Source organism: Arthrobacter sp. CMU6, assembly GCF_059090205.1.
The window spans coordinates 1-111,672 of record NZ_JBNHFL010000015.1 but is presented as its reverse complement, the minus strand read 5'-3'; the positions used below and the strand labels follow the sequence as shown (position 1 = coordinate 111,672).

Genomic DNA, 111,672 nt, shown 5'->3' with positions numbered 1-111,672 from the left:
GTGAACGCCACCGCCGGTGCCAATCCGGACAGATGGGGCGCTTCGCTGGTCACCGTCCAGCCGGGCACCGGCCGGGTCCTGGCGATGGCGCAGAACACGGTGTACCTGCCCCAGCCCGGCAAGTTCGATACCCAGCTCAACTTCAACGTGGACGCCAAGGACCCCAACGGCAACGACCTCAACGGCGCCGGCGGGTTCCAGCCCGGATCCACCATGAAGCCCTTCACCTTCGCCGAGTGGCTGCACCAGGGCAAGACCATGACCACGGTGGTGGACGCCTCCAAGCGCGAATACCCGCTGGGCTTCCGCTGGCGGTCCTCCTGCGGCAAGGTGGCCGGCGGCTACAGCACCAAGCAGCGCAGGGCAGGACTTGAAACGGCCGACGACCTGCAGAATGCCTCCGAGGGCTACTACCGCAAAATGCCGGCCGACTACGGGCTCTACAACTCCATCAACACGGCAACCTTTGCGGAGGCCGCGCAGCTGGACTTCTGCGGAATCCAGAACATGGTCAACGCCGTCGGGCTCCGCAGCGGGCTGGACGGGACGCCGGTCAACATGCACCAGCTGGGCAACCTGCTGGGCGGCACAGGCGTTGCCCCGCTGACCATGGCCAACGCCTTTGCCACCTTCGCCGCCGACGGCCGGTACTGCGTGCCGCTGGCCCTGGCCGGGGTGGCGGACATGGCGGGCAAGAAGCTTCCGGCGGAGGTTCAGGAGTGCAGCGAAACCGTGGACAAGAACGTGGTCCGCGGGGTCAACAAGGCCCTGCAGGACATGCTCAACAAGGGCTCCGGAATCTACATCAACCCCAAGGTGCAGAAGAGCGTGCCGGTGGCGGCCAAAACGGGCACCAACAACAGCAACGGTGCCACCTGGGTGCTGGGCTACACCACCGGCCTGGCCACGGCCTCGTTCTTCGGGGACGCCCTCGAGGGCCAGCAGCGTCCGGGCCGGAACATCACCGTCAACGGCAAGCACTACGACCGCATTGACGGCTACATGGTCGCGGGCCCGCAGTGGGCGAACTACATGCTCCAGGTGGCGCGGCTCTATCCGGCCGCCGCTTTCCCCAAGCCGCCGGCGTCGATCGTCAGCAAGCCCGTAGCGAAGCCCAAAGCGCCGGCCCGGCCTGCCCCGAAGCCCACGGCCAAGCCCAAGCCCAAGGACTAGGCGCCCGGATAAGCCCCGGGGCCAACGCTCAGTCCAGCAGGATGCTGACCAGCCGCGCGGCGACCCGGGCCGTCCGGTTGTCGATGTCGAAGGCCGGGTTCAGCTCGGCCACGTCCGCGTGCAGCAGCTTGCCGCTGGCCACCACCTGGCGGCAGACTGCGCTGATCACCGGCAGCGGAACACCATATGCCGCCGGGGCGCTGACCCCCGGGGCCACCGCGGCCGGCAGGACGTCCAGATCGATGGTCAGGTACAGGACGTCGATCCCGCTGAGGAAGTCCGCCACGAACGCCTCGGCTGCCGCGGCGGTGCAGTCCTCGTCGAGCAGGTATTTCACCCCCAGTTCGCCGGCGGTGCTGAACAGGGCGCGCGTGTTGTTGGGTTCCGAAATTCCGACGACGGCGTACTTCAGTTCGCGCCCGGCGGCCGCTTCCGCGCGGGCCATCTGGAGGAACGGGGTACCCGAGCTGGGTGCTGCCTCGTCCCGGAGGTCGAAGTGGGCATCAAGGTTGAGCACGCCCAGTCGCTGGCCGTCGCGGACCGCCCGGGACCCTGCCACGCCGAGGTAGCTGGCGTAGGCGGTTTCGTGGCCGCCGCCCAGCATCAGTGTGAGGCGGCCGGCGTCGAGCAGTGCCGCAACGGCGAGTCCCGCGCGGGCCTGGCCGGCCTCCAGTTCGCCGTCGCGGACCGTCACGTCGCCGGCGTCGGCGACCGGGCGCTCCGAGTGGTAGGCGAGGGGGCCCAGCGCACTGCGGATGGCCGCCGGGGCTGCCGCGGCTCCCGTCCTGCCCTTGTTCCGGCGCACGCCCTCGTCGCTGCAGAAGCCGAGGATGACGGCGGGGCGCTGCGTGGAGGTGCGCTGTGCAGAGGTGCGCTGTGCAGTGGTTCGCACGGCAGTGCTGTCGGTGGCAGGCGTTACGGCCTGCCACCACCGGCGGTGGGCATCGCCGTCGCCGTCGTAGCGGCCAGTCCAGGGGCGGGGTTGAACGTCAACGGAGAGCGCGGAAAAATCCATGCTTCAAGCTCACCGCACGGACACAGCGAAAGCCAGCAGCGCCGCCGTCGTCATGTCTGAAATACCGGAACCCGGACTCGGAGGTAACTGCCGGAACTACATGCCCAGCGCCTGCTCAATCGGGCCGATGGCGAAGAACAGGACGAAGGCGGCCGCGACGGCCCACATCAGCGGGTGCACCTCGCGGGTGCGGCCCTGGAAGGTGCGGATGAGGACGTAGGAGATGAAACCGGCGCCCAGGCCGTTGGCGATCGAGTAGGTGAACGGCATCAGCGTGAACGTGAGGAAGGCGGGCAGGGCGATGCCCCAGTCCTGCCAGTGGATCTTGCTGATTTGGGCCACCATCATGAAGCCGACCACCACCAGGGCGGGGGCCACGGCCTCGAACGGCACGAGGTTGATCAGCGGGGTGAAGAACATGGCCACCAGGAACAGCAGGCCGGTCACGATCGAGGCCAGGCCGGTCCGCGCACCTTCGCCGATGCCCGCACCGGACTCGACGTAGATCTGGTTGGAGGAGACGGATGCGCCGCCGCCGACGATGGCGCCGAGGGCATCGACCTGCAGGACGCGGTCAACGTTGGGGATGTTGCCGTCCTTGTCCACGGTGCCTGCCTCGTTGGCCAGGCCCACCATGGTGCCCATCGCGTCGAAAAAGATGCTGAGCAGGATGACGAACGCGAGCAGCGCTGCGGCCACCACGCCCAGATGGCTGAAGGCGCCGATCGGGTTTGCCTTGCCGATCAGCGAGAGGTCGGGAGCGGCCCATTCGGTGAACTTGGGGGCAACCAGGGACCAGCCCTGCGGGTTGAAGTTCTTGCCGTCGAAGCTGGGCCCGATGTGGAACGTGAATTCGAGGATGACCGCCAGGATGGTGGAGGCGACGATGCCGACAAGGATGGCACCCCTGACGTTGCGTACCAGCAGGGCGATGGTCAGGATGAGGCCGAACACGAACACCAGAGTGGGCCAGCCCAGGAGCTTGCCGTCAAAGCCGAGGCCAACCGGTACGGTGGTCCCGGCCGCATCCGGAACGCGCCGGACGAAGCCCGCGTTGACCAGGCCGATGAGTGCGATGAAGAGGCCGATGCCCACCACGATCGCGGTCTTCAGTCCGTCCGGAACGGCACGGAACACGGCGGTCCGGAACCCGGTCAGGACCAGGATCATCATGGTGACGCCGGAGAGGACCACCAGCCCCATCATGTCCGGCCAGGTCAGGCCCGGGTTGGTGGCCACTGTGACGGCCACGAAGGCGTTGACTCCCAGGCCGGTGGCCATGGCGAAGGGGTGCTTGGCCCACGCGCCCATGAGGATGGTCAGGATGCCGGCAACAAAGGCGGTGACGGCAGCAACCGCCTGGAAACCGAGCGTGGCGCCGGAGGAGTCCGCAACGGACAGGATCAGGGGGTTCAGCACCACGATGTAGCTCATGGCAAAGAAGGTGGCAAAACCGCCCCGGATCTCGCGTGAGAGGTTGGACCCCCGTTCGGAAATTTTGAAGTACCGGTCCAGTGCAGAGCCCTGCTTGAGCATTAGTCCTCCGGTGAGAGAGCGTGGGGGTTAGTTGAATCCTAGTAGGTTGCCGGGGGCCTACCCAGCAAATTCGCCTAGTCTGTAAGGAAGTCAACACTAGGAGTAGTCCGCCCATGCGTTTCACCCGCCAGCTGCTGTCCGCCCTCCTTGGCGCGCTCGCGCTCGTCGCCCTGCTCCTTGCGGCCGGACCCGCTTCCGCGCACGACGCCGCCGAATCCAGCAGCCCGGCCGACGGCGCCACGGTGGCAACAGCTCCCGCCAAGGTCTCGATCACCTTCAACAACACCCCGCTGGGGCTCGGCTCGCAGGTCAAGGTGACCGATGCCGCCGGAACAGACTGGGCCGAGGGCAAGGTGGAGATCGTGGACAACGTCGCCTCGCAGAAGCTGCGGGAAGGCGCACCCGCCGGGAAGTACACGGTGGTGTGGCGCGTGGTGAGCTCGGATTCCCATCCGATCGAGGGCACCTTCGGCTTCACCGCCACGGCAGCGGCGGCGGGCGCAACGTCGGCGCCGGTCCAGACCGTCGGCACGCCGCAGCCGGGCGCCACGCAGGCCACCGGAGCAGCTCCGGATTCCTCGGAGCCTTTCCCGTGGAGCATCGTGGTGTTTGCCGCCGTGGCTCTCGGCCTGCTCGTTACCCTCGGTGTGCTGGCACGCCGGAGGCTCGGTGTGGGCGACGACGGCAATGACGGTGCCGGCTCAGGCGGAGGCGCGGTTTAACAGACCTGGTCCCGGACGCCCGATTCAGATGGTTGCGGGGGGCAGCGCCGGGAAACTTCCGGTCAGCACCGACGGCACACTGTCCGGGTAGACCTTCGCCGAGATGGCCTGGCCCACCACCTTGGCCTGGCGCAGTACTTCCTTAGGCGTTGGCGTGATGAGTTCACCCACACCCACCAAGTAGATGCCGATGGCCCGCATGGCTGCGACGAGGTTGGTGCCAATGGAGATGCCGAGGTCCGTGAGCATGCGCCGCAACTGGCTGTGGGCGCAGCGCGTGAGCACAATGTGGTCAGCCAGCAGCACTCCGTCCGGGGTATGCACGGCCCAGCGGTGCAGTGAGGCTTCTGCGCCCGGCCCCATCTTGTCGAGCAGCACGGCGGACGTGTCGCTGCGGATGTCCAGCTGGTGGCTTGTCGCGTAGTTGCGCAGGTGCCGGAGGATTTCGTTCCGCTCCTGAAGCGACGCTGCCTCGGCCTCGTCGCACCGCTGGTGCCCGGATTTCTGGAACGACTGGCCGCCGGGGGATTCAAGCCGGCTGACGATGATCGAATCAACTCCCCGGCGCCGGAGTTCCGTGGCGATGGCCAAACCGGGAAGTCCGGTGCCGATGACCACAGTGGTGGTCCGTTCTGTGCCGCTGAGACCAGGCATGCGTGACACTACAACTTCCTCCTCGAGAATTTCGAAGCGCAGGGCATCATCGCCGTGCACCGTCCACTGCCCCAGCAAGCAGACACAAGACATCTCCGGCTGTGCCGTGGGGCACAATCCGGATCGATGGTGCCTCGACATTACAGAATTTTCGGGGCGCTGGATACCCCTCCGGAAACATTGGTTTGCCGGGCTTCGCACGGCGTCACCGGAGTGCCCCGGGCAGTGCCGGCGGAGCCCCTGGAAGGGGCGGAATAAAGCCCTTCGAAGGACCCTCGGAGGCCCATGGGGCCTGCTTGCTAAGAGGTCGCCGACCGAGAATAGTTGGACTTAAAGGCAGGCTGTACGTAACCGGGAACCGGACGGCCTGCCGGTGACGGCTAGACGGGCTGCTTCTGGCAGAATAGCCGCATCATCAGGCAGTATCGCGAGGAGGCGGACCGAATGGACGCACACGAATTGCATCCCGACCCGGCGCGGGATGGCGGTGCCCGGCGCGCGAGACCCGAGGGAATCGTGGTCGGCGTCGATGGTTCGGACCACGGCCAGTGCGCTCTCGTCTGGGCAGCCCGTGAAGCCGAACGCCGCCGTCGCCCCCTCCACATTGTCACCGCCTACTCGGTGCCCATCTTTGCCGCATCCGGACTCGACGGCGGGTATGCCACCGTGGACGACTCGGTGATCCGCGAGGGCGCCGAGGCCATCCTGCAGCATGCAGCGGACAAGGTGGCCGGCTACAACATCAACGTCAGCGCCTCGGTCGAGAACGGGGACGCTTCCGGCGTGCTGCTGGACCTGTCCGAATCCGCCGAACTGCTGGTCTTCGGAACGCGGGGGCGGGGCGGCTTCGTAGGGCGCCTCCTCGGCTCCGTGAGCAGCGCGCTCCCGGCCCACGCCAAATGCCCCACCGTCACGGTTCCGCTGATCTGCTCCGACCGTCTGGGCGAGACCACGCAGGACAAACACATCCGGGCCGAGCAGGCCAAGGCCGGCCACGGACCCGTGGAGCAGGTCGTGGTCGTAGGAGTGGACGGGTCCGAGCAGGCCCGCGTGGCGGTGCTGGAAGCGGCGGAGCAGGCCGAACGCCTGGGTGCGCCGCTGCGCGTGATCTGCGCCGTGCCGCAGTACAGCGGATCCCTTGCCTGGGTTCCGGCCCCGCTGGACCGGGAAGCGCTTTTCGCCGATATCCAGGTCCAGCTGAAGGCCGGGGTGGCCTGGCTGCAGAGCCACTTCCCGCGGCTGGCCATCGAGACCCGCCTGCTGGACGGCTCGCCCGTGGATGTGCTGGTGGAGGCCAGCCGGCACGTTGAGCTGATAGTCGTGGGAACCCGTGGCCGCGGCGGCTTTACCGGCATGCTCCTGGGGTCGACGTCGGACGGCGTCCTGCACCATGCCAAGAGCCCCGTGATGGTGGTCCCGGACAGGGAAGACCCGAGGCTCGCCGACCGCGCCAGCTTCGGACCGATGCTCGGCGCCTCGTAGCGCATGAACGGGCTGGTGCTCGGCCTCGCGGACCTCAGCGCCTCCATGCTGCCGCAGGTTGGCGGCAAGGCCGCCAACCTCGGCGAGTTACTCGCGGCCGGCCTCCCGGTGCCGGACGGGTTCTGCCTGACCACCGATGCCTACGTCAGGGCCGTGGAGCCGCTGGGGCTCGCAGAAGTGCACAGCGCCCTCCAGGACACCCCCGCCGATGACCTCGAAGCCCTTTCGCGTCTGGCCGGCAGGGCCCGCAGCCTGATTACCTCGGCAGAACTGCCGACGGCGATCGCCGGGGAGATACTCACCGCCTACAGGGCGCTGGACGGCGTTCCCGTCGCGGTGCGGTCCTCGGCCACGGCCGAGGACCTTCCCTTCGCCAGCTTTGCCGGCCAGCAGGACACCTACCTGAACGTCATAGACGCCGTGGCACTGCTGGACGCCGTCCGGAAGTGCTGGGCCTCGCTGTGGACTGACCGGGCCGTGGCGTACCGCGCCAGCCGGAACATCGACCCCGCCACGGTGGCCCTCGCCGTCGTGGTCCAACGCATGGTGAATGCCGAGGCCGCGGGGGTGATGTTCACCGCGAACCCGGTCACCGGCAGGCGCCGCGAGGCTGTGATCGACGCCAGCCCCGGGCTCGGCGAAGCGGTGGTGTCGGGCGCCGTCAATCCGGACCACTTCGTTGTGGACACCGCCTCCGGCGCCATCCTGCAGCGCCGGTTGGGGGACAAAAGGACGGCGGTCCGGCCGCTGCCCGGAGGAGGAACCGACTACGTAAAGCAGGGCACGGACCAGGGCGCCCACGCTGACCAGAACGCGAGCACAGGCCAGATAGCACAGAACCAGCCGTGCCTGACCGACGTGCAGATCCGGGAACTCGCAGCGCTGGGGAGTAAGGCCGAAGCCCACTACGGCGCCCCGCAGGACACGGAGTGGGCGCTCGACGGCGCCGGTAACGTCTGGCTGACCCAGTCCCGGCCCATCACCACGCTTTACCCGGTGCCGGAGAAGGCCCCGGAACGGCGCAGCCCGGGGGAGGAGTTGCGTGTCTACCTGTGCTTCAGCCTGGCCCAGGGCCTCACCCGGCCGCTGACTCCGATGGGGCTTGCCGCCCTCCGGCGCATTGGCTCATCGGTTGCTGCCGCCGCCGGCTTTGATGTTCCGGACCCCCGCGGCGGGCCCCCGCCCTACACCGAAGCCGGGCAGCGCATCTTCATCGACCTGACCGCCGCCGCGCGCAGCACCGTGGGCCGCCGGATCATCCCGAAAGTCTTCGACATCATGGAGGCACGCTCCGCCAAAGTCCTGCGCAGCGTGTTCGACAACCCCCGCCTCTCCATCACCCGACGCACGCCCTGGGACCTCCTCAGGCACGTGGTCCCCATCGCCGCCCGTGCCCGAGTGCCGGAAGCAGCAATCCGGGCGCTGGTCCGTCCCGAGGCGGCCCTCAAACGCCTGAACCGCTTCACCACGGAGTTCAACGCGACGCTGGAACTGCCCCGGGGTGCTTCCCCGCGCGCGCGGCTTGACCACGCCGAGGGCATCCTCTCGCGGCTCTTCCCCACCCTTCCGGCCCTGCTTCCGCTGGCCGGCCTGGGCTTCGCCATGCTCGGGCTCGCGGGGAAACTCCTTGGCGCCGGCAAACTTTTTGGTGCTGGCGGGGAGAGCGCCGGGGAGGACAGCGGCGGCAAGGATATCAGCGGGTCGAATCGAAACATCGACCTCCAGCCCGTGCTCCGCGGCCTGCCCAACAACGTGACAACCGAGATGGACCTCGAGCTGTGGCGGGTGGCGACGGCGCTCAAATCCGACGCCGAATCGCTGGCCGTGCTCACCGGGCATCCCCCCACGGTGCTGGCCCAGCGCTTCGCCACGGGCGGCCTGCCGGCCGCAGCCCAAGCAGGCCTGGCAGCATTCCTGGCCCGGTACGGACACCGGGCTGTCGCCGAGATCGACGTCGGCATGCCCCGCTGGCGGGACGATCCCACCCATATCCTCGGTGTCCTCGCCAACTACCTCCGGCTGGAGGACCCGGAACGCGCCCCGGACCGCCAGTTCAGCAAGGCGGCGGCCGAAGCGGAAGCACAAATCGAGCGGCTGGTGGCCGAGGCACGTACGAGGGGACGCCTCCGCGCCGTGGCCGTCCGGGCGGCGCTGCGGCGGGCGAGGCTCTTCGCCGGACTGCGGGAACTCCCCAAGTTCCAGATCGTCCTGGCGCTGGCGGAGGTCCGGAAGCAGCTGGCCGAAGTCGGCGCCGTGCTGGCGGAACAGAAACGGCTCGCCCGGGCAGAGGACATCTTCTTCCTGGACTTTGCCGAAGCGAACCAGGCGCTGGACGGTACAGACATGCAGGATCTCGTGGCGCAGCGGCAGGGGGCCTATTACCTGGAACTGGAGCGGCGCCACATTCCGCGGATGCTGCTCTCGGACGGAACAGAACCCGAAACGCTGCTTACCGCCGTCGGAACCGCGGATGCCGGGGCGCTGTCCGGGAGCCCGGCGTCGGCGGGGACGGTGACAGCACCTGCCCGCGTCATCCTCGACCCCGTGGGCGCCCACCTTGAACCGGGGGAGATCCTCGTGGCGCCGTCCACCGATCCGGGCTGGACCCCGCTGTTCCTCACGGCGGGCGGCCTGGTCATGGAGATGGGCGGCCCCAATTCCCACGGCGCGGTGGTCGCCCGGGAATACGGCATCCCTGCGGTGGTGGGCGTCGCCGACGCCACCTCGCTGCTCAGGACCGGCCAGGAAGTGACGGTCGACGGCGGCGCTGGCACCGTGGTGCCCGGCCCCTAAGGGGTTGGGCTGCCCGCGGCGGCCGCTACTGCCGGTCCTGTACAGGCTTCCTGCGCCGGATGTGCCGGACCACGAGCCAGACCACGAAAATGGCCAGGGCGGCGTACACGGCGTAGTTGAGGTAGCGGGAGTACTGCTCCACCATCGCGTGCTGCCGGCCCAGCAGCACGCCGAAGCCGATCAGCGCACCGTTCCAGAGGGCGCTGCCGGCAATGGTGAAAATGCTGAAGGTGGCCAGGTGCATCCTTTCGGCGCCCGCCGGCAACGAAATGAGGCTGCGCACGCCGGGCAGCAGCCGGCCGAAGAAAATCGCCGATCGGCCGTGGCGGCGGAACCAGTCGTCTGCGCGTTCGAAGTCCTCCCGGTCCATCAGTGGCAGCTTGGACAGCCAGCGGATCGAACGCTCCAGCCCCACCTTCGCGCCAAGGAAATACAGCGCAAGGGCGCCCAGATACGCCCCCAGCGTGCTGGTCACCACGACGAAGGCCAGATTGAGGGACCCCTGCCGGGCCAGGAACCCGGCAAGCGGGAGAATCACTTCGCTGGGAATCGGCGGGAACACCGTCTCGAGAAAGGTAAAGAGGCCCACACCCCATTCCCCGAGCGAATCGATCGCCTGGGCGGCGAAGCCCACGATGCCTGTCAGTTCATCGGCGGGACTGGATGTGGCACCGGGGATGCGCATTGGCGAAGGCTCCTGGAAGCTGGAAGACGGCGTCCCACCCAGTCTGGCCCAACAGTCGGTGCAGGGAAAGCCGACAGCCCGGCCGGGGGCTGCCACAAGGGAGGCCGAGGCGTACCCTGATGATATGACCTGCGACGTCGGAGCGGAGTTGACATGACTGCGACCTGGCTACGGTGGACGCCCGCCGTGGCGGTACCTGCTGTTATTGCTGCCGGAATCCTGGCGGGGTCCCTGCCCGCGAGTGCCCGGGACCCGTTGCCAGAGAAGACACCGGCACAGGTGCTGGCGATGATCGGACAACACCAGACCAAGTCCTTCTCCGGCACGGTGGAGCAGTCCTCCGAACTTGGCCTGCCCGATGTCCCCCAGGTAGGGCCCACCTCGGGCGCAGGCACGGGTTCCCTCGCCGAACTGCTGACCGGGCCGCACAGCGCCCGGGTCTACGTCGACGGACCAGGCAAGGTCCGCATACAGGTGATGGACCGGATGGCCGAGCGCGACGCCGTCCGGCAGGGCAACGAACTGTGGCTGTACAACTCCAAGGACAACACCGCCACGCATGTCACACTCCCCGCAGCTGCGTCGAAGGAATCCCGCAGCCATGACATGCCGGCCGGTGTGGCAACGCCGGAGGAACTGGCCGCCAAGATGCTTGACAAGCTGGACGGCAGCACCGAAGTGGCGGTGGCGGGGGACATCGAGGTGGCAGGCAGGACGGCCTACAATCTGGTCCTCACGCCGCGGTCGGATCTGACCCTGGTGGGCTCTGTGGCTGTGGCCGTGGATGGTGAGAACGGCATGCCGCTGAGCGTGGAAGTGCGGGCGCGCGGGCAGCAGGAGCCTGCGTTCCGTACTGCGTTCTCCAGCCTGACGCTCGAGGCTCCCGACGCGGGCCTGTTCAATTTCTCGCCGCCGCCGGGTGCCTCGGTGAAGGAACTTGCGGTGCCGGCAAAGCCCAGCGGCATGAAGGACCGCGCCCAGAAGGATCCGGCCAAGAAGGAATCAGCCAACAGGGATCCGCGCGGGCACCGGCCGACGGTGACCGGCTCCGGCTGGGAACGGATCGTCGGCATCCCGGCCCCATCCGCTTCCGCCCCGTCCCCTGAGTCTGGAAAGCAGTCCCCTGAGTCTGGAAGGCAATCGGTCGACAGGCTCCTCAATGATCCCCTGCTTCGCCAGGCGACCATGACCGTAGAGGGCGGCCGGGCCATCTCCACTTCACTGGTCAATGTCCTGCTGACCGACGACGGCCGGACGTTCGTTGGTTCCGTGCCCCTGGAGCGGCTCCAGGCCGCCGCAGCTGCGAGGTGACAGCCGCTGGCCGCGGTCCGGCTTCCGCAACTGACGCCATAGAAACCAAGGGGCTGAGCAAGCGGTTCGGCCACCAGATGGCGGTCAACAGCATCGATCTGGCCGTCCCCCGGGGCTCTGTCTTCGGCTTTCTCGGCCCCAACGGTTCGGGCAAGACCACCACCATCCGGATGATGCTCGGCCTCGCCACTCCGACCGCGGGGGAGGTCAGGGTCCTGGGGCTGGACATGCCGCGGCAGCTGGATGAGGTCCTGCCCCGGGTGGGTGCGCTGGTGGAGGGTCCGGCTTTCTATCCGTTCCTGTCGGGGGCCGCAAATCTGCACCGTCTTGATGCAGCGGACCGCCATGCCGTGCCGTCCACCCGCCGCGCGCGGGTGGCTGAAGCGCTGGAACGTGTGGGGCTTTCCCATGCGGCCCGGAAGAAGGTGCGCGCCTACTCGCTCGGCATGAAGCAGCGGTTGGGAATCGCCAACGCGCTGCTGGCCAGGCGTGAATTGCTGGTCCTGGACGAACCCACCAACGGGCTGGATCCGCAGGGCACGCGGGAGGTCCGGCACCTGGTGCGGTCCCTCGCCGCCGACGGTGCCACCGTGTTCGTGTCCAGCCACCTGCTGGCCGAAGTGGAGCAGATCTGCACGCATGCGGCCATCATGAGCGCCGGCCGGCTGGTGGCCCAAGGACCACTTGCTGAGCTCCGCCAGGCGGGCACTGCGCAGCTCCGCCTGCTGACGCCCGACGCCGGTATGGCCTCGGGCGTTTTGACGCGGTTTGGCTTGTCCCCGGTTGTGGGACATCCCAATGGCGCGGACGCCGTCATAACATCGAGCCTGCCTGTCGGCACCGGCTTCCCAGGTCCTGCGGACCACCCTGCGCCGGCAGGTGAGCCCTCCGCGAACGGAAGCGTGGCACCGGAAACGATCGTGGCTGCCCTCGTTGCGGACGGAGTGCGTGTCCGCGGGTTCACGGTGGAGCGCGGCAGCCTGGAGGACCGTTTCGTGGCTTTGACGGGGGAGGGCTTCGATGTCGCACAGTGACCGGCCGCCGGTGCAGGAACCGGAAGCGCATGAGCCGCCAACGCATCGACCTGCAGCGCACGAACCGGCGGTGCAGGAACCTGACCCGCGCGGGCTGGACCCGTACGGGCCGGCATCGGAGGAACCGGCAGTGCAGCAGCTGACCGTGCAAAGCAGTCCGGTGGCGGGTACCAGGCGCCGGCCGTCCAGCGGTTCGCTGCTGGCCTCGGAGGTGAAGCAGCTGTTCCGCCGCCGCAGGACCCAGGCGATGCTTCTGGCACTGGCCGCAATCCCCGTGGTGATCGCCGTCGTCGTGCGCGTTTCCTCGGCTGTACCCCCGGGGAGGGGGCCCGCTTTCCTGGACCGGATCAGCCAGAACGGGCTGTTCGTGGCCGTCACGGCGATGCTGGTTTCCGTTCCGCTGTTCCTTCCGCTGACCATCGGCGTGGTGGCGGGGGACACGATTGCGGGGGAAGCCGGACTGGGCACGTTGCGGTACCTGCTGGTGGCTCCTGCCGGAAGGGTTCGTCTGCTGTTGGTGAAGTATGCCGGGGCGGCTGTTTTTTGTATTTCCGCGCCGCTGGCCGTGGCGCTCGCCGGCGCGGGCATTGGCTGGGCACTCTTCCCGGTGGGACCGGTGGCGCTGCTTTCAGGCGACTTGGTGGAACCCAACGAGGCCCTGGTCAGGATGCTGCTGATCGCCTCGTACCAGGCCGTATCCCTGCTGGGGCTGTCGGCCATCGGGCTGTTTCTGTCGACGCTGACGGACGTGCCCGTGGGCGCCATGGCTGCCACCATCGTCCTGTCCGTCGTTTCCCAGGTGCTCGACCAGCTGCCCCAGCTGGAGTGGCTGCACCCGTGGCTGTTCACGCACTACTGGTTCGGCTTCGCAGACCTGCTTCGCCAGCCCATCGGCTGGGACTCGTTCGGTGACAATGCGCTGCTGCAGGCGGGCTACATCGCAGTGTTCGGCGCGCTCGCGTACGGCAGGTTCGTGAGCAAGGACGTGCTGTCCTAGGCGTGCTGCCCCGGGATCAGTGGCTGGCTTCCGCTACACGGGTCGTGTGGCAGCGTGCTTTCCGCTAGTAGCGCGCGGCGACGGGGTGGAACTGCATGCCGGCCATCATGCTCAGGTCAGTCACGGTAATGCCGGCGGACGGGTTCAGCGCCTGGACCACCTTGCCGCCGCCCAGGTAGATCGCCACATGGTAGAAACCGGGGGCCGATCCCCAGACCAGGAGGTCACCGGGCTGGGCCTGGGACAGGGGCACGTGGACGGGTGCCTGGGCGAACTGCTCCGCCGCGGTACGCGGCAGTTGCTTGCCGATGGCTGCGAACGCGTTCTGGACCAGGCCGGAACAGTCGAAGCCATACGCGCCCGTACCGCCGTATTGGTAGAAATACGGCGATCCAACCTTGCCCATCGCCACCGAAATGGCCGCCGAATTGGAACCACCCGGAGAAGGGGCCGGCTGAACGGGCGCCGGGGCAGGGGCGGGTGCAGGTGCTGGGGCGGGAGCAGGCGCCGGGGCAGGTGCCGGCCGGACTGGCGCGGGAGCAGGGCGGACGGGTGCCGGGCGGGCCGGAGCCGGTGCCTGGGCCGCAGGCGAAGGTGCTGAAGGAGCCGCCGGAGCGGCCAGCGAAGGAGCGGCTTGTACAGGTGTCCGGCCCGGCACGGAAGCGGACTGTTCCGCCTGGGCACTCCCGTTGCCGGATGCCGCAGCATTCGCAGCCGCAGCATTAGCCGCCACTGCCTTGTCTGCGGCTGCCTGGGCTGCGGCGGCACGCTCGGCTGCCGCCGTAACGGCGGCGAGGCGGGCCTGCTGGCGCTGGCGCTCGAGCCCGTCAACGCGGGCGGATTCGAGCGCCGCCGTGGTGTTCCGCAGCGAGGCAAGCTGCCCCACGAGGACAGTCCGCTGCGCCTTGGCATCCGCCACTGCCTTCACCTGGGCTGCGTTGGCCTGGTCTGCCTGGACTTTGAGGGTTTCCGCGGTTTTCGCGGCGTCGTCTGCTGCGCGGCGGGCGTCTGCGGCAGCAGCGGTCAGTGATTCGGCGGCTGCGGCCGTGGTTTCGGCGGCGGCGAAGGCCCTGCTTCGGCCGGCGGTGAGGGCCTGCAGTGTTGCGGCCTTGGCGAGGACGTCACCCGTGCCCGTGACCAGGCCACTCAGCTCCGGATTAAGGCCGCCGTTCCGGTACAGGTCCCCGGCGAGCTGGCCCACGGCCTTGCGGCTCTTGGACTGTTCCTTGTCCGCGGCCGCAGCCCTGGCCGTGGCCACGGCGGACGCGTCCGACCTCGTGTCCAGCTCCACCAGGGCATTGCTGTAGGCGTTGTTGGCTTCGAGCGTCCGGGCGAACGTGACCTCCTGGGCCGCCGCGGCGTCGGCGAGGATGCCTTCGATGTCGGCGACCTTTGCCGCCGTCGCACCTTCACTGGACTTGGCGGCAGCGATGTCCTCGGGGGAGGGGATTTCCGAAGCCGGAACCGTCAGGAGCGTTGCCCCAGAGGCCGATGCTGGCGCCGCAACCGCGAAGGCCCGGTCAGCTTGCGCAGGTGCTGCAAGGGTCCCAAGGAGCACGACGGCGGTGCACAGGACGGCCGCTGTGCGGCCGGGACCGGTCAAGCTCATTCGTAACCTCGCAAGTCAGGGCGGGGCGAACGAATCGGGAGGCAGCAGCAAGTGCCCCTCTGAGGATGCCCAGCCCTTTGAGGTTAGGTGCCGGTTTGCACTTTGGCAACACTGGTCACATCAATAACATAAACAACACCAGTGTCATTTGGGTGCAGATGCGGCGGGCGTGTCGTGGGCCGCGTCCACCGCCCGGGCTAGTCCCAGCCGAGTTCGTGAAGCCGCTGGTCATCGATGCCGAAGTGGTGGGCGATCTCGTGAATGACTGTTACCGCGACTTCCTCCACCACCTCATCGCGCGAGGAGCAGATGTCCAGGATCGGCTGGCGATAGATGGTGATGCGGTCCGGCAAGGATCCGGCATCCCACCAGGAGTCGCGCTCGGTCAGGGGGACGCCCTCGTACAGTCCCAGGAGCACTGTGTCCGGGTCCTCGCCGGGCTGCGGCACATAGTCGTCGTCGATGAACACCGCCACGTTGTCCATTGCCCGCGCCACCTCGGCCGGAAGCTGATCGAGGGCGTCGCTGACGGCGGCCTCGAAGTCGGATTCGGACATCTCGAACCCCGGCGGGTCGCCGGATCCGTCCGGCACGATCGGGAGGCCGGGCGGCAGGTTTGCGGGCATATCCAAAACTTTAGCGGGATCTCCGCCGGGTCAGCCCGACGCCGAGCAGGCAGATGGCACCGCCTACGAGCCCCCAGACAGTCGGGATCTCGCTGAGCACCAGCCATGAGATCAGCACGGTGGTGCCTGGCACCAGATAGGTGGTGGCGGCCAGCTTCCCGGCGTCGATCAGGGACAGCGCGTAGGCCCAGGTGGTGAAGGCGATGGCGGTGGGGAAAATGCCCAGATAGACCAGGCCAAGGGTGGCCGGCAGCGGCGCCTCTTGCAGCTCGGTCAAAAGCTGGCCGCCGAAGGGCAAGCAGCAGACCAGGCCCACCATGATTCCAAACCACGTGGCCTGCCCGGCCGGAAACTTCCGCAGCACTGGCTTCTGGACGATGACGCTCACTGCGGCGAGGGCAGCAGCGAGGAGGCAGAGCAGCACGCCGGCCACGTCCGCCGTCGAACGCGTCCCCGTTCCCAAGGCGATGACCGCGACGCCGCCGAACGCCACCAGGCTGCCGATGATCAGCCACCGCGGAAACCCCTCTTTGAGGATGATGCCTGCCATAACGGCCACCAGGATGGGGTTCACGTTGATGAGTAGCGCACTGGTTCCGGCGTCGAGCGAATGCTCCGCGGCGTTGAGCGCCACATTGTAACCGGCGAACCACATGACGCCGTACGCGAGAATCGGCCACCACTCCCGGCCCCGCGGCAGCACCCGCAACTTTGGCAGCACCACCGCGCCGAGCACGACGGCGGCGATCGCCAGCCGCCCCAGCGTCAGGGCTCCGGGGGAGAAGCTCGGGCCGACCGCGCGGATGCCCACGAAGGCTGAGGCCCAGAGCACCACGGTCACCACGACGGCGGCCACTCCCAGCGCGTTCACGGAAGGGGCAGTCTTCCCGGCCACGGGCGTCCCGCGAGCGGGTGACCCGGCGGCGGGGCCGGCTGGCGCAGGTCCTCCAGTGGAGGTGCCTTCGGGGGAGTGGGGCGGGAGCGGGCTGGTGCCGGCGGTGGGTGCCATGGTGCCAATCTAGCTCTGTTCCCCGCGCGGTGGCTGGCGGAAATCGGCCATGTCTAGCCAAGAAACTGCCATTGTGGCGGGCCCTGCATTGCCTGCTGTTTGGCTGGCCTTCGGGCCGATTTTGGATATTCCGGGGAGAGGCTCTATAGTTTTACAGGTCCAGTTCGGAGGAACACGGAAGGACAAGAACGAAAGGCTTCGGCCCTTTATTTTTGCCCTTGTTCATCCAAATTGAGTCCAGGCCCCCATCGTCTAGCGGCCTAGGACACCGCCCTTTCACGGCGGCGGCACGGGTTCGAATCCCGTTGGGGGTACGCAAGGAAGTGGTCAAAGCAGGCAAAAAAGTCTGGTAGGCTGGAGTCCTTGAAAAAACGCGGTAGCAATACTGCGGAAGCAAGAAATAGCAAGGCCCTGTAGCGCAGTTGGTTAGCGCGCCGCCCTGTCACGGCGGAGGTCGCGGGTTCAAGTCCCGTCAGGGTCGCTTTGATTGCCGGAAGAAATTCCGGCCGTCAGGGTGACATGTCACCTAGGCTCTGTAGCTCAGTTGGTAGAGCGTTCGACTGAAAATCGAAAGGTCACCGGATCGACGCCGGTCGGAGCCACGTTTCGGCAAGCTCAACGCAAGCAGCTAGAACCCCGCTGTTCCATTAGGAATGGCGGGGTTTTTTCGTTCCCCGGGTTTCGCTGCCGCCAGCTCCGGCTTGGCCCTGCCTCTGTGCCGTGGTTCCCCGGCCCTGGCCCCTCCTGCTCTGGTTCACCCTGCCTTGGTCCTCCCGCCGTACCGCCAGAGTGTGAGCCGTGCCGGGGCACATTGGGGGCTCCCGGCGTCGTAAATCCCGCTAACTTTTGGCCTGTTGCGCGTCAAAGTGCCCCGTTTTGGTCCGGCCGAGCGCCTGAGGAGTGGTGTGATCAACGCCATTGATGACGCGTTTATGAAGGGACGTTTGATTCCGGTCCTGAAGTGGGGCACGCGCGCGCAAACGAGATGTAAGCGCTTGCACCCGCGAGGCACCCGCCGGGAGCATGCACCGAAAACCGTGTTGAACTCGGCTGACAACGTTGTCTAGCGTGGAGTGTGGGCCGCGAAATGTATGACATTTCCAATTGCCCAGCGGGGTCCTACCCAAACCCCGTTTTTCTCCCTCGACACAACGGCGTCCTCGATGACGCATGCCGTGTCAGCGGGGTCTCCGGAGTTCGGGGGACAAGGGCAGCTGCCCGTCTTCCACGAACGTAACTCCGCGAGAAGAGCAAAAATGCACAAGCACCCCAACACCCCCCGGATGCTGCGGTGGCGCCCCGCCGCCGCAGCTCTGGTGGCAACTGTCGCCGCCACGGCGTTCCTGGCCGTCCCCTCGGCGCAGGCAAATGAGCCTTCCGATCCGCCGTCGAGCACACAGATGCCGGCACCGGCCCCGGGCTTCCCCCTGCCGACGCCCCACACCCAGGCTGCACACGACCCGGCGTCGGACTTCACCTCAAAGTGGACCCGTGCGGACGCCAAGCAGATCATGGCGCAGAGCGACTCCAAGGTTCAGCCGGGCCAGAACTCGATGAGCCCCGACGTCACCATGCCGGAGATCCCCGAGGACTTCCCCGCCATGAACAACGACGTGTGGGTCTGGGACACCTGGTCGCTGACCGACGAGAACGCGAACCAGATCAGCTACAAGGGTTACGACGTGATCTTCTCGCTGGTCGCTGACCGGCACGCAGGCTACGGCTTCGACCAGCGCCACTGGAACGCCCGCATCGGCTACTTCTTCCGCAAGACCAACGCCGACCCGGCCAAGGACAAATGGAACTACGGCGGACACCTGTTCGTGGACGGTTCCTCCATCGGCAACACCGAATGGTCCGGCTCCACCCGCCTCATGAAGGGCAACCAGGTGAACGTGTTCTACACGGCCACCACGTTCTATGACGTCAAGGAGCGCAACGCCGCCGGCGGCGGCATCGCCCCGGACGCCGTCATCGCCAAGGCGCTCGGCAACATCCACGCCGACAAGAACGGCGTGACCTTCGACGGCTTCCAGCACACCAAGCTGCTCGAGCCGGACGGAAAGCTGTACCAGAACAAGGCACAGAACCCGGGCTTCGCGTTCCGCGACCCGTACACCTTCGCTGACCCGGCCCACCCCGGCAAAACCTACATGGTGTTCGAAGGCAACACCGGCGGCAAGCGCGGCGACTACCGCTGCAAGAACGAGGACCTGGGCTACGCCAAGGGTGACCCCAACGCCGAGAACCTCGACGAGGTCAACAGCAAGGGTGCCTACTACCAGACCGCGAACGTTGGCTTGGCCGTGGCAGACAACAAGGACCTGACCAAGTGGCACTTCCTGCCGCCGATCCTCTCCGCCAACTGCGTCAACGACCAGACCGAGCGCCCGCAGATCTTCATCCAGAATGAAAACGGCAAGAACAAGTACTACCTGTTCACCATCAGCCACCAGTTCACCTACGCTGCAGGCATGCGTGGCCCGGACGGCGTCTACGGCTTTGTAGGCAACGGCGTCCGCTCCGACTACCAGCCGATGAACAACAGCGGCCTGGCCCTGGGCTCCCCGACGGACCTGAACCTGCCCTCCGAGTCCCCGGAGGCCCCGACGCCGAACCAGAACGGCCGTCAGTTCCAGGCCTACTCGCACTACGTGCAGCCGGGCGGCCTCGTCCAGTCCTTCATCGACAACGTGAACGGCGTCCGCGGCGGATCCCTGTCACCCACCGTGAAAATCAACTTCCGCGATGGCGTGTCCAAGGTTGACCGCAGCTTCGGCCAGAACGGCCTCGGTCCGTTCGGTTACCTGCCCACCAATGTCCACGTCGGCGGCAACGGCCTCTACAAGTAAGCCGGACTGAAACAACAAACAGGAGGCGCCCGGACCTGGTCCCGGGCGCCTCCTGCCGTGTCCGCGTCTCTGTATATACAGGGCAATCCAAGGACAGCACTGCAAAATGCGCCTGGCCTGTCAACTTGGAAAGAGGCACGGCAACCGGGCTAGACTCGCACGCCGGGGGACCGGGCAGGCGTTTTGCGGCTGCCCAGCCAGGCCGCCCAAGGCGGCAAAACCACTCCAGGAATGGAAGCCGTGAAACATCTTGCCCGCCCGCTGTACGCCGCCGCCCTCTTTGCCGTAGTGGCACTTAGCGCCTGCTCCGCGCCTGCCTCCGGCAGCGCGCCGTCGGCCTCCGGACCGTCCACGACGGCGGGCGGCACCGCCGCTCCCACCGCATCCCCCGGCGCCTCATCCGGCCCATTTGGCGGCTACGCCTCGCCGGCCGAAGCCTGTGACGCCATTTCCACACAGGCCACGGGAGCCTCCCTGTTGCCCCTCTCCGCAGCGCAGGGCAAGACGGCCGAACTGGAGCAGAAGAAAGCGGAACTTGCCGAGACGGCCCAGCGGGTGCCGGAGGCGCTGAAGGCGGACTTCGCAAAGCTGAACGAGGTGGCCCTTGCCGGGCTCTCCGACCAGAGCGTGTACTCCAACGGCAAGTTCGAAGCCGCCATGGCCCCCGTGACAAGCTGGTTATCCGCGAACTGCCACTAACCCGCGCCGGCCGCAGGGCTCCCCGGGGAACGCGGTGCGCCGGGGCCCCTGACGTTGTCCTGCCTAGGGGATAGGGTTGTGTCAACAGAAGGGGAGTGCTGATGGAATACCAGAATCCACAAACCGCCGCCGGTCGAGTGGACCCTGCCCTGGCGCCGGCCACAGCTGGCGGGCGGACCGTGATCTCCGAGACCGCGGTGGCCAAAGTCGCCGGGATCGCGGCCCGGGCCGTGCCCGGCGTGTACTCCCTGGGATCCGGTTCCTCCCGGGCGCTCGGAGCCATCAGGGACGCGGTGGGCAGCTCCGATCATGCTGCAGGGGTGCACGCCGAGGTCGGCGAAACCCAGGTGGCAGTAGACATCACGCTGGTGGCCGTCTACGGCACCCCGCTGCATCCCCTGGCCAACCAGGTGCGGGCCAGCGTCTATTCCGCGGTCGAGAAACTTGTTGGCCTGCAGGTCATCGAGGTGAACGTCGAGATCAACGACGTCTACATTGCACCGCCCGTGAAGCCGGCGGGCGCGACCGCTGTCACTGAGAGGGAGGCAGTCCTGTGAGTCCCACTGTCGTCGGAATCGCCGTCGGCGCCTTCGTGGCCTTCATGTCACTGCAGTTCGGCCTCTGGGGCTTCCTGATCGCCCTGCTCTTCATGGGAGTCGGTGCGCTCCTGGGCCGCGCCGCTGAAGGGAAACTGGACCTGCGCAGCGTCATCGATGCCATCACTGGCCGGCGCTCGTCCTCATGAACCGGGCTGCCGACATGAACCAGGCAGTTGACGCGGTGGCGTCCCGGCGGCAGTACAGCGGCCACAACAGGATTAGCACCCAGGCGCTCACGAGCCTGGCCAAGGCCGCCGCGGCCGAGGCCCTGGGCATCCATGCCCACGACGTTCGCGCTGACTGGTCGGACGACGACGGCCTTCTGGCGTTGTCGCTTGTCGCCCCCATCAGGGTTCCCAGCCTGACTGCCGTACTTCGTGACCCTGGGCGGGTCCAGGCCGTCGGCGGCTCCATCTGGGACAGGACCGTGCACGCCAAAGCCGACATTCTGACCAAGGTCACCGAACTCAGCGGTGCGAGTCTGAGCAGGGTGGACATCCGCATCAGCGGAGCCCACGTCACGGAAGGGGGAAGGGTGCGGTGAGTTCCGTCGTTGAACAGCAGCATGAGGCCGGCGGGGAACCGGCGCACGGCGGCTCCGGGGCCGCGCATGCCGCCGCAATCGACATGCGCCGCGTCCTGCACCGCGAGACCCACTCCTCCCGCGCCGTGGCAGCAGTCATCGCCGGGTCCCTGGTCATCGTGCTCTGCCTTTACGCGCTCCTGGAGTCCGCCGTACGCGCCATCGGCCAGCCGCCTTGGCTCATCGATCCGCAGACGGCCGCCGAGCGGATCGTGGCGCTCCCGTCGGGTGTGCCGCCGCTGCTGCTGGCCGCTGCGGGAGCAGTGATCGCGGCGGCAGGCCTGTTCTTCTTCCTGAGTGCGATCCTGCCCGGGCGCCGCGCCCGGCATCTGCTTGATGAGCGGCGGATTGCCGTGGTGGTCGATGATGAGGTCATCGCCGCGGCCCTGGCACGGAGCGCGCGCCTCGCGGCCAACGTCACGCAGGAACAGGTCATGGTGGTGGTTTCCCAGCGCCAGGTAATGGTCAATGTCCGCCCCACGTCCGGTGTTCCGGTCAGCGAAAACGCCATCCTGCAGGCGGTGGAGGACGAGCTGCAGGCGATGGGTCCCACTCCCATGCCCCAGGTAATCGTCAATCTGTCGACCTCCGGGGTGGTGGGCGCATGAACGGAACGCCAAGGCTTCTCAACCGGATCATCATCGGCATTCTGGGGTTCAAACTGCTCGTCATCGGCGTGCTGCTCATACTCCTGGCAACGGTCCCGGCCGTCGCGGCGTGGTGGCAATCGTGGTCCAAGAGCGTGTCGGACAGCGCCACCTCGATGTTTGAGGGGACGCAGTTCCCCGGCCGGCAGGGGAGCTGGCTGTGGATCGTCCTGGCCCTCGCCGTGGTGCTGCTGATCGGCCTGATGGTCGCGTGGATCGCCCAGCAGGGCAAAGGCCGCACCGATCTCCTGCTGGCAGCAGAGGACCCGGGGGGCGTTCCCGGCGACATCCGGATCGGCGGGGGAGTGGCCGAGCAGGCGCTTAAGAATGCCCTGGCCGACCGTCCCGACCTCGCCGGGGCCACGGTGTCGATCTACGACGTCAAGGGCCAGCCTGCGCTGAAGCTCCGGCTGCACCCGCGGCCGGGTGTGTCGCCGCGGGCCGTCGCGGCCGAAGCAGCCGACCTCGTCGATGCCCTGAGCGCGGTGGTGGGCCAGCGCACGCCGGTCCTCGTGCACATTGCGGCCGGCGCACGGACCCGCTTCAGCCGTGCTGAGCGGGTCCGCTAGCCCCGTTGTTTAGGACCTTATTTAGGACTCTGACAGCCGGAACCCGGTCAGCCAGAACCCGCCGGCTGCTTTATCCGGCCACCAGGTAGGCCGCGCTGTTGGGCCCAACCACTGCTTCATCGGCGCCTGATTCTTCAGCGCTCGACAGTGCCACCCGATAGCCGTCAGGGACCGGCGCCGGCTTCGCCCCCGTATTGGCGATCACCAGGACATCACGGTTGTGGAAGGCCACGACTCCCAGTTCGGGATTGTGGCTGTCCGCCCAGCAGAACGTTCCCGATCCCAGTCCGTGGCGCCGGCGCGCGGTGAGCGCGGAGCGGTACAGCTCCAGGGTGGAGCCCTTGACGCCGTCCTGCCGGTCGGCGGCCAGGTCTTCGAAGGATTCGGGCTGGGGCAGCCAGGGTGCAGCCGGGTCCTGCACAGTGGATGCCGCTGCAAAGCCATACCCGGGCGCTTCGGATTTCCAGGGCAGCGGCACCCGGCAGCCGTCGCGTCCGCGCTCGATGCCGTTGGTCCGGAAGAACGTGGGGTCCTGCCGGGCTTCGGCGGGCAGCGTGGTGTGCTCGGGAAGGCCAAGCTCCTCGCCCTGGTAGATGTAAACGGAGCCGGGGAGGGCGAGGGACACCAGTGTGGCGGCCCGGGCACGTGCCAGGCCCAGGACGGCATCGGGCTGCTCGTCCTCTGCGGCGATGCCCTTCGGAAAGGTGGTGGGGTCCTCCAGGCCGAAGCGGCTCGGGTGGCGCACGGTGTCGTGGTTGCTCAGCACCCACGTGGACGGCGCCCCTACGGATGCTGCCGCCTCGAGGGAGTCCTCGATCGCCACGGCCATCCGCCGGGCGTCCCAGCCGGCCAGGAGGAAGTCGAAGTTGAAGGCCTGCTGCATCTCGTCCGGGCGGATGTACCGGGCGAGCCGTTCCGCGGGTTCAACCCACGCCTCGGCCACCAGCATGCGGTCGCCGTCGTATTCGGCCAGAACCCGGTTCCAGTCGCGGTAGATGTCATGGACGCCGTCCTGGTCGAAGAACGGCGACGGCGGATACAGCGGCGAAACGGGTTCGTGTTCCGTGGCCGGGGCGGCACCCGAGCCGGAACCGGCCCCCGAATCGGCGGAACCCGAGCCAGAACCGGCCGGGGAAGCGTGCGCCGTATGCGGCTCAACGGCCTCTCCGTGGGCGCCCGGCGGATCCGTCACGTGGGTGGCTTCGGCGGCTCCTTCCACCATGGCAGCCACGCCTTCCCAGTCCGGAAGTCCAGCCTCCTTTACCATCCCGTGGGCTACATCCACCCGGAAGCCGTCCACGCCCCGGTCCAGCCAGAAGCGGAGTACGGAACGCATCTCCTCCCACACCTCAGGGTTTTCCCAGTTGAGATCCGGCTGCTTTGTGTCGAACAGGTGCAGGTACCAGTCCCCGGGGGAGCCGTCCGTATTCGTGGTGCGCGTCCAGGCCGGTCCGCCGAAGATGGATTTCCAGTTGTTGGGCGGGATGTTGCCGTCGCCGGAGCCGGGAACTTCGTCCTTCCCCGGCCGGAACATGTAGCGGTCCCTGGCGGCCGAGCCGGGTTCCGCCGCGAGGGCTTCCTGAAACCACACATGTTCATCGGACGTGTGGTTGGGCACCAAGTCCACGATTACTTTCAGTCCGCGGCTGTGCGCCTCGTCCAGCATGGAATCGAAATCGGCCAGCGTACCGAACGCCGGGTCCACCTGCCGGTAATCGGCGACGTCGTAGCCGCCGTCGGCCTGCGGGGACCGGTAGAACGGCGAGAGCCAGATGGCGTCGACACCGAGCTGCTGCAGGTAGGGCAGGCGCGCGCTGACGCCGGGCAGGTCACCCATGCCGTCACCGTTCCCATCAGAAAAAGAACGCGGATAGATCTGGTACACGGCCGCGTGGGCCCACCACGCCGTTTTCTCGGAAGCCGGCGTGCTGATCGGGCGGTGTTTCATGGTTGCCTCTCCGGTAACAATTAGGTGTAAACGCTTGCATTTCTTCGGGCAACGTTACTAGTGTGACAGTCACCACATCAACCGCACGAATGATTTCCATGTCACTCAGCGAGGAGTCTCCAGCCAATGAAAACCCCTAAGTTCTTACTTCCGGTTGCCACAGCCGGCGTGCTTGCCCTGACCCTGTCTGCCTGTGGCGGCGGCGGAGGCGGGAGCACCACGGGCGGCGGTGCCGCGGGAGGCGACGCCGCCAACAACCTGGACGGCCGCGGCCCCATTACCTACGTTCAGGGCAAGGACAACAGCAACGTCGTCCGCCCGTTGATCGAGAAGTGGAACGCCGCCCACCCGAACGAGAAGGTGACGTTCAAGGAGCAGACGGACCAGGCCGACCAGCAACATGACGACATCGTGCAGCACTTCCAGGCGAAGGATGCCAGCTACGACGTCGTGGACGTTGACGTCGTGTGGACCGCGGAATTCGCAGCCAAGGGGTGGCTCCAGCCGCTGAAGGACAAGATGGCCTTCGACACCAGCGCCATGTTGAAGCCGACCGTCGACAGTGCCACGTACAAGGGCACGCTGTACGCAGCGCCGCAGACCTCCGACGGGGCCCTGCTGTACTACCGCAAGGACCTGGTCCCCACCCCGCCGAAGACCTGGGACGAGATGATGGGCATGTGCTCCATCGCCAAGCAGAACAACATCGGCTGCTACGCCGGGCAGTTCAGCAAGTATGAGGGCCTGACCGTCAACGCCTCGGAGGCCATCAACTCCGCCGGAGGCTCGGTCCTGGATGCGGACGGCAAGCCCAGCCTGAACACCGACCAGGCCAAGGCAGGCCTGGAGAACCTGGCCAAGGCTTACGCCGACGGCAACATCCCCAAGGAAGGCATCACCTTCCAGGAGGAGCAGAGCCGCCAGGCGTTCCAGAGCGGAAAGCTCCTCTTCCTGCGCAACTGGCCCTACGTCTACAACCTGGCCACCACTGAAGGTTCCTCGGCCGTGAAGGACAAGCTCGGCATCGCCCCGATCCCGGGCAAGGACGGTCCCGGCGCCTCCTCCTTGGGCGGCCACAGCCTGGCTGTCAGCGTCTACTCAAAGAACAAGGCGACTGCCCTCGACTTCCTGAAGTTCATGACGTCCGAGGAGACCGAGAAGTTCTACGCGACCCAGGGTTCACTGGCTCCGGTGCTGGGCAGCCTCTACAACGACGCCGCTCTGGTCAAGAAGCTTCCTTACCTGCCGGTGCTGAAGACCTCCATTGAGAACGCGGTGCCGCGTCCGGTCACGCCGTTCTACCCGGCGGTCACCAAGGCGATCCAGGACAACGCCTATTCGGCGATCAAGGGCGAGAAGCCCGTTGACACTGCACTGTCTGACATGCAGAAGTCCATCGAATCCGCCGGTGCGGGATCGTAGTTCTGCCATGGCAACCGAAGTAGGCCCGACGCCGGTCAAGGCACCGGCGTCGGGCGGCGCCCCGATCCACCACGGCCCCAAGGGCGTGGGTGAAGATAACAAGATTCTCAGTCAGGGAAAGTGGGCCTCGTGGCTCCTTGCCCCGACCATCATCGCCCTTGCCGTGGTGATCGTTTACCCGATCGTCAGCGCAATCGTGATGTCCTTCCAGAAGGACGCCGGCCTTGATCCTGCCACTGGCCTCTTCACGGCAGGCGGACCGGCGGGCGTCCAAAACTACGTCAACTGGATCGCGCAGCAGTGTTCCGCCCCCGACGGCGGAACGGTGGCTTGCCCGCCGGGCACGCTTGGTGCCCAGTTCTGGTCGGCCACGGGAACCACGTTCTTCTTCACCGTGGTGACCGTCGCCTTCGAGACCGTCCTGGGTTTCTGGATGGCAATGATCATGGCCCGCACCTTCAAGGGCCGGAGCATGGTCCGCGCCGCTGTACTGGTGCCGTGGGCCATCCCCACCGCTGTCACCGCGAAGCTCTGGTTCTTCATCTTCGCGTTTGAAGGCATCGCCAACAAGATGTTCAACACCTCGATCCTGTGGACCGGCAGCGAGTGGCCGGCGAAGTGGGCAGTGGTCATCGCGGACGTCTGGAAGACGACGCCGTTCATGGCACTGCTGATCCTCGCCGGACTCCAGATGATCCCGGCTGAGGTCTACGAGGCCGCGAAGGTCGACGGCGCCACCGCCTGGCAGCGCTTCCGCCTGATCACACTGCCGCTGGTGAAGCCCGCTTTGATGGTCGCCATCCTGTTCCGCACCCTGGACGCGCTGCGCATGTTCGACCTCCCGTACATCCTGACGGGCGGCGCAAACAACACCACCACGCTGTCCATCCTGGTGATCAACCAAATCAGACAAGGGTTCAATGCCGCCGCGGCGTTGTCGACCATCACCTTCATCATCATCTTTCTTGTCGCGTTCATCTTTGTCCGGTTCCTCGGGGCAAATGTTGTTGAACAAAGCGGCGCCACCGGTAAGGGGAAGAAATGACCGCCGCGACATCCTCCGCCACAACCCTCCGCGCGGAGCAGGACCGTGGCCGCCGCAAGGCCCAGAACAAGGAGAAGTGGGCGCAGGGACGAACCTACATCAGCGCCGCCGTCATCCTGATCTGGTGCCTGGCACCCGCGTACTGGATGGTGGTGACGGCGTTCCGCGAGGTGGGCTTCACGTACGACACCTCGCTCCTGCCCAGCCATGTCACGCTGGACAACTTCAACACCGCGTTCGACACCTCATTCGGCAACCGGTTCGGCCAGGCGCTGCTCAACAGCGTCTTCATCGGCGGCGTCGTCACGCTGGTGTCACTGATTATCGGCGTTTTCGCGGCATATGCCCTCGCGCGGCTGAACTTCCGGTTCAAGTACCTGGTGCTCGGCTTCATCCTGGGCGCCTCCATGTTCCCGGGCGTCGCCCTGATCACCCCGCTGTTCCAGCTGTTCACCAATATTGGCTGGATGGGTAGCTACCAGGCGCTGATCATCCCGAACATTTCGTTCGTGCTGCCGCTGACGGTGTACACCATGACCTCCTTCTTCCGGGAAATGCCGTGGGAGCTGGAGGAGTCGGCCCGGGTGGACGGCTGCACGCAGGGACAGGCCTTCCGCAAGGTCATCATGCCCCTCGCCGCGCCGGCCATCTTCACCACGGCGATCCTGGCGTTCATCTCCTCGTGGAATGAATTCCTGATCGCGAGCCAGCTGTCCAGTGATGCCACGCAGCCGGTGACGGTGGCTATCGCCAACTTCGCCGGGGCCCAGCCGAACCAGGTCCCGTACACGGCCATCATGGCGGCAGGCACCATCGTCACCATCCCGCTGGTCATCCTGGTGCTGGTGTTCCAGCGCAAGATTGTGGCCGGCCTGACGGCGGGCGCTGTCAAGTGACGCACGGAGCAGCACCACAGGGCAGGAAGCCGGCACCGATCGCGCCAAAACGCGTGCGGTCCGGTGAGGACTTCGACATCATCATCGGATTCCTTGGCTTCTGGGCTGTGGTGCTGCTCGTCGCCACCGTCTGGATGGAGGTGACGGCGCAGCCGGCGCTCGGCTGGGCGCTGGGGCTGCTGGCCACACTGCTGGCACTGTATGGCATGGTCAGGCTCCGCAGGCGCCTCCCCGCGCGCACTGCCACGCGCCGCAAATGAGGCGGCGCGACTAAAATGGACATTTCCCGCCGGGAGAACAGCTCGGCGGAGATCTGCATGAAGGCTTAGAGAGGACATCGTGGCGCGCACTACTGAAAGGGCACAGCGCGGTGGCCACTCAGGAGTCAGTATCGAAGACGTGGCGGCGGCCGCAGGTGTTTCCACCGCAACGGTGTCCCGCGCCGTGCGCGGCCTGCCCCGTGTTTCCCCGGCCACCCGGGAGAAAATCCTTGAGGTGGCCACGGCGCTGGGCTACGTCGCCTCATCCTCGGCGTCCGGGCTTGCCACCGGGCGCACCAAAACCATCGGCGTGCTGGCTCCCTTTGTGAGCCGGTGGTTCTTCTCGAAGGCCATCGAGGGCGCGGACCGCGAGCTGCACGCCCGGCAGTACAACCTTTCCCTCTTCAACCTCGGGGGCCACGGCAGCCACCGGGAGCGGCTCTTCAGCAAGACCATGGTGTACAAGCAGATCGATGCCCTCCTGGTCCTGTGTATGGCGCTGACCCGCGACGAGCTGGAGCACCTGCAGAAGATCGACATTCCGCTGGTGGTGGTGGGTGGACATGTGGAGGAATGTGCCTACATCGGCATAGACGACTACGCGGCAGCCTCCACCGCAGTCAAGCACCTGATCGAACTCGGGCACCGGGACATTGCCCTGCTGCACGGCGACGACGAAACGGATCTTAACTTCGATGTCCCGCGGGTCCGCATCCTGGCCTTCCAGGACGTCATGTCGGCTGCGGGCCTGGAAGTCCGGCCGGAGTGGGACGAATGGGGAGATTTCACCGTCCGCAGCGGCCAGGAGGCATTCCGCCGGCTGTGGGCCCAGCCCGGCGCCAAACCCACCGCCATCTTCTGTGCGTCCGATGAAATGGCTATGGGCGTCATTTTCGAAGCGCAGCGGGTCGGCGTCCGGGTTCCCGAGGAACTGTCCGTGATCGGCATCGACGACCACGATTTTTCCGATGCCATGGGCCTCACCACCGTGGGGCAGCGCCCCGACGAGCAGGCGGAGCTTGGCACCAAGATGCTCCTCGACGAACTTCTGGGGATCCCCGGTTCGGTGCGGTCCTCCGTTGCGCCGCACCGCCTGATAGTCAGACGCACGACGGCGCCGCCCCGGTCCTCCTAGCAGCGCACCCTGGGTGCCGGGCCGGGTCCCGGCCGGGATTGGGCGCCGGCCGGGCTATGAGGCCCGGGCCAGCTGGCGGATCGGGATCCAGCGCGAGGCAAGCCGGCGGTAGGCGGCAGCCGCGCCGGTCATGTCACCTTCCGCGAGGCACTCGATGCCCAGCCGCACATCCATGGGGGAGTCGTCCGGGTAGACCTTGTCCGCCACCGCGCCGTAGTCCAGTTCCACCATGGAGTCCGTATGGAAGAGCTCCAGCCACTCGGTGAGCTGCGTGAGGTCGTCCAGCATGTCCAGGTCCGGCGCGGCGAGGGCAAGGTTTGCGACCGCGTAGCGCACCCGGTCGAGCGCATCGGAGATCGGCGTCCACACCCGCACGGTAAGGATCCTGCCGCCCGCCTCCACAACATCCTGCGGGTCGGATTCAAGAAACAGCGAGAACCAGCTGAACGGGATGCCCCAGGTGGAAGCGCGGGTGTGCACCCGGGTGATGCCGTCGCGGGCATTGACCAGATCGATGCGTTCCTGGTGCCTGTCCCGCTGCTCCTCGGGGATCAGCAGCTCGGCCAGCGGCCCGTGGATGCCCTCGATCAGCGCATTTGCCGCCAACCCGGCCCGAAGCACCAGCTGGCTGGGGCAGTAAAGCAGCGCGACGCCGTCGGCCGTTTCCTCCTCCGAACCTTCTTTGCCGGCATCCTCCACGGGGACGCCTGGGGCGCGGGTGACGCGCACCAGGTCGGTCCGCCCGGTGGGGAACGGATCGCCGCCGGGCCTGGTGATCCGCCCCAGGGAAGCCAGCAGCTCCGCGTTTTCGACCGCAGCGCGGGACACCGCCCGCTCACCGGCTGACTTGATGGCGGCACGCTGTTCCTCGGGGAACGCGTCCAGCGGCTCATAAACGCGCAGCGTGGAGGAAAACGGGAGCCCGGCCTGGCCCCGGTAGAGGTTGCCCGTCATGAATGCCTGCCTGTCATCAGCCGTCAGCCCCCATCAGTCGGTCAGTTCCACAATCACCGGTGCGTGGTCGGACGCGCCCTTGCCCTTGCGTTCCTCGCGGTCGATCGACGCACCGGAGACCCGCGAGGCCAGGGCAGGCGAGGCGAGCACGAAGTCGATCCGCATGCCCTCCTTCTTGGGGAAGCGCAGCTGGGTGTAGTCCCAGTACGTGTAGACGCCCGGGCCCGGGGTGTGGGGCCGCACGACGTCCGAGTAGCCCGCGGACTCGAAGGCGCGGAACGCGGCCCGCTCCGGTTCGCTGACGTGGGTGTAGCCCTGGGTGAGGAACAGGTCGATGTCCCAGACGTCGTCGTCCGTGGGGGCGATGTTCCAGTCGCCCATCAGCGCGACCTGCGCGGACGGGTCCTCGGAGATCCAGCCTGCCGCGTGGTTCTTCAGGGCATCAAGCCACTTGAGCTTGTAGGGCATGTGCTCGTCGTCGAGGGAGCGGCCGTTGGGGACGTAGAGGCTCCAGACCCGGACTCCGCCGCAGGTAGCAGCCATGGCGCGGGCTTCCTGGACCGGATCCTTGCCCGCCTTGCCGAAGTGCGGCTGGTCAGTGAAGCCGCGTTCGACGTCTTCCAGGCCCACCCGGGAGGCGATGGCCACTCCGTTCCACTGGTTGACGCCGAAGTGGGCCACCTCGTAGCCCATGCGCTCGAAGAGCTCCCACGGAAAGTTGTCGTCCTTGCACTTGGTTTCCTGGATGGCCAGGACGTCACAGTCGGAGCGCTGCAGCCACGCCTCCACACGGTCGGCACGGGCACGCAGCGAGTTCACATTCCAGGTAGCTATCTTCACAGTCCTAACTTACCGAACTTGGACGCCGATGGGACTCCCGGCGGATGGCGGCGCGCTGCTGCCCGGGCCGCGTCCGAAACGGGGCACTTTGGCGCGGAGCACGCCGGATTTCGCGCGGCAAAGCACTGTTTCCGGGCCAAAGTGCCCTGCGACGGCGGCAGCTCGCCGCCGCTGGCAACCCCCACCCCGGGGGACTCTGGAATTTAGTAGGAAGTCCGAGTAGATTCAGCACAGAGATGACCGGGGTCATGCAAAGGAGCATCCATGGTTCGCGAACTTTCCCACTACATCGGCGGCCGGCGGGTAGACGGCACGTCCGGCCGGTACGGCGATGTCTTTGATCCCTGCACCGGAGAGGTCCAGGCCAAGGTGCCACTGGCGGGCGCGGAAGAAGTCCGCAACGCCGTCGAGAACGCCGAAAAGGCGCAGCCGGAGTGGGGCGCCATGAACGCGCAGCGGCGCGGCCGTATCCTGCTCAAATTCGTGGACCTCGTGAACGAGAACATGGACGAGCTGGCCGCCCTGCTGTCCTCGGAGCACGGGAAGACCCTCGCCGATGCCAGGGGCGACATCCAGCGCGGCATCGAGGTGGTGGAGTTCGCCGCCGGCGCCCCGCACCTGCTGAAGGGCGAGTTCTCCGACGACGCCGGCACGGGCATCGACGTGCACTCCATGCGCCAGCCACTAGGCGTCGTTGCAGGCATCACGCCCTTCAACTTCCCGGCCATGATCCCGCTCTGGAAGTCCGGCCCTGCCCTCGCTGCAGGCAACGCGTTCATCCTCAAACCGTCCGAACGCGATCCGTCCGTGCCGCTGCGCCTGGCTGAGCTCTACTCCCAGGCCGGGGTGCCGGACGGCGTCTTCAACGTGGTCAACGGCGACAAGGAAGCCGTGGACGCGCTGCTCGGGGATCGGCGCGTGCAGGCGATCGGCTTCGTGGGTTCCACCCCGATCGCCCAGTACATCTACGCCACGGCGGCGGCGCACGGCAAGCGGGCGCAATGCTTTGGCGGCGCCAAGAACCACATGGTGATCATGCCGGACGCGGACCTGGACATGGCCGCCGATGCCCTGATCGGGGCCGGCTACGGGTCGGCCGGTGAACGCTGCATGGCAGTATCCGTGGCCGTTCCGGTGGGGGAGGAGACCGCGAACAGCCTGGTGGCACGGCTGCAGGAACGCATCAAGTCCCTGAAGGTGGGCCACAGCCTGGCCAAGGACTCCGACTTCGGACCGGTGGTAACGCCAGCCGCAAAGGAGCGGATCGAGGGATACATCAAATCCGGCGAGGAGGAGGGCGCCTCGCTCCTGGTGGACGGCCGCGGCCTGGCCGTGGACGGCTACGACGGCGGGTTCTGGGTGGGGCCCACGCTCTTCGACAACGTCACCAAGGACATGAAGATCTACCGTGAGGAAATATTCGGCCCCGTGCTCAGCGTCCTCCGCGCATCCGACTATGACGAGGCCCTTCAGCTCTGCAGCGAGAACGAGTTCGGCAACGGCGTGGCCATCTTCACCCGCGACGGTGACGCCGCCCGGGACTTCGCCAGCCGGGTGCAGGTGGGCATGGTGGGCATCAATGTCCCCATTCCGGTGCCCATTGCCTACTACACCTTCGGCGGCTGGAAGGCGTCCGGCTTCGGCGACCTCAACCAGCACGGCGCCGATGCTTTCCGCTTCTACACCAAGACCAAGACCGTGACCTCACGCTGGCCCTCCGGCATCCGGCAGGGCGCGAGCTTCATCATGCCGGAAGGAAGCTGATGACTGAACCTGCTGAACGAGAGGTGTTGTTCGAACAACGGGGCAGGCTGGGGGTGGTCACGCTCAACCGGCCCAGGGCAGTGAACGCCCTCACGGCAGGCATGGTCACCGCCATCCTGGAACAGCTCACCGCCTGGGCGGACGACGACAGCGTGGCCACCGTCCTGGTCCGGGGCGCCGGCGACCGCGGACTGTGCGCCGGCGGGGACATCGTGGCCATCTACCGGGACATCCTCGCAGGCGGCGATGAAACCGCCGCGTTCTGGGCAGACGAATACCGGATGAACTCGCTCATCGAACGGTTCCCCAAGCCCTATGTTGCGTTCATGGACGGCCTGGTGCTGGGCGGCGGCGTGGGCATCTCCGCACACGGCTCCCTGCGCGTCGTCACCGAGCGGACCCGGACCGGGATGCCGGAGACCACCATCGGGTTTGTGCCCGACGTCGGCGGCACCCTCCTGCTCGCACGCTCACCGGGGGAGGCGGGCACGCATGCCGCCCTCACCGGTGCGCACCTCAGCGGGGCGGATGCGCTTTTCCTGGGGCTCGCCGATTACTTTGTCCCGTCCGGAAGCCTCCCGGACCTCGCGGCGGCGCTGGAAAACGAAAGTGCGGAAGCCGCCGTCGTACGCTTTGCCGAAAAGCCGCCCGCCTCGGCGCTGGAGGCGCAGCGGGACTGGATCGACGCCTGCTATTCAGCGGACGACGCCGAGGAGATTGTCCGCCGGCTGCGTGCCTCCGGCGGGGAGGCCACTGCGGCCGCCGACACCATCGAGGCGAAGTCTCCCACGTCCGTCAAGGTGACCCTGGCCTCGCTCCGCAGGTCGCGCGGGCTGACGCTCGACCAGGCGCTGGCCGAGGAATACCGCGTGGGGCTGCGTTGCCTTGCCGGACCGGACTTCCGGGAGGGGATCCGGGCGCAGGTGGTGGACAAGGACCGCAACCCCCAGTGGCAGCCGGCCACGCTCCATGAGGTGCACTCGGACGACGTCGAGCGGTACTTTGCGCCATTGGGGGACCGGGAACTGGTTTTGTGGGAAAAGGAGTCGGACCATGCCTGAAGAAGCGAAGCCCCGCGTTGCCTTCCTGGGATTGGGCCACATGGGCGGTCCCATGGCGGTCAACCTGGTCAAAGCAGGGTACGACGTCATCGGCTACGACGTGGTGCCCGCCGCGCTGGACGCCGCGCGCGAGCATGGTATCCCCGTGGCCGCGAGTGCCGCGGAAACCATCCCGGGAGCGGACATCGTGCTCACGATGTTCCCGAGCGGGCAGCATGTGCTGGATGCCTACCGCGGCGGGGATGGACAGCCCGGACTGCTGGAAGCGGCGGCGCCGAACACCATGTTCCTGGACTGCTCCACCATCAACGTGGACGAGGCGCGGGAAGCGGCCAGGCTGGCCCTCGACGCAGGGCACCGCTCGGTGGACGCGCCAGTTTCCGGCGGCGTGGTGGGGGCGGAGGCCGGCACGCTCACGTTCATGGTCGGCGCGCTGCCCGAGGACTTCGAGGCAGTGCGGCCCCTGTTCGACGTCATGGGCAAACGCGCGGTGCTGTGCGGAGAGCACGGCGCCGGCCAAGCCGCGAAGGTCTGCAACAACCTCATCCTCGGCGTCTCGATGATCGCCGTCAGCGAAGCGTTCGTGCTCGGGGAGAAGCTGGGCCTGACGCACCAGGCCCTGTTCGACGTCGCGTCCGCGGCGTCAGGGCAGTGCTGGGCCCTCACCACCAACTGCCCCGTCCCGGGACCGGTGCCCACCAGCCCGGCCAACCGCGACTATCAGCCGGGCTTCGCCGGAGCCCTGATGGCCAAGGACCTCCGGCTGGCTCTGAACGCCCTTCGGTCCACCGGCGTCGCCGCCCGCATGGGCCCGCTGGCCTCCGAGATTTACGACGCCTTTGCCGCGGAAGGCGGGGCCGGCCGGGATTTCTCCGGCATCATCACCGACATCCGGGACAAGTCAGGACAGTAGGCTTAGTTTCAGGACGTACCAACCACGTTAGGGGCATGGATGACGCACGAGTACGGGAACATTCTGGTGGAACGCCGCGGGCGCGTTGGCCTCGTTACCCTGAACCGGCCCGAGGCCCTGAACGCCTTGGACCGGACCACCCTGGAGGAAATCGTTGCGGCGGTCTCGGCCATGGACACTGATCCTGGCGTTGGTGCCGTCGTCATCACCGGTTCGGGTAAGGCCTTCGCTGCGGGCGCCGACATCAAGGAGATGGCGGACAAGGGCTTCCTCGAGATGTACTACGCCGACTGGTTCCGCGGGTGGGAGGACCTCACCCGGCTGCGTATCCCGCTGATCGCCGCGGTGTCCGGATTCGCTCTGGGCGGCGGCTGCGAGCTGGCCATGATGTGCGACTTCATCATCGCCGGCGACAACGCCAAATTCGGCCAGCCCGAGATCAACCTCGGAGTGGTGCCGGGCATGGGCGGGTCCCAGCGGCTCACCCGCGCCGTGGGCAAGGCCAAAGCGATGGACATGATCCTCACCGGCCGGTTCATCGACGCGGACGAGGCAGAACGCTCGGGCCTGGTGGCTCGGGTGGTACCTGCCGCGGATACCGTGGAAGAGGCACTGAAGGCCGCGGAGGTCATCGCGTCCAAGTCGAAGCCGGCCGCCATGCTGGCCAAGGAAGCCGTCAACGCGGCCTTCGAGACGGGGCTGGCGCAGGGCGTGCTTTTTGAACGGCGGCTGTTCCATTCGCTCTTCGCCTCTGAAGACCAGAAGGAAGGCATGGCTGCTTTCGCGGAGAAGCGCCAGCCGGAGTTCAGGCACCGGTGAGCGCGCGGCTGACGGGTGAGCGCACCGTGCAGGGGACTTCCCTGCGCGTTGTTCCGGCAGCCATGGTCTCGCTGGCCGGCTTTGTCCTGTTCGGGCTGGACCAGAGCCTGCCGGGCTATGCCCTGCTCGTGGCAGGGCTCGCGGTGGCGGTGCTGGTGGACCGGCTGCTGTTCCGCGACCTTGCGCTGATTGCAGCCGGAGTGGCCATTATCAGTGCCGTGCCGATCACCACCGACGTCAGCACGTCCCACATGCTCGTCATGGGCTCAGCCATGATTGCGGCCGTGGGGATCCCCTATGCCGTGTCCCGGTTCGTCACCAAAGAACATACGGTGGTGTTTCCGGTCTGGACAGGGCAGAAATGGACACGGGCCGAAAAGTGGTACCTGCCCGCCGTCGTGGTGATCGGCTACGCCCTGCTGCCCGTGTACATGATCCGGACCGGGGTCTACATGAACTGGCCCGCGGTGCACGACCCCGAGGGCATTGCGCGGCTTTTCGTGGGCACCAACGCCCTGGGGATCTGGGACGAGCTGTTCTTCATCTGCACCTGCTTCGCGCTGCTGCGCCGCCACCTGCCTGACTGGCAGGCCAACCTGCTGCAGGCCGTCCTGTTTACCTCGTTCCTGTGGGAACTCGGCTTCAGGTCCTGGGCACCGTTCTTCATCTTCCCGTTCGCCCTGCTGCAGGCCCGCATCTTCACCGTGACCAAGTCGCTGTCGTACATCGTGAGCGTGCACCTGCTCTTCGACTTCGTGCTGTTCCTGGTGCTGCTCCACGCGCACAACCGGGCGTGGATCGACATCTTTCTGTACTGATTCCCGGGTCTATTTGGATGACGCGCCCAAAGGCATCCGTCTGCTAATGGCCGCCGGAATTTCACCTGCAGTTAATCGCCATGCCTTAGCCTTGCACTTCAGGCAACCGTGTTTATTTAGGCAAACGTCCGAAAAGGGGAACGATCGTGGCCGATATCGCTGCTGTACTGGGACGGCTCACCGCGGCTGAGCTTGAAGAAATCCACGCCACAGGTCCGCAGGGGCACCTGAGCCGCCGGATCGTGGACGCCCTGGACCGGGCCGCTGGCGGTCCGGGCGGCGGCCGTGGCTACTATGTTCCGGCCGGAAGTGTCAGCGGAACCGGCAGCCCGCACGTGGTGCTGAGGAGCGACGTCGCAGCCTGGCTTTTCGGGCATTCCGCACCTGCCGCCGTCTCCGACCCCGCCTAAGGGCGGGCAGCAGCCGGACCCTGCCCAGGGACGGGCGGCGGGCTCCGTCTAGCGTGCCGTCGGTGCTGCGGGCGTAAGGGCGGATGCTGGCGCCGCGCCGGGAGCGTCGTCGGGTCCGCCGTTTTGCTGCCGCAGGCCGCCGCCGTCGAGGATGGTGCCCAGCAGGCCACGGGCCGCTTCGAGGACTTCGCGTACCTCGGGAGACGTCAGTTCGTAGAACAGGCGGCCGTCCTTCCGGGACGGAACGATCAGCCGCTGGCGACGCAGGATGCCGAGGTGCTGGGAGAGGTTCGAGGCTTCGAGTCCGGTGGAGTCCCGCAGGTTGCTCACGGTGACCGGACCGCTGACCAGCATCTCCAGGACCAGGATGCGCGCAGGGTGGCCCATGGACTTGAACAGGTCCGCCTTTACCTCGGTGTGAATCACGCCGTGGGGCATGTCACCCATGATGGATTCCTTCCACTGTTCCTTGCCAGATGTTGCCAGCCAGGTATTGCTCGGCCCGCCGAACTGGTGCCCCCAAGGCGTCTAGACCTAAGTATAGAGACAGAACGGTCTGTCTCAGATGACCGAGGTGAACTTTTGTTGGAAAGTCCTTCCAGCATGGCGCGATGGCCCGCGCCAACAGCCGTGGACAGCCCTTGCCAAGAGCGCGTTACTGGTTCACAATTTCATAAATTCCTCAATTTCCGCCCCCGCTCATCCGTGGGAGCGGCAAGGAAGAAAATTTCAGCTGCTTCCGGTGACGACGGCGTCCCGGAAGCCGTGTTCCCGGATCCAGGAGGGCTAAATGGCTGGCATGTTCGAACTCTTCATTGACGCAGAGGCTTCATTCCGATTCCAGCTCACCGCCCCGGACGGTACCGTGATGGCCGTATCCCGCCCTTTTCCCAGCAAGGCCGCTGCGGTCGAGGGCATTGCTGCCGTTCGTGAGTACGCCGGTATGGGGCACGTGAAGGAGCTGGCCGCGGCACCGGCAGAACACCGCTTCGGTTCCCGTCCGCACACCGCCGTCCGCCCCCGGTCCACCCGCCTGCCGCTCCAGTTCCAGGGGGTGGCCGGGTAGGGCGGCAGGGAGCCGCGATGAGCCTTCCAAAAACCGTGCGGGCCTATTCGAGCGCCCTCGGGCCTGCAGACTGTGTTGCCGGCACGTTCCACTACGATGTCACCTCGGGGCGGCTCGATTGGTCCGATGAGTTGTACACGCTCCACGGGTACCGCCGCGGCGAGATCGTACCCACCGTGGAGCTTCTCTACGCCCATAAGCACCCTGATGACAGGGAGCGCTGCCACGAGATTTTCATGGCGGCCTGCGAAGCTGGCGGATTCTTCTGCAGCTACCACCGCATCATTGATGCGCGCCTGCGGGAACACCGTGTCCTTACCGCCGGCGAGGCGCTCCTGGAGGACGGCAGGCTTATTGCTGTTGAGGGATTCATCGTTGACCTGACCAGTACGCTGCACTGGGAAACGGAACGGGCGGCACGGGAAGCGGTTGCAGGTGCCCTTGGCACGCGGAGCACCATCGAACAGGCGAAAGGCATCTTGATGGGGATCCTTCGGATTGGTTCCGAGGCTGCCTTCGATCTGCTGGCCAAGCACAGCCAGGACACCAACATCAAGGTGGCCAGCACGGCTGCCGACCTCGTGCAGCTGGCCAACAGTCCGCAGCAGGCGGCATTGCTGGATACATTCATCCAGGAACTGCGGCGGCCCTTCGAAGGCCACGCGGGCAGCCCTGCGGAGAAGGACGGCGTGCCCAGCTGCTAGGGCGGGCCGCAGCCGCTCAGGCCGCCAGGCAGGCCGTAAACCGGGCGGCCTGTTAGCCGGGCAGTCCGATAATTTCGTCAGTCCCTAAAGCCCGTCAGTCCGCGAAGTCCCCGGCGCGGCGGCGGAAGTCGGCGAGGATCCGGATCAGCTGGTCCACATCCTTATCGGCGAAACCGGAGTGGCCGAAAACCTCGGCGTTGAGCACCGCCGTCGCCCGTTTTGCCAGGGTACGGCCCTCGGCCGTGAGTTCGATCAGGGTGGTGCGCCCGTCGGTGGGATGCGGCGACCGGACCACCAGCCCCGCCGTCTGGAGACGGTCGACGGCGTTGGTCACCGAGGTGGGATGGACCTGGAGCAGGGCGCTCGCCTTGTTCATGGGCAGGGCGCCGCTCCTGGCGAAGCTGAGCAGGGCCAGAAGTTCATAGCGGGCAAAGGTCAGTCCGAACGGCTTCAGGGCCGCCTCGATGCGGGCCAGCAGGATCTGCTGGGTGCGCATGATTGCGGTGATGGCAGCCATCGGGGCGGCGACGTCGCCCCAGCCGTGGCGCTCCCAGTTGCGCTGGGCATCGGCAATCGGGTCACGGGGCAGCGGGGGGCTCACGGCTCAGCCTTGGCTTTTCAGGCCCGGGAAATCCGTTTCGGAGTACTCCGTTCCCAGACCCGGGGGACTGGCCGTGCTGTGCTGGGTGCCGTGCGCGTGGCGGAGCTCCTCGCTGTGCCGCAGCTCGACCCGGCGGATTTTGCCCGAGATGGTTTTCGGCAGTTCGGCGAACTCCAAACGGCGGATGCGCTTGAACGGGGCCAGGTGGTCACGGCAGTAGCGCAGGATCTCCTCCGCGAGTTCGGGTCCCGGTTCGTGGCCGGCCGCCAGCACCACGAATGCCTTGGGTACGGACAGCTTGAGCGGATCGGGGGACGGGACCACGGCGGCCTCCGCCACCGCCGGGTGCTCGATGAGCACGCTCTCCAGCTCGAACGGGGACAGCCGGTAGTCGGAGGACTTGAAGACGTCGTCGTCCCGGCCCACGTAGGTAATGACACCGTGCTCGTCCCGGCTGGCCATGTCGCCCGTGTGGTAGTAGCCGCCACGGAAAGCCTCGGCCGTTTTCTCCGGGTCGCCGTAGTACGACTTCATCAGCCCGGCGGGGCGGGGATCCAGACGCAAGCAGAGCTCGCCGTCGTCCGCCTCTTCTCCGGTGGCCGGATCGACAAGGACCACGTCGTAGCCAGGCAGGGGCTGGCCCATGGCGCCGATCTTGACGGGCTGGCCGGGGGTGTTGGCCACCTGCACCGTGGTCTCGGTCTGGCCGAAGCCGTCGCGGATGGTCTGGCCCCAGGCGCGCTGGACCTGGCCGATGACCTCTGCATTGAGCGGCTCGCCCGCCGAAACAACCTTGGTGGGCGGATTCGTGAGGAGGCTGAGGTCGGCCTGAATGAGCATCCGCCAAACAGTGGGCGGGGCGCAGAAGCTGGTGACCTTCTCGCGGTCCATCTGCTCCATGAGCGCCCTGGCATCGAAGCGTTCGTAGTTGTAGACGAACACGCAGGCCTCGGCAATCCACGGGGCGAACAGGTTGGACCAGGCGTGCTTCGCCCAGCCCGGGGAGGCGACGTTCAGGTGGACGTCGCCTGGCTCCAGGCCGATCCAGTACATCGTGGACAGGTGGCCTACCGGATACGAAGTGTGCGTGTGTTCCACGAGCTTGGCCTTGGAGGTGGTGCCCGAGGTGAAGTAGAGGAGCAGGGTTTCGTCGGCCAGGGTGGGCGCGTCGGGTATGAACCCTGCGGGGGAGTGCGCCGAATCCGCATACTGCAGCACCTCCCCGATGCCCGCGCCGGCGCCGCCGGCATCGGGGATTTCGATGAGCCGGTAGCTGCCGGGCACGCCGGCAAACTTGCCAAGGTTGGAACTGCCGACGGCGGCCCAGCCCGCCTCACCGCGCTCCACCCGGTCCTTCAGGTCCGCGGGACCCATGAGGGTGGTGGTGGGGATCAGCACGATGCCAAGCTTGATGCCGGCCAGCACAATTTCCCACAGTTCCACCTGGTTGCCCAGCATGATGATCATGCGGTCGCCGCGCTTCACGCCCTGACTGCGGAGCCAGTTGGCCACTTGGTTGGACCGTGCCGACAGTTCGGCGAAGCTGCGACGGGTGGCCCAGCCGTCCTGTTCCACGATGACGAGCGCAGGGTTGGCGCCGCTGGCAGGATCACCGGCGATGGCGTCAAACCAGTCGATTGCGAAATTGAACTCCGTGGGCCGCGGCCATTCGAAGGTGGTCCTTGCCCGCCGGTAGTCCTGGCGCAAAGCGAGCAGTTGGTCCCGTGCGGTACGGAAGTCGTCGGTGACTGTCATGGGGCACCTTTCACCCGGGAATGCACGTCCTAGTGATCCACATCACTGTGCAATATACTAGGACATCCAAGGGTTTGGAAGAGCGAAGGGATCTATGCCCGTGCAGCCACAAGGACGTGACAACGGACAGCCCGCAATGGCCACAACGGGGGAAGCCGCGGCAGCGGAAACGGTGAGTGCACCGCCGCCGTTTGCCAATGCGGATCTCATGTACGTGGCGGACCTGCTGCCGCCGGCCGAGCGGACACGCTACCTCGAAATCAGGGACTTCCTGCAGTCCAGGGTGCGGGCCCAGTCCATCGAGTACTGGAACCGGGAGGAGTTCCCGTTCGGCCTCCTCGCAGAGCTGGGAAAGCACGGACTGGGCGGGCTGCAGACGGACGGGACATCCACACTCTTCAAGGGCCTCATGTACGTTGAGGTGGCCCGGGCCGACGTCTCCCTGTCAGCACTGGTGGGCATTCACAACGAGCTGATCGTCGGCATGATCGACGCCCTGGGGTCGGACGAGCAGAAGCAGCGGTGGCTGCCGGGACTGACAGCCTTCACGCAGCTGGGGGCCTTCGCGTTGACTGAGCCGGAACACGGCTCGGACATTGCCGGCGGGCTGGCCACCACGGCCCGCCTGGAGGGCGCGGAATGGGTCATTGACGGCGCCAAGCGGTGGATAGGTGCCGGGACGATCGCCGACTTTGCGCTCGTGTGGGCCAGGGACACGGCCGACCAGCAGATCAAGGGCTTCATTGTTGAGACGGACCGCCCTGGCTACACGGCCACGAAGATCAGCAACAAGATCGGGCTGCGGATCATGCAAAATGCCGACATTCGGCTGGATGGAGTCCGCATTCCGGAAGCCAACATGCTTCCGGGAGCCACGGATTTCACCAAGGCCAATGAGTTGCTGAGGGATTCGCGGGCGTGGGTGGGCTGGCAGGCCGCCGGGATTCAGCTGGCGGCCTTTGATGTTGCCCGCGCCTATTCGCTGCAGCGCCGCCAGTTCGGCAAGGAGCTGGCGCGCTTCCAGCTCATCCAGCAGCAGCTCGCCGAGATTCTGGGCAACGCGTCGGCCTCTTTGGCCCTGATGGCGCAACTGGCCCGGATCCAGGCGGAGGGCAAATTGGAGATGGCACAGGCGGCGATGGCCAAGGCCACCACAACGCGACTGGCGCGCGCCTCCGTAGCCATGGGTCGCTCGCTGCTCGGCGGCAACGGCATCAGCAGCGATTTCGAGATGGGAAAGCTCTTCGGCGATGCGGAGATCCTGTACACCTACGAGGGCAGCTACGAGATCAATTCCCTGATTGTGGCGCGCGCGGTGACAGGGAAATCGGCCTTCGTGTAGTTCACGCTGGGCCGGATAGAGCGTCACTTGACCGGCGCCTTTACCCGGTTGGTGCTTGTTACTCGGTCGGCGCCTCTAGTTGGCCAGGGGCGGCGGCTTTCCGCGCTGCGGCCTCCAGCTGCTCCACGTAGGCGGCCTGCTCCGCCGCGCCCCGCTGTGGAAGGTTGGGGTCATTGAGGCCCTGACCTGCGGAACCGTCGATGAGTTCCCGGATGATGTCGGCATGGCCCAGGTGCTGCGCCGTCTCGGCACACATGTGCACCAACATCTGGTGCAGGGTGACGTGCCGGCGTTCTTCCCGCCACCAGGGCACAACACCAGGAGCATCCAGCGGCAGGGCCTCGATGGTGGCATCGGTGTGCGCTGCTGAGAAGTGGTGCAGTTCGATGATCTCGGCACGGGTCTGCTCCGGGGTGGCCCACATGTCCGCGTCGGGCTCCGCGCCGTCCGCGAACCATGGCAGCTCCCGGCCGCTGGGCCGCCCGAACACCTCGCCGAAGTAATCCAGTTCCACACTGGCCACATGCTTGACCAGGCCCAGGAGATTGGTGCCCGTGGGCGTCATTGGCCGGCGGACGTCATACTCACCCAGGCCGTCGAGCTTGGCCAGGAGCTGGGCGCGCCGCGTCCGCAGGTAATTATGCAGAGTCGCTTTTTCATCCATGGCGGCACTCTACCGGCAGGGGCACACTCTCCCGGCCGGGGCGCCGAAAGCTGCGGGCACCAAAAACTCCCCTGTGCGTGCCAGGCACGGACAGGGGAGCCGTTGGAAAGCCGTTACAGCGGGCGAATGTTCTCTGCCTGCGGACCCTTGGGGCCCTGGGTCACTTCGAATTCGACCTTCTGGTTTTCATCCAGGGAGCGGTAGCCGCTGGAGGCAATTGCCGAGTAGTGGGCGAATACATCTGCCGATCCGTCATCCGGAGCGATGAAGCCGAAGCCCTTTTCGGCGTTGAACCATTTAACTGTGCCTGTTGCCATTGCTACTTCCTTTGTAACCCTTATTCTGGTCCTGCTCCGACAGCAGGCAGAGGCGGAAACTGTTGTCCGCTGTCTCCAACCTATGGGCCATCTGCCGGGCGTGCAATAGCTGCCGTCATCAGGAGTCCCACCTGTCACGGGAGATTCTGTCCGCAATCGCTCGCTGAAGACCCCGTTTTCCGGGCTAGGCAGTGCCGTCCGGCCCCTGCCCGGTGTCCTCCCACATCACATCGAGATTACGGAATACTGGTGGACCGTCACACAGGGCCGCCATCTTCGCGGCGAAGTCGGATGTCTCCGGCCGGTTGGAATTCTCCATCGCGGATTCATAGGAGTCGAATTCCACGATGGTGAAGTACGTCCCGGGACGGTCGCGGTCCGCAGTGGCGATGATGCGGCGGAACGTCGGGGCGGTGGTTCCCTCGGTTCGTGACGGGCGGCCCAGCGCTTCGATCTCCTCGATGCGTGAAGTCTGGAATTCGATGATCTGCACAAACCCGGCCATGACGGCTCCCTCGACGGCGGTGGATGCTGGTGCGGATCACGGTAGACCTGGCGCCGTGTCCGCGCAACCGTTTTTGGCGTGGGCAGCACGGGCTGGCCGCAGCACACCCGGCCGCTGTCACCGCATGCCCTCCCGGCGGATGGCGGTGGCGATGGCCGCGGCCCTGGTCTCCACGCCCAGTTTGGCGTAGATGTGCGCGAGGTGGGTCTTGACGGTGGCCTCGGAGATGAACAGTCGCTGCCCCAGCTCCCTGTTGCTCAGCCCCTCGGTGAGGAGGCTCAGGAGCTCGGCCTCCCGTGGCGTCAGGACCTCGTCAGGATTGCGCAACTGCTGGAACAGACGGGAGGCCACCGGCGGGCTCATGACGCTTTTGCCCTGGACGGCACCACGGATTGCCGCGAAGATCTCCTCCGGTGCGGCGTCCTTGAGGAGGTACCCCATGGCCCCGGCGTCCACGGCACGGACAATGTCGGCGTCGGAATCGTACGTGGTAAAGACCAGCACGGCCTGCCTGCGGTTATGCTCACGGAGCTTCCTGATGGCCTCGATCCCGTCCATGCCCGGGCCCATGGCCAGGTCCATCACCACCACGTCGGGGGAGTGCGCTTCCACGGCGGCCAGGGCTTCCTCGCCGGAGGACGCCTCCGCCACCACCTCGATGTCCGGCTGGGTCCCCAGCAGGGCCCTCAGCCCGCTGCGGACCACCAGGTGGTCGTCCACGAGGAGCACTGTAATGACGGTCATCCTTCCCCCTTCACGGGCAGCTGCGCCGCCACGACAGTTCCCTCGCCCGGGGCGCTTTCCACCGAGAAAGCGCCGCCCAGCTGCTCCACCCGCTGCCGCATGGCACGCAGTCCGTAACCTCCGGCGTCCGACGGCGGTGCTACCGCCGCCGGGTCGAAGCCCGTACCGTCGTCGTAAATGTCGAGCGTGACCGCATCCGGCAGGAAGCCAAGGGTGATGGTGGTGGTGTCCGCGGCGGCGTGCAGCCTGATGTTCGCGGCGGCGCTCTGCACCACCCTGAGGAGTGCATGCCGGACTTCGGCCGGGACTGTCCGGGGTTCGCCGGTGACCAGCAGCCTGGCGTCCGGCACGTACTGGGAGGCGGCCTGCAGCAGGGCGTCCGGCAGCGGCGAGGCGTCGAGGCCGGGAGTGGCCAGTTCGTGGACCAGGCTACGGGTGTCGGACAGGTTCCGGCGCAGCAGCTCACTGGCCTGCCGGAGATCCTGCCGGGACGCCGGCTCCGGCCAGGCCCGGTTTGCGGCTTCGAGCAGGAGCAGGCTGCTGGCCAGGCCCTGGGTCACAGTGTCGTGGATCTCCCGGGAGACCCGCTCGCGCTCCGCGATGGTGCCAGCACGGCGCTCGCTGGCCGCCAGTTGCCCCTGGGCAAGAGATACTTCGTGGTGCAGGCGCCGCTGCTCGGCGGCGTCGTGCTCAATGCGGTCGTAGATCAGCGTCAGCAGGACGCCGACGGCGAGCGGGCCCAGGAGCATGGCCAGGTCGCTGCCGTCGCTCAGCCGGAACAGCCCCGCGGCGGTGGCCGCCGCCGTCGCCCCCGCCGCAGCGTAGGCGACCGCCCCCGTGAAGGCGATGCGGCACAGGAAGAACAGCGCAAACGAACACCAGGCGAAGCTGGGCGCGGAGACCACCAGCACGGCCCAGACCGCCACGAGGATGAACATCCACAGAGCCCAGGGCCGCCGGCGCTGCGCGAGCACGGCGATGACCGCGTAGAGGGCGCAGGCGGCGGCCGCCAGTGCGAGGACCAGGAGGTTGTCCTGGGCACTGTGCCGCATCACGTAGCGCACCACCGAGGCGACCATGAGCACGGCAAAACCCAGGTGGACCGCGGCGTCGATCCGTCCCAGGCGGCTGCCAGGAGCAGGGCCGGTGCGCGCGGGAGGAAGTTCCGGTGCGGCGGTGGGGGCTGGGGAGGGCATGGCGGTCCGGTTCCGGTGGGGGACGTACTAGCAAACCATGCTATTGCCCGCGCCTTTGCTGGTCTCTCAGCCTTTTGGCTGATACCGCCAGCCCAAAGGACCAGCCAGCCCCACCTGATGGCCTGATGCATCCGCTCTGCGCCAGGTCCACCATGGAGTTGTAGCCGTTTGGCTGCGCCTGCAATCACGGGATTCCGGTCCCGGCATACCCAGCTGGCCGCTCCCCGAAAGCCGCCCACCGAAGGAGAACCACCGTGAAGAAGTCCCAGAAGATTTTTGCCGCCGCGGCAGCCGGAGCGCTCGTGATCACCGCCGGTGCCACCGCCGTCGCCAATGCCGGATCAGGGTCTTCCCCAGGGGCCGCTTCGGTCCAGCCGGCGGCAGCCCAGGCCGCAGTGCCGGCTGCAGTGCCCGCCGCAGACGTCCAGCCGGGTGCGGACAACGTCGTCGCCCAGAACCGGATCACGGTTGGCGCCTCGGCCAAGGCAGTGGGCGCTGCGCTCGCCAAATGCCAGGCCGACAAGCTGCCCTTCGTGACCGTGGCCCTCGTGGACCGGTTCGGCACCGTGCAGGCACTCCTGCGTGGTGACAACGCTGCCGAGCACACCATCGAGTCCGCCAAACAGAAGGCGTACACCGCAGCAGCGTTCGGCAGCCCCACGAGCGAACTCGCCAAGCGCATCAGCGGCAACGGTCCGAGCATCGCCGACCTTCCCGGCACCCTCTTCCTCCCGGGCGGTGTCCCGCTGAAGGTGAACGGCGTCTCCGTGGCGGGCATCGGCGTCGGTGGCGCCCCGGACGGCAAACTCGATGAAGCCTGCGCCGAAGCCGGTGCCGCCGCAATCGCCGTCAAGTAGGTTGCGGGCTTTGAACGGGGACGGGTGCGATGGCGGCCGGCTGGCCGCCGCTGTCCCGCTCGCGGGCCTGGCGGTGCTGGTGGCGTCCCTGCTGACCGGATGCGCTTCCGGCTCGCCATCGGCCGGCGGCCCGGCCCCAGCCAGTTCAAGCCAGGGAGGCTCAATGCCGGCGGGTTCCAGCGCGAGCGATGGCAATGCAACGCAGGGAAACCCGACGGCGGCGGACGGTTCCACAGTGAGCGGGACTGCGCGGCCGCCGTCGTCCGCCCCCGCCGCCCCACGTCCCTCCCTTTCCCCGGCCGAACAGCAGAAGCTCGACCAGCGGCTGGTCCTGGCCGCAAAGGCCAACGACGCCGCTCTCGTGGCCCAGCTGATCAGGGACGGCGGAAATGTGAACGCCAAGGATGCCATCCAGGACTCGGCCTTCCTGTACGCGGGTGCCGAGGGCTTCAACGAGATTCTGCGGCTGACCCTGGCCAACGGTGCGGACGTCAGGAGCACCAACCGGTTCGGCGGCACCGCCCTGATCCCGGCCAGTGAGCACGGGCACGTGGAGACGGTGCGGATGCTCATCGCCGCCGGCGTCCCTGTCAATCACGTGAACAAGCTCGGCTGGACCGCGATGCAGGAAGCCATCCTCCTGAACAACGGGGGCCCGAGGCAGCAGGACGTGGTCCGGCAGCTGCTCGATGCCGGGGCCGACCCCAACATCAGGGACCCGGAGGGCAGAACGGCTCTGGAGAATGCCGAGCGGCTGGGCTTTGCCGAGATCGCCCGGCTGATCCGCGCCCGCGGCTGAGGGCCCGGATCGGCAGCGCTAAAGCCGGGCCGGATCGGCGAGCTCCGCCTCAACCGTAAACTCTGCCTCCGTCTTCTCCCGGATTTCTGCCACGGTGACGCCGGGGGCGAGGCTGGTGAGCGTGAGCTGCCGGCCGCCGTCGTCCTTTTTGCGGAGGTCGAAGACGGCGAGGTCACTGATGATGCGGTCCACGACGCCGACGCCGGTCAGGGGCAGCGTGCAGTTGGTGACGATCTTGGCTGAGCCGTCTTTGGCGTTGTGTTCGGTGAGAACCACGACGCGCGGGGTGCCGGCGACGAGGTCCATGGCGCCGCCCATGCCCTTGACCATTTTGCCGGGGATGGTCCAGTTGGCGAGGTCGCCGTTGCCGGAGACCTGCATGGCGCCGAGGATGGCGACTTTGACGTGCCCGCCGCGGATCATGCCGAAGGAGGTGGCGGAGTCGAAGATGCTGCCGCCGGGCAGGACGGTGACGGTCTGCTTTCCGGCGTTGATGAGGTCGGCGTCCTCCTCGCCGTCGTAGGGGAACGGGCCCATGCCGAGCAGCCCGTTCTCGCTCTGCAGGACCACGCGGACGCCGTCGGGCAGGTTGTTCGCCACCAGGGTGGGGATGCCGATGCCGAGGTTGACGTAGTCGCCGTCGTTCAGTTCTTCGGCCGCGATCGCAGCCATGTCATTCCGGGTCCAGGCCACGGGGTCTCCTTGGGGTTAAAAGTGGGGGCAAAAAGGCGGGCTGAAGCGTCCGTTCGCGTTCAGACGGCGAGCGGTTCGGTGCGCGGGCGGACGGTGCGCTGTTCGATGTCCTTGACCCGGTTGCTGGCCTGGACCAGGTGCTGGACGTAGACGCCGGGCGTGACGACGTGGTTCGGATCCAGCGCGCCCGGTTCGACGATGACCTCCGCTTCGGCGACGGTGACGGCGCCCGCGGTGGCGACTACCGGGTTGAAGTTCCGGGCGGTGTAGCGGTAGATCAGGTTGCCGTCGGTGTCGGCGGCGTGGGCGTGGACCAGTGCGACGTCGGCCAGGATAGCGCGCTCCCGGACATATGTTTCGCCGTCGAACTCCGCCAGCGGCTTGCCCTCGGCCACCAGGGTTCCCACCCCGGTTTTGGTGTAGAACGCGGGGATGCCGGCGCCGCCGGCGCGCAGCCGCTCGGCCAGGGTGCCCTGTGGGGTGAACTCCACCTCCAGGTCACCGGCGAGGTACTGCTCGGCGAACAGCTTGTTCTCGCCGACATAGGACGCGATCACCTTGCGGACCTGGCCCGCCTCGATCAGGATGCCCAGGCCCTTGCCGTCCACGCCCATGTTGTTGGACACCACCGTCAGCTCCTTCACGCCTGAGTCGCGCACGGCCTCGATCAGGTCGGCCGGAATTCCGCTGAGGCCGAACCCGCCCACGGCAAGGGTGATCCCGTCCCGAAGAACACTGTTCAGGGCTTCGGTGGCGGTGGATTTCAGTTTCGGCATGGCGTCTCCTCATTGAGCTGGCCCTAAGTCCACTTTATGGACATCGGTTCTGACTGTGGAGCGTATGTGTGCTCGAGCAGGCCTGTCAAGGATCTTGCGTCGCCGGACTGCTCGCGGTTTTACACTGTGGACGGTAGGCTGGCAAGTGTCCACATTATGGAAACCGAAGGGGAATCCGTGAACCAGGCACCGGTGCAAGGCGCACAGGTTGTTAGCCGCATTGCAGGGCTGCTGCGCATCGTTGGGCGCAAGCCCGAAGGAAGCCCGCTCACAGAGCTGGTGCGGGACTCGGGGCTGACCCGTCCAACCGTGCACCGCCTGCTGACGTCACTCGCGGCGGAGGGCCTCCTGGACCATGACCCCCAGAGCGGGAACTGGGTGCTCGGCCCCGAGGCCCTGCTGATGGGTTCGGTGGCGGCCGCGCGCTTTCCGTTGGAGGACCTGGCGAGGCCCAGCCTGCGACGCCTTGCCGAGGAGACCGGTGAGAGTGCCTTCTTCTCGATCCGGCGGGGCGCCGAGACCGTGTGCCTTCTGCGGGAGGAGGGCAGCTTCCCCGTCCGATCCTTCGTGCTTCACGAGGGTGTCCGGTTTCCGTTGGGAGTGGCATCGGCGGGAACGGCGATCATGGCGTTCCTGCCCGAACCGGAACAGGAACAAATCCTGGGCGACTGGGCTGCCCACGCCGGCAAATACGCCAACGGACACCCGGAAAACGTGGTCCGGGACAACCTGCACCAGACCCGCCGGAGGGGCTACTCGGTGAACCCGGGACTGGTGCTGGAGGGAAGCTGGGGGATGGGTGCGGCCGTTTTCGACCAGGCCGGCCGTCCGTCCTGGGCACTGTCCCTGACCGGGATCGAACCACGCTTCCGTGATGACCGCCGCGAACTGCTGGGGTGGCTTCTGCTGGAGGAGGCCCACCGGCTCACCGTCCGGCTCGGCTCAGGACAGCGCAAGCGGCCGAACTAGCGCCGGCTCACTCCCTCGCGCAGCGGCCAGCCTGGCTGACCTGCCTGCCCAGGAACCGGGGCAAGCTGTTGTGGTGCCTGACGGGCGTGCCTACCCTTGCAGGAGAGTCCTTCCCCTGCAGAAGCCTGGACGGCACCGAAGGAGCCAGAGTCATGAGCACACGGGTCTACTTTGAGGAATACGGCGATCCGCAGGTCCTGAAGGTGGGCACGGAGAAGCTGGCCGAGCCGGGTGACGGCCAGGTGCGGGTGGAATTCCGGGCGGTCAGTGTCAACCCCGCGGACTGGAAGCTCGTGGCGGGCTACCTGAAAAAGTGGGTTCCCCTGGACTTTCCGGCGGTGCCCGGCAGCGAGGCGGCCGGCGTCGTGACCGCAGTCGGACCCGCATTCGAAGGGTTTGCGGTGGGTGACGAGGTCATCTGGAACGGATGGCTGGGCGGCTACCGGACTGAAGCCGTGGTGCCGGCAAATCAGCTGACTCCCTTGCCTACTGGCGTGGACTTCGAGCAGGCTGCCTGCGTCCCGGTGGCAGGAGGCACGGCGTACTCCGCCCTGAAGCAGCTCGCCGTGGGAGCCGGGGACACCGTGCTGATCCATGGCGCCGCCGGCGGGGTTGGCTCGGCCGCCGTCCAGATAGCACAGGCCTTCGGTGCCCGGGTGATCGGCACCGCGTCGGAGGCCAACCAGGAGTACCTCGGCGAGCTTGGCGCCGAACCCGTAACGTACGGGCCAGGTCTCGCCGACCGGGTCCGGGCGCTGGCCGAGGACGCCGGAACGGTCACCGCAGTCCTGGACACCGTGGGGAGCGAGGACTCGCTGGCAGCAACAGCCGAGCTGTTCCCGGCCGCCGGCCGGGCGGTGACCACCGTTCCGGGCGAGCAGTCATCCGCGGCCGGGCTGGCCGCCGTTCAGCAGCTGGATGGCCGGGTGGCCGAAGTGGGGACGCTCGCCGCCGACGGACAGATCACCTTCACGATCGCGCACCGGATGCCGCTGATCGAGGCTGCCGACGCACTCGAAATCAGCCGCGGCGGCCACGGCCGCGGGAAGATCTTGCTGCTGCCCTAGGTGTGCTGTCCAGGGGCTGCCCGCCCGGCCAAACGCCTTAGAGTCCTGCCCTGGCCTCTTCCGGTCCCTCGTGCTTCCACCAGGTGTCGAAGATGCTGACCGGAACGGTGCGCTTGTGCCGGGTCCGCAGGTATTTCTGTTCGATCAGCTCTGCTGCGGTGTCGCCCACGTCGCGGCCTTCGAGATAGTCGTCGATCTGGTCGTAGCTCAGGCCCAGTTCGTCCTCGTCAGTGCGGCCCGGCCTGTCGTCCAGGAGGTCGGCCGTAGGCACCTTCTTCCACACCCGCTCCGGGGCGCCGAGATGCTCCAGCAGGGCACGGTTCTGCCGCTTGTTCAGGCCGAACAGCGGCAGGATGTCTGCCCCGCCATCGCCGTACTTGGTGAAGAACCCGGTGACGGACTCAGCGCCGTGGTCGGTGCCGATGACGAGGTAGTTGTGTTCCCCGGCCAGGGCGTACTGGGCGATCATGCGCGTGCGTGCCTTGGTGTTGCCCTTGTGGAAGTCGGAGATCCCGTTGCCGACCGTCTTTTCGAACTCGTCCTCAAAGCCGTCGACGGCGGCGGAAATGTTGAAGGTCCATTCCTTGGAGGCCTTGATGAAATCCAGGGCCACCTGGGCGTCCTCCTCGTCATGCTGGACGCCGTAGGGAAGGCGGACCGCCACGAACTGCGCGTCCGTGCCTTCCGACTGCAGCTCTTCGACGGCGAGCTGCGCGAGCCGCCCGGCGAGCGACGAGTCAAGGCCGCCGGAGATGCCCAGGACAAATCCCTTGGTGCCGGTGGCCCTGAGGTACTCCTTGAGGAAAGTGACGCGTTTGCGCACCTCCTCTGCGGGATCGATCCGGGGCTGGACGCCCATTTCTTCGATGATCTTGGCTTGGAGTGTGCGCATGGAAAACAGCCTAGTCAGCGGAATCCGCAAGGCTCAACTGTTTCCGCCAGAGTCACGGGTTCGCGCTCTGTGCTCCCGTGGGCCGGGAGGCGTACCGTATGGCTCATGGAGAGTACCGGGTGCGCGGTGGTAGGCGGCGGTCCGGCCGGCATGATGCTGGGCCTCCTGCTGGCGCGGGCCGGCGTGGAGGTCACTGTCCTGGAAAAGCACGGCGACTTCCTCCGTGATTTCCGCGGCGACACCGTCCATGCCTCCACCATCAGGCTCATCGACGAGCTCGGGCTCGGCGCCGAGTTCCGGGAGCTGCCGCAAAGCAGGCTGCGCAATGTCGCCTTCCCCGTCCGCGGCGGCGGCGTGATCACGCTCGGCGATTTTTCCGGCCTGAAGCCGCCGTACAACTACATTGCCATGATGCCGCAGTGGGACTTTCTGAACTTCCTGGCCCGGACCGCAGCGGAAGAGCCCTCGTTCACGCTGCTGATGGAGCACACAGCGACGTCGCTGATGTACGACGGCGGCCGGGTTGCCGGCGTGCGCTACCGGACCAGGGAGGGCGCAGAGGGTGCCCTCCGGGCCGACCTCGTGGTGGCCACCGACGGCCGGCATTCGGTGCTACGCCAGGCCGCGGGGCTCAAGTCCAGGGAGTACCCGGTGCCCTTCGACACGTGGTGGTTCAAGCTGCCGCGCTTCGCGTCCGAGCAGGGTGAGGTGGCCGGCATCGTTCCCGCCTTCGGGGAACGCGACGCCGTGATTGCCCTGTTCCGGGACACGTACTACCAGATGGGCTACTTCGCCCCGAAGGGCGCAGGGCAGCGCATCCGCAGCGAGGGGGTGGAGCGGTTCCGCGAACGGATCGCGGCGCTGCGCCCGGACCTGGCCGACCGCCTGGACGCCATCCGCTCGCTGGAGGACCTCCACTGGCTGGACGTCCGGCTGGACAGGCTGCGGCGCTGGTACGTGGACGGGCTGCTGTGCATCGGCGACGCCGCTCATGCGATGTCCCCGGCCGGAGGCGTCGGCATCAACCTTGCCGTCCAGGACGCCGTCGCAGCAGCGGGCCGGCTGGCTCCGGCGCTGCTGCGCCGCAATGTCTCGGTGAAGGATCTTGCAGCGGTGCAGCGGCGCCGGATGCCGCCCACGGTCATCATCCAGACGGCCCAGCGGGGCATGCACCGGGCCGTGTTCGTCCCCCTGTTCAGTGGAAAGCGGTCCGGGCCGCCTCCCTTCGTGCAGTTCGTGGGGCGGCACTTCCCGGCCATGCGGCGCATCCTGCCGCGCCTCATCGCCATCGGCCCCAGGCCTGAGCACGCCCCGGCGTTTGCCCGCCGGGAGGCCCCCCGGCCCGCTGCCTAGACGGTCCGTCACAGACCGGCCAGCCACTAAACTGGAACCCATGACTCCCTCGCTTGACGCTGCCGCTGCCCGTGCCCGACTTCTGGAACTGATCAAGGAGCTCGCGGTTGTCCGCGGCAAGGTCATTCTGTCCAGCGGAGCCGAGGCCGACTACTACATCGACCTGCGCCGCATCACCCTTCACCACGAGGCCTCCAAACTCGTGGGCCAGGTCATGCTGTCCCTGATTGACGACGCCGGCATCGACTTTGAGTGCGCCGGCGGCCTGACGATGGGGGCCGACCCGGTGGGCACCGCCGTCATGCACGCCGCTGCCGACGCCGGCCGGGCCATCGATGCTTTCGTTGTCCGCAAGGCGCAGAAGTCCTACGGCATGGGCCGCCAGGTGGAAGGTCCCTCCGTTGAGGGCCGCAAGGTCCTGGTGCTCGAGGACACCTCCACCACCGGCGGCTCCGCCCTGACCGCCGTCGAGGGCGTGCGGAACGCCGGCGGCAACGTCGTCGCTGTGGCCGTCATCGTGGACCGCGACACGGGCGCCAAGGAAAAGATCGAAGCCGAGGCCGGCGTGCCTTACCTCTACGCCTTCAGCAAGGACGAGCTCGGCCTGAGCTGATCGGCTAGCCCGGACGCTGTGGGCGGACGACGTCGGGAGGTCCCGCCGTCGTCCGCCCTGTTTTTTGGGGACCAAGACTTTGGGCCAGAGACCTGGCCCCGCTTGTGCTGCCCGGACGGAGTGTGCCTAGGGTAGTCCAGTGCCATATGAAGGGGCCGCCGGCCAGACGGGCCAGCAGAGGGCGCCGGGCGCGGAGGCTGCCCGGCTGCTTCGGCGCGCCGCAGACCTGAAACGCTTTTCCCGCCGGACCTTTCTCTCCGGAGCAGGCGCGTCCACCGTCCTTGCCGCGGACATGCTGTTCACCAAGCGCGTGCAGGAGGAGCGGCAGGTCCACAAGATCCTCGTGGTGGAGGACGACTTCGCGCAGAGCTACTTCCCAAACGCCAGCTGGATCCTGTTCCCCGGCTACAAGACCAGCTGGGAAGAGGCCCAGTGGATCCTCAACTCGCTGCGCGGCAGCCTGAGGCTGCGCGGCCAGCTCGCGGCGGCCGGGTATTCGAACCTCGGACTGGACATCGACCAGCTGGTCATCGCGGTGATCGAGCACGTCCGGGCGCACAACCTGACCACGCTCTACTTCTACGGCCACAGCTTCGGCGGCATGGTGGCGACGCAGGTGGCGGCCCGGCTGCTGGAGCTGCACGGCGTCAAGGTTGAGCTGATCGTGCTCGACTGCAGCCCCTACAGCAAGTTCGACGTCCTGGACCAGAGCTGGTTCGACGGCGTGGTGTTCCTCTACGAAAGCGGCTTCCGGATCCCGTCCGTACTGCGAGGGGGCTACGAACTGGGGGAGCGGGTGGTCCACAAGGACGAGCGCACGTGGCGGCAGATCCTCGACCAGACACTGGAACAGCTCTCCCCGATCGCCCCCTCGAGCGTACTGATCCAGACGGAATCCGCCTACATCTACCACTTCGACGCCACACGCTTCGCGGGGCAGATCGGGGATACCCGCATGGCATACATCGGGAATCCGCGGGACCAGACCGTCAATTACCGGACGGCCCGTGATTCCTGGGCGCACACCTTCGCAGCCAACATGGTCTCGGCCGACCGGCAGACCGACGGGGCGCTGCCGGCACACGCCAGCCCGGGCTGGAACCCGTTTGTGTACCGGCCCATCCTCGAGGACCTGGAGAACGAGATCTTCCCGCTGCCCGGAGGCGGCGGGAAGATGACACCGTTCTAGATCTGGTTCTTGAGGTCCGCCACGGAGTCCAGCACCTGGTTCGGGCGGAACGGGTAAGAAGCAATTTCCTCGCGCTGCGTGATGCCGCTGAGCACCAGTACGGTGTGCAGCCCGGCCTCCATGCCCGCGATGATGTCGGTGTCCATGCGGTCGCCGATCATCGCGGTGGTCTCCGAGTGCGCATCGATCTGGTTCATGGCCGAGCGGAACATCATGGGGTTCGGCTTGCCCACAATGTACGGTTCCCGCCCCGTGGCCTTGGTGATGAGAGCAGCGATGGCGCCGGTGGCGGGCATCGGGCCCTCCTTGGACGGCCCGGTGGCGTCCGGGTTCGTGGCGATGAAGCGTGCCCCGGCAAGGATCAGCCGGATCGCCATGGTGATCGCCTCGAAGGAATACGTGCGGGTTTCACCTAGCACCACGAAGTCGGGGTTCTGGTCGGTGAGGATGAAGCCTGCTTCGTGGAGCGCCGTCGTCAGCCCTGCTTCACCGATGGTGTACGCGCGGTTGCCGGAATCCGAGCCCCGCACCTGGTCCTTCAGGAACTGGGCGGTGGCAAGGGCCGACGTCCAGATGTTCTCCTCCGGGATTTCCAGGCCGGAGGCCCGCAGCCGGGCGGCGAGGTCGCGCGGCGTGAAGATCGAGTTGTTGGTCAGGACCAGGAAGCGCCGTGACGTGTCCACCCAGCGCTGGATCAGTTCCGCAGCGCCCGGTACGGCCTGGTTCTCATGCACCAGGACCCCGTCCATGTCGGTGAGCCAGCACTCAATTTCCTGGCCACTGCGGTAGACGGCCGCCGATGTCTTTACCTTGTCCGCTTCTGCCATGTCATTCCTTCACCGAGATGTTTGCGTTCGGAGCCCAGTCTAGTGTTGAGGGGTGACGCAAACGCCCGGGACACCCGAAGCCCAATCAGACCAGAACGAAACTCAGGAACCAAAGCCGGAGGTCGGCGTCGGGCCCTGGGAAGGTGAATGGCCGGAGGGCAACCACTGGGACCCCGACCTGCTGGCCGACGGCGACCGGCGCAATGTCGTGGACAAGTACCGGTACTGGAAGCACGAGGCGATCGTCGCGGACCTGGACGCCAAGCGGCACGACTTCCACATCGCGATCGAGAACTGGCAGCACGACCTCAACATCGGCACCGTGGTGCGCACCGCCAACGCGTTCCTGGCTAAGGAAGTCCACATCATCGGACGACGGCGGTGGAACCGCCGCGGGGCGATGGTCACCGACCGCTACCAGCACGTCCGCCACCACCCCACCGTGGAGGACTTCGTGGCATGGGCACAGGGGGAGGGGCTGGCCATCATCGGGATCGACATCTTCCCCGATTCCGTGCCGCTGGAGACCTACGAGCTGCCGCAGAAGTGCGTGCTGGTCTTTGGCCAGGAAGGTCCTGGGCTGACGCCGGAGGTCCATGCGGCGGCGGAGGCGACACTGTCTATCGAGCAGTTCGGGTCCACCCGCTCCATCAACGCGGGGTCGGCCGCGGCAATCGCCATGCACGCCTGGGTACGACGCCACGTGTTCGGCCAGCACGTCTGATCAGCCTGAATCACAGTTTTCCTCGCATTGTCCGAAACCCCGGACGCAACGTGGCGGCTTTCGGGTGATCCCGCTCACAGCCCGTGCTCAGATTGATTCAAAGGTTGGGGGACCTCGATCCGGTCGTCAAAGTGAGGAACAGCATGCAGGCCACAACAAAAACGGGATCAGGACCGCGCGTTGAGCGCCGCTCCATCGACTTTGTCCCGGAAAACGAACGCCACGGTTCCCCGGCACAACAGTTCACCCTGTGGTTCGGAGCGAACATGCAGATCACCGCCATCGTCGACGGCGCCCTCGCCGTGTTGTTCGGGGCCGATGCCCTGTGGGCGATCATCGGCCTGCTGATCGGCAACCTTCTGGGCGGGGCTGTCATGGCGCTGCACGCGGCCCAAGGCCCCAAACTTGGGCTTCCGCAGATGATTTCCAGCCGGGCACAGTTCGGCATCCTTGGTGCCGTTATCCCGCTGGTGCTGGTGGTCATCATGTACCTTGGGTTCGCCGCCACAGGCACCGTCCTGGCTGGCCAGGCCGTGGACCAGATCCTGCACACCGGCACACCGGCCGTAGGAATGGTCCTCTTCGGGGCACTGACCATCCTCGTCGCGACGCTGGGCTACAAATACATTCACATGATGGGCCGCATCGCCACGATCGTCGGAGTCCTCGGCTTCACCTACCTCGGCATCAGGCTGCTCATCAGCCAGGATGTGGGAGCCCTCCTGGGGGCAGGGAGCTTCGAATTTCCCACTTTCTTGCTCGCCATCTCCCTCAGCGCAGGATGGCAACTGACCTACGGGCCCTATGTGGCCGACTACTCCCGTTACCTCCCCTCCGGCACCCCAGCCCGCAAGACGTTCCAGGCGTCCTACTTCGGCACCGTGCTCGGTTCCCAATGGTCCATGACCCTCGGAGCTCTCTTCGCCGCCCTTGCTTTGCCCAAGGGGGAGAGGTTCCTGGACGGCCAGGTCGCCTTCCTCGGACACATGAGCGGCGGTGGCCTCGTCGCTGTGGTCATCTACCTGGTCATCGTGATCGGAAAGCTCACGGTCAACACCCTGAACGCCTACGGCGGGTACATGACCATGCTGACCTCGGTGACCGCGTTCACCCGCAAAACGGGTGTAGCCACCTGGACGCGGTTCGCGTACGTCGTCGGCTTCATCGGGCTGTCCGTGCTTATCGCCGTCCTGGCGTCGCCGGACTTTATCGCCAACTTCAAGAACTTCGTGCTGTTGCTGCTCATGGTGTTCATCCCCTGGAGCTCCATCAACCTGGTCGACTACTACCTGATCTCCAAAGAAAAGGTGGATATCCCGGCCCTGTACGACCTGAACGGGCGCTACGGGCGCTGGAACAAGTCCGCCCTGATCACTTACGCAGTGGGCATCATCGTACAGATTCCGTTCCTGGCCCAGGCCCTCTACACCGGGCCCATGACAAAGCTGCTCGGCGGTGCTGACATCTCCTGGCTCGTGGGGCTGGTCGTCACAGCCGTGGTGTACTACCCGCTGGCCAAGAGGAACTCCAACGCGCCGTCCCACATGATTTACCCGGCTGAAACGGGTCAAGAAGCACTGACGCCGGTGGCGAATTCCGCACCCGCCAGCCCAGCCGTCTAGGGAGCCCGGGCTGGCCATAATGCGCAGAGCCTGACACAAAGTGTTAATGCCGGATGAGTGTCCTGTCCAAACGTGGCCGGGGCACTCATCCGGTTAGGGGCACCCCGCTGCGGATACCCAGCCTGCGCGATATCTCGCGGGCACAACGGTTCACCTCCGGAACCCACTCACGGGCCACGTCTTCAATCCGCATCGCCCGTTGCTCCTGCGTTTCGGCATCCTTGGCGCGGCGCGCAGCACCAGCAGGAAACACCCGGTTGGGGACAGTCAATGTCACGCTAGCCACGGGATAGCGCTCCCGGTCCAGGACCGCAACAGCAACGGAAGAGTAGCCAACAGTGATCTCATCCTGTTCCCACGCGTAGCCCAGGGACCGTGCCCGCGACAGCAAATCCTGGAGAGCCGGCAAGGACTGCGGCCCGTTGTCATTGCGGACCGTGAACGCCTCCGGGCCCGGAAACAAGGCGGCGACCTGGGCAGGATCCATCTGCGCCATCATCGCCCTGCCGCTGGCCGTCAGATGTGCCGGAAGCCGGACACCGGTGTCCGTCACCAGAGGGCGCTGGCGCGGAGCGCGTTCTTCGATGACGTAAACGACGTCACGGCCGTGCATTACCGCAAGGTGGGCAGTACGGCGGGTTCGCGCCACCAACCGCGCCAGCGGGTGACGGGCGATGCGCTGGAGAGGGGCCTGCCGTGAATAGCCGGTTCCGAGTTCATGTGCCGTGACACCCAGTGCAAATTTTTGTTCCTCCGGAAGATGGACCAGAAACCCGTCATCAACCAGGGCTGCGATCAACTGATACGTCGTTGACCGCGGCACTCCCACGTCTCGGGCGATGACCGAGGCGGCCACCGGGCCGGCCTGTTCCGCGACGTACCTAAGAACGGCGAGTACCTGGACAGCGGCAGGGGCTTTGGGGCGCAGCGGTGAGCTACTCACCTTCCCAGAATACGCCCGCGGTTGTCCGGCATACCGGACACCGGGCTACGGGCCTTCCGTCCACAGCGGCAGCGGCACCACGCTGCGGCTGCACCCTGATTCATCCAGGACATGTCCCATGCGCTTGAATGTCCGGACCACAGCCTGCCGGGAGATGACCGCACTTCCCGGAGCCCGATCGGCCAATTCGCGCTCGTAGGCCTGGACTTGCAGGTAGTCACGCACCCACAGGGTGACCAGCAGGTTCTGCGCCCCCAGAACCTGGGCGCTGAGGCGGCAGTTGCTGAGCGCCGCGAAGTAATGGCCGGTGTCGTCAACGTACTGCGCGGGGACGTTCAGGACCAAGGTGACTTCCCGCAGCCCCTGTTGGGCCGCCGTCGACGTATCGCAGCGCAGCGCTATGTAACCTGTGGCGAGGAACCGCTCCACCCGTCGTCGTGCGGTTTGGGGCGAGACTCCGCATGCGGCACCCAGTTCGGCCCAGCTCGCCCGCCCGTCCTTGGCGAGTTCTTCCAGCAGCGCCGCATCCAGCCGGTCCGGAGCATACGCAGGCTGCCCAGGCAGGGGGTCCGCTGTCACCTTCCGGGCACGTGCAGGTTCCAGCGTCCCGCTGCGCCATTCGGATGCCTGACGGTACAGCTTGGTGACGAAAACAACCTCGCGATGTGTGACGCCGGGCAGCCCCGGGAAGGAACCGGTGACTATGTCCATGAGTTCGGCATGGCTGGACGCAAAGCAGTCCACAAAGAGGTCGTGCGAGCCGGTGACCAGCGAGACGGTGCCGAACGCCGGCTCGGCGCACAGCCGCTCGATGAGCGCCTCACTTTCGCTGGGCAAAGACGACAGATGGATGAACGCGGACCAGCCGGCACTGAGGTAGCGCTGTCCGGGGGCCGGTGTGATCCATGCCTGGCCCTGCTCCGCAAGGGCGTTCCAGCGCCTTGCCACCGTGGGACCGGACAGGCCCAAGGCGTCCGCCACCCGGCTCCATTCGGCGCGTGGATTGATCTGCAAGGCATTCACGATTTCCAGGTCAAGCTCCGAAATCATGGCCGATTCGTTCAATAGTTGCTGCCTCAGGAGAGTTTCGAACAATTTCCAAGCCAGTGTAAACGACGGTCCTAACGTTGTGACTCGCATCACCGCCGGCAAATCCGCTTCGGACCACAAGGAATCACATGGCAAGCAAGACAGCACCTCCCCCGACCGGGATCACCACGCGCAGGACTATTGCGGGAATGATCCTGGCAATGGCCCTCATTGAATCGCTCAGTGGGGTAACCCAGGGGTACCTTAATCCCATCCTGCCGGCGCTGGGACCCGTCTTCGGGATAGACGATCCCGCCATCAACGGCATCTTCCTCGTCTCCAACGTCAGCTTCGCCGTCCTCACCCCGATTATTTCGAGGCTCGGCGACAGCTTTGGATACCGGCTGGTGCTGCGCTGGTCCACGGGTGTTGTGGCGGTCGGCGTGCTTCAAATGGCGCTCTGGCCGTCGCTGTGGACGGTGACGGTGGGTGTCGTCATGCTCACCTGCGTTGTGGGCTTCATCCCGCTCATGATGGGAATCATGCGGGTCAGCAGCCCAGCCCACACACGCACCGGTGTCAGCGTCATGATCGGCATGCTCATGATCACGGTGGGAGCTGGCGGGCTTCTCGCCGGCATCATCGGCGTCACCGATCCGACGCTCGGCTTCTGGGTGGCGGTACCGTTCGCGGTTGTCGCCTTCATCTGCTCGTTCGTACTGCCCGACGCCGGGACTCCGACGCGTGAGGGCATCGCCCTGGCTCCGCTGCTGGCGTGCTCACTCGGGCTGATTGGGTTTGTTGTGGCACTCTCGATGGCACCTGAGTGGGGCTGGCTCGATGTCCGGACGGTGGCGACCGGCGTGGCAGGGGTTGCCCTGCTGGCTTACTGGGCCAAGCGGGACTTCAGCGCCCCCGAGGGCCGCAGGTTCATGGACCTGCGGATGCTGGTAAATCCCCGAATCCGCGCCATCTCGCTTGCCACCTTCTTCTTTGGCTTCGCGTCCATCAGCTACTTCGGTACCAACGGCATTTTCCTGCACTCCAACCCGGACAAGACCGGCTACGGATTCGGCTTGAGCCCGCTTTTGATCGCGATTGTCCTCGCGCTGGCCTCGGTTCTTTCCCTGGTCTCCTCCTTGCTCACGGCCAAAGCACTTAGGAGGTTCGGCGAACGCGCCACCCTCGTCTTCGCGGGCGTCCTGCTGGCGGGCGGCTTCCTGATGATGGCGGTCGGCCACGGATCGCTCCCGGGCTACTGCGTCGGCTTCGCCATGTTCAACCTGAGCCTGGGGATGTACCAGGCGGGGACCCGGGCGCTGTCCGTCGAAGGTGTCCCCGTGGACGAGACCTCGACGGCGGCCGGACTCAATGAGCTGGCATTGTCCGTCGGCATCGCGGTGGGGGCTGCGGTGGTTAAGCTCATCTCCTCAGCCTCGGCGGAGGCCGGGCACATCACAGTGGCGGGGCTGCTGTCCATCTGGGGCGCCCTGGCTATGGCGGCTTTGATTGCGGCCGCCGTGAGTGCAGGCTACGCCAAGCGCCAGCCGGCCGGAGTGGCGGCATGATCATTGGACTTGACAGCAACAGGGGAGGCGCCGCCGTCGTGCCCGTCACCCGGGGCGATATTAAAACGAGACTCGAGGCCGCTGTGGAACGCTGGAAACCGGAGATTCTGGATCTGAGCCACGCCATCCATGCGGATCCGGAACTAGGCGGACATGAGTTCCGTGCCGCCAAGCGGGTGAGCCGGATACTGCGGACGGCCGGGTTCAGCTTCGATGAGGCCCAGCCTGCACAGCCTACGGCGTTCAGCGCGCGATTCGGATCTGGCGAGCTTGTGGTTGCAGTCTGCACTGAGTACGACGCGTTGCCGGCAATCGGTCATGCGTGCGGGCACAACGTTAACGCGGCCAGCGCCGTGGGGGCAGCGCTGGCGCTGGCGGCCGTGGCCGACGAACTCGGCCTCACCGTCAAAGTGCTCGGAACGCCCGCCGAAGAGACTACCGGGGGCAAAGTGGACCTGATTGACGCGGGCTTTTTCGACGACGTATCCCTGGCCATGATGGCGCACGCTGCGGCAGCGGACGTGGTGGGTGGTTCGTCCCTGGCCATGTGCATGTGGGACGTGCTGTTCGAGGGTCGACCCGCCCACGCCGCCGCGGCTCCCTCGGAGGGTGTCAATGCCCTCGATGCGCTCGTAGTCGCGCAGACGGCCATCGCCTTGGCACGGCAGCAACTGCCGGCGGGGGCGATCGTGTCTTTGATCGTGACGGAAGGCGGGAGTGCAGTCAACGTCATTCCGGAACGTGCCCGGGCCCGCACGGAAATGCGGGCCAACAGCATCGAAAACCTCCGTCTGATCCAGGAGAAGGTGAGGCGCTGCCTTGAGGCCGGTGCCCATGCGAGCGGCAGCACCCTTCAGGTCACACCCACGGGCAACGACTACGCAGAACTGCGTCAGGACGCTTTCCTGTCAGAGGCCTACCGGGCAGCGATGACGGCCAGGGGCAGGTATGTTGCGTTCAGCGCCGAGCCTGTGGCCTCCACGGACATGGGAAATGTCTCGCAGCTCGTGCCGAGCATTCATCCCATGGTCGGCTATGACGTGCGCGGTGCAGCCCATCACACCGCGGAGTTTGCTGCGTTCGGTGCTTCCGCGGGTGCCGACAAAGCGGTGCTCGACGGATCGTTCGGACTAGCGGCAGCGGCATGTGCTGCAGCCGCCGATCCGGAGCAGAGGAAGCGACTGCTCCGCCGAACGGGGGAGTAGTAGGGGAAAACCTGCAGTGCAAAGTGTTACCCGGCCGGGTGACGCGAACCACGGCCGGTGCAAAGAAATGGCTAGGATGGTTCGTAGCCGACGAGGTTCACTCCAGGGTCAACCCAACCCGCAGACGAAATTCACTTTAGGAGTCAGCATGCCCATTGCAACCCCAGAGATCTACTCCGAGATGATCGACCGCGCAAAGGCGGGCGGCTTCGCGTTCCCGGCGGTCAACGTGACGTCCTCGCAGACGCTGAACGCGGCGCTGCGCGGTTTCGCGGAGGCCGAGTCTGACGGCATTGTGCAGGTCTCCACCGGTGGTGCCGCTTACTGGTCCGGTGCCTCGACGAAGGACATGGTTGCCGGTTCCCTGGGTTTCGCGGCGTTCGCCCGCGAGGTGGCCAAGAACTACAACGTGAACATCGCGCTGCACACGGACCACTGCCCCAAGGACAAGCTGGACGGTTTCGTGCTGCCGCTGCTGGCAGCCTCCGAGGCCGAGGTCAAGGCCGGCCGCAACCCGCTCTTCAACTCCCACATGTGGGACGGCTCCGCCGAGACGCTGCAGGAGAACCTGCGCATCGCCCGTGAACTGCTGGCGCGCACCGCCGCGGCCAAGATGATCCTCGAGGTCGAGATCGGCACCGTCGGCGGCGAGGAAGACGGCGTCGAGCACGAAATCAACGAAAAGCTCTACACCACGGTGGAAGACGCGCTGGCCACCATCGACGCCCTGGGCGCCGGCGAGAACGGCCGCTACATCACGGCCCTGACCTTCGGCAACGTGCACGGCGTGTACAAGCCGGGCGGGGTGAAGCTGCGCCCGGAGATCCTGAAGGACATCCAGGCCCAGGTCGGCGCGAAGATCGGCAAGGACAACCCGTTCGACCTCGTGTTCCACGGCGGCTCCGGCTCTTCCGACCAGGAGATCGCCGACGCCGTTTCCTACGGCACCATCAAGATGAACATCGACACCGACACCCAGTACGCGTACACGCGTCCGGTGGCCGACCACATGTTCAAGAACTACGACGGCGTGCTCAAGGTCGACGGCGAAGTGGGCAACAAGAAGACCTACGACCCCCGCGTCTGGGGCGCCTCCGCCGAAGCCGGCCTCGCCGCCCGCGTGGTGGAAGCCACCCAGCAGCTCGGCTCCGCCGGCAAGACCTTCTAGTCATGTCCGACGAGTTCCGCAAGAACCTGATGGGTCCTGAGCCCACCCTCCTGCCTGCCGAGACCGAGGTCTATGCACAGCTGGACGCGGGCCAGGAGGCCTTGGACCTCGTGGAGAAGCACCCCACATCGTCGCTGTTGTGGGCCGTGCTGGCCGAGGAGGCATGGGCGGAAGGCCGCACCATCGATTCCTACGCCTACGCCCGGGTCGGCTACCACCGTGGACTCGACTCGCTGCGCCGCAACGGCTGGCGGGGTGTGGGGCCCATCCCGTGGGAGCACGAACCCAACCGCGGCTTCCTGCGGGCGCTCTATTCGCTGGGTCGCGCCTCCGCCGCCATCAACGAGGCGGAGGAGCCCGAGCGCATCGAGAAGTTCCTCAACGACTCGGACCCTGCAGCGAAGGCAGCCATCGAAGGCAAGTAATACAACTGAGTTAAATACGACGGCGGGCGCTCACCAAAAGGTGGGCGCCCGCCGTCGTTGGTTGAGCTTGTCGAAACCCGGTGCGTCTCTGTTAGCTGGACTTCCGCAGTCCGGTGCGGGCCATGGCGTCGGCGTAGGCAACCTGCATCTCGTCGAGGTACTGCTTCTGCCGCTCGGGGGATCCGGCGAAGGAGCGGCCGCTCAGCGAACGGACCTTGTAGGTCTTCAGTCCGCGCCGCCACAGCAGCGGAACTTCGGTCTTGAGCAGCAGGCCGGCGAGGCGGTTGGCTTCGGTGCCGTGGGCAACGATGACCGAGGCGCGCGGCACCAGGGCCAGGACCTTCAGCAGCGGCTTGAGGCCGGCCTGGATCTGGTCGGGTGTGAACTTCCCGTTAGGCTCGCCCGGCGTGTGCCACGGGTGCACGTTCCAGGGCATGATGTACTCCGGCCGCAGGCCCAGCTTCCATTGGAGGCCCAGCATGCGCGTGGCGGCATCATCGTCGCCGGGCATGATGAAGCCTGTGGGCGATGCCGTGCCGATGTTGGAGAAGAGGCTGATGATGCGGCATTCGTCGACATCGTGCGCGGGGTCGACGTACGGCACCTGGGTGCCCGGTTTGGCGCTCTGCAGGGTATCGCAGAGCTCATTGACAGCGGCCACGTTGGGCTCGTATCGGCGCATCAGAAGCTGTTCATGGAAGGATTCGGTAGCCAGGGCTGTCATATGGTGCTTTGTCTCCTGCATGTGGGTCGCGCCGCCGCGCCGCAGGCCGGCACGCCGCAGGCATGCCGAGTGCGGCGTGGTGTGAAATGAGATGTGGACCGGTGCTTGACCGATCCTCCCCAGTTTAGCAAGGCGTCCGAAACCGTGAGACCCCGCCCTGCGCGCCTCCATGACAGAGCCCTGCAGGCGGGGGCCTGCAGGGACATAAGTGAGGGCTAAATCACTTCCAGAGCCGTTTGGTGGCGAGGCGTGCGCCCTCCCCGAGGGCCCCAAGTTTCGCGACGGCGATCTGCGGGTGGACACGGCCGCCGAGGCCGCAGTCGGTGGAGGCGATCACGTTCTCGCGTCCCACAAGCCTGGCGAAGCGTTCGATCCGGTCCGCCACAAGTTCCGGATGCTCCACGACGTTCGTGGCATGCGAGGCAACACCCGGAATGATGACCTTGCCCTCGGGCAGCTTCGTGTCTTCCCACACACGCCATTCGTGCTCGTGCCGGACGTTGGCTGCCTCGAACGAGTAGCCGCCCGCGTTGACCTGCAGGACGGAGCTGATGATGTCGGCAAACGGGATATCGGTGGTGTGCGGGCCGTGCCAGGATCCCCAGCAGACATGCAGCCGGATCTGGTCCTGGGGCAGGTCGCGGAGGGCCCAGTTGGTGGCCTCGACCCGGAGCTGGATGAAGTTGAGGTAGTCCTCCAGGCTGGGCTCCGGATTGATCTGGTCCCAGCTCTCCGCCAGCGACGGGTCATCGAGCTGGACGGTCAGTCCGGCGTCGATGATCGCCTTGTATTCTTCGCGCATGGCGTCGGCGCAGGCGTAGACCAGTTCCTCTTCCGTCTTGTAGTACTCGTTCGCCACCCGTGCGCAGGAGCCGGGGGACAGCGACGCCACGAATCCCTCGGTGAGGCCGGCTGCCTGCAGGCCGGTCTTGAGGTTGGTGACATCCGAGGCCACGAGGTCCTGCCCGGTGTAAGTCAGCGGGCCGGCGATCTTGGGCTGTGCCACGCTCTTGCGGTGGGCGAGGATGCCGGAGGAGGGATCGTAGTAGGCGTCATTGAACTTCTGCCGGTCCCTGCGGTCAGGGAAAGAAGTCAGGACGATGTTGCCCGGCGTGGAACGGTGCACCCCGGCATCGGCCCAGCGGTCCACGTCGGTGGGCTCGAGGCCGCCGAGGCGGGCGAACGAGTAGTTCCACCAGGCGCCGTAATCCACGCTGTTGGACATGGCGTGCCCGTATTCACCGTCGTTGGGGATGTCGATGCCCAGGTCCTTTTGGCGTTGGACAATGTCCACCACCGAGGTCTGCAGCAGGTCCAGGAACTCCGGCGTGATGCCGTCGGCTTCCTTGGCGGCGTTGGCGGCGATGAGCTCCGGGGTGCGGGGCAGGGACCCGGCGTGGGTGACGCGGATGTGGTCGCTGCTCAGTGACAAGGCAGCGATCCAGGTCTCTCAGCCGCTCGGGATGGTTCACTCTCACTTAAGTCCCCGGGCGGAGCCAGTGGCAAATCACCGGAGGAATGTGTCGCCGGAATCTGCCGCAGGGCGAAATACCAAAAGCCATACATTTGTCAGCCATCCGCTAAACTTGGGTGGTAAGAGCCCCGGAACTCTTGCGTCCCTTCCCCGGTCAGCGCCGCGGGTGCGGGCGACGAATTCGGGGCATTCTCATGAACGGCGCCGACCTCCGGTTGAAGCACCTCGGTGATCCAGCCGGGCTAGGCCCGAACGAATGGGGGAGGATCCCATGCCAGCAATCGTGATCGTCGGAGCCCAGTGGGGCGACGAAGGAAAAGGTAAGGCCACCGACCTGCTTGGCGGCCGCGTCGACTACGTAGTGAAGCCGAACGGCGGCAACAATGCCGGGCACACCGTCGTCGTGGGCGGTGAGAAGTATGAGCTCAAGCTCCTTCCGGCCGGCATCCTCAGCCCCAACGCCGTCCCCATCATCGGCAACGGCTGCGTCGTCAACCTCGAGGCGCTTTTCCAGGAGATCGACGGCCTCGAAGCCCGCGGCGCGGACACCTCCAAGCTGCGCGTTTCCGCCAACGCCCACCTCGTGGCCCCGTACCACCAGGTGCTGGACAAGGTCACCGAGCGCTTCCTTGGCAGCCGCGCCATCGGCACCACCGGCCGCGGCATCGGGCCCACCTACATGGACAAGGTTGCCCGCCTGGGGATCCGCGTCCAGGACGTCTTCGATGAATCGATCCTGCGCCAGAAGGTGGAAGGCTCGCTGCGCCAGAAGAACGAGCTTCTGGTCAAGATCTACAACCGCCGCAGCATCGAGGTGGAGGAAGTGGTCAGCTACTTCCTCTCCTTCGCCGAGCGGCTGCGCCCCCTGGTCATCGACAGCACCCTGGTGCTGAACACGGCCCTTGACGAGGGCAAGGTGGTGCTCATGGAGGGCGGCCAGGCCACGTTCCTGGACGTAGACCACGGCACCTACCCGTTCGTGACCTCCTCTAACCCCACCGCCGGCGGTGCCTCCGTGGGTTCGGGCATCGGCCCCACCCGCATCTCGCGGTCCATCGGCATCATCAAGGCGTACACCACGCGTGTGGGCGCAGGCCCGTTCCCCACGGAGCTCTTCGACGAGATGGGCATGTACCTGCAGAAGACCGGCGGCGAGTTCGGCGTCAACACCGGGCGCCCGCGCCGCTGTGGCTGGTACGACGCCGTCCTGGCCCGCCACGCCTCCCGCGTGAACGGCTTCACCGACTACTTCGTCACGAAGCTTGACGTCCTCACCGGCATCGAACAGATCCCGGTGTGCGTGGCCTACGACGTCGACGGCGTCCGGCACGACGAGATGCCTATGACCCAGACCGAGTTCCACCACGCCAAGCCCATCTTCGAGTACTTCGAAGGCTGGACCGAGGACATCACCGGCGCCCGCACGCTGGCTGACCTGCCCGAGAACGCCCGCAACTACGTGCTGGCGCTCGAGAAGCTGTCCGGCACCCGCTTCTCGGCGATCGGCGTGGGACCGGACCGCGACCAGACCATCGTGGTCAACGACCTGATCAACGACTGACACCGGAAGCGTCCGGCAACCACAGCCCAAGCAGTTCCCGACGGCGGCGGGTCACCTCACGGTGGCCGGCCGCCGTCGTCGTTGTTCCTTTCTTTTGGCTCTGGAGCACGCCCGTCTGAAAAAAGTTTCCGGGACCGCGTAACCTGCCCGCCCGTCCCGGCGATTACGTATATGTAAGCGCCGGGCCGGGGGTTGTCCCCCATCGGCCTCCGGCCCGGCCTTCAATCAACCAAAGGACTTTTTTCTTATGAAGAGTGTTAGCAAGACCACCAAGATTGCTGTCGGAGCCGCCATCCTCGCTGTTGGAGGTTTCTCCAGCATCGGACTGGCCAACGCCGCCCAGGTGTCCAGCTCGCAGCATGCACAGGTGACCCCCGCTACGCCCGCCACGCCGGCCGTTCCTGCGACCCCCGAGGTCCCGGCAGTGCCTGCAGTTCCCGCCACCCCGGCCACCCCGACGGTTCCCGCCGTCCCGGCGGCCAAGGCCAAGGCTGCCGGCGAAGCTGCGGACGCAGCCGACGCCGCACTGGAAGTTGACAAGGACAACGCCGCTGCCAACGCCAACGTCTCCGCCGGGGACAAGGCTGCCGGGGCCAACGTGAACGCAGCAATCCCCGCCACTCCGGCTGTTCCCGGCGGCGGCGGTGTTCCGGCCACCCCGGCCGTTCCCGCCACTCCGGCTGTGCCGGACGTAACCGACCACGTCGCCAAGCCGGCCGCGCCGTCCGTCGCTGCAGACGCTGACGTCAAGGCCGACGCTGCTGCGGACCTGCCGACCGGCAAGTAGTCCACAGCAGACGAAACAGGGCGTTCCCCGAATAGGGGCGTGAGGTGTGCGGCGGCTAGGCTTACTACCGCCGCACACCTGCAGTAAAGGGAAGGACAGCTCCTTGGCAGCTCAGCTGACCGATGACGAATTGTCAGCAGCCCTTTCTGGCGACCCCTCCGGCTTCAGCGCCGTCTACAGCGTCATTTCCCCCGCCGTCCTGGGCTATTTCCGGGCCCGCGGCGTGGACGACGCCGAAGCCCTCACGCAGGATGTCTTCGTGGATGTCCTGCCCAAGCTCAGCAATGTCAGGGGCGGCCACTCCGGGCTGCGGACGTTCATCTTCTCCGTGGCGCACGCCCGGCTCGTGGACTACCGGCGTCGGTCCGCGCGAACACCGCAGCTCACCGAATTCGATCCGCTTCTGGACGAGCGGCGCTCGGATTCCGCCGAGGATGAGGTCCTCGGTTCGCTGGGCGGAGCGACCTCCGCACTGTCCATGCTCAACGACGACCAGCGCGAAGTGCTGGTCCTGCGGATCGTTGCAGACCTTTCGGTTGAACAGGTGGCCGGCATCATGGACAGGACTCCCGGGGCCATCAAACAACTCCAGCGCCGCGGGCTCATCGCCCTTCGCGAACTCGTCAAGGAAAAGGACCACGCAGCATCATGAGTGTCACGCCGGCAGGCCGCGAAGAAGGAGAGATCCAGGCGATCCTCCTGGATTCCGGGCTCGAAGACGACGCCGATCTCCGCAGGTCCCTCGAAGAACTGCGCGGGCTCGCCCAAGACCCAGCACCCCGGCCCCGCGCCGATCTCGTGGCGCTGCTCGCCAACGGGGCAGCCGCTTCGGCCGCACCGGACCAGGGCGGGGCCCAGGGCGAGGCCATCCCAGGCGCACCCATGCGGCGTGAATCCAACGTCGCCAGCCTCGAAGTTCACCGCCGCAACCGGCAACGCCGGATGGGCATCGTGGTGGGCGCCGCAGTGGTCGGCGCCATGGGCCTCGGAGCCGGCGCTGTCGCAGCCTCCAGCGAGGACTTCCGCAACAGCGTAAGCCACACCGTGGTGCGGATCTTCCAGCCCGCCAGCGAGACAACCGCGCCGGCGCCGGTGCCCGCATCGCCCGCCGGCATTCCGGCCGGCCCGGCCCCGACGTTTGCTGCAGCCGAACCGTCGGTCACTGGCAAGACCGCCGCGCCGTCGGAACCCGCGACGCCGGCCCCGACTGGTCCGGCGTCCTCGAATGGTTCGTCGAACTCATCCGCAGCCCACGGTTCCTCGGCTTCCCACGGAGCGGCGAGGAGTCAGGCTCCGGCGCCCGCCAGGCCCAGCCAGGTGCCCGCGGTCCCCGGAACGGGTGTGGCCCCCAAGCTTCCGGCCAAGCCGCTGCCGGCGGTGCCCACACTGCCCGGCGGCATGCCGACCGTCCCGACCAAACCGGTCCCGGGCACGCCTTAGGACCGGCTGGAAGGTGGGGCGCCGGACGCCTGACGGGGTGCGGAAATAATTTCTTGAAAAAGTTTTGGAATCGGCGTAACCCTTCCGGGGTCCCCGTCGATTACCCAAGTGAGAGTGCCGGTCTGGAAGTTGTCCCCCATCAAATTCCAGCCCGGCATTTCTTATGCCTTCGGTGCGGCCGGCTGGTGCCAGGCCAGGACCTGCCTACGCCAGGACCTGCCGCTTCGAGGAGATAACCCCCGTGTCGAAGCCGGCAAGGTGCAGCCCGCCATGGAAGCGGGCGTGCTCGATCTTGACGCACCGGTCCATCACGACGTCGAGCCCGGCGGCTTCCGCCGCTTTTGCCACGTCCTCGTGCCATGAGCCCAACTGCAGCCATAGGGTCTTGGCGCCGGCAGCGATGGCCTCGTCCAGGACACCCGGGAGGTCATCGTGCTTGCGGAACACATCCACGATGTCCGGGCTTTCGGGAAGATCGGCGAGTGAGGCGTACGTCGGTTGGCCAAGGATTTCCTTCACTACCGGGTTCACGAAGTAAACCTGGTAGCGGGTGGAGGACTGCAGGTAGGTGGCCACGAAGTAGCTGGCGCGCGACGGCTTGTCCGAGGCGCCCACAATGGCGATGGACTTCGCCTCGCGGAGCAGGCTCAGGCGTTCCGGCGCAGAAGGTCCGGTCCAGGTGCGATCTTGCGTGCTCATGACAGTGCTCCGATCGTGCAGGCGTCGGCCGGTTCGTCGGCAAGCCCGGCTTCCGGGGCTGAGGCAGCGTCCAGGGCCTGGTCCAGGTCCCACAGGATGTCCTCGAGGTCTTCCAGGCCAACCGAGATGCGGACCAGGTCCTCCGGGACGCCGGCGGATACCAGCTGCTCCGGGCTGAGCTGCTGGTGGGTGGTGGACCCGGGGTGGATCACCAGGGTGCGGGAGTCGCCCACGTTGGCCAGGTGCGAGGCCAGCTGCAGGGCTTCAATGAACTTCTGCCCCGCCGAGCGGCCGCCCTTCACGCCGAAGGAGAAAACCGATCCCGGACCCAGGGGCAGGTACTTTTGCGCCCGCTCGAAGTGCGGGTGGGACGGCAGGCCGGAGAAGTTCACGTAGGCCACGCGGGGGTCGGCCTCCAGCCATTCGGCCACGGCCTGCGCGTTTCGCAGGTGCCCGTCCAGGCGCTGGGGGAGGGTCTCCACGCCCTGCAGCAGCTGGAACGCGGACTGCGGCGAGAGCGCGGGGCCGATGTCGCGCAGCTGCTCGCAGCGCAGCTTGGTGAGGAAGCCGTACTCGCCGAAGTTGCCCCACCAGGAGACGTTGCCGTAGGAGGCTACCGCCTCGGTCATCGTGGGGAACTTGCCGTTGCCCCAGTTGAACCGGCCGCTCTCCACGATGACGCCGCCCAGGGTGGTGCCGTGGCCGCCGAGGAACTTCGTGGCGGAGTGGATCACAATGTCCGCGCCGTGCTCGATCGGCCGCACGAGGTACGGCGTGCTCAGGGTGGCGTCGACGACGAGGGGGATGCCGGCGTCGTGCGCCACCTGTGCCAGCCCCTCAAGGTCCTGGACCTCCGACGACGGGTTGGCCACTACCTCGACGAAGATCGCCTTGGTGTTTTCCCGGACGGCCGCCGCATAGTCGGCCGGGTCGGTGCCAGGAACGAACGTGGTGTCCACGCCGAAGCGGCGCAGGGTCACGTCGAGCTGGGTGACCGTGCCGCCATACAGCTGGGAGGCCGCCACGATGTGGTCACCGGACTGGGTGAGCGCGGCGAAGGTGATGAACTCCGCGGCCATGCCCGACGATGTCGCAACAGCTCCGATGCCGCCCTCGAGCGAGGCGATGCGCTCCTCGAATGCCGCCACGGTCGGGTTGCCGATGCGGGAGTAGATGTTGCCGTACTTCTGCAGCGCGAACAGGTTGGCCGCGTCCTGGGTGTCCTTGAACACGAAGGACGTGGTCTGGTAGATGGGCACCGCACGGGCGCCGTGCTCGGCGTCGGGCGTGCCGCCGGCGTGCAGGGCGCGGGTGCGGAAACCAAACTTGCGGTCAGCCACTAGACAGTCACCAGCCCGGCGGGGAGTTCCAGCTCGGTGCCGTTCCTGCGGGCAAGATCTGCCTCGAGTTCACGGACGATCGGCAGGACGTCGCGGCCGAAGGCGGCAATTTCCTCCTGGAAGTGCAGGTAGCCGGTCAGGAAGAGGTTCACGCCGATCTTCTTGTACTCGACGATCCGCTCGGCGATCTGCTCGGGAGTGCCGATCAGTTGGGTCTTGAAACCGTCGTTGTACTGGACGAGGTCCTCGAACGTGGAATCAGCCCACATGCCCTTGCCGTCCTTGGTGGACGGGCCAGCTTCCTGCACGGCGTCGCGGAACCCCTGGACGGCCGGCTTGTGCGCCTTCTCCACGATCTCGCGGAGGGTGTCGCGGGCTTCCTTTTCCGAGTCCCGGGCGATCACGAAGCCGTTGAGGCCAAACCGGGGAGAAGCCAGCTGACCCTCGGCGCCGCGCTGGGTTTCGCCAGCCGCAGCAACCACGCCTGCGATGTTCTCCTTGAAGCCTTCCAGGTCCTTGCCGTTGGAGAAGTACCAGTCCGCAACCCGGCCCGCGGTGGCCTGGGCCGCCGTCGAGTTGCCGCCGAAGAAGATCTCCGGGTGCGCGCGGCCCGGAACGTCCACGGGGGCGGGGTTCAGGGTGAAGTCGGTGATGTTGTAGTACTTGCCGGACTGGCTGTACGCCTTCTCGGTCCACAGCCCGCGCAGCACCCTGATGAACTCCTCGGTGCGGACGTAGCGCTCGTCGTGTTCCAGCCATTCGAGCCCGAAGTTGGTGAACTCGTTCTTGAGCCAGCCGGAGACGATGTTGACGGCGGCGCGGCCGTTGGAAATGTGGTCGGCGGTGATGATGTACTTTGCCAGCACACCGGGGTGCCACATGCCCGGGTGGACGGCGGCGATCACCTTGAGGCGTTCGGTGGCGGCGAGCAGGGCAAGGCTGAAGGACGTCGCCTCGTGCTGCTTGTCGGCCCCGTAGGATGCGGCGTAGCGGGTCTGGGTCAGGGCGTACTCGAAACCGGATTCCTCCGCGATGCGGGCCAGCTTCTTGTTGTAGTCGAAGTCCCAGCCGGTGCGCTGCTCGATGGTCGAGACCACCAGGCCGCCGGACACGTTCGGCACCCAGTAGGCAAACTTCAGCGGTTCGGAAAGACGGGCTACGTTGCTGATGTCGTTCATGATCGTTCCTTTACTTCTGCCCGGAGTTGGGGTTTCCGGGGACGGCGGTGGCGCGGCGGCGCAGCGCATCCTGGATGACGGCAATGGCCGGTTCGTTCTGGAGTGAGGTGGTATCGCCCAGCGCGGTTCCTTCAAAGAGCTGGGTTAGCAGGCGGCGCATGATCTTGCCGCTGCGGGTCTTGGGTACGTCGGGGACGATGACGACGTCCCGCGGCTTCGCTATCGGCCCGATCGCCGTCGCGACGTGCCTGCGGAGGGCTTCGGTGGTTGTGCCTGTCGAAACCGCCGAAACCTCTCCCTTAAGGACGACAAACGCGACGACGGCGTGGCCGGTTTTGGGGTCGGCCACCGGACACACGCCGGCCTCCACGACGTCGGGGTGCGTGACCAGGGCGGACTCGATTTCGATCGTGGAGAGCAGGTGCCCTGAGACGTTAAGTGTGTCGTCCACGCGCCCCAGGATCCAGATGTCGCCGTCGTGGTCATACTTGGCGCCGTCGCCCGCGAGGAACCAGCCGTGCTCCGCGTACTGGCTCCAGTAGGAGTCGAAGTAGCGGCGCGGGTTGCCCCAGACGGTGCGGGCGATTGCCGGGCCGGGCTGGTCCACAACGATGAAGCCCTGCTCGCCGGCCCTGGTGCGGTTCCCTGCCTCGTCCACCACGCGGGTGCTGACGCCCGGCAGGGGGCGGGCGGCGCAGCCCGGCTTGAACTCGGTGTCGGTGGGTGCGGGGGACATGATGGTGGCCCCGGTTTCGGACTGCCACCAGGTGTCCACCATGGGGGCGTTGCCTGCGCCGAGGTTGTTGCGGAGCCAGCGCCACGCCTCCGGGTTCACGGCCTCGCCCACGGTGCCCAGCAGGCGGATGGAGGAGAAATCGTAGCTGTCCGGCACGCCGTCCGGGAACCAGCCCATCAGCGAGCGGACCAGGGTGGGCGCCGTGTAGTACTGAGTGACGCCGTAGCGTTCGATGATCTCGAAGTGGCGGCCCGGATGCGGCGTGTTGGGCGTGCCCTCGAAGATCACCTGGGTGGCGCCGTTGGAAAGCGGGCCGTAGATCTCGTAGGTATGCGCGGTGACCCAGGCGAGGTCGGCGGTGCACCAGTGCACGTCCCGGTCCCGAAGGGCAGGATCAGGATTGCTGAACAGATGCTCGAAGCTCCACGATGCCTGGGTCAGGTAACCGCCCGAGGTGTGCACCAGGCCCTTGGGCTTACCGGTGGTCCCGGAGGTGTACATGATGAAGAGGGGAGTCTCGGCGTCGAACGCCTCGGGCTCGTGGACATCGGAGGCCGGTCCGACGACGTCGTGCCACCAGACGTCGCGGCCCGCGGTCATGGGGACCGTGGCGAGGTCTCCGGGGGCGGTGGTGCGGTTAATGACCAGGATGCGTTCGATGGCGTTGTCTCCGGCGACGGCGGCATCAGCGTTGTCCTTGACCGGGACCGCAACGCCGCGGCGGAACTGGCCATCGGTGGTCACCAGCAGCTTGGCGCCCGTGTCCTCGACCCGGAACCGTAGGGCCTCGGCGGAGAAACCGCCGAACACGAGGGAGTGAACGGCTCCGATCCGCGCCACCGCGAGGGTGATGACGACCGTTTCCGGGATCACGGGCAGGTAGATGACCACGCGGTCGCCCTTGGTGATGCCGAGGGACAGCAGCGCATTGGCGGCCTTGGACACCTCACGCTGCAGCTCGGCATAGGTGATGGTGCGGCGGTCGCCCGGTTCGCCCTCGAAGAAGAGCGCCACCTTGTCGCCGCGTCCGGCGGCGACGTGGCGGTCCACGCAGTTATACGCGACGTTCAGCTTGCCGCCGTCGAACCACTTGATCTCGGGTCCGCGGCCGGCTTCGGCGTCGGTGGGCAGCCAGCTGTGCGCCGTGTGCCAGGGTTTGTGGCTGCCGGGGCGCTCGGCCCAGTCCAGCCGGAGGGCCTGATCCTCCCAGAAGGCCACATTGCCGGGGTCGACAATGGAGGTGGTGCCGCTGTGACGCGCCGGCCCGTCGGTGGGGACGCCGTGCACTGCGCCGTCCGTTGGCTCGGTCGAGGACCATCCCGAAGAGCCGGAAGAGGAGCCGGGCGCGTCACGCAGCCCTGCTTCGACCGCCGTCGCGTCCGAAGTGGATTGTGGGGTTGCCTCGGACGTAATCCGGGCAAGGGTGGGCAGGGCAGAAGTATTCTCTGGGGTCATTGCAGCACTCCATCGGTCCTGGCAGTAGCACCCCTGGGTCTCCGCCGGAACGGAAGAACAGTGGCGTGGGAATGGTCGTCTCACGTCACCCGGGGTTGCTGCGGCTTCATCGATCCAGGTCTCTCGGCCGCTCGGGATGGTCATTACCTACTAGAGCGGAGATGCACGATTTCTCAAAATCGGCGTCTTTTCGGCTGTAATATTCGTTCATCGCTGCCATCTTGCTGGGATGGCATTCTGATATTCGGGAAATGCTGCCAAATCACCGCAGGAGTAGAGTTGAGGCATGGCTCACGAAAACGATCCGGCGGTTATTGACCGGCTCATGCGAACGAAGGGCACCTGGGCCATTGTCGGCCTGACCCGGAATGAATGGCGCTCGGCCTACGACGTTTCGCTGTTTGTCCGGGACCGCATGGGCATGGAGATCATCCCCGTAAACCTGCCGGGGGACGACGTTCACGGGGAGAAGGGCTACCGGAGCCTCGCCGAGATCCCGGCGGCAAAGCACCCGATCGACGTCGTGGACTGCTTCGTCAATTCGCAGAAGGTGGGGGCCGTCATCGACCAGGCCATCGCTGTCGGCGCCAAGGCGGTGTGGCTGCAGCTGGGCGTGTTCGACGACGCCGCCGTCCAACGCGCAAAGGCCGCCGGGCTGGAGGTCGTGGTGAACTCGTGCCCCGCCCGCGAAGGCTGGCGCGTAGGCATTTAGCCGGTTCACGGCTGCGGTTCAGTGCCTCATCAGCTCCGGGTAATGGCGTTCGGTGACATCCGGGTGGGCACGCATCCGGCCCTTGAGCATGTTCAGGCCGAACGAGGCGAGCATCGGGTTGGAGGGGTCGTCCGAGATGCCGCGCGCCTGCGCCTTCAGTTCTGCCGGGAGGGGCACCGGATCGATCATCGCGTCGAGCCGGGGTGACCAGAAGAAGGGGACGGAGTAACGGTCCACTCCGGGTGGCGGGGCCTTGACCCGGTGGATGGTGGCAGCCAGGTAGCCTTCGGTGGCCACTTCCAGCATTTCGCCGAGGTTCACTACCAGCGCTTCAGGGATGGGCTCCACGGGTGCCCATTCGCTCGCGCCCGGCGGCAGCACTTCAAGCCCGCCCACCTCATCCTGGAGGAGGAGGGTCACAAATCCGTAGTCCGCGTGGGAGCCCACTCCCTGGTCGCCCGCGGCCTCCACCACGCCGCCGACGTAATGGACCAGCTTGCCCATCCAAGCCGGGGTATCCCTGAACGGTTCATCAAAATAGTTCTCCGGCTGGTGCAGGGACACGGCGATGGCCCGCATGAGCTCCGCGCCCACCGTGGACATGAGCTCCGCCCAGGCCATGGCCGCCTGCCTTAGCTCCGGCATCGACTCATCCGGCCAGAGGTTGTGGCCCTGGAGGAGCCAGTACGGCTGCTCTGGGGGATAGTCGTTCACCGGCTCCCGGTCGGGTGAGTAGTCGATCTGCTCGCGCGCGTCCGCCCTTCCCTGCGTGACCTCCGTGCCCATCCGGGTGTAGCCACGGAAATGCGGTGACAGCCGGTTGTCCAGCTTCATGCGTTCTTCGAGGGGCAGGTCGAAAAAGCGCCTGATCGTGGCCAGCAGCTCCTTGGCCTGGCCGGGGGCGCCGCCGTAGCCGATGACCTGGAAGAAACCGACGCGGTGGGTGGCGTCACGGAGCTCCTCAATGAACTCCGGGTTGAAGGAACCGTCGGCCCGGCGTGCGGAGCCGAGATCCAGTACAGGTATGGTCTCCCGGGCAGCTGCCATGTTCGCAGACTAGCACCGCCCGGAAAGGGTTTGTAGGCTCGCAGCATGGACCCAGCCGAACTGAGAAAAATCTGCCTGTCGTTTCCGGGCACCTTCGAGGACTTTCCGTTCGGCCCCGAAACGTCTGTGTTCAAGGTCAGGGCGGCCGTGTCCGGCGGGGCAAAGCAGGAAGCCAAAATGTTCGCGGCGTCCGCCATGGATCCTGACGACTGGTCGGTGAGCCTCAAGTGCGAGCCTGCCCTGGCCGAACAGCTCCGGGCCGTGCATCCGGAGATCACCGGCGCGTGGCACATGAACAAGACGCACTGGAACGGGGTCCGCCTGGACGGGGCCCTGCCCGATGACATGGTCCGGGACATGGTGGAGGACTCCTACGACCTTGTGGTTGCCTCGCTGAGCCGGAAACAGCGGGAGCAGCTTGGCTGGGCCAGGCAGGCGGGCCATGGGTGAGAAGCGCCTGGCCCGGGGTGTCCTCAACTATCCGGACACCGGGGCCACCGAGCACGGCGGGTCGCCGGCGGGCTACCGCCGCGTGGCGTCCCGCACCTATCTCGGCGAGGGGTCTGAGGTCTACCTCCAGGTGGCCCGGGGGATCCTTGCCTGGGAACTGCAGCGGCGGTCCGGCCTGCGGATCCGGACCGAGTCCGGCGTCGTCGTTCCCGGCACCCGCGTGGTGAGCGGATTCGGCGTCGGGCCCTTCCGCCTCAACGTTCCCTGTGAAGTGGTGTGGGTGCACCGCCCTGTTCCGGGCGGCGGACCGCAGTCCGCCGGCTTTGGCTACGGCTCCCTGCCGGGCCACCCGGTGCGAGGTGAGGAGTCGTTCGAGGCTGAAATTGATGCCCAGGGCCGGGTCTACCTCAGCATCACGGCGTTCAGCCGGCCGTCCAACTGGTTCTACGCTGCTGGCGGCGCGCTCGCCCGCCGCGCGCAGCGGCTCATGACTTCCCGATACATTGAAGGTGCTCGCCAACTCGCCGCAGGTGAAAGCTGATCAGGAGAGGTACATGCTGGACCAAAAGAGCCTTGACCTTTTGTGGAACTTCGAGGATCCGAAGCTGTCCGAGCAGCGCTTCCGGGATGCGCTGGCCGACCCGCGGTACGACGCCGACGAGCGGGCCGAGCTCGCCACGCAGCTGGGGCGGGCCATCGGGCTCCAGGGCCGCTTCGAAGAGGCTGACGCGCTGCTCGACGCGATTGACGGGGACGAGCCGACGGTAGGTGTCCGGATCCTGCTGGAGCGCGGGCGGGTCCTGAACTCGAGCGGTCACGCGGCCATGGCGGTGCCCCTGTTTGAGCAGGCAGCCGAGCTCGGTGACCATCTTGGCGAGGAATTCCTTGCGGTGGACGCGCTGCACATGCTGGCCATCGCCGACTCCGCCCATGCGGAGCTCTGGACCCGCAGTGCGCTGGAGTACGCCTCCACCGTCCACGACGAGCGCACCAAGCGCTGGATGGTGGCCCTGCACAACAACCTGGGCTGGACGCTGCATGCTGCGGGCCGGCTCACTGAGGCGCTCGTGGAGTTCCAGCTGGCTGAGCAGTGGGCCGAACGCGTCGGAACCCCGGCCCAGCAGCAGTACGCCCGCGAGGCCATCGCGGAGTGCGAACAGGCGCTGGCCGCCCACTGATTGACCGCCCACTGGCGGCCCACCTGAAGATTTGGCTCGTTCGAGCCGACTACCCAAGAACGGAAGGAACCCCGTGATTTTCATCGTCGTCAAGTTCAAGATCAAGCCGGACTGGTCCGACAAGTGGCTCGGCCTCGTGGCCGACTTCACCGAGGCCACCCGCCAGGAGCCGGGCAACCTGTGGTTCGACTGGTCCCGCAGCGTGGACGACCCCAACGAGTTCGTCCTCGTCGAAGCGTTCAAGGACGATGCCGCCAGCGAGCACGTCAACAGCGCCCACTTCAAGAAGGCCATGGCGGACATGCCTCAGGCCCTCGCCGAGACCCCGCGCATCATCAGCCGACAATTCGATGGCGAAGGCTGGGACACCATGGGTGAACTCACCATCTAGGCCCCATCGCTAGCATTAATGTCATGTGGATCGGCTGGATCGAGTTCGACATCCTCCTTGGCGACGTGCACAGCCTCAAGGAAAAGCGGTCCGTCGTGCGGCCGCTCCTGGCCGAGGTCAAACGGCGCTATGAGGTTTCCGTGGCCGAGGTGGGGGACCACGAGCAGTACCGCCGCACGAGGATCGGCGCCGGCCTGGTCGCCGCCGACCGCGCGCACCTCGTGGAGGTGCTCACCGCCGTCGAACGCTTCGTGGCCTTCCGCCCCGAACTGGAGCTGCTGAGCGCCCGGCAGCGGGAAATCCACAGCGAGGACTAACAGGCGTTTAAGCGCGAACGGACACTTAAGCCCCGGGGATGGGTGCTTAAGTGTCCGTTCGGACTCGGTGGGTGGGCCTGTCGAAACCTTACGGGTCAGATCTCGACAGGCTCGATCACCGGGAGGGCGGCGGTGGGGATTAGCCGAAGTACTTCGGCAGGGTGGCCTCGTGGGCTTCGCGGAGGGCGTCCAGCGAGAGGGGGTCCACGCCGTTGATCTCCAGCTGTCCGCTGGCTGCGTCCACCACGCCGATGCGCAGGTGCTCGAAGCCGCGGGCGGTGCACATGTCCTTGAAGCGGACTTCCTCGGAGCGCGGAACGCTAACGACGGCGCGGCCCTGGGTCTCGGAGAACAGCGCCGTGAAGAGGTCAATGCCGTCGCGGTCCAGGACATCCTGCAGCGCGATCCGGGCACCCACGCCGTAGCGCAGCGACGATTCCACGAGGGCCGCGGCGAGGCCGCCCTCGGAGAGGTCGTGGGCCGAGTCCACCATGCCGTCGCGGGACGCGTTGATCAGGATCTCGCCCAGCGCGCGTTCGGCCTCGAGGTCAACCTTGGGAGGCAGGCCGCCGAGGTGGCCGCGCAGGTTGGACCATTCGGAGCCGTCCAGTTCGGCAGCCGTGGTTCCCAGCAGGTAGATGGCTGCGCCGTCTTCCCGCCAGCCCGACGGCGTGCGGCGGGCGACGTCGTCGAGCTTGCCCAGCACTGCCACCACGGGGGAGGGGTGGATCGGCGTGGTGCCGGTCTGGTTGTACAGCGAGACGTTGCCGCCGGTCACCGGGATGCCGAGCACCATGCAGGCGTCGGAGAGGCCGCGGATGGCCTCGGCCAGCTGCCACATGACGTCCGGGTCCTCGGGGGAGCCGAAGTTCAGGCAGTCGCTGACGGCCATCGGCACGGCGCCCGAGGTGGCCACGTTGCGGTAGGCCTCGGCCAGTGCCAGCTGGGCGCCGTGGTACGGGTCCAGGTAGGTGTAGCGGCCGTTGGCGTCGGTGGCCAGGGCAACCCCCAGGCCGGATTCCTCGTCCACGCGGACCACGCCTGCGTCATCCGGGAATGCCATGGCGGTGTTGCCGCCGACGTACCGGTCGTACTGGTTGGTGATCCAGGACTTGTCGCACATGTTCGGCGAGGCAACGAGCTCGGTGACGGCTGCGGCCAGTTCCGCGGGTGCGGAGGGGCGGCCGGCGTCCTGCACGGAACCAGTGAACTTATCGGCCTGGAGCGCGTCCTGCCACTCCGGGCGGGCGAACGGGCGGTCGTAGACCGGGCCGTCGTGGGCCACGGTGCGTGGGTCGACGTCGACAATGACTTCGCCTTCCCACGTGATGATCAGGCGGCCGCTGTCGGTCACCTCACCCAGCCAGGCGTACTCCACGGCCCACTTGTCCATGACGGCTTCGAAGGCCTCGACGTTCTCCGGCGTCACCACGGCCATCATGCGTTCCTGGGACTCGGACATCAGGATCTCGCCCGGAGTCAGGGTGGGATCGCGCAGCAGGACAGAGGTCAGTTCGACGTTCATGCCGCCGTCGCCGTTGGAGGCGAGCTCGGACGTGGCGCAGGAGATGCCTGCGGCGCCGAGGTCCTGGATGCCTTCCACCAGCGAGCCCTTGAACAGTTCAAGGCAGCACTCGATCAGGACCTTCTCGGCGAACGGGTCGCCCACCTGGACGGCAGGCCGCTTGGACGGCTTGGTGTCGTCGAAGGACTCGGAAGCGAGCACGGAGGCGCCGCCGATGCCGTCGCCGCCGGTGCGGGCACCGAACAGCACCACCTTGTTGCCCTTGCCGGAGGCGTTGGCCAGGCGGATGTCCTCGTGGCGCATCACGCCCACGGCCAGGGCGTTGACCAGCGGGTTGCCCTGGTAGACGGAGTCGAAGACCATCTCGCCGCCGATGTTCGGCAGGCCCAGCGAGTTGCCGTAGCCGCCGATGCCGGCGACCGCGCCGTGCATGACGCGGGCGGTGTCCGGGTGGTCGATGGCGCCGAAGCGCAGCGGATCCATCACGGCAACCGGGCGGGCGCCCATGGAGATGATGTCGCGGACGATGCCGCCGATGCCGGTGGCGGCACCCTGGTACGGCTCCACGAACGACGGGGAGTTGTGGGACTCAATCTTGAAGGTCACGGCCCAGCCGTCGCCCAGGTTGGTGACGCCGGCGTTCTCGCCGATGCCCACCAGCATGTCCTTCTTCATCTCGTCGGTCACCTTCTCGCCGAACTGGCGCAGGTGGTTCTTCGAGGACTTGTAGGAGCAGTGCTCGCTCCACATCACGGAGTACATGGCGAGTTCCGCGCCGGTCGGGCGGCGGCCCAGGACCTTGACGATCTCGTCGAATTCGTTGCGCTTCAGGCCCAGCTCGGCCCAGGGAAGCTCGGTGTCCGGCGTCTTGGCCGCGTTCTCGACGGTGTCGATGTTGAACTTCTTGGTCTCGGTGATCGAGCTTGTCGAAATCTCGGTCATTAGTTCGCTCCCACAATCTTGTTCAGTACCGAGGTGAAGAGACCGAGGCCTTCGGTGTCGGACCCGCCGATACCGTCCAGGGACTCGGGGCCGAAGCCCACCTCCACGGCGTGCTCCGGGTGCGGCATGAGGCCCACCACGTTGCCGGCGGCGTTCGAGATGCCGGCGATGTCGCGGCGCGAACCGTTCGGGTTGAAGCCCACGTAGCGGAACACCACGCGGCCCTCGGCCTCCAGGGCGTCAAGGGTCTTCTCGTCCGCGATGTACTGGCCGTCCTGGTTCTTCAGCGGCACGGTGATTTCCTGGCCCGGGGCGTAGTCCCCGGTCCAGTAGGTGCTGTTGTTCTCGACCCGCAACACCTGGTCGCGGCAGATGAACTTCAGGTGGTCGTTCTTGATCATCGAGCCGGGCAGCAGGTGCGACTCGGTCAGCAGCTGGAAGCCGTTGCAGATGCCGAGGACCGGCAGCTTGGCGTCCGAGTTGGCGGCGTCGATGATCTTCGACATCAGCGGGGCGAAGCGTGCGATGGCGCCGGCGCGGAGGTAATCGCCGTAGGAGAATCCGCCCGGCAGGATGACGGCGTCGACGTCGCCCAGTTCGGAGTCTCCGTGCCAGAGCTCCACGGGCGTGCCGCCCGCGAGCCGGACAGCACGGGAAGCGTCCCGGTCATCCAGGGTTCCGGGGAAAGTGACGACGCCGATCCGCGCACCCGCGAGGCGCGGCTCGGAGGCGACGGCGACTGCCTCGCCGATCAGGGGAAGTTCAGTCATCTCAGGCCTCGACGACCTCGACGTTGACGACGTCCTCGATCACGGGGTTGGACAGCAGGGTTTCGGCAGCATCGCGGGCCTGGGCCAGGATCTCCTCGGTCACCTCGCCGTCAACGGTCAGTTCGAAACGCTTGCCCTGGCGTACAGAGCTAAAGCTGGTGAAGCCCAGGCGGGGGAGTGCTCCCACGATGGCCTTCCCCTGCGGGTCCAGAATCTCGGGCTTGGGCATGACGTCGACAACGATCCGGGGCATCCGGCAACTCCTGTGCATGTGCATTGGGTAAGGGCGCAGCGGAGTGGTGCCGTCTCACGCCATTCCTTCGGTTGCCTGGCCGGTTCAAATGGCAGGGCATTCAAATGGCATGGTGTGGACGGGCGCTCCGCGAGCTTGCATGCCTATTCTACCGGCCACGGCGCACCACTTTCGTATCCGGGGCGACGGACGTCCGGCGGACGTCCGGCAGACGCCGTAGGAACGGAAGAACGACGCCGGCTCTGGCCCGCCGAGGGCACGCTCAGTAGGATTGCGGAATGGCTGAGAAACCGAAATCCGTCCTGTTGCCGGTGATGGCCGTCGCCGTGTTCGCCGGCCTCGGCAGGATGGTGTTCCAGAAGATCAAAGCCGACCGTGCGGCCCGGCAGAACCGTGTTGGCCGGGGTGCCGCCGGACAGGACCGGGTGGCCGGTCCCGTGGACGAGAAGACGCGGCAGTGGATCAGCGAGGTGGTCCGCACTCCGCGGCAGTAACTCCACTTAGCCGCGCCAGCGAACCTTGAATTCCCCGGCGGCGGGTGCCCTTTCGGGTGCCCGCCGCTGCTTTGTGATGGGAATGTCGAAGACCGTGACAAAAAAGTAAATTCCGGTTTGTGCCCTATGTCATATGCGGCTCTCAGTAGGTACTGTGGGGATCGGTCGACGATTGCTGGGATCGACAGGACCTGTCATCTTCACGTGTCGTTGCCGCCTGCGCCCGGCAATGCAGCCGGGGCTGTTCCTTATGAAAGGTTCAAACCACTCGTGAAATCAGCAGGAAAAAGCTTCTTCCGAAGCCGGGGGGCCCGGAAAGCAGCGGCACTGGTTGTCGGCTTGCCTTTGCTCCTTTCGTCAGTCGGCGCGCTGCCCGCAACCGCGGCGCCGTCGCAGGGTGCGGCTCCGGCCGCGCAGCAAAAGAACGTCGACCCCAACGACTACTCGGCCGGCCGCTACATCGTGGTCCTGACCGAGAAGCCCGCCGCCACCTATGAAGGCGGCACGCCCGGCCTGCAGGCCACAAAGCCGCGGTCCGGCCGCAAACTCGACGCCGGCCGGGCAGAGGTTCGCAAGTACCAGGCACACCTTGAGGCGAAGCAGGCCGCCCTGGCCGAAAAGGAAAAGGTTCAGATCCGCCGCAGCTACACGGCGGCACTGAACGGCTTCAGCGCCACGCTCACCGCCGACCAGGCCTTGAACCTGGCAAAGGACCCCGGGGTCCTTGCCGTGGCGCCGGACACCCAACAGGCCCCGCACTACTCCACCACGGACTTCCTCAAGCTCAGCGGCACCAACGGCACGTGGAACAAGCAGTTCGGCGGCAAGGCGGGCGCCGGCAAGGGCGTTGTGGTGGGCGTCATCGACTCCGGCTACACGCCCGGCAGCCAGTTCTTCGCCGGCAAAGACGTTGCGCCGCTCAGGGGCAATCCGCAGGTTGGCGTTCCCTACCGCACTGCAGGCGGCAACATTGCGATGCTGAAGGCGGATGGCAGCACCTTCGAGGGCGAGTGCCAGAAGGGCGAAAAGTTCAACGGAACGGCCTGCAACTCCAAGGTCCTCAGTGCCAGGTACTTCTCCGACGCCTTCGAGGACTCCGTGGCCAAGCCGGATCGGGCTCCTGAGGAACTGATTTCGCCTGTGGATGTGGGAAGCCACGGAACGCACACGGCCAGCACCGCCGCCGGTAACGCCGACGTTGAGACCTTCGTTGACGGCCGCAGCTTCGGCCTGACCGGCGGCATCGCACCGGCGGCCAAGCTTTCGATCTACAAGATCTGCTGGGAGGACAATGACCCCAACACCGGCGGCTGCTACACCTCGTCCGCCGTGGACGCCATCAACCAGGCCGTGCTCGACGGCGTGGACGTCCTGAACTACTCGATCTCGGGCACCACCTCCACCACCACGGACCCGGTATCCATGGCGTTCCTGTCCGCCGCCTCAGCCGGCATCTTCGTGGCCACCTCCGCGGGTAACTCCGGCCCGGAAGCCAGCACCGTGAACCACGGCGAGCCGTGGGTCACCACCGTTGCGGCCAGCAGTTTCTCCCAGGAACTGCAGGGCACTGTCGCGTTCTCCGACGGCAGCAAGTTCCGCGGCGCCAGCATCATGAACCGGGAAGTTGCCGGCGCAGGTGTTGTGCTCGCCGCTGATGCAGCATCCGGGCAGGCCGCCGACCCTGCACTGTGCGCCCCGGGCTCACTGGATCCGGCCAAGGTCGCCGGCAAGGTGGTGGTCTGCGACCGCGGCGTGTATGACCGGGTGGCCAAGAGCGCCGAGGTTGCGCGGGGCGGCGGTGTGGGCATGATCCTCGTCAACCTGACAGCATCATCGCTCGACGCCGACAAGCACTCCGTCCCCACCGTGCACGTGAATCCGCCAGCCACGGCCACCATCAAGGCCAAGGTGGCGGCGAACCCGGCCATCACGGTCTCCCTGATCAACAAGGACACCACGGGACTGCCCGCCGAGGCGCAACCCCAGATCGCCGGCTTCTCCTCCCGCGGACCGCTCCTCGCCACCGACTCCGACCTGCTGAAGCCCGATGTCGCCGCACCGGGCGTGGGTGTCCTGGCCGGAGTATCGCCGATCGGCGCCGGCGGCGACGAATTCGGTTTCATGTCCGGTACATCGATGGCGTCGCCCCACGTGGCCGGATTCGGTGCCCTCATCCTGGGCAAGAACCCCGTCTGGTCCCCGGCCGCGGTGAAGTCGGCCATGATGACCACCGCCGGCGACGTCAAGCTCGCAGACGGCAGCAAGAACACAGACGTCCTGGCCACCGGTGCCGGGCAGGTCGATCCCGCCCGCGTGCTGGATCCGGGGCTCGTGTACGACGCCGGAACCGATGACTACCTGCGGTTCATCCAGGGAACCGGCGTGGACCTGGGCATTCCCGGCCTCGGCAGCACCCGGCCCCGCGACATGAACGTCCCGTCCTTCTCGCTTGGAAACCTGGCCGGCAGGATCGAGGTCACCCGCACGGTGACGGCGCTGACGCCCGGCGTGTACAGCGCCAAGGCCAGCGTGCCGGGAGTGAAGGTGACGGTCACCCCGTCGGTCCTGTCCTTCGCCGCACCCGGCGAGAAGCGCACGTTCAAGGTGGCCTTTGAAAACCAGAGCGCCAAACTGGGTGAGTTCGCCGCCGGTTCACTGATGTGGCAGGGTGCCAACAAGACCGTGACGTCACCCGTTGCGGCCCGGCCGCAGTCGGTGGTGGCTCCCAAGAACATCTCGTTCACCTCCCAAGGGGCCAACGGTTCCGGGAACATCGGCATCGTCTCGGGTTCGAACTCGCCCACGAACGTGACGCTAGACGGCCTGTCGAAGGCCGACTCCTCGGCCATCGAGCTGGTCCCCGGGCCGTTCCGGTACGAGGCGGACGCCTCGAACTTCGTCAAGACCGTGGAAGTTCCGTCCGGCGTGCCGCTGGCCAAGCTCTCCGTGATTTCCGCGGACGAGAACGCCGACTTCGACATGGTGGTCATCACCCCGGACGGCCAGGGGATTGTCGCCGCCACGGCCTCGGCGAGCGAGTCCGTCTCGATTCCCAACCCTGCTGCCGGTACCTACCGGATGTTCGTAAACCTCTACGACAGCCCCGGCCAACAGGCAACCAAGGCCTCCGTGGATGCTGCCGTCCTGGGGGCAAATGAGGGCAACGCCACCGTGACGCCCGATCCGGTCCGCCTCGCGAACGGGCTGTCCGGGAAGCTCGCCCTTACCTGGAAGAACTTGGCTCCTGGCTCCTACATCGGGCGGGTCACCTTCGACGGGGCCAGTTCCCCGACGTTTGTGAACGTAGTAGTAGCGGAGGGCGGCGCCGTCGCGGTCGCACCTTCTTCGGAAGATCCGAAGAAAAAGAAGGAACAGGGGAAGGTCCAGAACGAGGACCTGACGCGGTCACCGGATAACTCCATCTAGGAAGGTCCCGGAACCGGGTTCCCGAAAGGGCCCCACAGCGAAGGCCGGCGGGCGTGGCGCAACATGCCAAGGTCCCGCCGGCCTTCGCCGTGCGTTCGCTCGAAGTTCGCTGCCTAGGTTGGAGTTTTTGTCCGGGTAATGGCCGCTGAATGCCCCGCAAGTCGCGATATGTGCACAAAAACTCCCTCGGCGGACAAGGGTGCCCGGGATCAGATCGCGCCCGTGGACCCGGCCACTCCACCCAGCAGCGGGGACAGTGCCCGCCAGCGGGCAATTTCGCAGCCGTCAGTCAGGGAGAACCGGGAATTTACGGCGCGGCCGTTGAAGGTGCCGGTGACCACGGCAACCTGGGGACCGCCGTACTGCTGGGTGCACAGCTTGGGCGGGCCGGGCTCGGGGAAGAAGATCCGTTCGCCGAAGCGGCCGACGGCGGCAATCGCCGCCGCCGGATCCGGCAGCGTTGATTCCACCAGCTGGCCGGAACGGCTGACGAGGATGTAGACGTGTTCGGGGCCGCCCGGGGTGTGGGTGAGGGCAACGGTCAGTTCAAGGTCCGTGGCCGGAGGCACGCCGCTGCCGGGGCCCGGGGATGCCGGCATGTCGCCCATCACTCCGGCTCCGTTCCGAGGCTGTCGAAGAGCGGAGCGAGGGCGGAAAGCAGCCAGCCGCGCAGCTCCTGGGCTTCGGCCGAGAAGGCCCGCTGCTGCTCGACGTAAGCAGCCTTGCCGTCGGGGGTCTCAATCGGAATGGCCGGGTAGCCCCATTCCGTGAGGTCATAGGGGGAGGCCTGCATGTCCATGGCCCGCACCCGCCACGACAGCTCGAAGCAGTCCATCACGAGTTCGCTCGGCAGTGCCGGCGAAAGCTTGTACGCCCACTTGTACAGGTCCATGTTGGCGTGCAGGCACCCCGGCTGCTCCATGGTCCGCTGGTTCTCCCGGCTGGGTGATAACTCGTTCAGGGGCACAGCGTCGGGTGTGTAGAACCGGAACGCGTCGAAGTGGGAGCAACGGATCCTGTTATCCTCAACCACCTTGTCCGTGCCCGCGCCACCGAGCCGCAGCTTGAGGTACTCGTGGCGCAGCTCGAACTTGTCCTGCCGGTAGACCATGGCCCACTCATGCAGGCCGAAGCAGCCGAACTGTGCCGGCCGCGCGGCAGTTCCGGCGAGGATGATCCGGGCAAACAGGAGGGCGTCGCGCCGTTCGACCAGGAACGCCTCCCGGTCGAACACCACCGCGGTGCTGCCGGGCGGGAGGCCCGCGCTGGCCAGCTCACCGCCGTCGAGCTTTTTGTAGTATTTCCAATTCTTGCGGGCGGCGGCGTCCGTCCCGGAGAGAACCACGCCGTCCCCGGGATGCCAGCGCAGCAGCTGGCCCGGCTTTTGGGTGTAGTACGTGAAGAGGAAGTCCTCCACAGGATGCTTCCGCCCGGCGGAGCGGCGGGCAAGGTAGGGATCAGCGTAACGGCGCACCCTGCGCACGTGAGCGGCTTCCCGTTCCCTCCAGTCGGCGGGGGAGAGGACCTGGGCAGCAGGGATCGTCAAGGAAGTGCCTGCCACAGTCCTAAAGCGCCCCGCCCGCTGCACCGAGGATGTCCTTGGCGGCGTTCCAGGCACCGATCTGGCAACCGTCCTTCAGGGCGAAGGAGGTCTCCACGGGGGTGCCATTGACTTCACCGGTCACGCTGGCCACCTGCGGCCCGCCGTACTGCTGCGTGCAGGAGATGCCCTTCGGCGGAGTGGCGGCGTTCACGATGGCTGCGTTGTTCTTCAGAGCCGTGCAGGCAGCGGCGGCGTTGGGGTGCTGGCTTTCGGCCATCGGCGAGCCGTCCTTGCAGACCAGCGTGTAGTTGGCGGCCTTGCCGTCCTTCGACGCTTTGACCGTGATGGACAGCTCGGCGTCGCCGGCGCCGGGACCGGACGGCAGCGGAGAAGCGGCAGGGGGTGCGGGCGCTGGGACTGTCGTTTCGGCGTCGGGCGGCGTGGCCCCGGGAGCCGGGGTACCGGGAGTGCCCGTGCCCGGGGTTTCAGTACCCGGAGTCTCGGTACCTGGGGTAACGGTATCTGGGGTCTCGGTGCCGGGTGATGAGGTTCCCGGCGATCCGGTGGTGGTCCCGGGGGTGGCTGAAGGCTGGCCGGTTCCGGTGTCCGGGGTGCAGGCCGCGAGACCGCCCACCGCTGCGAGGGCGAGCAGCACAGAAATCAGTTGCTTGCGCATGCCGGGTCTCCTCAAGTTTTTCCCATTCTACCGTCGGGGCCCCGGGCCGTCCGGTACAGGCGGATAACGGTACCCGGCAATTGCTAACGGAAGGGTATCGATTCTTGGGGGCGTCCGCGGTATCTTTCTGACATCAACGGGTGCGCGGCATAACCAAATAGTGATGACGCCCATGGGGGGGCAGAGCGTCCAGTTCGTGGGACCGAAGGTCTACAGGTCCTGAACCAAGGAAGGCATCCCCCATGATCCCTCAGCAATCCACTACCCGCCCCGGACATAGCAGAAGGCTGCCGGCCGTTTTCGCCGCGGCCCTTGCCCTGGTCATTGGCCAGGGCCTCGCCGGTCCAACGGCGGCGGCTCCTGCACCTGCATCGGTGCAGCCGGCCTCGCTTCAACCGGCGGCATCCCCGCTCGACGATGGCCACTACATCGTGATGCTCAAGGACAAACCGCTGGCCACATACTCCGGCGGCGTCCCGGGCATCCCCGGAACGGCGGTGCCGAAGGGGAAGAAGCTGAACCCCTCCGGCCCCAACTCGCGCAAGTACGATGCGCACCTCAAGGCCAAGCAGCGGCAGGCGGCAGCCGCCACGGGCGTGACCATCAACAGGAGCTACACGCTGGCACTCAACGGCTTCAGCGCGGTTCTCTCCGCAGCCCAGGCGAAGGCGCTCGCCGGTGACACCGACGTCCTGGCCGTGGTCCCGGACAGCATCCGCAAGCCGGACTACTCGAGCACGGACTTCCTGGGACTGCCCGGCGGCGACGGCGTGTGGGACCAGCAGTTCGGTGGTGTGGATGAGGCGGGCAAGGGCATCGTGGTCGGAGTGCTGGACACCGGCTACACTCCCGATAATCCGTTCTTCGCCGGCGAGACCGTCGATCCGCTGTCCGGCACGCCGGACGTCGGCGTGCCGTTCCGCCTGCAGGGCAACGTGATCGCCATGCGCAAGGCCAACGGCGGCACCTTCGTGGGCGACTGCGTGGCCGGCGACGGGTTCGACGGCACGGAATGCAACAGCAAAGTCATCGGTGCCAGGTTCTACGACAAGGCCTACAAGGCAGCGGTTCCGCCGGAATTCCGGTCCCCGAGCGAGAAGTTCTCGCCGCTGGACGTTAACGGCCACGGATCCCACACCAGCAGCACCGCAGCCGGAAACGCCGACGTCACCCAGACGGCAGGCGGGCGCGACTTCGGCAAGAGCTCGGGCGTTGCACCGGCCGCCAAGATTGCCGTGTACAAGGTCTGCTGGGAAGGCGCCGTTCCGGAGGCCACCGGGTGCGTCGAATCAGACATCCTCAACGCCATCCAGGATGCCGTCCTCGACGGCGTGGACGTGCTGAACTTCTCCATCTCGGGAAACAACAACTCCACCGTCGATGCGGTGTCCCTCGCCTTCCTGAACGCGGCGGCCGCAGGGATCTTCGTGTCTGCCTCCGCCGGCAATTCCGGCCCGACCGCCTCGACTGTCAACCATGCCGGACCCTGGATCACCAGCGTGGCAGCCTCGACTTTCGACAACACGCTCCGCGGGACCGCGGAACTGTCGGACGGAAGCAAGTTCGCCGGTGCCAGCGTCATGGGCAGCGAGGTGGACTCCAAGCCGATCGTGCTGGCCGTGGACGTGAAGGCGGCAGCCGCCCCGGCAGCCGATGCGGCGCTCTGCGCGCCGAACTCGCTGGACCCGGCCAAGACTGCAGACAAGATCGTGGTCTGCGACCGCGGGGTTGTGCCACGCGTTGACAAGAGCGCCGAGGTTAAGCGTGCCGGCGGCGTGGGCATGGTCCTGGTCAACCTGACGCCCGGCTCGCTCGACGCCGACCTGCACAGCGTGCCCACGGTGCATGTGGGTGACCCGAAGATCAAGGACGTGGTGGCGGCGACCCCCGGCATGACGGCAAGCCTCAGGGCGACCGACACCACCGGGGCCGAACCACCGCCCGTGCCGCAGATTGCTGAATTCTCCTCCCGCGGCCCCACCCTTGCATCCAACGGTGACCTGCTCAAGCCGGACGTTACGGCTCCGGGTGTGGCAGTGCTCGCCGCCGTTTCACCGGTCGGCTTCAACGGCGAGAGCTTCGGTTTCCTGTCCGGCACGTCCATGGCGTCGCCGCACATCGCCGGCTCGGGTGCGCTGCTGCTCGGCAAGAACCCGCAGTGGTCCCCGGCGGCCGTGAAATCCGCCATCATGACCACCGCCTACGACCTGGTCAACGCTGCCGGCACCGACGTGCATGACGTCTTTGCCCAGGGCGCCGGCCACGTTGATCCGGCCCGGTTCGACGCCCCGGGGCTCGTCTACGACGCCGGCATCAGTGACTGGATGGGATTCCTCCAGGGACAGGGAATTGACCTTGGCGTCGCCCCCATCGCAGCCAAGGATGTCAACCTCCCCTCCGTGGCGCTGGGCGCCATGTCCGGCAGCCAGACGGTCACGCGGTCGGTCACGGCAGTAACGGCAGGAACGTACCGGGCAGCGATCTCCCTTCCGGGCATCACCGCCACTGTCAGCCCGGCAGAAGTGACGCTGGCCGAGGGTGAAAGCGCCAGGTTCACCATCACGTTCACTACCGCAGGGGCTCCGCTGAACGCGTACTCCACCGGATCCCTGACGTGGACGTCAGGCGACAACACCGTCCGCTCACCAGTGGCGGTGCGGCCGGTGCCATAGGTGAAGCTGTTTCCAGGACGGACGACGCCGGGACTCACCGAGTGTGGCGAGTCCCGGCGTCGTGGTTCCCCGGCCTAATGCCGGGGGAGCTACGGGCCCCCGGATAATTAGCGCACTAATGGTTCGTGTATCATTGACAGTGGCAGCAGTTCCGAAATGGAGTGGGTACCTTGGCAAAAGAGAACGGCGCACAGCGGTTCATGCGGGCAACCGGCAAGCTCAGGGCGGTTTTTGGCCCTGCCAACAGGAGTTCGCTGGTTCACGACATGACCGAGGAGAACCGCAAACTGCTCGCCCAGCGTGAAGCCGAGACGCAGCAGTGGGAAACCGTCCGGCGCCCGGACGGCAGCACGTACGTGGTGCCCCGCAACCCCGACGACAAGTCCCTGCGCTAGCAGCCGCCTGCAGGTTCTTTTTCGGGGCCCCGGCGTAAAATAAGGGCACTGGCAATCGAAGGGCAGACGCCCTCCGCCTTCGAGCAGGGAAGGGGGTGGGACTTGTGGCACATGTGCTCACTGGCTTCATGAACCTGACGGACAGGCTCCGGTTCGTATTCGGCCCTGCCGCCGTAGGCGATTCAGCTGCGCCGGTGGTTCACCTGCATGACGATTATGAGCATGCTTCCGAAGATGATCTGGCCCAGTTCGAAGTCGAGACCGACTCGGAGGGGCACCACTATGCTGTCCGCAAGAGCGACCTGAACAAGTCATAACGCCTCTATTGAAGTGAAGAAGCCCGGTGCGTGAACGCACCGGGCTCCTTTCTCCACGGGTTATGTCAGCGCCGGCCGTGACAGCGCGCTGTGGCGGGCACCTTAGCGGCCGGTGCCGCCGTAGACGGTGGCAACGGCTTCGCTGTCCAGGTCGAATGCCTTGTGGATGGCGCGGACGGCGTCATCGAGCAGGTCAGCATGGGTCACGACGGAAATGCGGATTTCCGACGTGGAGATCATGTTGATGTTGATGCCCGCGGCGGACAGTGCCTTAAAGAACGTGGCGGAAACGCCCGGGTGCGAGCGCATGCCGGCGCCGATCAGCGACAGCTTGCCGATCTGCTCGTTGTACTCGATGCTTTCGAAGCCGATCTCGGCCTGCGCAGCACGGAGGGCGGCAAGGGCGTCGGCGCCCTCGACGATGGGCAGGGTGAAGGAGATGTCGGTCCTGCCGGTGCCGTGCGTGGAGACGTTCTGGACGATCATGTCGATGTTTGAGTGCGCGTCCGCGATGACCTGGAAGATCGCGGCTGCCTTGCCCGGGATGTCCGGAACACCTACAACGGTGACCTTTGCTTCCGAGCGGTCGTGTGCAACACCGGAGATGATTGGCTGCTCCAAGGCAACTCCCTCTTGAGTCGTGATCTTGTCATCGGCGCCGGGCAGGACCCAGGTGCCTTCGTGCTGGCTGAACGAGGAACGGACATGCAGCGGTACGCCGAACCGCCGAGCGTATTCAACGCACCTCAGGTGAAGAATCTTAGCGCCGGAGGCAGCCAGTTCCAGCATCTCCTCGCTGGAAATGCGGTCGATTTTTTGGGCGGACGGCACAACGCGGGGGTCCGCGGTGTAGATGCCGTCAACATCTGTATAGATCTCGCAGACGTCGGCCTCGAGGGCGGCGGCGAGGGCCACGGCCGTGGTGTCCGAACCACCGCGGCCGAGGGTGGTGATCTCGTTGGTGGAGCGGCTCATACCCTGGAAGCCGGCGACGATGGCAATGTGCCCCTTGTCCAGGGCAGTGCGGATGCGGTGCGGGTCGACGTCGATGATCCGGGCTTTGCCGTGGATTCCGTCTGTGATCATGCCGGCCTGGGAACCCGTGAAGGATTGCGCGGACGCGCCGAACTTGTTGATGGCCATGGCCAGCAGGGCCATGGAGATGCGCTCTCCGGCGGAGAGGAGCATGTCCATCTCGCGGGCGGGCGCAGAATCGGTGACCTGCGCGGCAAGGTCAAGGAGTTCATCGGTGGTGTCACCCATCGCGGAGACCACGACGACGACTTCGTTGCCGGCCTTCTGGGCGTCGACCACGCGCCTGGCCACGCGCTTGATGCCGTCAGCGTCAGCCACCGAGGAGCCGCCGAACTTCTGCACAATGAGCTGCGTAGTGACAGCAGCAACTGCGGGCAGCTCTTGCGGCTGCGGTTCGGTTTTCACATCGGTACTGGGCATACTCATGCGTGCACCCTCACTGGATCAAATTGGAGTTCTGGAGGCCAGACGGCCTTATGGCGCGGCGGCATACCCAGTTTATCGCTGTGGTCCGCCCGCTGTGGAATTGTGACCCTTGCAGTCAGCTGAGGGCGTTCCGGCGGCCCTCGAAGGCCCTGCCAAGGGTGACTTCGTCAGCGTATTCGAGGTCCCCGCCGACGGGCAGCCCTGAAGCGAGCCGTGTGACGGCGATCCCGATCGACTGCAGCATCCGCGCGAGGTAGGTGGCGGTGGCCTCGCCCTCCAGGTTCGGGTCCGTGGCGATGATGATCTCTTGGACGGCGCCATCACTGAGCCGGTTGAGGAGTTCGCGGATCCGAAGCTGTTCCGGGCCGACGCCGGCGATCGGGTTAATGGCACCGCCGAGCACATGGTAGCGGCCCCTGAACGAACGGGTGCGCTCCACGGCCAGCACGTCCTTGGACTCCTCCACCACGCAGATGACGGAGGGGTCACGCCTCGGATCGCGGCAAATGTTGCACAGTTCCTGCTCGGTCACGTTGCCGCAGGCGGTGCAGAACTTGACCCGCTCCTTGACTGTGGTGATGGCCTCCACCAGCCGCTTCATGTCCTGCGGGTCTGCCTCCAGGATGTGGAAAGCCAGGCGCTGCGCAGACTTCGGTCCCACACCGGGAAGGCGTCCGAGCTCGTCGATCAGCTCCTGAACTGCACCCTCGTACACTTTTTCCTCGATTGCTTGGTTGAAAGTTGGCCGGTGCCGCCAGACGGGGCACCGGGACGTTGCGGGGTAACCTGCCCTGCCCGGGGCCACCCGGCCGGCGGGTCCTCGCTTCGGGCGGGAGGCTGTTCAGGGCCGGCTGCCGCTGCCTAATACCGGGGCATCAGGGGGCTGCCGTCCAGCGACCGTTCTTCGATGAGCTTTCCGCCCAGAATACGCTCGACGGCGGCACGGCCAAAGACGCCGGACTCCTCGATGGTTTCGTCGTCCGCGCTGGGGATGTCCTGCACGTACTTTGCCGGTTCCTCGATGCTCCGCGCTGGCGCCTTGGCCCGGCCTGCCTCGGCCTCCGGGCTGTTGGAGAGCCTCTGGTAGAGGCTCAGCTTGCCCCTGGCGGGAGTCTCCGGCGCCGGTGCAGCGGTGCGGGCAGCAGCAACTGCGGGGCCGGCCTGGACTGCGGGGCCGGCCTGCACAGGTCCGGGGCCTGATGCGGGGCCGGCCTGCACAAGTCCGGGGCCTGATGCGAACACGGGAACCCGGACAGGGGCGGCATCGGTGGCAGTAGTCACGGCGGGTGGGCGGACACCCTGGGTTGGAGTGGGTGCTCCGTACTCGTGGCTGGCAGCCGACGGGGCGGATGCCATGGCGTAGGCAGGCTCGAACTCCGGGACCTTGCGCTCGGCAAACTCCGGCGGGGCCTCGGCTGGGGCGACCACACTCGGGGCGCCTTCACCTGCGGTGCTCCCACCCGGCGCAGCAGACGGCTGGCCTTCGGCGGCGGGACCGCCAGGGTGGGGCGGCTGGGCGGCGGCCGGTGCGTACACGGGGGTAGCCGCGCCGGTTGGCTCCTCGTCATGGCCGTTGTCAGCCGCTCCCGCATATTTGCCCACGTTGCTTTCTGACGCGAGAGCCCACACGCCAGGTGCCTGCTCGACAGCGCGGGACCACGGATCAGCCGAGGTGTCTTGAGCAGGCTGTTGCTCCACCTGTGCCGGAGCAGCATTTTTTGAACGGGTTTGCGCGGCCGACGGTGCGGACGCGACGGCCTGGGCTACCTGCGGCGCCTTGATCTCGGGCGCCGACGATGGCGCAGGGCTGCCCTGCCACTGGCGCGACGGCTCCCAGTCCATGGGAGGCTCTTCTTCCAGCGGAGGCGCGTCCTCGTCCAGCGGAGGCCCCCAGTCGTCATCCGGATAGGAATAGTCCCTAGCAGGGGCGGCGGGTGCGGCAGTGGCCGGTCCGGCAGCGGCTGATGCGCCAGGGGCAGCGGGTGCGGCAGCGGCTGATGCGCCAGCAGCGCTTACGACGCCCGCGGGAGCTGGGGTGTCCGAACGGGACGCCGTGATGGTTGGTCCGGACCATTGCGGTGCGGAAACTGCTGGAGCTCCCGGCGACGAAGGAGGCGATGAAGGAGAGGCATGCCCGGCCCCGGACACGGTGGATGAGCCTGGCGACGCCGGAACCGGACCTGTTGCCGCAGGGCGGGCAGGGGCAGGCTCCGGCTCTCCGGAGTCACCCGGGGTGGGGGGCAGGCCCCAATCCGCGTCAGTGGTGGCAGCCGGAATATCCCGGCTAGTAGGCGCTTTTGGGTTTGGCTCAGAGCTCGCTGAGCTGCCGGCGCCTGCCACGGCGGTGATCTGGCAGTCGATGCCGATCGTTTTGTGGATGGCCTGGCGCAGATTCTCGGAGTGGTCTGCCCTGCCGAAGGCACCGGCCAGCCCGGAGGTGGTGAAGACGAGCGTCAGGACCTGGCCGTCGAACTGGCCGACCTGGGCATTGGGCTCCACGAGCGCCCACGTGCTCCGCTTGATCCTTGCCAAAGTCTGCAGGACCTCGGGCCAGGCGCGCCGGAGTACCTCCACGTCGGCGTGCCCACCGGTAGGGGCGGCACCGGTGGGAGCTGTGCTCGAAGAGGGCTGGGCGTGGGGCGGGGGGGCAGCGGCAGCAGGGGCAGCCGGTTGCGCCACCGGCCCGGGGCCTTGGGGCTGTTGGTGCGGAGCCTGTTCAGGTCGCGGGGTGGACCCGGGTGCCTGCGAAGCCGCGGGATGCTGGTGGACAGACCCGCGGCCCTGGCCGCCGTCTGAGTCTGGGGCCGGGCGGGGGCCGCGTGCAGCGGCGTCATCCATGGGCCAGTCACCAGTGGTGATGCGTGGCGCGGCCAGGGCTTCCCGTTCGGGGGTGCCGTGTGCCGCTTGTGATTCCCGTCCCGGTGCGTCGTGGATGGATGGCGGGCCCACCTGCGGCGCGCCCTGCGCCGCAGGGGCGGCGGGAACAGGCGCCGAAACTGCCGGGACGTTCAAGGCGGGAGCAGCAGACGGAAGAGGTACAACGGGAGCAGGAGCAGCAGACGGAGCAGGCGCAGCAGACGGAGCAGGAGCCGCAGGCGCGGGCACGGCCGCCGCAACCGACGCGGCGGCGGGGGCACCCGCGTCGGACCCGCTGTAGTTCAGGCGCCGCTCCACGCGGTCGATCCTGGCGGCGATGCCGCGCTCGGTCTGCTCGGAGCTGGGCAGCAGGATGCGGGCGCAGAGCAGTTCCAAGTGAAGCCGCGGCGACGTGGCACCCGTCATTTCCGTCAGTGCGGTGTTGGTGACGTCGGCCGCGCGTGACAGCTCGGCTGCGCCGAGATTGTGTGCCTGGCTCTGCATCCGGGCGATCTGGTCGGCCGGCATGCCGCGGAGGATGGCCTGGGCGCTTTCCGGCATGGCCTGCACGATGATGAGGTCGCGGAAACGCTCCAGGAGGTCCTCCACGAAGCGGCGGGGATCGTGCCCCGTTTGGATGACGCGGTCCACGGCACGGAAGACGGTGGCGGAATCGGAGGCGGCGATTGCCTCGACGACGTCGTCCAGGAGCGAGGCGTGTGTGTAACCGAGGAGTGCGACGGCGAGTTCGTAATCGAGGCCGTTGGGCCCGGCGCCTGCCATGAGCTGGTCCAGCACGGACAGCGAATCCCGCACGGACCCCGCGCCTGCGCGGATCACCAGCGACAGCACACCGAGGGCCACCGGGACGTTCTCCTGCTGGCAGAGCTGCTCGAGATAGGCCATCAGCGGCTCCGGCGGAACTAGCCGGAACGGGTAGTGGTGCGTGCGCGACCGGATGGTCCCGATGACCTTGTCCGGCTCGGTGGTGGCGAAGATGAACTTGATGTGTTCCGGCGGTTCTTCGACGATTTTCAGCAGGGCGTTGAAGCCAGCCGAGGTGACCATGTGGGCCTCGTCAATGATGAAGATCTTGTAGCGGTCCCGAACCGGAGCGTACGTGGCGCGTTCCCGGAGGTCGCGGGCGTCGTCCACGCCGCCGTGGCTGGCGGCGTCGATCTCGATGACATCCAGGGAGCCTGCACCGCCGCGGGCGAGTTCGATGCAGCTGGGGCAGACGCCGCACGGGGTGTCCGTGGGGCCCTTCGCGCAGTTAAGGCAACGCGCCAGGATGCGCGCAGAGGTGGTCTTGCCGCAGCCGCGCGGGCCGGAGAAAAGGTAGGCGTGGTTCACGCGGTTCTTGCGCAGCGCCGTCATCAGCGGCTCCGTGACGTGTTCCTGCCCGATAACGTCCGCGAACGAGTCCGGGCGGTACCTGCGGTAAAGGGCAGTTGTAACAGTCACAGGAAAAACCTACCTATAGGGACTGACATTAAATAAGAGACCCCTCATGCACCCGCCAGAGCCCATCTACCCTTGCTACCTTCCGGTCCTGGGGGAGTTCAACAGGATGACGCCACATGAGGGGCCGTCAGATACTTTACCCGAACTTTGGGCCTGGCCCGAATCGGCTCCGGTGGCGCAGTGGCGGGCACCGCCGTCGGCTTAGCGGTGCCCGTTCACGGGCCAGCTCATGAACGCCGGCTCCTCGTAAGGGTGGGCCCGACGCAGTTCCTGCACGACGGTGTCGAGCACGTCCTCTTCCACGATGCACTCGATCCGAATCTCGGAAACTTCTTCCGGCTCGCCGGCGGCGCCGATGTAGGGCCGGGCTCCGGGCAAGGGGGTAAACCGCCCTGTGCCAGGCGACGTGAAGGAGCAGTGTGAGTAGTCACCCAGCCTGCCCGCGCCGGCATCTCCAAGGGCGGTGAGCACCGCCCCGGCATGGGATTCGGGAACGTAAACCACGAGCGCATGCAGCTGGGACATGGCACCATTTTCGGCCGATTGGGAGATGCCGGAAAGTTCAGGTATTCTAGTATCTGCTTTTGGTTCAAGAGCAGCTGGAGAATTCGCCTAGCGGCCTATGGCGCACGCCTGGAACGCGTGTTGGGTTAACGCCCTCGGGGGTTCAAATCCCCCATTCTCCGCCATCGGAAAACCCGGTTCTGACTTCGTCAGGACCGGGTTTTCTGTTTCCCGCGTAGGACGTGGGCTAGGCCACGCCCAGTCTCCGGAGCCGTTGGCGGGCAGCGAGCTCACTGGGGCTTGCCCTGCCCAAAGCAAAACGGACGACGGCGAGAGTCGCCCAGGCAGCCGGCCACACGGGCAGCGGCAGGGGACCCAGCCGGGCAGTCCTCAATCCAAGCAGCCGGCGGTATTCAGGCTCCAGACTCAGGACGGCCGCCTCGAACAGTACTCGATAACCCGGCTTCAGCAGGGGGTCAAGGGGCGGATCCCGGATGAAGGCGACCGTTTCGGCAACCCGGTCGTCGCGGCGAAGAATCCCGGAGGCAAGCCACTTTGCGAGTTCCCGGTCGAGCGCGGCTCTGCTCTCCGGCGGGAACTCGACGCCCATGAGCCTGCCCGCCTGCGCCCATTCGCGCACGTAGGCGTCCGGACCGCCCGGAATGGTGCCGGCCCACAGCTCATGTGTGCGCAGAAACGAGTCCGTGAACGTGATGTGCACCCAGCCGAGAAGTTCAGGATCGTTGGCGGAGTACTCCCTGACGGTGCCGCCGCCGTCGACGTACTTGCCGATGACGGACTCGTGCAGCCGGACTACCCTCGCGGTTGCCGCGTGGGCTTCGGCCGTTGACCCGTAAGTGAGGGCGTGGATCCACGCCGTGGTCCGGGCCAACCGGCCCAGCGTGTCCTCCCGGAAATTTGAATGGTCGTGGACCCCGGCGAGGACGCCGGGGTGGAGGGTCTGCATCAGGAGGGCCCGGATGCCGCCGATGATGGTGGGCATGCCGGCGTGGACGGCCCAGACCGCAGAGCCGGGGAGGAAGTACCCGGCGTCATCTCCCTGGGCAAATTTCCGGGCCCAGCCCGGAAGCGCATCCGGGCTGCCGGTCAGTGTGCGTTTCAGCTCCGCCTGCCATTCCCTCACGAAAGTCTCCATATTTCATTCTCGCGCGGCCAAGGCGGCCGGTTAAGCCTATGGATTCATACCGTGTGGCCCCCCAGTTTTAGGGGTTTCGCCGTGCTTTGGGCTGTGGCCACAATGGAGGACACGCTCGTCGAGACAGGAGTTTGGCGGGTACTGACCAGGAGAATTCTGTGGCAAATCATGGGGGACCCCAGCATGCACCGAGGGTGACCGGCCCTGGCCGGATCGCCTTGCGGAGCCTATCCGCGGCGGTGATTGTCGGTTTCTCCGTCTTTGCCTTCGGATTCCAGGGGCCCGCGGCCTCGATCCAGCAGCCCGTGGGAGCTGCCGTCCCAATCGCCCCTCCCTCGGGAGTCGTGGGGCCGGAGCTTCTTGATCCGGACACCACCCCGCCCGGCTACGCGATCAGCGGGTCCGGCATCGCCGCACCGGCGAAGGCGCCCGCCGGACGTACAGTGTCGAACTCCCCGGTCAAGACAACCAGGGCGGGCACCGCCAAATCTCCCGGCGTGGCCTCCACTGCGCTGAAGCGGCCGGCGGCCGGCTTCCTCATGGCGCCCCTCGAAGTCCTCACGCCGTCTTCCTCGTTCGGCCTGCGGCGCAGCCCGATCACCGGCGAAGCGGGAGAATTCCACTGGGGCCAGGACTTCTCCGCCGCCTGCGGCACCCGCGTCTACGCAGCTGACGCCGGCGTGGTCCGGGCCGCAGGATGGCACCCTTGGGGCGGCGGCAACAGGGTTGAAATTGACCACGGCAACGGCCTGATCACCACCTACAACCACCTGCAGGGCATCGCCGTCGAAAAGGGCGACCAGGTGCGGGTGGGGGAGATCATCGCCGAGGTGGGCACCACCGGATCCTCCACCGGCTGCCACCTGCACTTCGAGGTAATCAAGAACGGTCAACACGAGGACCCGACGAAGTGGACCCTCCTGCCCATCCGGCAGACCGACGCGCTGAAGCCCGCCGTGTTCACCAGCTTCGAAAGCGGTTCGGCCACCGCGTCCGGGTGGGCCATCCCCAACATCCCAGGCAACAGCGGACCCGGCAATACGGACGACGGCCTGACGCCGGTCACCGCCGCCGCAGTGGCCAACCCCGGCAGCCGCCCGTCAGCCTCGGTGGGAACCCCCCTGATGGCCAACTCGTCGACCTCCGCTCCCACCTCGTCGGGTCCAGCGACCACCCGCCCGGCGGCAACTCCGACAGTTACGGCAAGCCCCAAGCCGACGGCGCCAAAGCCTCCTGCGACGGCCAAGCCAAAGCCGACGCCAACGCCGACACCGACCCCCACACCGACGCCGACGCCTACCCCCACGCCGACGCCGACCCCCACACCAACCCCGGCGGACCCGGCTCCGGCTGATCCGACGCCCACGGAACCGGCGGTCCCGGCTCCGGTTGACCCGGTCCCGGCCGACCCCGCGCCCCCGGCGCCCAGCGAGCCGGTAGCGCCCTCCGCACCGATCACGAGTTCCACCCCTGCCCCGACGGAAGTTGCCCCCGTTGAGCCCGCTCCGGCACCTGCCCCGGATCCGGTTCCCACGCTGGCGGCACCCGTAACCACGGTTCCGGGCGGGCCGGCACCGGCGCCAGTTCCCACATCGGAACCGGCAACCGTGACCACGCCGAGTGCCGCGCCAACCGAGGATGCTGCCGCGGCAGCGGCGACGGCCGCTGCAGAAGCTGTTCCGACGGCGGAGCCCACGGCGGTGCCGTAAACGGTGGCGGGCAGCCGACGTCGGGCTGTTCGCTTACCGGGGGAAGCCACAAGGTGAGGAGGTCCAGGGAATGCAACGGAGGCCAAAGCCGTTGTCACTAGTGACAGCTATGCACCCGGCGAGAGAGCACGATGTGACTTCCCTCCAAACGATTCCGCCGACACCCGACGGAACACGCCCGGGTTTCAGTTGCCCAACGGGTGATTCATTGCCGGTAGCGGATGCGTCCGCCGACGGCGGATGTACGTGCTGTACCGGATTTGCTGGGCGGTTGGCCTGCCCGGCTCGGCAGCACGCCGTCGTCCTCCTTTTCAGCGGCCCCAGGCACGGTAGGCCTGGCACTTTCCGGAAGAGCATTCCGCCCGGAACCGTCGGGGGTGTTCCCCTTCATTACGCGGAGCTGCGGGGCCCATGCCCACTGTCCGTCACGAACCGGCGGAATGCGGCAAGCAAACATTGCGCGGCAAATTAAATGAAGCGGTCATCGGTAATGACCGTGCGAGGAAACGAAAGCGAGGAAGGTAGCCCGGAAGCGACGGCGGTGTTGTAATTTTTTTCAACATGCCAACTCCCGTTTCCCCCCAGTTCGCCTTTTATCTGGTTGGATGGAGCGTACTGAGAGGGACACAGGAGGCACCCGCTTCCTAACTACCACGAAGGCAGCAATGGAGCTCATCGAGGCCGAGCACCCCCGGCCACGCCATTTTCTACTCCACCTGAGTGACCCCCACCTGTTGGGAGGTCCGGACCCCCTCTACGGCGCAGTTGACAGCGAAGCCCGCCTGATCCAGCTCTTCGATGAGGTTCAGGCCTCCGGCGCACGCCCGGAAGCCGTGATCTTCACCGGCGACCTGGCAGACAAGGGTGATCCCGAGGCGTACGCCAAGCTCCGCGCGATCGTGGCGCCCGCCTGCCGGGATCTCGGCGCCCAGGTCATCTGGGCCATGGGCAACCACGACAACCGCGCCAACTTCCGGGCCGGACTGTTCGATCAGCCGGGCAACGACGATCCCGTCGACCACAGCTACTACGTCAACGGGCTGCGGGTCATCACCATGGACACGTCCGTGCCGGGCTACCACCACGGTGAACTCAGTGACAACCAGCTGGACTGGCTTGCCGGCCAGCTGGAGACCCCCGCACCGGACGGTACGATTCTGGCCCTGCACCATCCGCCGGTTCCGTCGGTGCTGGACCTGTCCGTGCTGGTGGAGCTCCGCGACCAGGCGTCCCTGGCGGCGGTGGTCCGGAACTCGGATGTCCGCAGCATCCTCGCCGGGCACCTGCATTACTCCACGACGGCGAGCTTCGCCGGCATCCCCGTGTCCGTGGCCTCGGCGACGTGCTACACCCAGGACCTGAATGTTCCCGTGGGCGGCACGCGCGGCCGGGACGGCGGGCAGGCCTTCAACCTGGTGCACGTGTACGAGCACACGGTGGTGCATTCAGTGGTGCCGCTGGGCGCCACTCCGACCGTGGGCGAATACGTCAGCCCCGAGGAGACCGAACGCCGGCTGGCAGCAGCCGGAATCCGCATCCCCGAAGGGGCCAAGCGCCCGATGCTCGCACGGAAGTAGCGCCAGTAGGCATACGAAACCCCGCCGGATCTGACCCGTTCAGCTCCGGCGGGGTTTTCTGCGGTTTGGCGCCTACTTTTCCCAGGGCGCCTTGATCGGGAAGTACTTCTCCAGGAAGTCCGTCACCAGCTCCGCGCGTTCCTCGGCCGGAACCTCCGGGAAACTGCCGTCATTGAGGCAGAAGAAGTCCATGTTGCGCTTGGTCAGCAGCTTGGGCAGGTACTTCAGTCCCGACCGGAGCGTGGTGTCCACGTAGCGCACCTTGGCAGCCGTCTGGGTCACGGCCCGGCCGGTCAGCAAAGCGTAGTAGTGGTAGAAGGAATTCGTGACGGAGATGTTGTCCGCAGCCCGGAACGTGCTGGCGGCAGTCTTCGCGAACTCCGCGGGAAACTCCTGCTCCATCTGGGCCACGAGGCTGCGCCGCAGCGGCGCCGCCGAGTGCTCCAGGTGGCGGGTGGTGATCCGGCCGAAGCGGTTCCAGAGCAGCTTCCGGTTGACCCGCGCCGCGTTTTCGAAGCCGCTGCGTTCGGCGTCGTTGTCGCCGAGGCCGATGCGGGTCTCCGCCTCGATGAACTTGGTGATGCCACCGGGAGTGAAGAACATGTCCGGGCCCACGGGCCGCCCGAAGAACATGTCGTCGTTGGAGTAGAGGAAGTGCTCGGAGAGGCCCTCGATGTGGTGCAGCTGGCACTCCACGGCCTGCGAGTTGTGCGTGGGCAGCACCGACGGGTCGGCGAAGAACTCCTCGCTCCGGACAATGGTCACGGACGGGTGGTCGGCCAGCCATTCCGGCGCGGGCGAGTCCGTGGCGATGAAGATGCGGCGGACCCACGGTGCGAACATGTACACCGACCGGAGCGCGTACTTGAGCTCATTGATTTGCCGGTAGCGCGCCTCGTGGTCGTCGCCCTCACCCAGGACGGCTCCCGCCATCCGGGCGCGGCGGGCGGCGATGTACTCCGGTGAGGTGCCGTCCACCCAGGAGAAGACCATGTCGATATCAAAGCTGATGTCGCTTGCGTGGTCAGCGAACATGTTCTCGATGGTGGGCCAGGTGTGGCCATAACGCTCAACCGTTCCGCGGACGGCGTCGTGCGTCATCATGGTGCGGCGGGTCAGGGAGTTCTCGATGGGGAGGATTACTTCGTTGTCCAGGAAGCTCCACAGCTCCACCTGGACGCCGGCGGAGGCACCAAACTCGAAGCCGCCGTTGGGCTCAACCCGCGGGCGGTACAGCCGGAAGATGCGTGCCTGCCGGTTGACGGAGAGTTCGCCGTCGGCCACCAGGACGGACGTCTTCTTCTTCGCGTCCACGGTCATGGAGTAGAACGGCTCGTTGCGGCAGGCGTCGACGAGCGCGGACCGCAGCTTCTTGCGGTCCTTCCAGTCGAGCGCGATCACCGGACGGTCGTTGTTGCCCCGGACCAGCAGGTAATCCAGCCCGGCCCCGTCCAGTACATTCCGCAGGAAAAGCAGGTCCTCCACCATGGCCTGGTACGGAGTCCGTGTTTCGTTGATCACCGCATACCGGCCCGACCGGCGAATGACGTCGGGGCGGTGCTTGAGGCGCGCCACAGCCGCCGGCGACGTTACTTCCGCGAGTGCGGGTACGTCCTCGGAAGCCTGACCACCGTAGTAGATGTCGTCCTGAACCGTCACGTCGGTAATGGTGTTTCTCCCAAGCTGCTAGGGGTGAAGTCTTACTTGCATGATAGTCCTGCCGGTAAAACAAGTCGGGCAGGAGACAGGGCGGTGGCCCGCCCTCCGGGCCGCGGCAGCGGGATTAGCCGAGCAGCGCCTGACGCCAGCTGGACAGGAACGCCGCCCCGGCGTCGTCGTGGATAACCGTTTCCGCCAGACCCAGGTCGACGGCGGTGAGTACGTCGTAGGGCTTGGCCGGGACGCCGTCCGCGGGGCGGACATCGACGTGTTTCACCGGGTGGTCGTTGTGGTGCAGCCAGTCGGCCATGGCGTAGTCCGTGCGGGAATCGCCGACCGTGCGCCACGCCTGCGGCGTGATTCCCTGGGCCGCCAGGAACTCCACCGCGCGGCTTGCGCCGAGGTCCTTGCCCAGCCGGACCGACTCAATGTCCGTTGAAATGATGGTGGGGTCCACGCGGTAGTCGATCTCGTCGTCGGAATTCGGGGCGTGGTGCTCCAGCCGTACGACGCCGAAACCGTGGCGCTCCATGAGCTGCAGGGCCTCGGCATCAAACAGCTTCTGCTCGGCGAGGTACTCACTGTTCGGCACATCGATATGCTGCTCCACGGACACCATGGCGCGCTTGGTTTCATCGAAGAACATGTGGGACGCGTAGTCCTCCGCCACCATGCGCCGGATATCGTCGCCGTAGGCCGCCGGCACGGCAAGCTCGTGGTCCACGTGGATGGGTCCCGGGCCCGCAGCCGTGTAGCTGAACCACACAGCGCCCTTTTCGCAAATGGCGTGGATCAGCGTTCCGCCCGGCATTCCGGCTGCGATCATGGGCGTCATGACCTGCTCGCGGATGAACGCATCCGAGCGCCCTGTGTTGAAGATGACCGGTATTCCGGCCTCCGCCAGTGCCAGCAGGTCGGCAATGATTTCCGGTTTCACATCCCTGGTCACCGGGCTGGCGACCGGGCCGTCGACGTCCAGGAGAAGGGCCAGGGCGGGTGCCGAGGGAGTGTGGTCGCCGAACCCGGTGGCGGGGTTCGCTGAAGGTGCAGTCATGGCTCCATTCTGTCAGCCCGGTACCGGCTGATCCGCCCGACGGCGGGTGGCGGCCAGCATGTGAAAGATAGTTACTGTTTGGCCACAACCTCCCGCGGCGCGCTGATTCCACATTCCCTAGAACCGGCCAGTTGCATACGCTTGCAGGGTGATATTCAAAGCTGTGGGCGAGGGACGCCCTTACCCCGACCATGGTTTCAGTACCCCCAAAGACTGGGCGGCGCTTCCGCCCCGTCCCGTGCGGCTGGATGAACTTGTGACCACCAAGCGGACCCTGGACCTTGAAGCGCTCCTTGCCGAGGACTCCACTTTTTTTGGCGACCTGTTTCCCCACGTGGTGCAGTACCAGGGCACCCTCTATCTTGAGGATGGTCTGCACCGGGCGGTAAGGACGGCACTCCACCAGCGCACCGCCATACATGCAAGGGTGCTTGTGATCGATGGCTAGAAAACCCAAAGACCTGACCGTTCTCCACGGTCACCGCGTCATTACCGGCCCCGAGCTCAGGGCCACATTCGTCGAGCACGACGAACACGCGAAGAACCCCGGCCGGCTGCGGCGCCGGATCCTGCACGGTGTGGTGCTGGTGCTGCTGCTGGGCCTCATTGTCGCAGGAGTCATGGGGGCAATGGGGGTGATGAGCGGGCAGATCAAGTTTCCGTACGCCATCCAGGCCCAGGAGAACTCCTCCGTCTGCCCTGCCGCCACCTTCGACTACACGCCGCCCGCCAAGGTGAAGGTGAACGTCCTCAACGCCACGAGCCGCAGCGGCCTGGCCAAGGCGGCAGCCAATGAATTCAAGGCCAGAAAATTTGTTGTTGGCAACGTGGCCAACACGCAGACCGGGTACCGCGGTGTGGCGGCAATCGTCTCCGGTGCTGCCGGGCAGTCAGCGGCCTTCACCGTCCAGCGGAACCTGCCGGGCTCCGATTACTTTCAGGACGGGCGGAAGGACGCCAGCGTGGATGTGATCCTGACCAGCGACTACCGCGGCCTCATCAAGCCGCAGCTTGTTGACCAGACGCCGGGCCAGCTGAGCTGCCCCCGTGAAAGCCGGCGCGTCGCCGACGACTCGCAGTGGCCTGTCATGCCGACCCAGGGCGCCAAGCCCTGATCTTCAGCGCTGGCTGAGTTCTGCGGCCGGCTGCCCGGGCTCATCCTTAACCGGCCGCGGCGGCCGGCGGCTGCAGGCGGACCGGGCGGCCGCCGTCGTCGAACCTTGCCCCGGCGCCCAACTGAATGAAGCGGACGGTTCGGGAGATCCTTTCCTCCAGGTCTTCGGTGGCATCGCCGCCGCGGGCGGCGCTGGAGGAGAGGGTGCCGTGGATCAGTTGCGCCTGCTGCAGGGGATCGGCCGCCGGGAGGTAGCCCTGGTCCATGCCTTGGCGAAGAATGTCCTGCAGCATGTCACTGAGCCCGCCCACGTGGTCGGCCAGCTTGGCGAACGAGGCCGGTGACAGGACGGCACCCATGGCCGGACCCGGCGGCAGGTGGCGACGGCTGAGATCCTCCACCTGGGCCCGCACATACAGGGCCAGCTGGTCCACCGGGTTGTCCAGCCGGGACAGCGACTCGCGCAGCCCCGTCATGAATCGCTCCGTCTCCACGAGTGCGTAGGCGATCAGGAGCTCTTCGATGTCCGCGTAGTAGTTGTAGACAGCCGTGCGGCCGATCCCCGCGTGCCGGGCGACATCCGTCATGGTGAGCCCAGGCAGCCCGTGGGAGAAGAGGAGCTCACCGAACGCGTTCAGGATGCGGCGCTGGGTTTCGGCGCGCTGCGCAGCGTTGCTGGGGGCCGAAATCCGTGGCATAGGGACACCTTACCGCGATCTGTCACCAAACCCGCCGAGTTTTTGTCCGATAACGGCCTCAAAACGCCCTCCAAGGGACGATACGTGCACAGAAAACTCGGCTGTCGGAGGCTCAAACGTTCGAGACTCAGCTGCTCGAACTCAGACCGGGCAGCCGTCCGGGCCGCACGCCTCGGCTGTGCCCTCCCCAGCCATAACCAGCGGGTGCGACTCCTGCCAGGCCTGTTCGAGGGCCATGGTGAAGCTCGCCGCAGGCTGGGCCCCGGATAGCCCGTACTTGCGGTCGATCACGAAGAAGGGAACGCCGCTGATGCCCAGTGCGCGTGCTTCGGCGAAGTCACGGCGGACGTCGTCGGCGTACTTGTCCGTGCTCAACAGCTCGGCAACGTCGCCTGCGTCGAGCCCAAGATCCGCGCCAACCGACGCGAGGTACTCGGCGCTGCCGATGTCCTTGCCGTGCTCGAAGTGGTCGCTGAGCAGCCGCTCCTTGGCCGCATCCTGCTGGCCATGCGCGGCAGCGAGGTGGATCAGCCTGTGGGCCGTAAAGCTGTTGGCAACCACGACGGCGTCAAACCGGTAGTTGAGGCCCTCACCTTTGGCTTGTGCTGCTACCTGGTCGAACATCTGCGTCACCTGGGCGGGGGCGAGGCCCTTGCGCGTGCTGAGGTAGTCCAGTTCGGTGCCCTCGTAGTGTTCGGGCAGGGTCGGGTCCAGCTGGTAGCTGCGCCACTGCACCTCCACCTGGTCGCGGTGCGGGAACTCGGCGAGGGCGGCCTCGAACCGGCGCTTGCCGATGTAGCACCAGGGGCATGCGACGTCTGACCAGATCTCAATCTTCATGCCTGCCACAACTCCCGGGCCCTCCAGGGCATTCCTGCGCAGGCAGTTGCGTTGGTCACGCCGGCTGGCCCCTGTTTGTCCGCGTCCCTTGTCTGCGGGCAGGCCCGGCCATAGTGTTTGGACTAACTCCCGGCGGTCCGGCCGTGAATTTGTGGGAGGCAACATGCGCATTGGACTGATATCGGCACCATGGATCCCGGTTCCGCCGCCCGGGTATGGCGGCACCGAACGGGTGGTGGACAGCCTTGCGCGCGGGTTCGCCGCGGCCGGGCATGACGTCCTGCTGGCAGCGCCGTCCGACAGCACCTGCCCCGTTCCCCTTGCTCCCCGGATGCGTCCCTCGCAACCGGCGGAGATGGGTTCCGCATTGTCGGAGCTGAGCCACATCATCAGGGCCTACGACGGCCTGGCAGGCGTGGACATCATCCACGACCACACCATGAGCGGACCCTTGTATGCCCACCGGCCGGCCGGTGTTCCGGTAGTCACCACCATCCACATCCGGCTGGCCCCGCAGGCCGTGGACCTGTACAGCGCAATCGGAAAGACCACCGGCATCATCGCCATTTCCCATGACCAGGTCAGCCGATCGCCGGAAGTACCGGTGGCGAAGGTGATCCACCATGGCATGGATGTGGCATCCGTTCCGGTGGGCCAGGGAAATGGCGGTTACCTCTGTTTCCTCGGACGGCTCTCTCCGGACAAAGGCGTCCTCGAAGCAATCCACATTGCACGCGCCGCCGTCATACCGCTGCGCATCAGCGCCAGGATCCAGGGTCCGGAGGAGCAGGGCTATTTCGACGAGGTCGTCAAGCCGGCGATGGGGCCCGGCGTGGAGTTCATGGGACCGCTGACCGACGCCGAGAAATACAAACTGATGGGCGGCGCGCTCGCGTTCCTGAATCCGATCCAGTGGCCGGAGCCATTCGGTCTCGTGATGATCGAGGCCCTGGCCACCGGAACGCCCGTCGTGGGGACCCCTGCCGGTGCTGCACCGGAAATAGTGGAGCATGGCGTCACGGGCTACCTGGGCAGCGTCGACCAGCTCGCTGGATTCGCAGCCCAGGCCGCAGGCCTCAGCCGGGAGGCCTGCCGCGCCTCGGTGGAGCAGCGCTTCAGCTCGGCCCGCATGGTGGCGGACCACCTGGCGCTCTATGAACAGATTGTGGGCGGACACACCCGGGAGCCCCGCCAAAGCAGTTAGCGGGGACGGTTTCAGTCATTGCGGTTCCTGGCTGGCGTCGGCGTCGTACCTGAGGCCGATCTGGCGCCGGATCTCGTCCATCGCGGCCATGACGGCCACGCTCTCACGCGGGGGAAGAACAGTGCCCGCAGTGAGGCCGGCCCTGATGAGGCGTTCCATCTCGGCCGCCTGGTACTGCATTCCCCTGCCGTCGACCGGCTGGTCGAACGTCTCCAGGACATTGCCCGCATTGTCGAACCGCGTGAAGGGCGTGGGGTTGTACCAGGTGGGTTCGACGTCGATCCATCCCTCGGTCCCGATGATGGCGGCGCGGTTGTTCGAAGCGGCGTCCAGGGAGCAGTCCACGATTGCCTGCTGTCCGTCCGGATATTCGAAGATCGCCGCCGTCTGCCGGTCCACGCCCGTGGCGGTCATGGAGGCGCTGGCCCGAATGGTGTCCGGTGTGCCCAGGACGTCAAAGACAAAGGAAACGGGGTAGACGCCAAGGTCCAGAAGGGCACCGCCGCCCAGGGCAGGATCGTTGAGCCGGTGCGCGGGATCCTTGGGAAGGTTCTGGTTGTGGCTGGCCGTGACCTTCCGGATCTGCCCGAGTGAGCCCTCAGCGACGATCTCCCGGATGCGGGCGATGTGGGGGAGGAAGCGGCTCCACATGGCCTCCAGTGCCACGAGCCCCTTCACCTCTGCCAGCGCAAAGATTTCCTGCGCTTCCCGGGCGTTGATGGTGAACGGCTTCTCCACCAGCACGTGCTTTCCGGCGTTCAGGGCGAGCAGCGCGTGGGCATGGTGGAACGTGTGCGGTGAGGCAACGTAGACAACGTCGACGTCCGGGTCCGCAACCAGTGCTTCGTAGCTTGCATGCGCGGTGGGAATGCCGAACTTTTCACTGAACGCGCTGCTCGATTCCGCGTTGCGGGAACCGACGGCCTGCACCGTGAAGCCATTTCCGGCCAGGTCCTGCGTTTGGAGATCCGCGATGAATCCCGTTCCGAGAATTCCCCAGCGGATGTTTCCGTCGGAGGCGCCATTGGGGTGGTTGGTCACGTTAGTCCTTTGTCGTGTCGGTGGCAGTACAGACCTCACACCGCTTGCCGGCCCGGAGTGTGCGGATCATTGGCGTTCCTCCCGTCGGTGCGGTTCCTTTGGTCTGTGGAGTTTTTTTGCAGATATCGGCCCCAAAGGACACTCTTGCGCGCGATATCTGGACAAAAACTCCAGTGGAAGTGAGCTTAGTCCTTGCTGCTGAAGGCGGCGTCGAAGCTGGTTTGGGAGGCGGGGAAGTCGAATTTCTTCAGGGCGGCGAGGGCTTCGGGGGCGCCGTGGAGGCGGTCCATGCCGGCGTCTTCCCATTCGATGCTGATGGGGCCGGTGTAGCCGATCGCGG

Annotated in this window: 108 protein-coding genes, 4 tRNA genes, 1 other RNA gene and 1 pseudogene (1 of these 114 only partly in view); 65 read left to right on the top strand and 49 right to left on the bottom strand. The window is 66.6% G+C overall.

Annotated elements, in window-relative coordinates; genetic code table 11:
- Positions 1-1,173, top strand: the 3' portion of a protein-coding gene (locus AC5RWD_RS12490; RefSeq protein WP_494020298.1) for a transglycosylase domain-containing protein. The gene continues 1,047 nt to the left of window position 1, outside the view; the window shows 1,173 of its 2,220 coding nt (coding positions 1,048-2,220); its start codon lies beyond the left edge, outside the window; the stop codon is at positions 1,171-1,173.
- A 28-nt stretch (positions 1,174-1,201) separates the two neighbouring features.
- Here AC5RWD_RS12490 and hutG read toward each other — a convergent pair whose 3' ends face one another.
- Both hutG and AC5RWD_RS12480 read right to left on the bottom strand, forming a co-directional pair.
- Positions 1,202-2,188, bottom strand: a complete 987-nt coding sequence (hutG, locus tag AC5RWD_RS12485; protein ID WP_494020297.1) for a formimidoylglutamase — start codon at positions 2,186-2,188, stop codon at positions 1,202-1,204.
- A 96-nt stretch (positions 2,189-2,284) separates the two neighbouring features.
- Positions 2,285-3,724, bottom strand: a complete 1,440-nt coding sequence (locus AC5RWD_RS12480) for an NCS2 family permease (RefSeq protein WP_494020296.1) — start codon at positions 3,722-3,724, stop codon at positions 2,285-2,287.
- A gap of 113 nt (positions 3,725-3,837) precedes the next feature.
- Between AC5RWD_RS12480 and AC5RWD_RS12475 the strand changes: the two genes are divergently transcribed.
- On the top strand, positions 3,838-4,446 hold the full coding sequence (locus tag AC5RWD_RS12475) for a copper resistance CopC family protein (RefSeq protein ID WP_494020295.1): 609 nt from the start codon (positions 3,838-3,840) through the stop codon (positions 4,444-4,446).
- Positions 4,447-4,470: 24 nt separating this feature from the next.
- On the opposite strand, the gene AC5RWD_RS12470 is transcribed toward AC5RWD_RS12475, so the two are convergent.
- On the bottom strand, positions 4,471-5,100 hold the full coding sequence (locus AC5RWD_RS12470) for an FAD-dependent monooxygenase (RefSeq protein WP_494020308.1): 630 nt from the start codon (positions 5,098-5,100) through the stop codon (positions 4,471-4,473).
- Positions 5,101-5,544: 444 nt separating this feature from the next.
- Here AC5RWD_RS12470 and AC5RWD_RS12465 point away from each other — a divergent pair, with 444 nt between their 5' ends.
- Together AC5RWD_RS12465 and AC5RWD_RS12460 are read left to right on the top strand one after the other, a co-directional pair.
- Positions 5,545-6,582 carry a universal stress protein gene (locus AC5RWD_RS12465; RefSeq protein WP_494020294.1) on the top strand — a complete coding sequence of 346 codons (1,038 nt, stop codon included), beginning with the start codon at positions 5,545-5,547 and terminating at the stop codon, positions 6,580-6,582.
- Positions 6,583-6,585: 3 nt separating this feature from the next.
- Positions 6,586-9,375, top strand: a complete 2,790-nt coding sequence (locus AC5RWD_RS12460) for a PEP/pyruvate-binding domain-containing protein (protein WP_494020293.1) — start codon at positions 6,586-6,588, stop codon at positions 9,373-9,375.
- 25 nt (positions 9,376-9,400) lie between these two features.
- Here the strand turns inward: AC5RWD_RS12460 and AC5RWD_RS12455 are convergent, their stop codons facing one another.
- Positions 9,401-10,060, bottom strand: a complete 660-nt coding sequence (locus AC5RWD_RS12455) for a DedA family protein (RefSeq protein ID WP_494020292.1) — start codon at positions 10,058-10,060, stop codon at positions 9,401-9,403.
- Positions 10,061-10,213: 153 nt separating this feature from the next.
- On the opposite strand from AC5RWD_RS12455, the gene AC5RWD_RS12450 reads away from it, so the two are divergent.
- The 3 genes from AC5RWD_RS12450 (at position 10,214) to AC5RWD_RS12440 (ending at position 13,402) form a co-directional block, all read left to right on the top strand.
- The gene (locus AC5RWD_RS12450; RefSeq protein WP_494020291.1) at positions 10,214-11,371 is read left to right on the top strand and encodes a LolA family protein; all 1,158 of its coding nucleotides are present in this window, start codon (positions 10,214-10,216) and stop codon (positions 11,369-11,371) included.
- Positions 11,368-12,405, top strand: coding sequence for an ABC transporter ATP-binding protein (locus AC5RWD_RS12445; RefSeq protein ID WP_494020290.1), 1,038 nt, complete (start codon positions 11,368-11,370; stop codon positions 12,403-12,405). The genes AC5RWD_RS12450 and AC5RWD_RS12445 overlap by 4 nt, the downstream gene beginning before the upstream one ends.
- A gap of 145 nt (positions 12,406-12,550) precedes the next feature.
- Positions 12,551-13,402: an ABC transporter permease gene (locus tag AC5RWD_RS12440; RefSeq protein ID WP_494020307.1), complete on the top strand. Its 852-nt coding sequence runs from the start codon at positions 12,551-12,553 to the stop codon at positions 13,400-13,402.
- 64 nt (positions 13,403-13,466) lie between these two features.
- Here AC5RWD_RS12440 and AC5RWD_RS12435 read toward each other — a convergent pair whose 3' ends face one another.
- From AC5RWD_RS12435 to AC5RWD_RS12425, 3 genes are all read right to left on the bottom strand, one after another.
- The gene (locus AC5RWD_RS12435; RefSeq protein WP_494020289.1) at positions 13,467-15,011 is read right to left on the bottom strand and encodes a C40 family peptidase; all 1,545 of its coding nucleotides are present in this window, start codon (positions 15,009-15,011) and stop codon (positions 13,467-13,469) included.
- Positions 15,012-15,208: 197 nt separating this feature from the next.
- Positions 15,209-15,637, bottom strand: a complete 429-nt coding sequence (locus AC5RWD_RS12430) for a metallopeptidase family protein (RefSeq protein WP_494020288.1) — start codon at positions 15,635-15,637, stop codon at positions 15,209-15,211.
- A gap of 10 nt (positions 15,638-15,647) precedes the next feature.
- Positions 15,648-16,646 carry a DMT family transporter gene (locus AC5RWD_RS12425; protein WP_494020287.1) on the bottom strand — a complete coding sequence of 333 codons (999 nt, stop codon included), beginning with the start codon at positions 16,644-16,646 and terminating at the stop codon, positions 15,648-15,650.
- A 241-nt stretch (positions 16,647-16,887) separates the two neighbouring features.
- On the opposite strand from AC5RWD_RS12425, the gene AC5RWD_RS12420 reads away from it, so the two are divergent.
- The 10 genes from AC5RWD_RS12420 to AC5RWD_RS12375 all read left to right on the top strand — a co-directional run bounded on the left by AC5RWD_RS12420 (position 16,888) and on the right by AC5RWD_RS12375 (position 22,595).
- Positions 16,888-16,960: transfer RNA gene (locus tag AC5RWD_RS12420), tRNA-Glu, on the top strand.
- Between the two features lie 93 nt (positions 16,961-17,053).
- Positions 17,054-17,127 (top strand) — tRNA-Asp (locus AC5RWD_RS12415).
- Between the two features lie 48 nt (positions 17,128-17,175).
- A tRNA-Phe gene (locus AC5RWD_RS12410) sits at positions 17,176-17,248 on the top strand.
- Positions 17,249-17,902: 654 nt separating this feature from the next.
- Complete coding sequence (locus tag AC5RWD_RS12405; RefSeq protein WP_494020286.1) at positions 17,903-19,498, top strand: glycoside hydrolase family 68 protein; 1,596 nt, start codon at positions 17,903-17,905, stop codon at positions 19,496-19,498.
- A 240-nt stretch (positions 19,499-19,738) separates the two neighbouring features.
- A complete protein-coding gene (locus AC5RWD_RS12400; RefSeq protein ID WP_494020285.1) occupies positions 19,739-20,197 on the top strand; it encodes a hypothetical protein in 459 nt (152 codons plus the stop codon).
- A gap of 101 nt (positions 20,198-20,298) precedes the next feature.
- The gene (locus AC5RWD_RS12395) at positions 20,299-20,754 is read left to right on the top strand and encodes an Asp23/Gls24 family envelope stress response protein (RefSeq protein WP_494020284.1); all 456 of its coding nucleotides are present in this window, start codon (positions 20,299-20,301) and stop codon (positions 20,752-20,754) included.
- The gene (locus AC5RWD_RS12390; protein WP_494020283.1) at positions 20,751-20,942 is read left to right on the top strand and encodes a hypothetical protein; all 192 of its coding nucleotides are present in this window, start codon (positions 20,751-20,753) and stop codon (positions 20,940-20,942) included. The genes AC5RWD_RS12395 and AC5RWD_RS12390 overlap by 4 nt, the downstream gene beginning before the upstream one ends.
- 14 nt (positions 20,943-20,956) lie before the next feature.
- Positions 20,957-21,340 carry a hypothetical protein gene (locus AC5RWD_RS12385; protein WP_494020282.1) on the top strand — a complete coding sequence of 128 codons (384 nt, stop codon included), beginning with the start codon at positions 20,957-20,959 and terminating at the stop codon, positions 21,338-21,340.
- Complete coding sequence (locus AC5RWD_RS12380; protein WP_494020281.1) at positions 21,337-21,987, top strand: hypothetical protein; 651 nt, start codon at positions 21,337-21,339, stop codon at positions 21,985-21,987. Before AC5RWD_RS12385 ends, AC5RWD_RS12380 begins: the two co-directional genes overlap by 4 nt.
- Positions 21,984-22,595, top strand: coding sequence for a hypothetical protein (locus AC5RWD_RS12375; protein WP_494020280.1), 612 nt, complete (start codon positions 21,984-21,986; stop codon positions 22,593-22,595). The genes AC5RWD_RS12380 and AC5RWD_RS12375 overlap by 4 nt, the downstream gene beginning before the upstream one ends.
- Before the next feature lie 70 nt (positions 22,596-22,665).
- Here AC5RWD_RS12375 and AC5RWD_RS12370 read toward each other — a convergent pair whose 3' ends face one another.
- The gene (locus tag AC5RWD_RS12370) at positions 22,666-24,543 is read right to left on the bottom strand and encodes a glycoside hydrolase family 13 protein (protein ID WP_494020279.1); all 1,878 of its coding nucleotides are present in this window, start codon (positions 24,541-24,543) and stop codon (positions 22,666-22,668) included.
- A 126-nt stretch (positions 24,544-24,669) separates the two neighbouring features.
- On the opposite strand from AC5RWD_RS12370, the gene AC5RWD_RS12365 reads away from it, so the two are divergent.
- The 5 genes from AC5RWD_RS12365 to AC5RWD_RS12345 all read left to right on the top strand — a co-directional run bounded on the left by AC5RWD_RS12365 (position 24,670) and on the right by AC5RWD_RS12345 (position 29,301).
- A complete protein-coding gene (locus AC5RWD_RS12365; RefSeq protein WP_494020278.1) occupies positions 24,670-25,965 on the top strand; it encodes an ABC transporter substrate-binding protein in 1,296 nt (431 codons plus the stop codon).
- 7 nt (positions 25,966-25,972) lie between these two features.
- Complete coding sequence (locus AC5RWD_RS12360) at positions 25,973-27,010, top strand: carbohydrate ABC transporter permease (RefSeq protein WP_494020277.1); 1,038 nt, start codon at positions 25,973-25,975, stop codon at positions 27,008-27,010.
- A complete protein-coding gene (locus tag AC5RWD_RS12355) occupies positions 27,007-27,906 on the top strand; it encodes a carbohydrate ABC transporter permease (protein WP_494020276.1) in 900 nt (299 codons plus the stop codon). The genes AC5RWD_RS12360 and AC5RWD_RS12355 overlap by 4 nt, the downstream gene beginning before the upstream one ends.
- On the top strand, positions 27,903-28,166 hold the full coding sequence (locus tag AC5RWD_RS12350; RefSeq protein ID WP_494020275.1) for a hypothetical protein: 264 nt from the start codon (positions 27,903-27,905) through the stop codon (positions 28,164-28,166). The genes AC5RWD_RS12355 and AC5RWD_RS12350 overlap by 4 nt, the downstream gene beginning before the upstream one ends.
- A 79-nt stretch (positions 28,167-28,245) precedes the next feature.
- Positions 28,246-29,301 carry a LacI family DNA-binding transcriptional regulator gene (locus AC5RWD_RS12345; protein WP_494020274.1) on the top strand — a complete coding sequence of 352 codons (1,056 nt, stop codon included), beginning with the start codon at positions 28,246-28,248 and terminating at the stop codon, positions 29,299-29,301.
- Positions 29,302-29,355: 54 nt separating this feature from the next.
- Here the strand turns inward: AC5RWD_RS12345 and AC5RWD_RS12340 are convergent, their stop codons facing one another.
- Positions 29,356-30,255 (bottom strand): DUF8083 family protein, encoded by a 900-nt coding sequence (locus tag AC5RWD_RS12340; protein WP_494020273.1) that lies wholly within the window; start codon positions 30,253-30,255, stop codon positions 29,356-29,358.
- Between the two features lie 33 nt (positions 30,256-30,288).
- Positions 30,289-31,095: an exodeoxyribonuclease III gene (locus AC5RWD_RS12335; RefSeq protein WP_494020272.1), complete on the bottom strand. Its 807-nt coding sequence runs from the start codon at positions 31,093-31,095 to the stop codon at positions 30,289-30,291.
- A 264-nt stretch (positions 31,096-31,359) separates the two neighbouring features.
- On the opposite strand from AC5RWD_RS12335, the gene AC5RWD_RS12330 reads away from it, so the two are divergent.
- The 6 genes from AC5RWD_RS12330 (at position 31,360) to AC5RWD_RS12305 (ending at position 36,880) form a co-directional block, all read left to right on the top strand.
- Entirely contained in the window at positions 31,360-32,859 is a 1,500-nt protein-coding gene (locus AC5RWD_RS12330) for a CoA-acylating methylmalonate-semialdehyde dehydrogenase (protein WP_494020271.1), read from the top strand.
- Entirely contained in the window at positions 32,859-33,920 is a 1,062-nt protein-coding gene (locus AC5RWD_RS12325; RefSeq protein ID WP_494020270.1) for an enoyl-CoA hydratase/isomerase family protein, read from the top strand. Before AC5RWD_RS12330 ends, AC5RWD_RS12325 begins: the two co-directional genes overlap by 1 nt.
- Positions 33,913-34,833: a 3-hydroxyisobutyrate dehydrogenase gene (mmsB, locus tag AC5RWD_RS12320; protein WP_494020269.1), complete on the top strand. Its 921-nt coding sequence runs from the start codon at positions 33,913-33,915 to the stop codon at positions 34,831-34,833. The genes AC5RWD_RS12325 and mmsB overlap by 8 nt, the downstream gene beginning before the upstream one ends.
- A 39-nt stretch (positions 34,834-34,872) precedes the next feature.
- Positions 34,873-35,652: an enoyl-CoA hydratase gene (locus AC5RWD_RS12315; RefSeq protein ID WP_494020268.1), complete on the top strand. Its 780-nt coding sequence runs from the start codon at positions 34,873-34,875 to the stop codon at positions 35,650-35,652.
- Positions 35,649-36,470 (top strand): CPBP family glutamic-type intramembrane protease, encoded by an 822-nt coding sequence (locus tag AC5RWD_RS12310; RefSeq protein ID WP_494020267.1) that lies wholly within the window; start codon positions 35,649-35,651, stop codon positions 36,468-36,470. The genes AC5RWD_RS12315 and AC5RWD_RS12310 overlap by 4 nt, the downstream gene beginning before the upstream one ends.
- A 146-nt stretch (positions 36,471-36,616) precedes the next feature.
- Positions 36,617-36,880, top strand: coding sequence for a hypothetical protein (locus AC5RWD_RS12305; RefSeq protein WP_494020266.1), 264 nt, complete (start codon positions 36,617-36,619; stop codon positions 36,878-36,880).
- A 48-nt stretch (positions 36,881-36,928) separates the two neighbouring features.
- Here AC5RWD_RS12305 and AC5RWD_RS12300 read toward each other — a convergent pair whose 3' ends face one another.
- Positions 36,929-37,327, bottom strand: coding sequence for an ArsR/SmtB family transcription factor (locus AC5RWD_RS12300; RefSeq protein ID WP_494020265.1), 399 nt, complete (start codon positions 37,325-37,327; stop codon positions 36,929-36,931).
- 343 nt (positions 37,328-37,670) lie between these two features.
- Between AC5RWD_RS12300 and AC5RWD_RS12295 the strand changes: the two genes are divergently transcribed.
- Both AC5RWD_RS12295 and AC5RWD_RS12290 read left to right on the top strand, forming a co-directional pair.
- Positions 37,671-37,946 carry a YegP family protein gene (locus tag AC5RWD_RS12295; protein WP_494020264.1) on the top strand — a complete coding sequence of 92 codons (276 nt, stop codon included), beginning with the start codon at positions 37,671-37,673 and terminating at the stop codon, positions 37,944-37,946.
- 17 nt (positions 37,947-37,963) lie between these two features.
- The gene (locus tag AC5RWD_RS12290; protein WP_494020263.1) at positions 37,964-38,650 is read left to right on the top strand and encodes a PAS and ANTAR domain-containing protein; all 687 of its coding nucleotides are present in this window, start codon (positions 37,964-37,966) and stop codon (positions 38,648-38,650) included.
- Positions 38,651-38,744: 94 nt separating this feature from the next.
- Here the strand turns inward: AC5RWD_RS12290 and AC5RWD_RS12285 are convergent, their stop codons facing one another.
- Together AC5RWD_RS12285 and AC5RWD_RS12280 are read right to left on the bottom strand one after the other, a co-directional pair.
- On the bottom strand, positions 38,745-39,251 hold the full coding sequence (locus tag AC5RWD_RS12285) for a MarR family winged helix-turn-helix transcriptional regulator (RefSeq protein ID WP_494020262.1): 507 nt from the start codon (positions 39,249-39,251) through the stop codon (positions 38,745-38,747).
- A gap of 3 nt (positions 39,252-39,254) precedes the next feature.
- Positions 39,255-41,006, bottom strand: coding sequence for an AMP-binding protein (locus AC5RWD_RS12280; protein ID WP_494020261.1), 1,752 nt, complete (start codon positions 41,004-41,006; stop codon positions 39,255-39,257).
- Positions 41,007-41,142: 136 nt separating this feature from the next.
- On the opposite strand from AC5RWD_RS12280, the gene AC5RWD_RS12275 reads away from it, so the two are divergent.
- Positions 41,143-42,348, top strand: a complete 1,206-nt coding sequence (locus AC5RWD_RS12275; RefSeq protein ID WP_494020260.1) for an acyl-CoA dehydrogenase family protein — start codon at positions 41,143-41,145, stop codon at positions 42,346-42,348.
- A gap of 58 nt (positions 42,349-42,406) precedes the next feature.
- Here AC5RWD_RS12275 and AC5RWD_RS12270 read toward each other — a convergent pair whose 3' ends face one another.
- The 5 genes from AC5RWD_RS12270 to AC5RWD_RS12250 form a co-directional block, all read right to left on the bottom strand.
- Positions 42,407-43,012, bottom strand: a complete 606-nt coding sequence (locus AC5RWD_RS12270) for a DinB family protein (protein ID WP_494020259.1) — start codon at positions 43,010-43,012, stop codon at positions 42,407-42,409.
- Between the two features lie 113 nt (positions 43,013-43,125).
- On the bottom strand, positions 43,126-43,329 hold the full coding sequence (locus tag AC5RWD_RS12265; RefSeq protein WP_003799085.1) for a cold-shock protein: 204 nt from the start codon (positions 43,327-43,329) through the stop codon (positions 43,126-43,128).
- A gap of 184 nt (positions 43,330-43,513) precedes the next feature.
- Positions 43,514-43,834: a putative quinol monooxygenase gene (locus AC5RWD_RS12260; RefSeq protein WP_494020258.1), complete on the bottom strand. Its 321-nt coding sequence runs from the start codon at positions 43,832-43,834 to the stop codon at positions 43,514-43,516.
- Between the two features lie 117 nt (positions 43,835-43,951).
- On the bottom strand, positions 43,952-44,578 hold the full coding sequence (locus tag AC5RWD_RS12255) for a response regulator (protein WP_494020257.1): 627 nt from the start codon (positions 44,576-44,578) through the stop codon (positions 43,952-43,954).
- Entirely contained in the window at positions 44,575-45,774 is a 1,200-nt protein-coding gene (locus tag AC5RWD_RS12250) for a sensor histidine kinase (protein ID WP_494020256.1), read from the bottom strand. Before AC5RWD_RS12250 ends, AC5RWD_RS12255 begins: the two co-directional genes overlap by 4 nt.
- A gap of 254 nt (positions 45,775-46,028) precedes the next feature.
- On the opposite strand from AC5RWD_RS12250, the gene AC5RWD_RS12245 reads away from it, so the two are divergent.
- Entirely contained in the window at positions 46,029-46,631 is a 603-nt protein-coding gene (locus tag AC5RWD_RS12245) for a GlcG/HbpS family heme-binding protein (RefSeq protein WP_494020255.1), read from the top strand.
- Positions 46,632-46,641: 10 nt separating this feature from the next.
- Positions 46,642-47,430: an ankyrin repeat domain-containing protein gene (locus AC5RWD_RS12240; protein WP_494020254.1), complete on the top strand. Its 789-nt coding sequence runs from the start codon at positions 46,642-46,644 to the stop codon at positions 47,428-47,430.
- Between the two features lie 18 nt (positions 47,431-47,448).
- Here the strand turns inward: AC5RWD_RS12240 and AC5RWD_RS12235 are convergent, their stop codons facing one another.
- Both AC5RWD_RS12235 and AC5RWD_RS12230 read right to left on the bottom strand, forming a co-directional pair.
- A complete protein-coding gene (locus AC5RWD_RS12235; RefSeq protein ID WP_494020253.1) occupies positions 47,449-48,123 on the bottom strand; it encodes a CoA transferase subunit B in 675 nt (224 codons plus the stop codon).
- Between the two features lie 59 nt (positions 48,124-48,182).
- Complete coding sequence (locus tag AC5RWD_RS12230) at positions 48,183-48,899, bottom strand: CoA transferase subunit A (RefSeq protein WP_494020252.1); 717 nt, start codon at positions 48,897-48,899, stop codon at positions 48,183-48,185.
- Positions 48,900-49,055: 156 nt separating this feature from the next.
- Here AC5RWD_RS12230 and AC5RWD_RS12225 point away from each other — a divergent pair, with 156 nt between their 5' ends.
- Entirely contained in the window at positions 49,056-49,868 is an 813-nt protein-coding gene (locus AC5RWD_RS12225; RefSeq protein ID WP_494020251.1) for an IclR family transcriptional regulator, read from the top strand.
- 152 nt (positions 49,869-50,020) lie between these two features.
- Positions 50,021-50,935: an NADP-dependent oxidoreductase gene (locus AC5RWD_RS12220; RefSeq protein WP_494020250.1), complete on the top strand. Its 915-nt coding sequence runs from the start codon at positions 50,021-50,023 to the stop codon at positions 50,933-50,935.
- A gap of 37 nt (positions 50,936-50,972) precedes the next feature.
- Here AC5RWD_RS12220 and nadE read toward each other — a convergent pair whose 3' ends face one another.
- Entirely contained in the window at positions 50,973-51,827 is an 855-nt protein-coding gene (nadE, locus tag AC5RWD_RS12215) for an NAD(+) synthase (protein ID WP_494020249.1), read from the bottom strand.
- Between the two features lie 105 nt (positions 51,828-51,932).
- On the opposite strand from nadE, the gene AC5RWD_RS12210 reads away from it, so the two are divergent.
- From AC5RWD_RS12210 to AC5RWD_RS12200, 3 genes are all read left to right on the top strand, one after another.
- The gene (locus tag AC5RWD_RS12210) at positions 51,933-53,180 is read left to right on the top strand and encodes an FAD-dependent oxidoreductase (RefSeq protein WP_494020248.1); all 1,248 of its coding nucleotides are present in this window, start codon (positions 51,933-51,935) and stop codon (positions 53,178-53,180) included.
- Between the two features lie 40 nt (positions 53,181-53,220).
- Positions 53,221-53,793 carry an orotate phosphoribosyltransferase gene (pyrE, locus tag AC5RWD_RS12205; RefSeq protein ID WP_494020247.1) on the top strand — a complete coding sequence of 191 codons (573 nt, stop codon included), beginning with the start codon at positions 53,221-53,223 and terminating at the stop codon, positions 53,791-53,793.
- A 139-nt stretch (positions 53,794-53,932) separates the two neighbouring features.
- Complete coding sequence (locus tag AC5RWD_RS12200; RefSeq protein WP_494020246.1) at positions 53,933-54,982, top strand: thioesterase domain-containing protein; 1,050 nt, start codon at positions 53,933-53,935, stop codon at positions 54,980-54,982.
- Here AC5RWD_RS12200 and AC5RWD_RS12195 read toward each other — a convergent pair.
- Complete coding sequence (locus AC5RWD_RS12195) at positions 54,979-55,809, bottom strand: HAD-IIA family hydrolase (RefSeq protein ID WP_494020245.1); 831 nt, start codon at positions 55,807-55,809, stop codon at positions 54,979-54,981. The two genes, AC5RWD_RS12200 and AC5RWD_RS12195, sit on opposite strands and share 4 nt — an antisense overlap.
- A gap of 52 nt (positions 55,810-55,861) precedes the next feature.
- Here AC5RWD_RS12195 and AC5RWD_RS12190 point away from each other — a divergent pair, with 52 nt between their 5' ends.
- Positions 55,862-56,533 (top strand): TrmH family RNA methyltransferase, encoded by a 672-nt coding sequence (locus AC5RWD_RS12190; RefSeq protein ID WP_494020244.1) that lies wholly within the window; start codon positions 55,862-55,864, stop codon positions 56,531-56,533.
- Between the two features lie 143 nt (positions 56,534-56,676).
- Entirely contained in the window at positions 56,677-58,155 is a 1,479-nt protein-coding gene (locus AC5RWD_RS12185) for a purine-cytosine permease family protein (RefSeq protein ID WP_494020243.1), read from the top strand.
- A gap of 85 nt (positions 58,156-58,240) precedes the next feature.
- Here AC5RWD_RS12185 and AC5RWD_RS12180 read toward each other — a convergent pair whose 3' ends face one another.
- On the bottom strand, positions 58,241-59,098 hold the full coding sequence (locus tag AC5RWD_RS12180) for an IclR family transcriptional regulator (RefSeq protein WP_494020242.1): 858 nt from the start codon (positions 59,096-59,098) through the stop codon (positions 58,241-58,243).
- Between the two features lie 45 nt (positions 59,099-59,143).
- The gene (locus tag AC5RWD_RS12175; RefSeq protein WP_494020241.1) at positions 59,144-60,148 is read right to left on the bottom strand and encodes an Lrp/AsnC family transcriptional regulator; all 1,005 of its coding nucleotides are present in this window, start codon (positions 60,146-60,148) and stop codon (positions 59,144-59,146) included.
- A gap of 128 nt (positions 60,149-60,276) precedes the next feature.
- Between AC5RWD_RS12175 and AC5RWD_RS12170 the strand changes: the two genes are divergently transcribed.
- From AC5RWD_RS12170 to AC5RWD_RS12155, 4 genes are all read left to right on the top strand, one after another.
- The gene (locus tag AC5RWD_RS12170) at positions 60,277-61,695 is read left to right on the top strand and encodes an MFS transporter (RefSeq protein WP_494020240.1); all 1,419 of its coding nucleotides are present in this window, start codon (positions 60,277-60,279) and stop codon (positions 61,693-61,695) included.
- Positions 61,692-62,900 carry an amidohydrolase gene (locus AC5RWD_RS12165; RefSeq protein WP_494020239.1) on the top strand — a complete coding sequence of 403 codons (1,209 nt, stop codon included), beginning with the start codon at positions 61,692-61,694 and terminating at the stop codon, positions 62,898-62,900. The genes AC5RWD_RS12170 and AC5RWD_RS12165 overlap by 4 nt, the downstream gene beginning before the upstream one ends.
- A gap of 148 nt (positions 62,901-63,048) precedes the next feature.
- Entirely contained in the window at positions 63,049-64,068 is a 1,020-nt protein-coding gene (gene fbaA, locus AC5RWD_RS12160) for a class II fructose-bisphosphate aldolase (RefSeq protein ID WP_494020238.1), read from the top strand.
- Positions 64,069-64,070: 2 nt separating this feature from the next.
- Entirely contained in the window at positions 64,071-64,493 is a 423-nt protein-coding gene (locus tag AC5RWD_RS12155; RefSeq protein WP_487440129.1) for a DUF3151 domain-containing protein, read from the top strand.
- Between the two features lie 91 nt (positions 64,494-64,584).
- Here the strand turns inward: AC5RWD_RS12155 and AC5RWD_RS12150 are convergent, their stop codons facing one another.
- Complete coding sequence (locus tag AC5RWD_RS12150; protein ID WP_494020237.1) at positions 64,585-65,217, bottom strand: uracil-DNA glycosylase family protein; 633 nt, start codon at positions 65,215-65,217, stop codon at positions 64,585-64,587.
- Positions 65,218-65,437: 220 nt separating this feature from the next.
- Complete coding sequence (locus AC5RWD_RS12145) at positions 65,438-66,649, bottom strand: cobalamin-independent methionine synthase II family protein (RefSeq protein ID WP_494020236.1); 1,212 nt, start codon at positions 66,647-66,649, stop codon at positions 65,438-65,440.
- Between the two features lie 313 nt (positions 66,650-66,962).
- On the opposite strand from AC5RWD_RS12145, the gene AC5RWD_RS12140 reads away from it, so the two are divergent.
- From AC5RWD_RS12140 to AC5RWD_RS12125, 4 genes are all read left to right on the top strand, one after another.
- Positions 66,963-68,252 (top strand): adenylosuccinate synthase, encoded by a 1,290-nt coding sequence (locus AC5RWD_RS12140; protein ID WP_494020235.1) that lies wholly within the window; start codon positions 66,963-66,965, stop codon positions 68,250-68,252.
- 247 nt (positions 68,253-68,499) lie between these two features.
- Positions 68,500-69,039 carry a hypothetical protein gene (locus AC5RWD_RS12135; protein WP_494020234.1) on the top strand — a complete coding sequence of 180 codons (540 nt, stop codon included), beginning with the start codon at positions 68,500-68,502 and terminating at the stop codon, positions 69,037-69,039.
- Positions 69,040-69,142: 103 nt separating this feature from the next.
- Positions 69,143-69,691 carry an RNA polymerase sigma factor gene (locus AC5RWD_RS12130; protein ID WP_494020233.1) on the top strand — a complete coding sequence of 183 codons (549 nt, stop codon included), beginning with the start codon at positions 69,143-69,145 and terminating at the stop codon, positions 69,689-69,691.
- Positions 69,688-70,479, top strand: coding sequence for a hypothetical protein (locus AC5RWD_RS12125; protein ID WP_494020232.1), 792 nt, complete (start codon positions 69,688-69,690; stop codon positions 70,477-70,479). The genes AC5RWD_RS12130 and AC5RWD_RS12125 overlap by 4 nt, the downstream gene beginning before the upstream one ends.
- Before the next feature lie 204 nt (positions 70,480-70,683).
- On the opposite strand, the gene AC5RWD_RS12120 is transcribed toward AC5RWD_RS12125, so the two are convergent.
- The 4 genes from AC5RWD_RS12120 to acs are packed head-to-tail and all read right to left on the bottom strand — an operon-like array spanning position 70,684 to position 75,887.
- Entirely contained in the window at positions 70,684-71,178 is a 495-nt protein-coding gene (locus AC5RWD_RS12120) for a CoA-binding protein (protein ID WP_494020231.1), read from the bottom strand.
- Positions 71,175-72,518 (bottom strand): O-acetylhomoserine aminocarboxypropyltransferase/cysteine synthase family protein, encoded by a 1,344-nt coding sequence (locus AC5RWD_RS12115; protein WP_494020230.1) that lies wholly within the window; start codon positions 72,516-72,518, stop codon positions 71,175-71,177. The genes AC5RWD_RS12120 and AC5RWD_RS12115 overlap by 4 nt, the downstream gene beginning before the upstream one ends.
- Positions 72,518-73,696 (bottom strand): dimethylsulfone monooxygenase SfnG, encoded by a 1,179-nt coding sequence (gene sfnG / locus AC5RWD_RS12110; RefSeq protein WP_494020229.1) that lies wholly within the window; start codon positions 73,694-73,696, stop codon positions 72,518-72,520. Before sfnG ends, AC5RWD_RS12115 begins: the two co-directional genes overlap by 1 nt.
- 10 nt (positions 73,697-73,706) lie before the next feature.
- Positions 73,707-75,887, bottom strand: a complete 2,181-nt coding sequence (gene acs / locus AC5RWD_RS12105) for an acetate--CoA ligase (protein WP_494020228.1) — start codon at positions 75,885-75,887, stop codon at positions 73,707-73,709.
- A gap of 286 nt (positions 75,888-76,173) precedes the next feature.
- Here acs and AC5RWD_RS12100 point away from each other — a divergent pair, with 286 nt between their 5' ends.
- Positions 76,174-76,599: a CoA-binding protein gene (locus tag AC5RWD_RS12100; protein ID WP_494020227.1), complete on the top strand. Its 426-nt coding sequence runs from the start codon at positions 76,174-76,176 to the stop codon at positions 76,597-76,599.
- Between the two features lie 18 nt (positions 76,600-76,617).
- Here the strand turns inward: AC5RWD_RS12100 and AC5RWD_RS12095 are convergent, their stop codons facing one another.
- On the bottom strand, positions 76,618-77,646 hold the full coding sequence (locus AC5RWD_RS12095) for an isopenicillin N synthase family dioxygenase (protein ID WP_494020226.1): 1,029 nt from the start codon (positions 77,644-77,646) through the stop codon (positions 76,618-76,620).
- Between the two features lie 45 nt (positions 77,647-77,691).
- Between AC5RWD_RS12095 and AC5RWD_RS12090 the strand changes: the two genes are divergently transcribed.
- From AC5RWD_RS12090 to AC5RWD_RS12070, 5 genes are all read left to right on the top strand, one after another.
- Positions 77,692-78,096, top strand: coding sequence for an MmcQ/YjbR family DNA-binding protein (locus tag AC5RWD_RS12090; RefSeq protein ID WP_494020225.1), 405 nt, complete (start codon positions 77,692-77,694; stop codon positions 78,094-78,096).
- Positions 78,089-78,637 (top strand): DUF1990 domain-containing protein, encoded by a 549-nt coding sequence (locus AC5RWD_RS12085; RefSeq protein ID WP_494020224.1) that lies wholly within the window; start codon positions 78,089-78,091, stop codon positions 78,635-78,637. The genes AC5RWD_RS12090 and AC5RWD_RS12085 overlap by 8 nt, the downstream gene beginning before the upstream one ends.
- Before the next feature lie 13 nt (positions 78,638-78,650).
- On the top strand, positions 78,651-79,274 hold the full coding sequence (locus AC5RWD_RS12080) for a hypothetical protein (RefSeq protein WP_494020223.1): 624 nt from the start codon (positions 78,651-78,653) through the stop codon (positions 79,272-79,274).
- A 73-nt stretch (positions 79,275-79,347) separates the two neighbouring features.
- Positions 79,348-79,665 (top strand): putative quinol monooxygenase, encoded by a 318-nt coding sequence (locus AC5RWD_RS12075; RefSeq protein WP_494020222.1) that lies wholly within the window; start codon positions 79,348-79,350, stop codon positions 79,663-79,665.
- A gap of 23 nt (positions 79,666-79,688) precedes the next feature.
- Entirely contained in the window at positions 79,689-79,982 is a 294-nt protein-coding gene (locus AC5RWD_RS12070) for a DUF503 domain-containing protein (protein ID WP_306920675.1), read from the top strand.
- 139 nt (positions 79,983-80,121) lie between these two features.
- Here the strand turns inward: AC5RWD_RS12070 and purL are convergent, their stop codons facing one another.
- The 3 genes from purL to purS are packed head-to-tail and all read right to left on the bottom strand — an operon-like array spanning position 80,122 to position 83,472.
- Positions 80,122-82,449 (bottom strand): phosphoribosylformylglycinamidine synthase subunit PurL, encoded by a 2,328-nt coding sequence (gene purL, locus AC5RWD_RS12065; RefSeq protein WP_494020221.1) that lies wholly within the window; start codon positions 82,447-82,449, stop codon positions 80,122-80,124.
- Positions 82,449-83,219, bottom strand: a complete 771-nt coding sequence (purQ, locus tag AC5RWD_RS12060) for a phosphoribosylformylglycinamidine synthase subunit PurQ (protein WP_494020220.1) — start codon at positions 83,217-83,219, stop codon at positions 82,449-82,451. The genes purL and purQ overlap by 1 nt, the downstream gene beginning before the upstream one ends.
- A 1-nt stretch (position 83,220) precedes the next feature.
- Positions 83,221-83,472, bottom strand: a complete 252-nt coding sequence (gene purS / locus AC5RWD_RS12055) for a phosphoribosylformylglycinamidine synthase subunit PurS (protein WP_015935902.1) — start codon at positions 83,470-83,472, stop codon at positions 83,221-83,223.
- Positions 83,473-83,750: 278 nt separating this feature from the next.
- Between purS and AC5RWD_RS12050 the strand changes: the two genes are divergently transcribed.
- On the top strand, positions 83,751-83,966 hold the full coding sequence (locus AC5RWD_RS12050; protein WP_306920682.1) for a hypothetical protein: 216 nt from the start codon (positions 83,751-83,753) through the stop codon (positions 83,964-83,966).
- A 270-nt stretch (positions 83,967-84,236) separates the two neighbouring features.
- Positions 84,237-87,392 carry a S8 family serine peptidase gene (locus tag AC5RWD_RS12045; protein WP_494020219.1) on the top strand — a complete coding sequence of 1,052 codons (3,156 nt, stop codon included), beginning with the start codon at positions 84,237-84,239 and terminating at the stop codon, positions 87,390-87,392.
- Between the two features lie 209 nt (positions 87,393-87,601).
- Here the strand turns inward: AC5RWD_RS12045 and AC5RWD_RS12040 are convergent, their stop codons facing one another.
- Genes AC5RWD_RS12040 through AC5RWD_RS12030 form a run of 3 tightly spaced genes read right to left on the bottom strand, consistent with a single transcriptional unit; the run spans position 87,602 to position 89,611 of the window.
- A complete protein-coding gene (locus tag AC5RWD_RS12040; RefSeq protein ID WP_494020218.1) occupies positions 87,602-88,000 on the bottom strand; it encodes a serine protease inhibitor in 399 nt (132 codons plus the stop codon).
- Positions 88,000-88,932 carry a 3-methyladenine DNA glycosylase gene (locus tag AC5RWD_RS12035; RefSeq protein WP_494020306.1) on the bottom strand — a complete coding sequence of 311 codons (933 nt, stop codon included), beginning with the start codon at positions 88,930-88,932 and terminating at the stop codon, positions 88,000-88,002. Before AC5RWD_RS12035 ends, AC5RWD_RS12040 begins: the two co-directional genes overlap by 1 nt.
- A 25-nt stretch (positions 88,933-88,957) precedes the next feature.
- Entirely contained in the window at positions 88,958-89,611 is a 654-nt protein-coding gene (locus AC5RWD_RS12030) for an SSI family serine proteinase inhibitor (RefSeq protein ID WP_494020217.1), read from the bottom strand.
- A 242-nt stretch (positions 89,612-89,853) separates the two neighbouring features.
- On the opposite strand from AC5RWD_RS12030, the gene AC5RWD_RS12025 reads away from it, so the two are divergent.
- The 3 genes from AC5RWD_RS12025 to AC5RWD_RS12015 all read left to right on the top strand — a co-directional run bounded on the left by AC5RWD_RS12025 (position 89,854) and on the right by AC5RWD_RS12015 (position 92,995).
- Positions 89,854-92,283: a S8 family peptidase gene (locus AC5RWD_RS12025; RefSeq protein WP_494020216.1), complete on the top strand. Its 2,430-nt coding sequence runs from the start codon at positions 89,854-89,856 to the stop codon at positions 92,281-92,283.
- Positions 92,284-92,483: 200 nt separating this feature from the next.
- On the top strand, positions 92,484-92,678 hold the full coding sequence (locus AC5RWD_RS12020; RefSeq protein WP_194718022.1) for a hypothetical protein: 195 nt from the start codon (positions 92,484-92,486) through the stop codon (positions 92,676-92,678).
- A gap of 104 nt (positions 92,679-92,782) precedes the next feature.
- Positions 92,783-92,995: a hypothetical protein gene (locus tag AC5RWD_RS12015; protein WP_494020305.1), complete on the top strand. Its 213-nt coding sequence runs from the start codon at positions 92,783-92,785 to the stop codon at positions 92,993-92,995.
- A 102-nt stretch (positions 92,996-93,097) separates the two neighbouring features.
- Here AC5RWD_RS12015 and AC5RWD_RS12010 read toward each other — a convergent pair whose 3' ends face one another.
- The 5 genes from AC5RWD_RS12010 to AC5RWD_RS11990 form a co-directional block, all read right to left on the bottom strand.
- Positions 93,098-94,456: an aspartate kinase gene (locus AC5RWD_RS12010; protein WP_494020215.1), complete on the bottom strand. Its 1,359-nt coding sequence runs from the start codon at positions 94,454-94,456 to the stop codon at positions 93,098-93,100.
- Between the two features lie 115 nt (positions 94,457-94,571).
- Positions 94,572-95,171: a recombination mediator RecR gene (gene recR / locus AC5RWD_RS12005; protein ID WP_111902426.1), complete on the bottom strand. Its 600-nt coding sequence runs from the start codon at positions 95,169-95,171 to the stop codon at positions 94,572-94,574.
- Positions 95,172-95,317: 146 nt separating this feature from the next.
- The gene (locus AC5RWD_RS12000; protein WP_494020214.1) at positions 95,318-98,776 is read right to left on the bottom strand and encodes a DNA polymerase III subunit gamma and tau; all 3,459 of its coding nucleotides are present in this window, start codon (positions 98,774-98,776) and stop codon (positions 95,318-95,320) included.
- Between the two features lie 32 nt (positions 98,777-98,808).
- Positions 98,809-98,905, bottom strand: an RNA gene (gene ffs / locus AC5RWD_RS11995) — signal recognition particle sRNA small type.
- A 72-nt stretch (positions 98,906-98,977) separates the two neighbouring features.
- Positions 98,978-99,301: a hypothetical protein gene (locus AC5RWD_RS11990; RefSeq protein WP_494020213.1), complete on the bottom strand. Its 324-nt coding sequence runs from the start codon at positions 99,299-99,301 to the stop codon at positions 98,978-98,980.
- Between the two features lie 76 nt (positions 99,302-99,377).
- On the opposite strand from AC5RWD_RS11990, the gene AC5RWD_RS11985 reads away from it, so the two are divergent.
- A tRNA-Ser gene (locus AC5RWD_RS11985) sits at positions 99,378-99,465 on the top strand.
- A 62-nt stretch (positions 99,466-99,527) separates the two neighbouring features.
- Here the strand turns inward: AC5RWD_RS11985 and AC5RWD_RS11980 are convergent.
- Positions 99,528-100,436 (bottom strand): oxygenase MpaB family protein, encoded by a 909-nt coding sequence (locus AC5RWD_RS11980; RefSeq protein WP_494020212.1) that lies wholly within the window; start codon positions 100,434-100,436, stop codon positions 99,528-99,530.
- Between the two features lie 158 nt (positions 100,437-100,594).
- Between AC5RWD_RS11980 and AC5RWD_RS11975 the strand changes: the two genes are divergently transcribed.
- A complete protein-coding gene (locus AC5RWD_RS11975) occupies positions 100,595-102,145 on the top strand; it encodes a M23 family metallopeptidase (RefSeq protein WP_494020211.1) in 1,551 nt (516 codons plus the stop codon).
- A 665-nt stretch (positions 102,146-102,810) separates the two neighbouring features.
- Positions 102,811-103,722: a phosphodiesterase gene (locus tag AC5RWD_RS11970; RefSeq protein WP_494020210.1), complete on the top strand. Its 912-nt coding sequence runs from the start codon at positions 102,811-102,813 to the stop codon at positions 103,720-103,722.
- A gap of 72 nt (positions 103,723-103,794) precedes the next feature.
- On the opposite strand, the gene AC5RWD_RS11965 is transcribed toward AC5RWD_RS11970, so the two are convergent.
- Together AC5RWD_RS11965 and AC5RWD_RS11960 are read right to left on the bottom strand one after the other, a co-directional pair.
- Positions 103,795-105,381: a stealth conserved region 3 domain-containing protein gene (locus tag AC5RWD_RS11965; protein WP_494020209.1), complete on the bottom strand. Its 1,587-nt coding sequence runs from the start codon at positions 105,379-105,381 to the stop codon at positions 103,795-103,797.
- 124 nt (positions 105,382-105,505) lie between these two features.
- Positions 105,506-106,435 (bottom strand): Cof-type HAD-IIB family hydrolase, encoded by a 930-nt coding sequence (locus AC5RWD_RS11960; protein WP_494020208.1) that lies wholly within the window; start codon positions 106,433-106,435, stop codon positions 105,506-105,508.
- A gap of 148 nt (positions 106,436-106,583) precedes the next feature.
- Between AC5RWD_RS11960 and AC5RWD_RS11955 the strand changes: the two genes are divergently transcribed.
- Both AC5RWD_RS11955 and AC5RWD_RS11950 read left to right on the top strand, forming a co-directional pair.
- Complete coding sequence (locus AC5RWD_RS11955) at positions 106,584-106,883, top strand: type II toxin-antitoxin system VapB family antitoxin (protein WP_043417724.1); 300 nt, start codon at positions 106,584-106,586, stop codon at positions 106,881-106,883.
- Positions 106,876-107,550 carry a LytR C-terminal domain-containing protein gene (locus tag AC5RWD_RS11950; RefSeq protein ID WP_494020207.1) on the top strand — a complete coding sequence of 225 codons (675 nt, stop codon included), beginning with the start codon at positions 106,876-106,878 and terminating at the stop codon, positions 107,548-107,550. Before AC5RWD_RS11955 ends, AC5RWD_RS11950 begins: the two co-directional genes overlap by 8 nt.
- 46 nt (positions 107,551-107,596) lie before the next feature.
- Here the strand turns inward: AC5RWD_RS11950 and AC5RWD_RS11945 are convergent, their stop codons facing one another.
- On the bottom strand, positions 107,597-108,247 hold the full coding sequence (locus AC5RWD_RS11945; RefSeq protein ID WP_494020206.1) for a TetR/AcrR family transcriptional regulator: 651 nt from the start codon (positions 108,245-108,247) through the stop codon (positions 107,597-107,599).
- A gap of 141 nt (positions 108,248-108,388) precedes the next feature.
- Positions 108,389-109,087 (bottom strand): DsbA family oxidoreductase, encoded by a 699-nt coding sequence (locus tag AC5RWD_RS11940; protein WP_494020205.1) that lies wholly within the window; start codon positions 109,085-109,087, stop codon positions 108,389-108,391.
- Between the two features lie 163 nt (positions 109,088-109,250).
- Here AC5RWD_RS11940 and AC5RWD_RS11935 point away from each other — a divergent pair, with 163 nt between their 5' ends.
- Positions 109,251-110,291: a glycosyltransferase family 4 protein gene (locus AC5RWD_RS11935; RefSeq protein WP_494020204.1), complete on the top strand. Its 1,041-nt coding sequence runs from the start codon at positions 109,251-109,253 to the stop codon at positions 110,289-110,291.
- A gap of 15 nt (positions 110,292-110,306) precedes the next feature.
- Here AC5RWD_RS11935 and AC5RWD_RS11930 read toward each other — a convergent pair whose 3' ends face one another.
- Together AC5RWD_RS11930 and AC5RWD_RS11925 are read right to left on the bottom strand one after the other, a co-directional pair.
- A complete protein-coding gene (locus AC5RWD_RS11930) occupies positions 110,307-111,332 on the bottom strand; it encodes a Gfo/Idh/MocA family protein (RefSeq protein ID WP_494020203.1) in 1,026 nt (341 codons plus the stop codon).
- A 185-nt stretch (positions 111,333-111,517) separates the two neighbouring features.
- A pseudogene (locus tag AC5RWD_RS11925) lies at positions 111,518-111,672 on the bottom strand (sugar phosphate isomerase/epimerase); the annotation flags it as partial.

Bases quoted from the DNA above. Each gene is read 5' to 3' on its own strand.
- AC5RWD_RS12280 (WP_494020261.1), bottom strand. From the start codon at position 41,006: ATGACAGTCACCGACGACTTCCGTACCGCACGGGACCAACTGCTCGCT.
- AC5RWD_RS12355 (WP_494020276.1), top strand. From the start codon at position 27,007: ATGACCGCCGCGACATCCTCCGCCACAACCCTCCGCGCGGAGCAGGAC.
- AC5RWD_RS12265 (WP_003799085.1), bottom strand. From the start codon at position 43,329: ATGGCAACAGGCACAGTTAAATGGTTCAACGCCGAAAAGGGCTTCGGC.
- AC5RWD_RS12250 (WP_494020256.1), bottom strand. From the start codon at position 45,774: ATGCCCTCCCCAGCCCCCACCGCCGCACCGGAACTTCCTCCCGCGCGC.
- AC5RWD_RS12315 (WP_494020268.1), top strand. From the start codon at position 34,873: ATGACGCACGAGTACGGGAACATTCTGGTGGAACGCCGCGGGCGCGTT.
- AC5RWD_RS12220 (WP_494020250.1), top strand. From the start codon at position 50,021: ATGAGCACACGGGTCTACTTTGAGGAATACGGCGATCCGCAGGTCCTG.
- purS (WP_015935902.1), bottom strand. From the start codon at position 83,472: ATGCCCCGGATCGTTGTCGACGTCATGCCCAAGCCCGAGATTCTGGAC.
- AC5RWD_RS11990 (WP_494020213.1), bottom strand. From the start codon at position 99,301: ATGTCCCAGCTGCATGCGCTCGTGGTTTACGTTCCCGAATCCCATGCC.
- AC5RWD_RS12340 (WP_494020273.1), bottom strand. From the start codon at position 30,255: ATGACGGGCAACCTCTACCGGGGCCAGGCCGGGCTCCCGTTTTCCTCC.
- AC5RWD_RS12450 (WP_494020291.1), top strand. From the start codon at position 10,214: ATGACTGCGACCTGGCTACGGTGGACGCCCGCCGTGGCGGTACCTGCT.
- AC5RWD_RS12135 (WP_494020234.1), top strand. From the start codon at position 68,500: ATGAAGAGTGTTAGCAAGACCACCAAGATTGCTGTCGGAGCCGCCATC.
- AC5RWD_RS12325 (WP_494020270.1), top strand. From the start codon at position 32,859: ATGACTGAACCTGCTGAACGAGAGGTGTTGTTCGAACAACGGGGCAGG.
- AC5RWD_RS12260 (WP_494020258.1), bottom strand. From the start codon at position 43,834: ATGGCCGGGTTTGTGCAGATCATCGAATTCCAGACTTCACGCATCGAG.
- AC5RWD_RS12010 (WP_494020215.1), bottom strand. From the start codon at position 94,456: ATGAGTATGCCCAGTACCGATGTGAAAACCGAACCGCAGCCGCAAGAG.
- AC5RWD_RS12100 (WP_494020227.1), top strand. From the start codon at position 76,174: ATGGCTCACGAAAACGATCCGGCGGTTATTGACCGGCTCATGCGAACG.
- AC5RWD_RS12475 (WP_494020295.1), top strand. From the start codon at position 3,838: ATGCGTTTCACCCGCCAGCTGCTGTCCGCCCTCCTTGGCGCGCTCGCG.
- AC5RWD_RS12090 (WP_494020225.1), top strand. From the start codon at position 77,692: ATGGACCCAGCCGAACTGAGAAAAATCTGCCTGTCGTTTCCGGGCACC.
- AC5RWD_RS12125 (WP_494020232.1), top strand. From the start codon at position 69,688: ATGAGTGTCACGCCGGCAGGCCGCGAAGAAGGAGAGATCCAGGCGATC.
- AC5RWD_RS12395 (WP_494020284.1), top strand. From the start codon at position 20,299: ATGGAATACCAGAATCCACAAACCGCCGCCGGTCGAGTGGACCCTGCC.
- AC5RWD_RS11940 (WP_494020205.1), bottom strand. From the start codon at position 109,087: ATGAAGATTGAGATCTGGTCAGACGTCGCATGCCCCTGGTGCTACATC.
- nadE (WP_494020249.1), bottom strand. From the start codon at position 51,827: ATGCGCACACTCCAAGCCAAGATCATCGAAGAAATGGGCGTCCAGCCC.
- AC5RWD_RS12480 (WP_494020296.1), bottom strand. From the start codon at position 3,724: ATGCTCAAGCAGGGCTCTGCACTGGACCGGTACTTCAAAATTTCCGAA.
- AC5RWD_RS12170 (WP_494020240.1), top strand. From the start codon at position 60,277: ATGGCAAGCAAGACAGCACCTCCCCCGACCGGGATCACCACGCGCAGG.
- AC5RWD_RS12290 (WP_494020263.1), top strand. From the start codon at position 37,964: ATGAGCCTTCCAAAAACCGTGCGGGCCTATTCGAGCGCCCTCGGGCCT.
- AC5RWD_RS12300 (WP_494020265.1), bottom strand. From the start codon at position 37,327: ATGGGTGACATGCCCCACGGCGTGATTCACACCGAGGTAAAGGCGGAC.
- AC5RWD_RS12165 (WP_494020239.1), top strand. From the start codon at position 61,692: ATGATCATTGGACTTGACAGCAACAGGGGAGGCGCCGCCGTCGTGCCC.
- AC5RWD_RS12425 (WP_494020287.1), bottom strand. From the start codon at position 16,646: ATGGCACCCACCGCCGGCACCAGCCCGCTCCCGCCCCACTCCCCCGAA.
- AC5RWD_RS12070 (WP_306920675.1), top strand. From the start codon at position 79,689: ATGTGGATCGGCTGGATCGAGTTCGACATCCTCCTTGGCGACGTGCAC.
- AC5RWD_RS12225 (WP_494020251.1), top strand. From the start codon at position 49,056: ATGGAAACCGAAGGGGAATCCGTGAACCAGGCACCGGTGCAAGGCGCA.
- AC5RWD_RS12255 (WP_494020257.1), bottom strand. From the start codon at position 44,578: ATGACCGTCATTACAGTGCTCCTCGTGGACGACCACCTGGTGGTCCGC.
- AC5RWD_RS12210 (WP_494020248.1), top strand. From the start codon at position 51,933: ATGGAGAGTACCGGGTGCGCGGTGGTAGGCGGCGGTCCGGCCGGCATG.
- AC5RWD_RS12455 (WP_494020292.1), bottom strand. From the start codon at position 10,060: ATGCGCATCCCCGGTGCCACATCCAGTCCCGCCGATGAACTGACAGGC.
- AC5RWD_RS12085 (WP_494020224.1), top strand. From the start codon at position 78,089: ATGGGTGAGAAGCGCCTGGCCCGGGGTGTCCTCAACTATCCGGACACC.
- AC5RWD_RS12385 (WP_494020282.1), top strand. From the start codon at position 20,957: ATGAACCAGGCAGTTGACGCGGTGGCGTCCCGGCGGCAGTACAGCGGC.
- AC5RWD_RS12365 (WP_494020278.1), top strand. From the start codon at position 24,670: ATGAAAACCCCTAAGTTCTTACTTCCGGTTGCCACAGCCGGCGTGCTT.
- AC5RWD_RS12360 (WP_494020277.1), top strand. From the start codon at position 25,973: ATGGCAACCGAAGTAGGCCCGACGCCGGTCAAGGCACCGGCGTCGGGC.
- AC5RWD_RS12435 (WP_494020289.1), bottom strand. From the start codon at position 15,011: ATGAGCTTGACCGGTCCCGGCCGCACAGCGGCCGTCCTGTGCACCGCC.
- AC5RWD_RS12095 (WP_494020226.1), bottom strand. From the start codon at position 77,646: ATGGCAGCTGCCCGGGAGACCATACCTGTACTGGATCTCGGCTCCGCA.
- pyrE (WP_494020247.1), top strand. From the start codon at position 53,221: ATGACTCCCTCGCTTGACGCTGCCGCTGCCCGTGCCCGACTTCTGGAA.
- AC5RWD_RS12175 (WP_494020241.1), bottom strand. From the start codon at position 60,148: ATGATTTCGGAGCTTGACCTGGAAATCGTGAATGCCTTGCAGATCAAT.
- AC5RWD_RS11945 (WP_494020206.1), bottom strand. From the start codon at position 108,247: ATGCCACGGATTTCGGCCCCCAGCAACGCTGCGCAGCGCGCCGAAACC.
- AC5RWD_RS12195 (WP_494020245.1), bottom strand. From the start codon at position 55,809: ATGGCAGAAGCGGACAAGGTAAAGACATCGGCGGCCGTCTACCGCAGT.
- AC5RWD_RS12295 (WP_494020264.1), top strand. From the start codon at position 37,671: ATGGCTGGCATGTTCGAACTCTTCATTGACGCAGAGGCTTCATTCCGA.
- AC5RWD_RS11960 (WP_494020208.1), bottom strand. From the start codon at position 106,435: ATGACTGCACCTTCAGCGAACCCCGCCACCGGGTTCGGCGACCACACT.
- AC5RWD_RS12050 (WP_306920682.1), top strand. From the start codon at position 83,751: ATGGCTGAGAAACCGAAATCCGTCCTGTTGCCGGTGATGGCCGTCGCC.
- hutG (WP_494020297.1), bottom strand. From the start codon at position 2,188: ATGGATTTTTCCGCGCTCTCCGTTGACGTTCAACCCCGCCCCTGGACT.
- AC5RWD_RS12375 (WP_494020280.1), top strand. From the start codon at position 21,984: ATGAACGGAACGCCAAGGCTTCTCAACCGGATCATCATCGGCATTCTG.
- AC5RWD_RS12025 (WP_494020216.1), top strand. From the start codon at position 89,854: ATGATCCCTCAGCAATCCACTACCCGCCCCGGACATAGCAGAAGGCTG.
- AC5RWD_RS12270 (WP_494020259.1), bottom strand. From the start codon at position 43,012: ATGGATGAAAAAGCGACTCTGCATAATTACCTGCGGACGCGGCGCGCC.
- AC5RWD_RS12140 (WP_494020235.1), top strand. From the start codon at position 66,963: ATGCCAGCAATCGTGATCGTCGGAGCCCAGTGGGGCGACGAAGGAAAA.
- mmsB (WP_494020269.1), top strand. From the start codon at position 33,913: ATGCCTGAAGAAGCGAAGCCCCGCGTTGCCTTCCTGGGATTGGGCCAC.
- AC5RWD_RS12120 (WP_494020231.1), bottom strand. From the start codon at position 71,178: ATGAGCACGCAAGATCGCACCTGGACCGGACCTTCTGCGCCGGAACGC.
- sfnG (WP_494020229.1), bottom strand. From the start codon at position 73,696: ATGAACGACATCAGCAACGTAGCCCGTCTTTCCGAACCGCTGAAGTTT.
- AC5RWD_RS11980 (WP_494020212.1), bottom strand. From the start codon at position 100,436: ATGGAGACTTTCGTGAGGGAATGGCAGGCGGAGCTGAAACGCACACTG.
- AC5RWD_RS12330 (WP_494020271.1), top strand. From the start codon at position 31,360: ATGGTTCGCGAACTTTCCCACTACATCGGCGGCCGGCGGGTAGACGGC.
- AC5RWD_RS12370 (WP_494020279.1), bottom strand. From the start codon at position 24,543: ATGAAACACCGCCCGATCAGCACGCCGGCTTCCGAGAAAACGGCGTGG.
- AC5RWD_RS12020 (WP_194718022.1), top strand. From the start codon at position 92,484: ATGCGGGCAACCGGCAAGCTCAGGGCGGTTTTTGGCCCTGCCAACAGG.
- AC5RWD_RS11950 (WP_494020207.1), top strand. From the start codon at position 106,876: ATGGCTAGAAAACCCAAAGACCTGACCGTTCTCCACGGTCACCGCGTC.
- AC5RWD_RS12275 (WP_494020260.1), top strand. From the start codon at position 41,143: ATGGCCACAACGGGGGAAGCCGCGGCAGCGGAAACGGTGAGTGCACCG.
- AC5RWD_RS12185 (WP_494020243.1), top strand. From the start codon at position 56,677: ATGCAGGCCACAACAAAAACGGGATCAGGACCGCGCGTTGAGCGCCGC.
- acs (WP_494020228.1), bottom strand. From the start codon at position 75,887: ATGACCCCAGAGAATACTTCTGCCCTGCCCACCCTTGCCCGGATTACG.
- AC5RWD_RS12230 (WP_494020252.1), bottom strand. From the start codon at position 48,899: ATGCCGAAACTGAAATCCACCGCCACCGAAGCCCTGAACAGTGTTCTT.
- AC5RWD_RS12030 (WP_494020217.1), bottom strand. From the start codon at position 89,611: ATGCGCAAGCAACTGATTTCTGTGCTGCTCGCCCTCGCAGCGGTGGGC.
- AC5RWD_RS12155 (WP_487440129.1), top strand. From the start codon at position 64,071: ATGTCCGACGAGTTCCGCAAGAACCTGATGGGTCCTGAGCCCACCCTC.
- fbaA (WP_494020238.1), top strand. From the start codon at position 63,049: ATGCCCATTGCAACCCCAGAGATCTACTCCGAGATGATCGACCGCGCA.
- purL (WP_494020221.1), bottom strand. From the start codon at position 82,449: ATGACCGAGATTTCGACAAGCTCGATCACCGAGACCAAGAAGTTCAAC.
- AC5RWD_RS12465 (WP_494020294.1), top strand. From the start codon at position 5,545: ATGGACGCACACGAATTGCATCCCGACCCGGCGCGGGATGGCGGTGCC.
- AC5RWD_RS12430 (WP_494020288.1), bottom strand. From the start codon at position 15,637: ATGCCCGCAAACCTGCCGCCCGGCCTCCCGATCGTGCCGGACGGATCC.
- AC5RWD_RS12470 (WP_494020308.1), bottom strand. From the start codon at position 5,100: ATGCCTGGTCTCAGCGGCACAGAACGGACCACCACTGTGGTCATCGGC.
- purQ (WP_494020220.1), bottom strand. From the start codon at position 83,219: ATGACTGAACTTCCCCTGATCGGCGAGGCAGTCGCCGTCGCCTCCGAG.
- AC5RWD_RS11970 (WP_494020210.1), top strand. From the start codon at position 102,811: ATGGAGCTCATCGAGGCCGAGCACCCCCGGCCACGCCATTTTCTACTC.
- AC5RWD_RS11935 (WP_494020204.1), top strand. From the start codon at position 109,251: ATGCGCATTGGACTGATATCGGCACCATGGATCCCGGTTCCGCCGCCC.
- AC5RWD_RS12150 (WP_494020237.1), bottom strand. From the start codon at position 65,217: ATGACAGCCCTGGCTACCGAATCCTTCCATGAACAGCTTCTGATGCGC.
- AC5RWD_RS12405 (WP_494020286.1), top strand. From the start codon at position 17,903: ATGCACAAGCACCCCAACACCCCCCGGATGCTGCGGTGGCGCCCCGCC.
- AC5RWD_RS12460 (WP_494020293.1), top strand. From the start codon at position 6,586: ATGAACGGGCTGGTGCTCGGCCTCGCGGACCTCAGCGCCTCCATGCTG.
- AC5RWD_RS12080 (WP_494020223.1), top strand. From the start codon at position 78,651: ATGCTGGACCAAAAGAGCCTTGACCTTTTGTGGAACTTCGAGGATCCG.
- AC5RWD_RS12040 (WP_494020218.1), bottom strand. From the start codon at position 88,000: ATGGGCGACATGCCGGCATCCCCGGGCCCCGGCAGCGGCGTGCCTCCG.